Source organism: Puia dinghuensis (assembly GCF_014642875.1).
Lineage (GTDB): Bacteria > Bacteroidota > Bacteroidia > Chitinophagales > Chitinophagaceae > Puia > Puia dinghuensis.
Genome location: NZ_BMJC01000001.1, coordinates 1 through 115,343 on the forward strand (window position 1 = coordinate 1; position 115,343 = coordinate 115,343).

At 51.3% G+C, this 115,343-nt stretch carries 71 protein-coding genes and 1 tRNA gene; 22 read left to right on the forward strand and 50 right to left on the reverse strand.

Features of this window, described 5'->3' with window-relative positions:
- The 14 genes from IEY39_RS00005 to IEY39_RS00070 all read right to left on the reverse strand — a co-directional run.
- On the reverse strand, positions 1-1,238 hold a 1,238-nt coding region (locus IEY39_RS00005), incomplete at its 3' end, for an AMP-binding protein (RefSeq protein ID WP_188927345.1).
- Between the two features lie 19 nt (positions 1,239-1,257).
- Entirely contained in the window at positions 1,258-6,480 is a 5,223-nt protein-coding gene (locus IEY39_RS00010; protein WP_188927346.1) for an aminotransferase class III-fold pyridoxal phosphate-dependent enzyme, read from the reverse strand.
- The gene (locus IEY39_RS00015) at positions 6,461-7,705 is read right to left on the reverse strand and encodes an ACP S-malonyltransferase (RefSeq protein ID WP_188927347.1); all 1,245 of its coding nucleotides are present in this window, start codon (positions 7,703-7,705) and stop codon (positions 6,461-6,463) included. The genes IEY39_RS00010 and IEY39_RS00015 overlap by 20 nt, the downstream gene beginning before the upstream one ends.
- 11 nt (positions 7,706-7,716) lie before the next feature.
- Complete coding sequence (locus IEY39_RS00020) at positions 7,717-13,797, reverse strand: non-ribosomal peptide synthetase (RefSeq protein WP_188927348.1); 6,081 nt, start codon at positions 13,795-13,797, stop codon at positions 7,717-7,719.
- A 27-nt stretch (positions 13,798-13,824) separates the two neighbouring features.
- Positions 13,825-15,348 carry a condensation domain-containing protein gene (locus tag IEY39_RS00025; protein WP_188927349.1) on the reverse strand — a complete coding sequence of 508 codons (1,524 nt, stop codon included), beginning with the start codon at positions 15,346-15,348 and terminating at the stop codon, positions 13,825-13,827.
- A 29-nt stretch (positions 15,349-15,377) separates the two neighbouring features.
- A complete protein-coding gene (locus IEY39_RS00030) occupies positions 15,378-21,704 on the reverse strand; it encodes a non-ribosomal peptide synthetase (RefSeq protein ID WP_188927350.1) in 6,327 nt (2,108 codons plus the stop codon).
- A gap of 48 nt (positions 21,705-21,752) precedes the next feature.
- The gene (locus IEY39_RS00035) at positions 21,753-30,032 is read right to left on the reverse strand and encodes a non-ribosomal peptide synthetase (RefSeq protein WP_188927351.1); all 8,280 of its coding nucleotides are present in this window, start codon (positions 30,030-30,032) and stop codon (positions 21,753-21,755) included.
- 18 nt (positions 30,033-30,050) lie between these two features.
- Positions 30,051-30,932, reverse strand: coding sequence for an amidohydrolase family protein (locus IEY39_RS00040; protein WP_188927352.1), 882 nt, complete (start codon positions 30,930-30,932; stop codon positions 30,051-30,053).
- A complete protein-coding gene (locus IEY39_RS00045) occupies positions 30,932-32,587 on the reverse strand; it encodes an AMP-binding protein (protein ID WP_188927353.1) in 1,656 nt (551 codons plus the stop codon). The genes IEY39_RS00040 and IEY39_RS00045 overlap by 1 nt, the downstream gene beginning before the upstream one ends.
- 5 nt (positions 32,588-32,592) lie before the next feature.
- On the reverse strand, positions 32,593-32,892 hold the full coding sequence (locus tag IEY39_RS00050) for an acyl carrier protein (protein ID WP_188927354.1): 300 nt from the start codon (positions 32,890-32,892) through the stop codon (positions 32,593-32,595).
- Positions 32,893-32,903: 11 nt separating this feature from the next.
- Entirely contained in the window at positions 32,904-33,593 is a 690-nt protein-coding gene (locus IEY39_RS00055) for a formyltransferase family protein (RefSeq protein WP_188927355.1), read from the reverse strand.
- Positions 33,590-35,317: a lanthionine synthetase LanC family protein gene (locus IEY39_RS00060; RefSeq protein ID WP_188927356.1), complete on the reverse strand. Its 1,728-nt coding sequence runs from the start codon at positions 35,315-35,317 to the stop codon at positions 33,590-33,592. The genes IEY39_RS00055 and IEY39_RS00060 overlap by 4 nt, the downstream gene beginning before the upstream one ends.
- On the reverse strand, positions 35,271-36,110 hold the full coding sequence (locus IEY39_RS00065; RefSeq protein ID WP_188927357.1) for a DUF6734 family protein: 840 nt from the start codon (positions 36,108-36,110) through the stop codon (positions 35,271-35,273). The genes IEY39_RS00060 and IEY39_RS00065 overlap by 47 nt, the downstream gene beginning before the upstream one ends.
- A gap of 29 nt (positions 36,111-36,139) precedes the next feature.
- Complete coding sequence (locus IEY39_RS00070) at positions 36,140-37,045, reverse strand: chlorinating enzyme (RefSeq protein ID WP_188927358.1); 906 nt, start codon at positions 37,043-37,045, stop codon at positions 36,140-36,142.
- 47 nt (positions 37,046-37,092) lie between these two features.
- Between IEY39_RS00070 and IEY39_RS00075 the strand changes: the two genes are divergently transcribed.
- From IEY39_RS00075 to IEY39_RS00085, 3 genes are all read left to right on the forward strand, one after another.
- Positions 37,093-37,746, forward strand: coding sequence for an alpha/beta hydrolase (locus IEY39_RS00075; RefSeq protein ID WP_188927359.1), 654 nt, complete (start codon positions 37,093-37,095; stop codon positions 37,744-37,746).
- Between the two features lie 29 nt (positions 37,747-37,775).
- Complete coding sequence (locus IEY39_RS00080) at positions 37,776-38,576, forward strand: serine aminopeptidase domain-containing protein (RefSeq protein ID WP_188927360.1); 801 nt, start codon at positions 37,776-37,778, stop codon at positions 38,574-38,576.
- A 168-nt stretch (positions 38,577-38,744) separates the two neighbouring features.
- Entirely contained in the window at positions 38,745-39,794 is a 1,050-nt protein-coding gene (locus IEY39_RS00085; RefSeq protein ID WP_188927361.1) for an LLM class flavin-dependent oxidoreductase, read from the forward strand.
- Here the strand turns inward: IEY39_RS00085 and IEY39_RS00090 are convergent.
- Complete coding sequence (locus tag IEY39_RS00090; RefSeq protein WP_188927362.1) at positions 39,759-41,009, reverse strand: cation:proton antiporter domain-containing protein; 1,251 nt, start codon at positions 41,007-41,009, stop codon at positions 39,759-39,761. The two genes, IEY39_RS00085 and IEY39_RS00090, sit on opposite strands and share 36 nt — an antisense overlap.
- Before the next feature lie 204 nt (positions 41,010-41,213).
- Between IEY39_RS00090 and IEY39_RS00095 the strand changes: the two genes are divergently transcribed.
- The 6 genes from IEY39_RS00095 to IEY39_RS00120 all read left to right on the forward strand — a co-directional run bounded on the left by IEY39_RS00095 (position 41,214) and on the right by IEY39_RS00120 (position 49,699).
- Positions 41,214-42,062, forward strand: a complete 849-nt coding sequence (locus IEY39_RS00095) for a cellulase family glycosylhydrolase (RefSeq protein ID WP_188927363.1) — start codon at positions 41,214-41,216, stop codon at positions 42,060-42,062.
- 225 nt (positions 42,063-42,287) lie between these two features.
- Positions 42,288-44,723: a MupA/Atu3671 family FMN-dependent luciferase-like monooxygenase gene (locus IEY39_RS00100; protein WP_188927364.1), complete on the forward strand. Its 2,436-nt coding sequence runs from the start codon at positions 42,288-42,290 to the stop codon at positions 44,721-44,723.
- A 1-nt stretch (position 44,724) separates the two neighbouring features.
- Entirely contained in the window at positions 44,725-45,549 is an 825-nt protein-coding gene (locus IEY39_RS00105; protein WP_229688700.1) for a glycosyltransferase family 2 protein, read from the forward strand.
- 119 nt (positions 45,550-45,668) lie between these two features.
- Positions 45,669-46,931 carry an aldehyde dehydrogenase family protein gene (locus IEY39_RS00110; protein ID WP_188927366.1) on the forward strand — a complete coding sequence of 421 codons (1,263 nt, stop codon included), beginning with the start codon at positions 45,669-45,671 and terminating at the stop codon, positions 46,929-46,931.
- Between the two features lie 205 nt (positions 46,932-47,136).
- Positions 47,137-47,934, forward strand: a complete 798-nt coding sequence (locus IEY39_RS00115; protein WP_188927367.1) for a phenylalanine-4-hydroxylase — start codon at positions 47,137-47,139, stop codon at positions 47,932-47,934.
- 118 nt (positions 47,935-48,052) lie between these two features.
- Positions 48,053-49,699: an MBL fold metallo-hydrolase gene (locus IEY39_RS00120; protein ID WP_188927368.1), complete on the forward strand. Its 1,647-nt coding sequence runs from the start codon at positions 48,053-48,055 to the stop codon at positions 49,697-49,699.
- 85 nt (positions 49,700-49,784) lie between these two features.
- On the opposite strand, the gene IEY39_RS00125 is transcribed toward IEY39_RS00120, so the two are convergent.
- Positions 49,785-49,859 (reverse strand) — tRNA-Val (locus IEY39_RS00125).
- Positions 49,860-50,042: 183 nt separating this feature from the next.
- A complete protein-coding gene (locus IEY39_RS00130; protein WP_188927369.1) occupies positions 50,043-52,091 on the reverse strand; it encodes a M1 family metallopeptidase in 2,049 nt (682 codons plus the stop codon).
- Positions 52,092-52,133: 42 nt separating this feature from the next.
- On the opposite strand from IEY39_RS00130, the gene IEY39_RS00135 reads away from it, so the two are divergent.
- Positions 52,134-52,697, forward strand: coding sequence for a DNA-3-methyladenine glycosylase I (locus IEY39_RS00135; protein WP_188927370.1), 564 nt, complete (start codon positions 52,134-52,136; stop codon positions 52,695-52,697).
- A 4-nt stretch (positions 52,698-52,701) separates the two neighbouring features.
- On the forward strand, positions 52,702-53,289 hold the full coding sequence (locus tag IEY39_RS00140) for a YdcF family protein (RefSeq protein ID WP_188927371.1): 588 nt from the start codon (positions 52,702-52,704) through the stop codon (positions 53,287-53,289).
- Here IEY39_RS00140 and IEY39_RS00145 read toward each other — a convergent pair.
- Together IEY39_RS00145 and mtaB are read right to left on the reverse strand one after the other, a co-directional pair.
- Positions 53,286-53,576, reverse strand: a complete 291-nt coding sequence (locus IEY39_RS00145) for a hypothetical protein (protein ID WP_188927372.1) — start codon at positions 53,574-53,576, stop codon at positions 53,286-53,288. The two genes, IEY39_RS00140 and IEY39_RS00145, sit on opposite strands and share 4 nt — an antisense overlap.
- 128 nt (positions 53,577-53,704) lie before the next feature.
- A complete protein-coding gene (mtaB, locus tag IEY39_RS00150; protein WP_188927373.1) occupies positions 53,705-55,003 on the reverse strand; it encodes a tRNA (N(6)-L-threonylcarbamoyladenosine(37)-C(2))-methylthiotransferase MtaB in 1,299 nt (432 codons plus the stop codon).
- A 50-nt stretch (positions 55,004-55,053) separates the two neighbouring features.
- Between mtaB and priA the strand changes: the two genes are divergently transcribed.
- Positions 55,054-57,627, forward strand: coding sequence for a replication restart helicase PriA (priA, locus tag IEY39_RS00155; RefSeq protein ID WP_188927374.1), 2,574 nt, complete (start codon positions 55,054-55,056; stop codon positions 57,625-57,627).
- Between the two features lies 1 nt (position 57,628).
- Here priA and IEY39_RS00160 read toward each other — a convergent pair whose 3' ends face one another.
- Genes IEY39_RS00160 through IEY39_RS00170 form a run of 3 tightly spaced genes read right to left on the reverse strand, consistent with a single transcriptional unit; the run spans position 57,629 to position 64,817 of the window.
- On the reverse strand, positions 57,629-59,593 hold the full coding sequence (locus IEY39_RS00160; protein WP_188927375.1) for a DUF3857 domain-containing protein: 1,965 nt from the start codon (positions 59,591-59,593) through the stop codon (positions 57,629-57,631).
- The gene (locus IEY39_RS00165; RefSeq protein WP_188927376.1) at positions 59,590-61,515 is read right to left on the reverse strand and encodes a DUF3858 domain-containing protein; all 1,926 of its coding nucleotides are present in this window, start codon (positions 61,513-61,515) and stop codon (positions 59,590-59,592) included. Before IEY39_RS00165 ends, IEY39_RS00160 begins: the two co-directional genes overlap by 4 nt.
- The gene (locus IEY39_RS00170; protein WP_188927377.1) at positions 61,512-64,817 is read right to left on the reverse strand and encodes a tetratricopeptide repeat protein; all 3,306 of its coding nucleotides are present in this window, start codon (positions 64,815-64,817) and stop codon (positions 61,512-61,514) included. Before IEY39_RS00170 ends, IEY39_RS00165 begins: the two co-directional genes overlap by 4 nt.
- 82 nt (positions 64,818-64,899) lie before the next feature.
- Between IEY39_RS00170 and murB the strand changes: the two genes are divergently transcribed.
- The gene (murB, locus tag IEY39_RS00175; protein WP_188927378.1) at positions 64,900-65,907 is read left to right on the forward strand and encodes a UDP-N-acetylmuramate dehydrogenase; all 1,008 of its coding nucleotides are present in this window, start codon (positions 64,900-64,902) and stop codon (positions 65,905-65,907) included.
- Here murB and IEY39_RS00180 read toward each other — a convergent pair.
- The 9 genes from IEY39_RS00180 to IEY39_RS00220 form a co-directional block, all read right to left on the reverse strand.
- A complete protein-coding gene (locus tag IEY39_RS00180) occupies positions 65,900-67,432 on the reverse strand; it encodes a sigma 54-interacting transcriptional regulator (protein WP_188927379.1) in 1,533 nt (510 codons plus the stop codon). The two genes, murB and IEY39_RS00180, sit on opposite strands and share 8 nt — an antisense overlap.
- Positions 67,433-67,451: 19 nt before the next feature.
- Entirely contained in the window at positions 67,452-68,549 is a 1,098-nt protein-coding gene (locus IEY39_RS00185; protein WP_188927380.1) for a vWA domain-containing protein, read from the reverse strand.
- Positions 68,550-68,657: 108 nt separating this feature from the next.
- Positions 68,658-71,915: a glycosyltransferase family 117 protein gene (locus IEY39_RS00190; protein ID WP_188927381.1), complete on the reverse strand. Its 3,258-nt coding sequence runs from the start codon at positions 71,913-71,915 to the stop codon at positions 68,658-68,660.
- 14 nt (positions 71,916-71,929) lie between these two features.
- Positions 71,930-75,160 (reverse strand): glycosyltransferase family 117 protein, encoded by a 3,231-nt coding sequence (locus tag IEY39_RS00195; protein WP_188927382.1) that lies wholly within the window; start codon positions 75,158-75,160, stop codon positions 71,930-71,932.
- A gap of 98 nt (positions 75,161-75,258) precedes the next feature.
- The gene (locus tag IEY39_RS00200; RefSeq protein ID WP_188927383.1) at positions 75,259-76,080 is read right to left on the reverse strand and encodes an SAM hydrolase/SAM-dependent halogenase family protein; all 822 of its coding nucleotides are present in this window, start codon (positions 76,078-76,080) and stop codon (positions 75,259-75,261) included.
- 5 nt (positions 76,081-76,085) lie between these two features.
- Complete coding sequence (locus IEY39_RS00205) at positions 76,086-76,895, reverse strand: SDR family oxidoreductase (RefSeq protein ID WP_188927384.1); 810 nt, start codon at positions 76,893-76,895, stop codon at positions 76,086-76,088.
- Positions 76,896-76,998: 103 nt separating this feature from the next.
- Positions 76,999-77,493 (reverse strand): DinB family protein, encoded by a 495-nt coding sequence (locus tag IEY39_RS00210; protein ID WP_188927385.1) that lies wholly within the window; start codon positions 77,491-77,493, stop codon positions 76,999-77,001.
- A gap of 47 nt (positions 77,494-77,540) precedes the next feature.
- Positions 77,541-78,425: a hypothetical protein gene (locus tag IEY39_RS00215; protein ID WP_188927386.1), complete on the reverse strand. Its 885-nt coding sequence runs from the start codon at positions 78,423-78,425 to the stop codon at positions 77,541-77,543.
- Between the two features lie 54 nt (positions 78,426-78,479).
- The gene (locus IEY39_RS00220) at positions 78,480-79,436 is read right to left on the reverse strand and encodes a phytanoyl-CoA dioxygenase family protein (RefSeq protein WP_188927387.1); all 957 of its coding nucleotides are present in this window, start codon (positions 79,434-79,436) and stop codon (positions 78,480-78,482) included.
- A 116-nt stretch (positions 79,437-79,552) separates the two neighbouring features.
- Here IEY39_RS00220 and IEY39_RS00225 point away from each other — a divergent pair, with 116 nt between their 5' ends.
- Positions 79,553-80,407, forward strand: coding sequence for a helix-turn-helix domain-containing protein (locus tag IEY39_RS00225; protein WP_188927388.1), 855 nt, complete (start codon positions 79,553-79,555; stop codon positions 80,405-80,407).
- Here the strand turns inward: IEY39_RS00225 and IEY39_RS00230 are convergent.
- Positions 80,392-83,037, reverse strand: a complete 2,646-nt coding sequence (locus IEY39_RS00230) for a glycoside hydrolase family 2 protein (RefSeq protein ID WP_188927389.1) — start codon at positions 83,035-83,037, stop codon at positions 80,392-80,394. The genes IEY39_RS00225 and IEY39_RS00230 overlap by 16 nt on opposite strands.
- 77 nt (positions 83,038-83,114) lie before the next feature.
- Between IEY39_RS00230 and IEY39_RS00235 the strand changes: the two genes are divergently transcribed.
- On the forward strand, positions 83,115-84,629 hold the full coding sequence (locus IEY39_RS00235) for a glycosyltransferase family protein (RefSeq protein ID WP_188927390.1): 1,515 nt from the start codon (positions 83,115-83,117) through the stop codon (positions 84,627-84,629).
- A gap of 6 nt (positions 84,630-84,635) precedes the next feature.
- Here IEY39_RS00235 and IEY39_RS00240 read toward each other — a convergent pair whose 3' ends face one another.
- A complete protein-coding gene (locus tag IEY39_RS00240) occupies positions 84,636-85,487 on the reverse strand; it encodes a glycosyl hydrolase (RefSeq protein WP_229688701.1) in 852 nt (283 codons plus the stop codon).
- A 271-nt stretch (positions 85,488-85,758) separates the two neighbouring features.
- Between IEY39_RS00240 and IEY39_RS00245 the strand changes: the two genes are divergently transcribed.
- Positions 85,759-87,150 (forward strand): O-antigen ligase family protein, encoded by a 1,392-nt coding sequence (locus tag IEY39_RS00245; protein ID WP_188927392.1) that lies wholly within the window; start codon positions 85,759-85,761, stop codon positions 87,148-87,150.
- Here the strand turns inward: IEY39_RS00245 and IEY39_RS30125 are convergent.
- Positions 87,089-89,488 (reverse strand): ABC transporter permease, encoded by a 2,400-nt coding sequence (locus tag IEY39_RS30125; protein ID WP_188927393.1) that lies wholly within the window; start codon positions 89,486-89,488, stop codon positions 87,089-87,091. The genes IEY39_RS00245 and IEY39_RS30125 overlap by 62 nt on opposite strands.
- Before the next feature lie 184 nt (positions 89,489-89,672).
- Between IEY39_RS30125 and pnuC the strand changes: the two genes are divergently transcribed.
- Both pnuC and IEY39_RS00260 read left to right on the forward strand, forming a co-directional pair.
- The gene (pnuC, locus tag IEY39_RS00255; RefSeq protein WP_188927394.1) at positions 89,673-90,284 is read left to right on the forward strand and encodes a nicotinamide riboside transporter PnuC; all 612 of its coding nucleotides are present in this window, start codon (positions 89,673-89,675) and stop codon (positions 90,282-90,284) included.
- The gene (locus IEY39_RS00260) at positions 90,281-91,429 is read left to right on the forward strand and encodes an acyl-CoA dehydrogenase family protein (RefSeq protein WP_188927395.1); all 1,149 of its coding nucleotides are present in this window, start codon (positions 90,281-90,283) and stop codon (positions 91,427-91,429) included. The genes pnuC and IEY39_RS00260 overlap by 4 nt, the downstream gene beginning before the upstream one ends.
- Here the strand turns inward: IEY39_RS00260 and IEY39_RS00265 are convergent.
- A complete protein-coding gene (locus IEY39_RS00265; RefSeq protein ID WP_188927396.1) occupies positions 91,426-91,815 on the reverse strand; it encodes a VOC family protein in 390 nt (129 codons plus the stop codon). The genes IEY39_RS00260 and IEY39_RS00265 overlap by 4 nt on opposite strands.
- A gap of 131 nt (positions 91,816-91,946) precedes the next feature.
- Between IEY39_RS00265 and IEY39_RS00270 the strand changes: the two genes are divergently transcribed.
- Complete coding sequence (locus IEY39_RS00270) at positions 91,947-92,753, forward strand: DUF1223 domain-containing protein (protein WP_188927397.1); 807 nt, start codon at positions 91,947-91,949, stop codon at positions 92,751-92,753.
- A gap of 61 nt (positions 92,754-92,814) precedes the next feature.
- Here the strand turns inward: IEY39_RS00270 and IEY39_RS00275 are convergent, their stop codons facing one another.
- The 6 genes from IEY39_RS00275 to IEY39_RS00300 form a co-directional block, all read right to left on the reverse strand.
- Complete coding sequence (locus tag IEY39_RS00275) at positions 92,815-94,287, reverse strand: RagB/SusD family nutrient uptake outer membrane protein (RefSeq protein WP_188927398.1); 1,473 nt, start codon at positions 94,285-94,287, stop codon at positions 92,815-92,817.
- Between the two features lie 36 nt (positions 94,288-94,323).
- Positions 94,324-97,512 (reverse strand): SusC/RagA family TonB-linked outer membrane protein, encoded by a 3,189-nt coding sequence (locus IEY39_RS00280; protein WP_188927399.1) that lies wholly within the window; start codon positions 97,510-97,512, stop codon positions 94,324-94,326.
- Positions 97,513-97,750: 238 nt separating this feature from the next.
- Positions 97,751-98,227, reverse strand: coding sequence for a VOC family protein (locus IEY39_RS00285; RefSeq protein ID WP_188927400.1), 477 nt, complete (start codon positions 98,225-98,227; stop codon positions 97,751-97,753).
- An 88-nt stretch (positions 98,228-98,315) separates the two neighbouring features.
- A complete protein-coding gene (locus tag IEY39_RS00290; protein WP_188927401.1) occupies positions 98,316-99,161 on the reverse strand; it encodes an SDR family NAD(P)-dependent oxidoreductase in 846 nt (281 codons plus the stop codon).
- A gap of 135 nt (positions 99,162-99,296) precedes the next feature.
- Positions 99,297-100,196: a helix-turn-helix domain-containing protein gene (locus IEY39_RS00295; protein ID WP_188927402.1), complete on the reverse strand. Its 900-nt coding sequence runs from the start codon at positions 100,194-100,196 to the stop codon at positions 99,297-99,299.
- 34 nt (positions 100,197-100,230) lie between these two features.
- Positions 100,231-101,127: a M23 family metallopeptidase gene (locus IEY39_RS00300; protein ID WP_188927403.1), complete on the reverse strand. Its 897-nt coding sequence runs from the start codon at positions 101,125-101,127 to the stop codon at positions 100,231-100,233.
- 75 nt (positions 101,128-101,202) lie between these two features.
- On the opposite strand from IEY39_RS00300, the gene IEY39_RS00305 reads away from it, so the two are divergent.
- Positions 101,203-103,122 carry a glycoside hydrolase family 3 protein gene (locus IEY39_RS00305; RefSeq protein ID WP_188927404.1) on the forward strand — a complete coding sequence of 640 codons (1,920 nt, stop codon included), beginning with the start codon at positions 101,203-101,205 and terminating at the stop codon, positions 103,120-103,122.
- A 28-nt stretch (positions 103,123-103,150) separates the two neighbouring features.
- On the opposite strand, the gene IEY39_RS00310 is transcribed toward IEY39_RS00305, so the two are convergent.
- From IEY39_RS00310 to IEY39_RS00325, 4 genes are all read right to left on the reverse strand, one after another.
- Positions 103,151-103,702: a hypothetical protein gene (locus IEY39_RS00310; protein ID WP_188927405.1), complete on the reverse strand. Its 552-nt coding sequence runs from the start codon at positions 103,700-103,702 to the stop codon at positions 103,151-103,153.
- Positions 103,703-103,712: 10 nt separating this feature from the next.
- Positions 103,713-104,426 (reverse strand): porin family protein, encoded by a 714-nt coding sequence (locus IEY39_RS00315; RefSeq protein WP_188927406.1) that lies wholly within the window; start codon positions 104,424-104,426, stop codon positions 103,713-103,715.
- 57 nt (positions 104,427-104,483) lie between these two features.
- Positions 104,484-105,128 carry a response regulator gene (locus IEY39_RS00320; protein ID WP_188927407.1) on the reverse strand — a complete coding sequence of 215 codons (645 nt, stop codon included), beginning with the start codon at positions 105,126-105,128 and terminating at the stop codon, positions 104,484-104,486.
- 77 nt (positions 105,129-105,205) lie between these two features.
- Positions 105,206-108,154, reverse strand: coding sequence for a sensor histidine kinase (locus tag IEY39_RS00325; protein WP_188927408.1), 2,949 nt, complete (start codon positions 108,152-108,154; stop codon positions 105,206-105,208).
- 82 nt (positions 108,155-108,236) lie between these two features.
- On the opposite strand from IEY39_RS00325, the gene IEY39_RS00330 reads away from it, so the two are divergent.
- A complete protein-coding gene (locus IEY39_RS00330) occupies positions 108,237-109,352 on the forward strand; it encodes an SGNH/GDSL hydrolase family protein (RefSeq protein WP_188927409.1) in 1,116 nt (371 codons plus the stop codon).
- Between the two features lie 60 nt (positions 109,353-109,412).
- Here the strand turns inward: IEY39_RS00330 and IEY39_RS00335 are convergent, their stop codons facing one another.
- Positions 109,413-109,994, reverse strand: a complete 582-nt coding sequence (locus IEY39_RS00335; protein ID WP_188927410.1) for a hypothetical protein — start codon at positions 109,992-109,994, stop codon at positions 109,413-109,415.
- A gap of 24 nt (positions 109,995-110,018) precedes the next feature.
- On the opposite strand from IEY39_RS00335, the gene IEY39_RS00340 reads away from it, so the two are divergent.
- Positions 110,019-110,471 carry a hypothetical protein gene (locus tag IEY39_RS00340; RefSeq protein ID WP_188927411.1) on the forward strand — a complete coding sequence of 151 codons (453 nt, stop codon included), beginning with the start codon at positions 110,019-110,021 and terminating at the stop codon, positions 110,469-110,471.
- Between the two features lie 31 nt (positions 110,472-110,502).
- Here the strand turns inward: IEY39_RS00340 and IEY39_RS00345 are convergent, their stop codons facing one another.
- The 4 genes from IEY39_RS00345 to IEY39_RS00360 all read right to left on the reverse strand — a co-directional run bounded on the left by IEY39_RS00345 (position 110,503) and on the right by IEY39_RS00360 (position 115,297).
- Positions 110,503-112,998 (reverse strand): TonB-dependent receptor domain-containing protein, encoded by a 2,496-nt coding sequence (locus IEY39_RS00345; protein WP_188927412.1) that lies wholly within the window; start codon positions 112,996-112,998, stop codon positions 110,503-110,505.
- A gap of 219 nt (positions 112,999-113,217) precedes the next feature.
- The gene (locus IEY39_RS00350; protein ID WP_188927413.1) at positions 113,218-113,610 is read right to left on the reverse strand and encodes a YybH family protein; all 393 of its coding nucleotides are present in this window, start codon (positions 113,608-113,610) and stop codon (positions 113,218-113,220) included.
- Between the two features lie 31 nt (positions 113,611-113,641).
- A complete protein-coding gene (locus tag IEY39_RS00355) occupies positions 113,642-114,412 on the reverse strand; it encodes an isocitrate lyase/PEP mutase family protein (protein WP_188927414.1) in 771 nt (256 codons plus the stop codon).
- 84 nt (positions 114,413-114,496) lie between these two features.
- Complete coding sequence (locus IEY39_RS00360; RefSeq protein WP_188927415.1) at positions 114,497-115,297, reverse strand: helix-turn-helix transcriptional regulator; 801 nt, start codon at positions 115,295-115,297, stop codon at positions 114,497-114,499.
- Positions 115,298-115,343: the final 46 nt, after the last annotated feature.

The window sequence follows — 115,343 nt, forward strand, 5'->3', positions numbered from 1 at the left end:
CCTGTAGATCCAGAGGTATACAGCAGGTAGCAGGGGTCGTCTTTTTCAAGGTGTATTTCGTGGTCGTCGTCCGGCAGGGAGAGGAAGTCGGCCTGCTGCAGATCCATGGCCATGAGCGCACCGGAGAAGGCGTCGGGCAGGTTATGCATGTAGAAAGAATCCGTTATCAGCACCTGGAGGCCACTATCCATCAGGATATCGGCGATTCGTTGCAAGGGGTAGGCGGTGTCGATGGGAACGAGGACTGCTCCGGCCTGCAGGATGCCCAGCATGGCTGCGATCATGTCTACTCCGCGATCCATATAGATGCCAACCCGATGTCCTTTTTTGACCGAGAGCTGTTTTCGGAGGTATCCGGAGACGCCCTGCGATAAAAGATCCAGGTTCCGATAGGAGACTTCCTGTTGACCGTCATAGACAGCGATCGAGTCGGAATCCAGACTGCATTGTTTGCTGAAACCGGCGGTCAGCAGTTCGTGGGCCGGGTATACCGCAGAAGTCCGGTTGAACACATCCGTCAATAGCATCAACTCTTCCGACCGGAGATAGTCGTATTTTTTCACGGGCAGGTACGGGTCTTTCAGTATCTCTTCCAGCATGGTCTTAAAATTGCCGGAGAAATTCAAGATTACCGACTCGTCGAATTGCAAAGGGTCGAACACTATATTGCAGTCCCGGATGTCCGGCCATCCGATAAACCCGATCACGAAAGGATAGATTGCCCGGGAAGATGGTGATCCGCTGTCCGGGTGAATCAATAAGGCGGCATGCAAATTCGCGCCTGCATAGAAGGAAAGGCCATTTTCGGATAGGGCAAAAGAGGAGGAAGCCTGGCTGTTCATCTCCCGTTTCAGGTTGTTGAATATGGATTTAAAACTATCGTCGCCCGATATCCGTGAGGTCAATAAAGCTCTTGTTTTTTTCGAATGATCGGGGCTTGTCTCACTTAGGATATCCGTGATGGTATAAATATACTCCTGGCTCGAATATCGATAGAAGAGGACATTTATTGCCGCTGCATAAAACGTAAATATTAAATAGGGATCGTTATCGCATAGTGTTGTCACCCGGTGCCTGGTCGTTCTATCCAGGTCAAAAGGTATCTCTTTTCTATTCCGACCTGCATCGGTCGATCTTCTGATAAAATCCAGGTTGTCGTATTTCAGGCTTTTACGAACCTGTTCCATCCAGTATTCGTTCTGAACTACTTTTTCTTCGGATAAGCTTTTGGCGGACATCTATCTAGATTTAAATGCTTTAGAACAGTTCCGTTTTTTCATAAATATCCCGGGCTTCTTTGAGGATGTCTTTATCGAAGTCCAGCTTTTCGATAGGAATATTTAGCGCGCCGCCGGCAACCGCGGTGATGATATTTTCGAGTCGAACTTTCATCAATGCGATAGTAGTGGCGTGATACAGGCTGGTCTTATATTCCAATACGATGGTGACAACGTCTCCTTTATAAATGGAAAACGTCAAATCGAACCGGGTAGCGGGGGATTTTATATTCAATGTCTCCAGGTTGGCGATGCCCTTGTCCAGTTGACTGAAGTTGCCCATATCCTGATCGTTCATATTCACGTCAATGTCAAATAGCTGGTTCCTGGTAAGGTGGCGCGCGTGAGAAAGGTCGCGCACCAGGTTGTCATATGGGTATAGCTGGTGCCCGGAGGCTTCCAGTACGGTATTTCTGACTTTTAGCAGGACTTCCTGGAAAGTGTCCCGGCCTTTTATATTGTCTGCCAGTATCACCGTATTGACATAAAAGCCTACCTGGTTCGTCAATTCATCATTAAATCTTCCGGAATAGGGACAGCCCACCGAGATATTACCTTCACCGCCCTGTTTATAGATCAATATTTTGATCAAAGAGAGGATGGTCATGAACAATGTGGCATCGAATTGCCTGGACAACTCATGGATCTGTTCGACCTGGTGGCGAGGGATCTCCAATATGACGAGATCACCCTGAAAGTCGAGTACATCTCCTCTTTCAATATCGGACGGTATGACGACCCTTTCCGAGAGGTTGCCGAGCTTTCTGATCCAATAGTCGCGGTGGACTTTGATCCGGTCCGAATTCAGCAGATCGTTTATCCATTTTGAATAGTCTTTGTATTGGATCGACAGTGGTTTGAGGTCTGTTTTTTTTCCGCAGACCAGTGCGTGGTAGGACAGGAGAAGCTCTTTGAGAATTATTTCGACGGAGAAGCCATCGGCAACAAGATGGTGAAAATTGAAATTCATATAAAAGATACCGTCCGCCGACCGATAAAGGGTCGCGTTGAACAAGGGATCTTTTTCCAGGTCAAAGACTCTTTCCATTTCAACAGACATGGCCCGGATTATGGCAGCTTCCGTTAGGTTTTGGGAGTATCCATCTTCAAAGGTGATCCCATGCAGATCTTCATTATAGGGTCGGATAACCTGTTTGGGTTTGTAATCGTCGTTGATGAATGTCGTTCGTAAGCTTTCATGTCTGGAGACAACGGTTTCGAAACTTTTTTTGAAAGCAGGGACATCGAGTTCCGTGGACAATTTAAAGGCTGCGCCCAGATTATAGGCGTTCAACCCGCCATATAATCGATGCATGAACCATAGGCGCCGTTGGGATGGTGAGAGATCATAGCTGTCTTTTTGCGGTGCCTTGCCGATGATGGCGTTTTCCTTTTTTGTACCCACGAATCCTTGTTCTATGAGTTCTTCACAGCTCGTTTTTACTGCTTCTATAAAAATATTCAGGTCCTCATAAGTATGAGCGTCGGAAATAGCGCATGTAGCCCCCTGCCATAAATAAATACCCTTGTCCAGCAGCAAATAGTAGAGCACCTGCAAGATCTTTATATCCATCAGGGGTTTAAAGCAGAATATAGATCCGCAATTGACGATATTAATAGGGATATTGCCGGAGCTGAAATAATGATTCAGTGCATTTTTAAGGTATTCGGTCTTTTCGCCAAGGGATCGGTAGAGCTGTTCACCTTTGTTCTTTATGATCGTCAATGTCGCTTTGGCAGAGGCCATGGCCAGCGGGTGATGACAGAAGGTGCCTCCTGTACCTATTCTATTGTCGGAAGGTTTAGAGTCGTCGCCATATTGCCAGTATCCACCGTCCATGTAATCGAGATATTCCCGTTTCCCTCCGACTGCACCCAGTGGCATTCCTCCGCCCAGCACTTTTCCATAAGTGACGATATCAGGTTGTATGCCATAATATCCCATAGCGCCTTTGGGGGTGATCCGGAAGCCGGTAATGATCTCATCGAATATCATTGGCACTCCTGCATCGCTGGTAATCTCCCTGAGTTTTAACAGGAATTCCCTGGGTTGGAATTCGGGGCGTCTGCTTTGGACAGGCTCGACCAGGATGCAAGCTATTTTGTGAATATTGCTTCTGATCAGGTCTAATGAATGTTCTTCTCCATAATCCAGCACCATTACATCCTGCATCATCGAGTCCGGGATGCCAATGGAATTGGGAATCGCTTTTGTTTCGTCATAGGGGTCCTGGTCTGCCTGCGTGGCCTCATGAAAGCCGTGATACGAGTTGCTAAATTTTATTATAAGGTCCCTTTGTGTCTTGGCGCGGGAAATTTTTATGGCATGCATGACCGCCTCTGTTCCTGAGTTGGCGTAGGCAATACTTTCCAATCCGGTGATCTCGCAGATCAGATCGGCTATTTCACCTGCGAGTGGCGACATGGGTCCGACAAATACGCCTTTCGCAGCTTGTTCCTGTATCGCTTTTATCACTTCGGGATGGTTATAGCCCAATAAATGAACACCCCAGCCCATCAGGAAATCTATATACTCATTTCCGTCGATATCGGTCATCCTGCTGCCTTTTGAACTTGCCGCGAAAATGGGATAGGTCAACTCCTTGAAATAGGTGTCGAAATACATGGCCTTCCGGTAGCTGGCAAACCGATATCGGTGTTTCTGCGTGAGCAGTTTGGAGCCCTGTGTCTTCCGGGACAAGTTTTGGATCAAATTATCGAGGAATTGCTTCTGGGCGGCATTGAATAGCGCCCCTGAATCAGAATATGCATGAGAGGCGGGTCTTTTTAGCAGGGTGTCATTTTTTGCCGGAGGGGCGGCTTTTCTGACGGATGGGGTTTCCGCAAATGTCACCGGAGTTCCTTTGTCGAGAGACCGCATGATGTCGACCTGGCTTTCCAGGATCGCCAGCTGTCTGGAGAATAAGTCCTGGATACTATTTTGGGAAAAGGGGGGCATATGCTCCCGATCTGTTTTTCGGATCGTTGCGGTGTGTTCATTGCCTGGGGTGATAGCCACACTGGCTTTTTGTTCCAGTTGAACCGGTTCTTTCGATTCTTTCAGGATATAGTCGGCCAGCTTGTCAATAGAATTCAGGTTGCCGTACAAATCCTCGATGGGGAAGTCAATATTGAACTGTTTGGTGAATTTTCTTTTTATATTGACGATGTTGATGGAGTCGAATCCCATTTCAAAAAATGTACTATTGGCTTTAACTGAATCTATGGGGGTATGAAGGGCGTCAGAGACCATGCCTTTGAGGGTGTGGGTAATTTCTTTTATCGTATTCATTATATCGTTTTTATGATTTTCGCTATTGTCGGGAGAGGGGTCTGGTCCCAGGGCCGGCCAGCATCTCGTCTTTTCAAAAGGATAGCCCGGTAGTCTGACCCGGTAATGGCTGTTACCGTTCGGAGTCTCCCAATCCAGGTGTTCTGTTGATATATAGTGAGTTGCCATTTTCCGGGCGTCGGCAAGATCATTCACCGAAAGTGAAATGCGTGGTCGTGTTTTGGGCCCGGGGGGGCCAGAATGGTCCAATTTGCCATAGTAGGAATAGGCCGCGTCGGGGACTCTATTCTCTGCGAGACTATTTTTGATCATTTTGAGTTTGGTGATCAGGTCGGTGGTGTTTTCTGAGAAGATGGCCAGCCGATGGCTGAAATGTTCCCGGTATCCGGCGGCAGCTGCACAAAGTACAGGCAGGGATATGCCTGGGTTTTCTACGAGAAATGAAATATAACTGTCGACAAGCCCCCCGAGCGCTGCTTTTGTCTTTCCGGACAAGGGTAACAGGGAATAAGAACAAAAATGGCTATCCGATGGGTCTGCGCCCGATGAGATGTATTCTTCGATCACAGCATGACAGTTGGTTCCGCTAATGCCAAAGGAGCTGATGCCTGCCACTCTTTTCCCCACAGCCGGTGGATCCCAGTTTTTTGAATGGATATTCACATAAACGGGTGATTCAAAGAAATTGATCTTTCTATTAGGTTTTTCGAAATGGATCTGCGGTGGGATCTGTTTATGCGATAGGCATAGGACTGCTTTTACAAATCCTGCCAAACCTGCGGCGGTGTCCAGGTGACCGATATTGGCTTTTACCGATCCTATGGGACAAAATTGGCGTTTTTCCGTAAATTCTTTAAAGGCTCTTCTCAAAGCTTCCATCTCGATGGGGTCTCCCAGTTTTGTTCCTGTCCCGTGGGCTTCGATATAGCCGATGTCTTCCGGAGAGATACCGGCATTCTTCCAGGCTGCTGTCAGCACTTCTTGTTGTGCGACGATGCTAGGAGCGGTCATTCCAACAGACCTGGCGCCATCATTGTTTGCCGCGGTGCTCTTTATGACTGCGTAAATATTGTCCTGATCTCTGAGTGCCAGGTCGAGCGATTTAATAAGAACCACTATTCCACCCTCGCCCTTGCCTATGCCGTCAGCAGTCTCATCGAAGGCCTTTGAGCGGCCTGAGCTGGATTCTATACCGATTTTGTCCGATGATCTTTGATTTATGCCGAGGGTCAGGTTGATACCGCCGACAAACGCCGCGTCGATCCGACCGGAAAGGATATTTTCGCAGGCATGGTGAAGGGCAACAAGGGAAGAGGAGCACGCGGTGTCGATGATCATGCTGGGGCCATGCAGGTCGAAAAAATAGGACAATCTACCGGGTAGGGTAGCGGCGATATTTTGAATAATGGCATACTGAGGAAGGTCTTTTTTTGTGAAGTTCAATAGGCTATGATAAAGGTTTAGATTCCAGGAATATCCCAGAAAGACGCCCATGTTGGAGCCCGAGATCATTGATCTTGTATAGCCGGCGTCCTCCATGCAATGCCATGTGGTCTGCAGTAGTTTTCGATGGGCGGGATTCGTGATCACGGCATCTTCGTAGGTGAAGTTGAAAAAAGCATGATCAAAGCAGTCTATGTCGCCGACGTACGCAGCCTGTTCATACTCGTATTGCAATCCCGTATGTTTGGAAGATCGGGATAGGAATTGGGAGGCATCTTTTTTTCGGTTTTCCGGCAGATTGCGGACGCAGTCTTTGCCGTTTTGAATCACCTGCCAGAATTCCATGAGGTTACGGCTCTCCGGAAGATCGACGGCCATACCGATGACGGCTATTTCATTTTTTTGATGTTGCCGGATGTCGGTCTTGTCTATGTTCGAGGTGTCGATGTTAAAGAGACTTTTTTTCATCTTCGATGTTTGACATGGTGTACAGGCTTTCCAGACCCGTTTCCAATTTAATTCCATCCACTATTCTGGTGATCTCCCGGTCTTCCAACCCTTTGTTATGAAGGATCGTGGTGAGGGCGTATAGGCAGGAGTCGAGTTCACCCGACGTGCAAACGGTACGCCGATGCTCCACCCGCAACTGAATGTCCCATATACTGTTGTAGCTTTCGAAGCTGCTTGCCGGGTTGTCTTTGTCTGCTTTGGGGCCTGAAGATACCGCGTTGACCAGGCAACGTGTCACGGGTGAAATGAAGCTGTCCATTTCGTCCTTTATATAGGCTGCACATGATGCTCTGCTTTCCTTGTCTACAAGACTACGGCAGGTGACTTGGGGCCAGTGGTTGGTCATGAGGTTCTCGAGCATTTTATCGGGACCTACGTTTATAAACAGGTGCACTCCTTTTTCTATAAGTGCATCGATAAGTTGTTGCCAGAGGACCGGCCGATTAAGTTGTTGCGACAGCATGCCGGGGATCTCTTCCGCTACGGCCAATTGGGTTCCCGATATGCTGGAATAGATAATACTTTTAGGTGTTTTTGGGTGGAGCTGTTCGGTGTATTGGGAGAAGATGTTTTTTGCTACCGTCATAAGGTCGCTATGCAGGGGGCCGTTGATGTCGAGCGGCGTATATCGCCCCTGGGTTCTGGTTATTTCGGCGGCGGCGATCTCGACGTCGCTTTTTTCGCCGGAAATAACTGTCTGACCTGGGGCATTGAATGCGCTAATATTTACCCTGCGCCCGGTTTTGCGCAAAAGGTCGACATGCTGGCAGATCGATTTGTCAGATACTCCGTGTATGGCAATCATTTTCCCTTTTACAGAAGCAGCGCACCTGTTCATTTCTCTTTGTCTGTGCTCTAATAAAGGGAGCACTTCGGACATCGGCAATACGTCGCCACAGATCAATGCGCTATATTCTCCGAGGCTGTGACCGGCCATATAATGTATGGCCGGAACAAATTCCTGATCTTTAATATAACATTCGAAATAAGCCACGTTCGCCGTTACGATAAGGGCTTGGTCGATCTCAGTTGATTTTTGATCTACTTTCTTTAGCAGGTCTTTTCTTATCAGATCACCTGCTTCCTCGAAGATGGCTCGGGCCCGGGGTTTTTCGCGGACGAGGTCTCCAACTCTATTCAGGTTGATGCCCTGACCTGGAAATAATAAGGCTATTTTCTTCATGTATAATAATATCAGACGGGTGAATTTTTCATGGACCGGAAGACATTGGCGATATGTCCAGACAGTGGCTCGATGATGCTTTTCCCTGGATCGCCGAGAGCCATCAGCGTGCATTTATAGACCTCGTTGTCAAGAGGTCGCAATTGCATGACAAGATCGAATTTGGTTTGGACGGTCGTTTCAAGAGCCCCTTCCTCCCGATGCATGATCAGACAGGCATTCATCCGGTCGTCTTCTGTCCTGACGAATTCGACATGATTGATATCGATAAGCGACGTCTCCGCCGAACTTACTTTCAAACTTTGGTCATGGACTATCCTAAAGAGCGATTCTTCATTGGCGATATCTCCGAAATCGACCTTGTATATGCTTATCGAATTAGTTCGTCCTTCCAGGACGAACAGGGAAATGACGTTTTCGGGGGAGCAAAGGTTCAACGCGTACAGGAGACCCGAAATGAGAAGATTGTCGATGTCTATCGCGTATTTGACGGATATCCGGTGTAACGTCGGCAGGTCTTCTATAAATACTTCGTAGTGATTGCGGTACAGCGTACTTTTCGAACGGATATTCTTTTCGAATCTGATGGCATTTTCGGCGGTGATTCGGATCTGTTTGGTTTCTCCCGTGGGGTCGTTACCGATGAAATCAGCCAAACTGTCGATATTATAATGGGTGAAAAGGTCCGTTATTCGGACGCCCGGGTACCGGGATCTGATCTTTTCGTGCATATTGATCAACGAAATGGAATTGGCCCCCAGGTCAAAAAAGCTGATGTCGAAGCCGACACTTTCCAGTTTCAGGGTTTCTCCGACGATCGCCTTCAGGTACGATCTTACGGGGGAATTGGGGTCTTTGCATTCGGAGGTATTGCCGCTTCTTTCGAAACTGATGTCGGGCAGTAACTTATAGTCTGTTTTCCCGCTTGCCGCCAGAGGTATCGAATCGAGACGGTAAAAATACGCCGGGACTATTTGTTTCGGAAGATAGGATGCGGCATGTTTTTTAAGATCCGCCGGATCGATCGGATCGTGACTTGTATAATAAGCAACCAGAATATTACTTTCGGCCCATTGTCTCATGTCTGCCACGGCCTGATCGATACCAGTAAACTGTAACAGCACGCGCTCAATTTCTTCCAGTTCCACTCTTCTGCCGTTTAGCTGTACTTGTTTGTCTCTTCGGCCGGCAAATACGATCTCTCCCTCTGAAGTCCAATAGCCGTAGTCGCCGGTCCTGAATAACTTCCCCTTGCCATAAGGAGAGTCAATAAATTTTTGCATCTCCAGTTGCGGATCGTTGGTGTATCCCGACGCAAGGGAATTCCCGCTGATGCATATTTCGCCGGTAACACCTATTGGCTGCATTTTCAGCTCATTATCCAGGATATAAATTTTTGACCAGGCAAAGGGTTTGCCGATGGTTAGGGGACGGTTTGAGCAGCGTATCTTTACGCCACAAGTACTGGTGGCGATAACTGTAGTCTCCGTGAGTCCATAGTTATTGACAATCGTATATTCTTCTATTTTTTCATTTTCTTTTATTCGTTCACCTCCTGTATGCAGGATGACCTGTTTGAGATGGTCGTTTTCATTCCTGGTCAAAAGCAGATCGAGGATAGCCGGCGGTAGGAAGCAATGGGTGATCCGATGATGGCAGATGAAATTCGAGATCGCCGGGATGTCCAGTTTGCTTTCTGCCGGGAGAGGATAGAGACATGATCCAGCCACGAGATAGGGAAAAAGTTCCCATATGGATGCGTCGAAAGTGATCGAAGAATACAGCATAGAAGAATGCTGAGACCCTATATTGTAAACTTTATTATGGAAGGCGCAGAAATTCCACAATGAAAAATGTTCGATGGCGACGCCTTTGGGCTGTCCGGTGGTTCCCGAAGTATATATGATATAGGCAAGATCATTGGGCAGTATGTCGATATCCGGAACATCTGTTTCCGTATAGTTGTCTATATCTTCAAAACAGATGATATCTATTGGTACGGAGATATTCTTGTCGAAAGCTTTCGAATCGGTTATCATAACGTTGATATCGGCGTCCCTGAGGATGAGGTCTATTCTTTCAGCAGGGTCGTTTCGGTCGATGGGGACATAAACTGCATTGGCTTTAAGTATACCTATAATAGTCGTTACATAAGAAAAAGACGTGTTCATCATGACGCCTACCCTGGCCTGCTTTTTTAATTTCTTTTCTTCCCGTAAATAAGCGGCGCACCGGCAAGTCGACCGCTGAAGGTCGGAGAATGAATAGGAGGTGCCGTTGGAATACAGGGCGATGTTGCCAGGATACTTCTGAACAAGGGTTTTGAATTGCTGTACGACATTGCCGGCTTCGGGTTCTTCCAGTCCGGTGTCATTGAAGTCGAGTATTTTTTTCTTTTCTACATCCGGGAGAATGTCGATCTGGCCTATAGAATGGGTGTCGAAAAGATCTATTTTTTTTACAAGCTCGCGCAAATGCTCCAACATTCTCTCTATACGGCTTTGAAGGAAAAGATCAGTATTGTAATTGATCTCGGCTTCGAAGGAGCCATCCTGGGAGCGGGTAAATCCAAATGTCAGGTCGTACTTACTAGTGGTATTCCGGATGGGGTAGGGGCACACCTTTATTTCATTCAGTTGTACAAGCTCCGGTTCGGTGTATCGATCGAGCCAGGTTATGACTATGTTAAAAAGTGGGGATTGTGCCGTTTGAAGCTTCAATTCGTCAATGAGCACATCGGACGGATATGCCCGATGGTCATGGATACGGTTTATCAGATGTCTGACTTTGAACAGGTAGTCCAACACCTTATCTTTCCCTTCGATGGGGATGCATACCGGCAGCATATTAATGAAAAAGCCGATATGGTTCTCAAGGCCTGGGGTTTCCCGGTTTGAGAAGGGGGTGCCCGTTACAATTACCGGGGCATTCGTGTAGCGATACAACAGAATATTCGTCAATGCCGTAAAAACGGTATAGGGGGTAAGGTTGTACTTTCCCATCAGCTCTTCCAGCAGAAGACTGTGCTCAGGGGAAAAGCGTAATTTAAGCGTGTCTCCCTTGAAGGATCTCGTCTTGTTTCTTTTGTAATCCGTTGGAATGGCTAATTCCAACGGGCTCTTTTCGAGTATCGAGAGCCAGAATTCGCGATGGCTGTCAAACTCTTTTTCCTGGAGTAGCCTGTTTTGCCAACCGGCGTAGTCTTTATATTGAAATTCCAGTTGCGGCAGAAGCGGAGTTTCATTTTTCAGCAGGGAGGTGTACAGGGTCAATAGTTCATTGTAGAATATTTTACATGACCACGCATCCATTATGATGTGGTGGGCCACCAGCAAAACTATGTGCTTTCGGTCTTGGGTCCTGTAAACCCTCAATCGGAGCAGCGGTCCATTTTCGAGGTCGAAGAGTGACGATATTTCGTCGGCGAAGCGCTCGTCTACTTTTTTTGCGTCTTCATAATACATAAAATCATAAAGACTGGAGTTGAGGTCTCTGATGACCTGTACAACATTGTTGCCAACGGTTTTAAAGGTAGTCCGAAGAATCTCGTGTCGCTGTAGCAGTGCTTCGAATGCCTTACCCAGGTTGGAGATGGAAAGACCCCCTTCGATAAGCCAGGCACTGGGTACATTACAGGTATATTTTTCCGTTTCGATAAGATGGGAGAGTGCCCACATTCTTCTTTGAGCGTGCGAAACGGGATGGTAGGCCGATCTTTCAATCCGGCGGATACGTTGATCCTTATCCGGGCCGCTCTTTTTTAATGACCCTACAATCTCTTTTAGCAAGGGTGTTTCAAGGATTTGGCCAACCTGGCATTTGTACCCTTTGTTGGACAAGTAGGCGCTGAGAGCGATGGCTTTCAGGGAATCCCCACCCAAATCAAAAAAATTGTCATCCAAGGTGATATTGTTGTTCTCGAAAAGTTTTTTTAGCGCATCGGTCAGGACGATGGCTTCTTCCGAGTGCGGATCGATCTCGTCAAGCCAGGTTTTCTTTTTTATCAAATCCTGGAGTTTTGCGTTATCCGGTTTGCCCCGGCGGGTCACGGGAATTTTTTCGAGACATATCCATTTAGAGGGCGGGATGCGGGGACGGATGTCTTTTTCGAGGCGGGTGGATATTGCGGATCTATCGGGGTGTCTTGCGACGGATTCGAAAAAGCAATAGATCTTTTGGGCGTTGTCCGACAGATATATGGCGTCTTTTACTGCGGGATGACGGAGTGTTTTATTTTGTAATTCATCGAGACCGGCGGCGGTAATCAGGAATTGCTCTTCTCTGCGATTCAAAAAGGAGAGGGTGCCGTCTTCATTCCATTTGCCTATGTCGCCACTTTTGTAGATAGGTTGCGATGATAAGCGTCGATCGATGAAGGAGCTACTTTCCATGAGCCCATCCTCCAGGTAAGCGGGAGCGAGTCCCGGGCCGGAGATGCCGATTTCGCCAAAGACACCGACGGGCAACAGGTTGTTGCTGTTATCCAGGATGAATAACCTGGTATTAGGCATTGGCTTTCCTAAGGGTATTCCGTCCGGATAGTCTTTATCCGCGGTTAATGCGAAGGCCGCGGTAACCCCTGAGTTTTCCGTAATGCTATAGAGATTAAAAGCTTTAAGACGTTTCGAATAGAACGTGAGGTCTTTGGTAGGCGCCCTGGATCCGGTAGACAGCAATGCCCTGACGGGTGAAATATCTTCTCTGTTCAATGCCTTGATGGAAGAGGGGGTAAGAGTGAGGACCGTAACTTTATTTTCCCGGATGATCTTTACCAGGGGTACGTCATCATTCGATGCTTCTGATGGCATCATCAGCAAAGTCGCTCCGGAAAGCAGGGCTACCAGGTTTTCCCTGACGGCGTCCACTGATGAAGAGCCCAGGCATTGCAGATATACATCACTCTGATCTATTTCCAATTCGCGTATGACATCCAGTATAGAATTCAGAAGCCCTGCCTGTTTAATAAAAACACCCCGTGAGGGTCCTGTCCAGCCCGACGTGTAGAGAATACAGGCGATCTGATCAGGGTTGTACGATGGGAATTCAGAGAAGACGTCTTCTTCGGATGAGGGTGAAAGTATTTCGTCGATAAGGCTGTCGTCGATGATGATTGCGGGGTTCACCTGCTTTACAATGTCGAAGAGGTCTATCGACAGTTCTCCGGGCATCGGAAGGTAGATGCCTGTGACCATCCAGGTTCCAAGGAGGGTTATGATCGACTCTATGGATGGTGACAGTCGATGGGCGACGACGTCACCTTGTTTTATTCCCGTTTTCAGGTGTAGCCAGGTGGCTAGTTTAGCGGAGCGTTGGTAAAGTTCTTTATAAGTTATGGTTCGACTTCCGCAGATGATCGCTGTTCGATCACCGCAAATGCGTACCCGTTGCTGAAAAAGCCGGATAGCAGAAATATCGGGTACTTTAAAATTTGTTCCATTGAATACCGTGAGCTGGATCGATATTTCCTGATCCGAAAGGTACCCGATGTCTCGATATTTTTTGTCCAGATGATCGAATTCGTGAAAAATAGTGATAAAATATCCTGCGAGTGTTTTAATTTGTTTTTCGCTGTAACGGGAGCTCTGGTACAGCATCTCTATCGAGATATTGTCGGCATCGTTGTGGACAATGTAGCTTAGCGAACTGTTGCCGATGGAAGTTTGAGGATGGTGTAAACCGGGGAATGATATGCAGGAGTTTTCGGGCTGTAAACTTTCGGCGGCATCGGCATCGCCAGTTCTGCTCGTAATTCTGGTGACGCGTTGATAAACGGATTGCAGGATCTTAGCCGTTCGGAGGATGATCTCCTTGATGGTATCCTCCGGGTTAAAGGTTATTTTAATGGGAATCAGAGAATTCTCGATCTTCGCAGGTCGTTTTTGCTCGAGAAGCAATGGTATGCCGAGGATGCTATGATTGGCATTGGTGGTTTTTGCGGTTAGAACAGCCAATACGGATAGCATTTGAATAAATATTTCCAGGTCTCTGGCGTCAGCATATCTCCTGACAATATTTAAGCTGCTATTATCCAGGCTGAATTGATAACTGCAGATCGCGGAGTCATGAAGTTCGACCGTTTCCAAAGTTGTCATTTCGATGTTGATTTACTCGCTGGCCCATTAAAAAAAGTTGAAGCTAAATTCCATTTCCGCTGTTCCTGATACGGACCTTGCCAACTCCCGGATGGTGGTATCGCTACTCTTTCCAATGGAGTCCAATATTTTCAAGAATTTATCGGCGAACTCATCGATGAACTGCTTGTCGAACAATTCGTCACTATAATCCACATTCAAGGTCAATGAATCCTTGACGTCGAAGCAATGGAAACTGATCCCTTTTATGACCTTTGCGATCTTGTAATCCGATTTTACGATCAGTAGTCCGTCTACCCGAACCTCTTCTTCGCTCAATAATCCGTCGTTGTGAAAGGTAAAACTGATATTGGTCAGCCCGTTGAACTCCTGGTGGAGCAATTTTATATCCTTTTTGATGAGATGGATCGGATATTCCTTATGAGCCAGGGAACAAATGAACTCCGTCCTGACCAGTTTGATAAAGTCCTTTAATGTCATCGTTTCGTCTATCTGAACCAGTATGGGAATATTTGAAAGAAAGGGGCCTATTTGACCGGCAAGGCCGCCCTGCGGTCTGTCCATGACGCCTGTTTCTACGACGATCCGATCTTTACCCGTAAAACAATAGAGGGTAATTTTCAGCATCGCAAGCAGGGCGATGAACGGAGTGGAATTCAAGTCGAAACAAAGACGGTATATCTCTTTTTTTCTGGCGGGACAGATCTCGAATGTTTGGGTTGTGCCTGAAAAGGAGATCTGCTTGCCGGAAGAGGAGGAAGGGTTCAGGAAAAACCCTTTTCCATCTTTGAATTTTTCGAGCCAAAAATATTTTTTGGCTTTGATGTCAGTTTCTGATAATTGCCTGATCTGCCATCCGACAAAATCTTTGTACTGCAATGGGTATGTGGTGGCTCCGGCGCGGCTTTCAATACCGGATCGATAATTTTGTATTACCTGTTCAAAGAATACTTTAAGGGACCAGCCATCCGAGATAATGTGATGGATAACGAATATAAGGTGATGCTTATGTTCTGTTTCCCTGATGAGGAATATTTTGAACAAAGGCGGGGATTCCAGATCGAAAACCACATTCTTTGCTTCTGTCATGATACCTTCGAGTCCGGCTTCCGTATGCCCGGTGAGCTCCCGGTAATCCCAGATCCACGGCAGATTCCCGGCAATCAGCTGTTTCGGCTCCCAATCCACTATTCTGAACCCCGTTCGAAGGATCTCATGCTGTTTCACGACATTGTCGATAGATGACTGCAACCGTTGCAGATCCAATTCTCCGTGAACCGACCAGCTAGAACCTACATTGTAGTATTGTATATCCGGATGTAATTTCTGATCGACCCAAATGTTTCTTTGCATAAAGGAGAGCTCATAGTATTCCCGCCGGGGCTGGAGTTCTGGCTGGGCGATCTGCGTTTTTGCCGGTGATCTACGGAAGAACTCCATTAATTCCACTTTGTGCCGGCGTATTTCCGTAAGAAGGGTTTCGGATAATCTATCCCGGCCATTTCCCAGCACGATATTGTCGTCTTCAACGTAAAGCGAGACGTTTTTCATTTTAAGGTCCCGGAGAATTTCAAGGATATTCATATCAGAATGTCATTGGTTCGATCTGCCCTATCGTTCACGCCCTGTTTCGCCAGCCATCTCGAAGAATCGATGTATCCGCCCATTTCCCGGATCGTGGGATACAGGTAAATATCCTTCAGCGGGATGGTCACACCCATTTGGTCGAAAATAACCGAGGAGACCTTCATGGCGGTGAGGCTATGGCCGCCTATTTCGAAAAAGTTGGAGTCGGCTGTTATTTTTTCACTACCCAGGTGCTGATGCCAGATGTTCATGAGCTCTATTTCGGTTTGTGTGGCAGGAGCTTGTGCTATCAGGTCTATTTCTTCATTGGATAGCTGCCGGAGCATCCGGACATCGATCTTTCCATTGCTATTGAGGGGAAACGACTCTATTTTCCGGAGTGAGGAGGGCACCATATACCTGGGTAGCGATTCGATGAGGTGTTTGTTGAGATCGACATTTTGATAGGATGGTTGTCCTGTCCAGTAGGCCGTCAAAGCAAGTGTATTGGCTGTCGTCATCGATGCCAGAACTTTGGTTTCATAGATTTCGGGGCATTTTAAAATGGTCGTTTCGATCTCCCCTAATTCGATTCGCTGTCCTCTTATTTTAACCTGGTCATCATTTCTCCCCAGGAATTCGATCTCGCCTGTCTGATTCCATCTGCCTATATCTCCGCTCTTATACAGGATATCTCCTTCAACAAAGGGGTTTTCGATGAATTTTTCCTTGTTCAGTTCTGGGTTGCCTACATAACCCTGGGCGACTCCGAGCCCGCCGATGAAGATCTCGCCTTGGACTCCACGGGGGGCCGGTTTAAGATCTTTATCGAGGATAAAGACGGATGTTCCTGATATAGGCAATCCAATGGGCAGATTAATGGCGTCGTTGGGAATTGTCGTTACCGGATAGTAGGTGGTGAAAACGGTCGCTTCGGTTGGTCCGTAAAGCTGGCCGATGGAATCCTCGTTCTTCCTGTATTTGAGCGCTGTTCTAACCATGTTGATAGAGGGGGGCTCGCCGCCGAAATAGAGTCTTTCGAAGCAGGCGATCGTCAGGGGGGCATTCTCTACAAGATTGTTGAATCGGGATGCCGTCATAACTGCCGTATCGATATTCTGGCTCTCGATAAAGAATGCCAGATCGGGAACGGTGAGCTGATTGCTCATATCGATGGTAGTCAATCTGGCTCCGTTTAATAGTGCTCCGAAGATCTCGAAAACGGATACGTCAAAGAAGATCGGTGAAAATTGCAGGATATTGTTTCCCGGGCCCAGGTTGTTATAATTGGAATGTTTTAACAAGTTCACGACGCTCCGATGCCGGATCTTTGCTCCTTTTGGCAGGCCGGTAGACCCCGATGTATATAGAATGTATGCCGGATCTTCAGGCGATGAGTTGTCAATTATAGGCAATTCGGGCGCGGGATCAGGGAGGTCTGTACATGGGATGAACGTGGCGGAAAGGTGCCCGAATGTTTCCGGATCTTGATGATCCGTAAGGACATGGCTGACTCCTGAATCTCTGATCATGTGATCGATCCTATCTACGGGATCGTCGGCATTGAGCGGTAGATAGACAGCTCCCAGTTTCAAAAGACCGAGCATCCCGACGATCGCGAGGTGTGCCTCCTTAAAGAGGAGGGCCACTGTCTCTCCTTTACGAATGTTATACTGATGTGCCAATATATGGCTCCATTTATTGGCGATAAGCAATAAGTCACCATAACTGATGGTATTGTTCCCATAAACAATAGCCGGCTCCCGGGCATATATGGCGGCCTGTGCGCTGAAGACTTCGATGATCGACTGATTGACGGGTCTTGTTTCGGCATGCACATGTTTGCGTTGATTGTTCACCAGGGCTGTTGCCGAAGGGAATTCCAGGTCGGTGAGGCCGATAGAAGGGTTAGCCGAGATCTGTTGCAACAAATGGATATATTCGTCGAGAAGCTGGCGACCGATCCAGGTATCGAAGAGGTCGGTATTGTAGTACAATTCAATGTTTAGCTTTTTGTCGTCTTTCCTTGCATTGAAGACAAGATCAAATGGACTTTTCTTTACAACGGTCGGATAGGGGTCGAACCGGAGGTCGCCAGACCTGCTCAATGAATCAGCCGTCTGGTCGTTCATGTCCAGCAATCCAAGGAATAGTTCGAAAATGGGCGCCCGGCTCAGGTCGTTTCTCAGGCCGAGGTCTTCCACCAGGTTATCGAACGGGTAGTCGGAGTATTTAAGGGTTTCTATGGTATTCCTTTTTACATCGGCCAGAAATTCCTTATAATGGAGCCGATGGTTTATTCCTTGTCTGAATACGACCGTATTGGCATAAAAGCCCAGCTGGTCTTTTAGCTCGAAATGATCTCTACCGGATACGGGTGCTCCTATCAGGATATCGTCTTCACCGGAGTATTTACTTGCAAGGAGTTGCAAGGCCGAGAGCAGGACTATGAATAAGGTGACATTTTCCTCTTTCGTCAGCCGCGTGAGGTTATCATATAACTCTTCCGGGAGATCGATATCGATGGTATGTGCATTGAATGTTTTGGTTGCCGGTCTTATACCCTTTTTATAGGGGAATTCGTTTTTAGGCAGGGTTCCAGCCAGTCTTTCCAGCCAGAATTGCCGGCTGTGGGTATGCTTTTCTGCCAGTCGTTCTTTATACCAAACAGTGTAATCTTTATATTGAATTCGTAAAGGGTCAAGTGTAATGGGGGTCCCCTTTACAAAACTGTCGTAGAGGAGTGAAAATTCTCTGATAAATACTTTGTTCGACCATTCGTCGGTTATGATATGATGCAGGACGGCGCTAAGCATAAATTGCCGGTCTGAAAGCCTGAGAACGTGAATCTTGAGGAGTGGTCCTTTTGCCAGATCGAATGGTTGCTCCGCGATATTGTCAAGGTACTGTTCGATGGTCCCAAATGTTTCATTTGCCGACTCCCACCTTGAGAAATATAGTAGCTGTTCCGGGTCGATCTTATCAGCTATCCTTTGATAGATCGTATCATTAAAGTATTCGAAACGGGTTCTTAATATTTCATGTCGTTCTACCAATCGCATAATTGCGTATTGCAGGGCATCTGATCTGAAATCCCCGGTTATCTTCATCGACCAGGTAATCGTGTATACGCCTTTGCCTTCTTTGATCTGGTCCAGGACCCAAAATCTTTTCTGCCCGTTGGAAATTTCATAAAATTTTTGATTGGGAACCTGCGGGATAGCCTCGTTTACGGGCGAAGGCTCCTTTTCCGTGATCAATTTGGCGAGGAACCGGATGGTGTCATTTTCAAAAAAATCTCCGAGGTCCAATTCCAGCTTGAATTCCTTTTCGATATCCGCAATAAGCTGGGTTGCCAAAAGCGAATGTCCGCCTATTTCAAAGAAACTATCGTCGACTCCTATGGCTTCTTCTTCCGTACCCAATGTCTTAGCCCACATTGATATGAGCGTGTTTTCCAGGACATCCGGGTTTTTGCCGGTATTGTCCTTTCGGGGAGTGGCGGCTTTCGGTAATGCGTTGACATCGATCTTACCATTGGGTGTCAATGGCAGGGAATCCAGCTCGATAATTTTATCGGGGACCATAACGGGAAGCAGATGCCTGGACAGGTATGTCCTGATATCTCCTGCAGCAAGTGTTTTGTCCTCCTTAACGATATAGGCATCGATGCTTTGGAGACCGACTTTTACAAACGAAGCACGGATACCCGGATAGGTGTTGAGCACATTTTCGACCTCTCCCGGCTCGACACGAAAGCCGTTGATCTTGACCTGTCGATCTTTTCTTCCGAGAAATTCGACATTCCCATCCGGCAACCATTTGGCGAGATCGCCGGTATTGTAGATATTTTGACTTGGGTCGAACGGGTTTTTTATGAATTTTTGATCTGTGAGCACCGAGTCGTTCAAATAGCCCGATGATAACCCATCTCCTCCGACGAAAAGCGTTCCGATAGAACCTATAGGTACCAGGCATTGATAGTCGTCCAGTATGTAAACGGTCGAGTTGCTAATTGGTTTACCGATAGGGATGGCGCCGGAATGTTCCTGTTGTATCTTATACGCTGTCGAGAATGTCGTATTCTCTGTGGGACCATACCCATTAATGATCGTCAGCCGGGGACATGTCCGCTGCACTGCATTTGTTTTGTCAATGGCCATGACATCTCCCCCCACTACCAGATAGCGCAGGTTATTGAACATGGATGGATCGATGGCCGCCATCTCGCTGAAAAGCGGGGCGGTTAGCCAAAGTATCGTTATCTCCATGAGCTGTAATTCTTTTCGAAGGGATGATGCATTCAGGATCTGTTCTTTTTTCGACAGGTACAGGCCGGCTCCATTGAGTAAAGCTCCCCAGATCTCCAGTGTCGAGGCATCGAAAGTCATGGCGGCAGTCTGTAAAATGCGATCGTCCGCTTGTATGGAAAGATAATTGGTGTTTAGTACCAGCCGAGACACGGCGCGGTGTTTGATCTTTACTCCTTTGGGTTTTCCGGTGGATCCTGAAGTATACATGACGTAGCAGAGGTCGTTGCCTGATGTCAGTCTTTTCTTTTCCCGAGGTGTTTCGGGTTTGAGCCGGATGTCGTTTTTTATAGGAATGGTTCTTGGTGACAGTTTGTCCGGTAGTGTTATTCCTGTTTCCTGTAAAACAATGCCGGAGCCGCTGTCATCGATCATTAAGGAGAGCCGCTCCGGTGGGAAATTCGGGTCTACCGGCATGTAGGCTCTGCCTGTCTTCAAGACCGCCAATATGCCAACGATCATACTGAAGGGATTTGCGGCAATCACGGGAATGATGTCGCCTGCTTCTTTCTCATGACCTTGTAGCAGGGCGGCATGGGCTTCGGCTATGCTGTTCAGCGCTTCATAGGTAACGGGGGAGGCATTTTGCCAGACTGCAGGCCGGCTGGGGTTGCGTAGTACCTGTTTTTCGAAGAGATCGATGATGCTCATATCCGATGGATAGGCGGATATGGTATTGTTAAAGTCATACAGCTGCCGGCTTATTTCCTGTGCATCCAGGAAGGAGACGTTCCTGATCTTTTGTTGTGGTACTTTTAGCGCTTCCGTAAGCAGTCCGGAGTAGTTTTTGATGAACGTTTTTACCGTTTCCGGGAATAGCAGATCGGTGAAATATTCCACCTCGCCGAATAAGGTGTGTTTGTTTTCATGAATGTAGAAAGTAAAGTCCCGCCGGGAGGTATTTCTTTCGAAATGTATGTATTCGATCTTTACCTGGTCCAATGTCAGATCACCAAAATCCACATTAATATACGAGAATGCGAAATTGAATAACGAGGCGTTGGCTACATCCTGTTTGAAACCCAGGTTTTCCTGCAATGTGGCGATGTCGATCTGTTGATGATCCAGTATTTCCGACATCTTATGGTTAATGCGGGACATCAGTGACAGGAATGTTTCGTTCTCATCTATATCGATCCTGACGGGGAGCATATTGACAAAAGCTCCTATGAGCTGTTCCAGCTCCTGCCGGTCTTCTCTACCGGCAAGCGGTACAGTCAATACGAGGTCTTTTTGATGGCTGTATTTGGATAGTAGTATGGCATATATGGCGTAAAAAAGGGAGAATCGAGTGAAGGAATATTGATCACAGAAATGTCTGGCTTCATCTAGTAGTTGTTGGCTGAAATTAAATCGCAGTGAATTACCTCGGTAGGTGTTCTTTTTTTCTCTTGGTTTGTCGAATGGGAAGTCAACATATAGGTTTGCGTCTTCGAGTTTTTCTTTCCAGTATTTCAGCTCCTCCTCCTGGTGTTCTTTTTGGTAGCGTTCTTTCCACATAGAATAGTCCGGGTATTGGATAGCCAGGCTATCCAATGCAGCTACTTGATAGTCCGGGTAGGCCTTATAGAAGCGGGAGAGCTCCTTTACGAATATGCCTACGGACCATCCGTCGAAAATGATGTGATGGATCGTTACGACCAGGATATACCGGTGAGCGTCTATCTTCAGGAGGTCGAATCTTGCAAGTGGTCCATTTACGAGATCGAAGGGTTGTTGTACCCTTGCGTGGACAAATTCTTCCACTTTTTCTTCTTTCCATGGTTTTTCTTCGAATTGAAAATTCGGCTGAGCATGGATCACCTGCAGATAGCTGTCGTTTTCTTTTTTAAAAGTCGTCCTCAACGCTTCATGTCTTTTGAATATCGCCGTGATGCTATCTTTTAAAATAGAGGAGTTCAAGCGGCCGGTGAAGCTCAGGGAAAAAACCGAATTATAGGGCGATCCCGGGATGTCCGGGTTGGCGGATTCGAACAGCCATAGGCTTTTTTGAGCCAATGACATGGGGAAAACGTACTTCTCGTTTGACATTTTCTTGGTCGGTTTACTTGTTTTAGAAACTGTAACGATCTGTTTTTTTTAGACCCGAAAGCCAGATCGATCGAGGACAGGGATAGCATCATTCAACTTCGAGACATTCTTATTCTCCAGGAGGGCCGAGATGCCCGAAATACTTTTATTTGAGAGTAAGTCGGTATAGGTCAACTGGACGGAAAAATCTTTTTTAATTCTGGAGATAACTCTTCCCATGATGAGGGAATTGCCTCCCAGGTCGTAAAAGTCCGCGTCGACGGCTATTCCCGACGCTTCGATGTTCAGCACTTCTGCCCAAATGGAGATCAATTTGAGCTGTGTCTTATTCGTAGGTGCCAATACCTGGTTTAGCTTTTTTTCGGGTTTCGGCAATGCCCGGGTGTTGATCTTCCCATTGTTGGTAAGGGGCAGGGACGGAAGCTGAATCAGGTATTCGGGGATCATAACGGGGAGGAGATGGCGTTTCAAGAATTCCTTTATATCGTTTTCGACACAATTTTTCTCTTCCGGAACGATGTAGGCGTTTATACTTTGCCCATCGATAAGGATGTAGGATGTCCTTATGCCGGGATAGCTATTCAGGAGGTTTTCGATCTCTCCCGGTTCGATCCGGATACCGCTTATTTTGATCTGGCGATCTTTTCTTCCCAGGAATTCGATATTTCCATCCGCCAACCATCTGCCCAAGTCTCCGGTATCGTATATCCTTTTTCCTTTTTTAAAGGGATCGGCGATAAATCGTTCTTTAGTAAGTTGTTCATCCAGATAACCTTTGGGTAGACCATCACCGCCGACGTATAGTGTTCCCCGGACGCCGGGCGGGACCGGCTGCAGATAGTCGTCCAGGATATAGACGATGGAGTTGCTGATCGGTTTGCCTATAGGGATATTGGCGAGGACCTGATCGCCGACCTTGTAGCAGGTTGAAAATACGCCATTCTCCGTAGGGCCGTAAGCGTTTGTTATCCGGACGGACGGGCAGGCTTTACGTACGGCCCACACTTTATCGGCGAGCAATATATCGCCGCCTACCACCAGATCCTGGAGATTGCCGAATAGGGCAGGGTCCAGGGATGCCATTTCGCTGAATATCGGAGTTGTCAACCACAGTTTCGTGATCTGGTTGGATTCCAACTGGTGTCGGAGGGCAGCTGGGTCGAGGATCGAACTTTTTTCGGTTAGATATAGCGTACCTCCATTTAGCAGGGCGCCCCAGATCTCCATTACGCAGGGATCGAAGGTCATAGGGGAGGTTTGTAAGAGACGATCTCCGGGTGATATTGGAAAGAGGTTACTGTTTTTTACGAGTCTGACGACATTCCGGTCTATCCCCCGGATCCCTTTGGGGCGTCCCGTAGAGCCTGACGTATACATGATGTAGCACAGACTTTCGGGATTGCGCTGTTTTGTCCCACTCCCTTTCGTCTCGCCCGTCGAGGGATCGGTAATTATTTCCATTGCTTCAGGTATGGGCACCGGCAGCGTCAGGTCTTTTTCTACCAGGACCAGGTGGGAACCGCTGTCTTCTATCATCATAGAGATGCGTTCTGGAGGGAAATCGGCATCTACTGGCATGTATGCCCTGCCGCTTTTCAATACCGACAGGATGCCTATTATCGTGCTTAGAGGATCCTTTGCGATCACGGGCACAATTGGTCCCAGTGCTTCTCCCTTTTTTTCCAGCGCTACGGCGATCTGCCGGGTTATAGTATCCAGTTGCCTGTAGCTGTACGTGGTCCTTCCCCGGTTGATGGCCAACCTCCAGGGGGCATTCTCTACCTGCTCGCAAAACAGGTCGATGACGCTTTTGTCTTTGGGATATGGTACCGATGTATCATTAAAATGATCTATCAGCTCATCGGTTTCCGAATGTTCCAGAAAGGGCACTTCTCTCAGGGTGGCCGCGGGATCTTCCAAAACCTTTTGCGTCATTTTGACCAGGTGTCCGAGGAGCCTTTGCATAGTATCATTTCTGAAAAGGCTATTGTTGTACTCGATGCTGATATTAGCTGTTTCCGACCCATTCCTGATAATAAAGCTTAGGTCTGAGACGACATAGTCTTTGGAAAATTTTTTGCGCTTGATGGTAAGGCCTTGGGCGAGACTGATGCCTATGTCTATTTCGGCCAGGTCTTCCATGATGATCGAGACATCAAAGGAGGCGTCGCCGAAGGAACTTTTTCCGATGCCTATTTCCTGGACAAGGTCCTGAAATTCGAATTTTTGGTGTTCGAAGGCGTTGATCATTTCGTTTCGCACAATATCCAGCAGGTGATGGAAGGATCTATTGTCGTCAAATTCCACGGAGATGACCAATGGATTTACGAAGAATCCCGACTGTTCCTCCGATCCGGGATAGTCCCTGCCAGATACAGGTATCTGTAAAGGAATTTTAGTTTGGCCGGTATACCTATATAAGAGCAGGCTTACCACACTGGTAAAGAACGTGAACGGCGTATGGGCCGTCTCCGAGGAAAATTCCCTGATCCGTTTGATCAGGTTTGTGTTCAACGTGACGTCGATGCATGCACCTTTGTATGTTTTTGTTTTGGTTTTCGGGTAGTCCACCGGGAAATCGAGTACCGGGATGCCGTTGCTGTATTTCCCGACCCAATAGTCCCGATGCTTAAGGTATTCCGGGCTTTCCCTGTACTGCTGTCTGATAAGCACCTGATCATTATACTGATATTCCTGCCCGGTCTCAATGACATAAGGCATTTCCGTACGACGGTCGTACATGGTCAAAAGGTCTCGGGTGAGAAGCCCGATAGACCATGCATCGGTTATGAGGTGATGCATGTTTAACAATAAGTAGAAGGTATGTTCACCGATATGGAAAAGGATGGGATTGAAGGGGGGGGCTTTTTCGAGATCGAATGGGGTATTTACTTTTTCTTTAATAGTCATTTCTATCGCATGTGTGGGCTCTCCGCGGAGATCCAAGACTTGCAAGCGAATGTCAAGCTGTTCGGGTGGTATTATCCGCTGTCTTGGCTGTTCATCGATTATTTCAAATACTGTTCTAAGCACTGCATGCCGGGTCGTAAGGTCTCTCAATGTGGCATCGAGCCGGTCGATATCGAGGTCTCCGCGGATCTCCACGAGGGCCGGAACATTGAATGCCATGGATGCATTCTCTCTCTGGCTAAGTATCCACAATCTCTTTTGTCCGATGCTCAGATCGTAATGTCCGGAACTTCCGGCGGTATTCTTTTTCCCCGAAATAAGCGGTCTATGCAGGATGGCGCGGGCAAGACCGGCCACGGTGGGGTTTTCAAAGATATCTCTCAACGGGACATCTACCTGGAGTATTTCACGGAGCTTATGCACCAGTCTTGTCGCATCTAAGCTATTACCTCCCATGGCGAAGAAATTCGAGTTTACGTCGATCGATGCCGGCGTTCTGTGCAGGATGGCTCCATACATTGCGGCCACTTTTCTTTCCGTGTCATTTTTGGGGATATCCAGGTTTTCATCTGTTTCGGGCGGGTGGGGTAGAGGTAATTTTTCTTTGTCGACCTTGCCATTCGCATTGATCGGCACCTCCTTTATTTTTAGGATATAGGAAGGGATCATGTATGTCGGCAATTTTTGTCTAAGATCCAGCTTGACTTTTTCTTCCTGTATTTCGGCCCCTGCCACTATATACGCGCAAATCTCGGTTTTTTCCGTCTTCCTGAGCGTTGTTATAATGGCCCGGTGTATCCCCGGAATAGTGATCAGGGTACTCTCGATCTCTCCCAATTCGATCCGAACGCCGTTGATCTTTATCTGATCATCCAACCTGCCGACGAACTGGATATTGCCATCAGGCAGGTAATAGCCCAGGTCGCCTGTTTTGTAGAGTTTATCGCATTCGATATCCGGGAATGGGTTGTCGATAAATACCTCTTTTGTTTTTTCGGGCAGACCATGATAACCGGCTCCCAGACAGATACCGCCCAGGCAAATCTCCCCAACGCTCCCCAGAGGGGTAAGGGAATTATTCCCGGATACCAGGACTGTTTTCACATTGTCGATGGGTTTCCCAATGGGTATCGGTTCAGGTGTTTGATCATCAATTCTATAAAATATGGTTCCCATCGATGCTTCGGTAGGGCCATAAGTATTGGCTACCTCTATGTGGCTGAATTTTTTTCTGAACCGATGTACATATCCGGCATTTATCACTTCGCCTCCTATAAGGACATGACGCAGGGTCTTTAACTTTTCCGGGGAGAAGGATTGTTCGCAGAGATATTCCACGAAAATATTGAAGACGGATGGAACGAGATCTATGAGCGTTACCTGGTACTGGTGGATCATTTCGGCGAATTCCACCGGGTCGAACCCCTTTTGCGTTTTTGGAATAACGACTTTGGCTCCATTGGTCAGTGGCCAGAACATTTGCCAGAAGGATACATCGAAGCTTTGCCTGCTGGTAAAAAGAATACAGTCCTTCTCGCTGCCGTTATACCGTCTATCCATATCGAGAAATCTGTTAAGGATGCCGATGTGTCTGTTGAGCGCGCATTTGGGCATTCCGGTGGTGCCGGAAGTGTAGAACCCGTACACGAGGGCTTCCGGGTCGGAGCTGTATTCTGTTGCGAAAGGAGTTGCTGCAAGGTTTTGCACGTCCATTACGATGATGTCTTCAGGTCTTTTGTTCAAAAAGGCGGTGTCAAAAGAATTGTCGACCAGGAGGACAGTCGAGCCCAGATCGTCGATCAACCGGGAAAGTCTTTCTTCAGGCCATTCGACATCGAGTGGAATGTAGGCGGCGCCAGCTTTCAGGCAACCCAAAGCCGCGATGGGCAGTTCGATGGATCTTCTGATGAGAACAGGGACCAGGTCATTGCGTTTTATGTTCCTTTGAACCAGCATTTGCGCCACGCTGTCCGATGCCTGCCAGAGAGTCTCGTAAGTAATGGAGCCGTTATGGGTACAGTAAGCCAGGTTTTGCGGCACTCTGGATACCTGTTCGCCGATCCTGGTCAATAAGCTTTTAGCCGGGATGGGTACTTTTACACCATTTGAAAAAGCTATTATTTGCCTGTATTCTTCCTGGGGCAGCGGTAATTCCGGCATACATTCCTCAAGGGGGGTATCCGGCTGTTGCAGCATATTATTCATTATCATCCGATACTGGAACACCAGGCGATTTGCCTCATTTAGATCCACTTTACGGGGATTGCAGTCGATCCTGAGCCGGATCTCGTCCTCATTTTGAAAGGCATAACAATTAATGTCCTGGTTTGGGTCGACCCCCAGGTTTGTCTGAAATGCTTCGTAGAATTCCCAGGATGCCGGTTCGGTGAAAAAGTTAAGTCCGTTAAAAAATACTTTCGTGAGGCTTCTATCTGCCGAATCTGTCGCTGCTTTCAAGTCAGTGAGGACATTGTTGAGGGGATACAGCTGGTGTTTCAACCCCTGGTTTAAGGTCTCCTGGATATTTTTTACTAATTCGCCGGCCGAACAGGTGTCATCTATCTCCGACTTGAGCATGATCACATTGATAAATACGCCGAGCATATTCTGAAAGGAGGGCATGATTCGTCCATTAACCGGAACGCCGATGATGATCTGTTTTCTGCCTGAGATCCTGGATAATAAATAGACCATGGCCGCCAGCAGGACACCATAAACAGTGGATCGCGTCTTTTTTGCCAGGGCATTGATATTCCAATATTCTTCCTTCGAAAATGTAAGGGACACGGTATAGCCTTCTTTTGCGACGACCTCCCTTTTGTCCCTCAAAGGCAGCTCGAAGTCTCTGGCATCGGCCAGCTGGCTCATCCAATAATTTCTCGCATCTGTAAAAGACGGAGTTTTCATGTATCCATGGAACCAGCTTACGTATTCCTGGTAAGAATGGTGTGGGATAACGGTGGGATGGGGGGAATCCTGCGGGGGGAGTTCTTCCCGGCCCAGCATTTCTTTTATAAAGGTAAGAATGGACTGCCCGTCGGCGATCAGATGATGGAATATCGTCAGGAGCTTGAGTTTATTCCCTGGTAACGTTATCAACGCGATTTTAAATAGGGGCCATCGATCTACCTGAAAGGCGAAGTTTACTTCTGAACGCAGGCGTGATGCTATCTCCTGTTCCAACAGGCCTGTGAGATCGAATTTCCCTATTTCATATCTGCATTCCGGCAGTACTTTTTGCACCGGCCCATCTTCTGTGGCCGGAAATATGGTTCGCAGGATATCGTGTTTTGAAATAAGCCGATTAAGGTGGCTGTCCAGGTGTTGATAGTCATCTTCTTCTTTTAACGAGGTGAGGCTCGGGATATTATAGCTACTGTTTTGTTTGAGGAAATGATCGTACCATATCCCTGTTTGGACGGGTGATAGAGGGAAATATTCGTTGTTTTTGCCGGGCTTATTTCCATCTCCACCCCGATATTGCGGGAGCTCTGCAATTGCCTTGGCCAAAGAGGTTATATCGGGATAGCTGAAAATAAGGTCGAGGGGGATCTCCTTGTTGAATTCCTCGCAAAGGCATAGGGTCAACCGGCTTCCTGTGATCGAATCCAGACCGAGAGAGAAGAGGCTGGTATGTTTGTTTTCAATGGTGTTTCGGGTGAGTCCTTCCGCGGCATTCTTAATTATCATCTCTTCCGGGGTATAGTTCGAATTTCTAAGTTTACAGGCGTCGGGATCAACTACACTATGGCTAATTCGTTTGAGGAGATGATTGATATATTGATCTCTGCATTTTGCACGTTGGATCTTACCGCTGGTAGTTCTCGGCAGAGAGTTTTTTCGGATCAGCACAATTTCCCGGGCTGATATTTCATATTGAGAGGACAGTTCATGCCTGATCCTGTTCAGAATATCGGCTATTACGTTTTTTTCTTCTTTGTATTCTATTTCGGCAACAATGATAAGGTCTTCTGCATCGCCCGTGTTCACCGAAAAGGCTGCGCACCGGTGATTGACCAGATCTTCGTGGGCAGAGGTAACTACTCTTTCGATGTCGGTGGGGTAGTAGTTCGTTCCCCGAAGGATGATCATCTCTTTTTTTCTGCCCGTGATAAAGAGATCTTCCTCTTCTTTAAATCCGAGGTCTCCTGTACTGAAATAGGGACCTTCTCCGTCGATAAACTTCATGAAGTCTTCCTGGCTTGAAACGGCATGGTTCCAATAGCCGGAAGAAACGCTGTTTCCTCTGATGCAGATCTCGCCGACTTCTCCATCACTACACTCACAACCCCGGACGTTTATCAGTTTGACCTCGAATCCATAGGGTTTCCCACAGTTGACGATGTCTATTTTTGTTTCGACCGGGTCTGCGCCGTAGTCAGTGCCGTATTGGAGAGAAGACAAAGTCCTGTTCCTGGTTTGGTGGACTTGCCCATGTCGGCCGGCGCTGATCAGTAAGGTAGCTTCGGCCATGCCATAGCAGGGTTGTATCGCTGCTGCATTAAAACCGGCCTTTGAAAATTTAGCAATGAATTTGTCGAGGGTTACGGAGTTGACTATTTCTGCTCCGCAATAGGCAGAGTTCCAGGTGGAAAGGTCGAGGGTTGCGAGGTCTTTTTCTGCAATGCGGTCTACGCATAACTGGAAGGCGAAATTCGGGGCGCCGCTGATTGTTCCTTTGTATTTGGAGATCGCCTCCAGCCACAAGCGTGGTTTCATAAGAAAGTCGACAGGAGAGAAAAGAACGGCTGTTGCGCCGAGGTACAGGGTATGTATGATATTTCCTATTAACCCCATGTCATGATAGAACGGCAGCCAGCCGACGATCACGCTTTCGCTATCCTGTGCAAATGCATTTTTTATGAGCGATTGATTATGCAGGATATTGCTATGTGTGATCGTTACGCCTTTGGAAGCATTGGTCGACCCAGAGGTGAATTGGATAAGAACGGGGTCTTGGGGAGAGCCTCCGGGAAGAATCGGAGCGGAGGTATGGTGTTTATCCAGATTATCGACGGCGAGGATCTTAATGCGGGCAGTTGTAAGGGTGCTCAGTTTTCCGACCCGGGACGAAAGTGTCAGGACGATGCTCACCTGACAATGTTCGATATTCAGCCGGATGCGATCTGAGGAACCCTGGTTCTGTGGGAAATGAGCTGGTATGGCGATCATTCCGGCCATTACGACGGCGTAAAAAGAACTTATGAAATCCAGGCCTGGAGGAAAGGCGAGCAGGACGCGGTCTCCTTTTTGGCCGATCTCGAGTAAACTGGCCGCGAGGTCCCCGGCGACGGTAATTAGCTGGGAATAGGTCAGTGCAGTCTCCTGGGTACCTTCGCGGTTCAGGAAGATATACGCGGATTTATCACCATATTGCCGGGCGCGATAGAGAACCTGGGTCAAGGTGTCGAGCTCCATATTCGCTATATTAAACTGTTATTTATAGATCAGGTGGTCGGAATGGAACACATTTTTGACCTGCTCTTCCGAGAGCCCATTTTTTTTTAGCAGGCATTCAATGTGGATTATATGTTCGGAGATGGGAGTCATCAGGTTGAACAGGGGCCAGTCGGTTCCGAATACCATCTTTCGGGAAAATTGGATGAGTGTTTCCTTATCGAGATGATCGAAGGCGACCGGGTCTTTCTGGCCCAGGAGTACCTGGATGCCGGCAATATCGAAATATACATTTGGGTAGCCGAGCAGCTCGGACATGCCGGGCTCTTTCAGTTGGTAACCAGCATGGGCAAGGATGAACGGGATACCGGGATAACGCTCAGCGACACGGATCGCATTTTTCACCTTGCTGAAATTTTTGTCGAGGATATCCAAGGAGTCACCTGTATGGATGAGTACCGGCAGTCGATGGCGCTGACAGTATTCGTAAATATTTTCCAGGGAAGGATGGTCCATGGCGAATCCCATGGGCGGGTAGAGCTTGAGGCCCCGAAAACCATAAAATTCGATACCCTTTACGAACAGCTCGTAGCAATTTTTACGTCTGGGATCGACACCGGCAAAAACGATGAAACGATCCGGGTGTTTTTTCTGCACTGCGCTATGGAGGCGGTAAATATCTTCGATGTCCAGCTCGGGTGGTTCCATGCCGATGCTACTGTCTATGATCAGCAGTACAGATCTGTCGATCCCTGCAGTATCCATCTGCATAAGGTGGCGGTGGCCGTCCTTATCGCCGAGAAAAGCATTGAGAAACCCTTGCAATCTCGGAGTGGTTGTTTCCGGGTTTTGGATCATGCCTCGCAGATACGAAGCGGAGTATATCTTGTAATAGGCAAGGTGACTGTGGATATCGATCATCAGACAACTTTTAAGGGAAGGTCGGGAACGGCATAAAAAGTATAGTTCTTTTTGATCTCCATTATCTTATTTCTTTTTACCTTGAAATTACCGGTAATAAAACCGTTCTCCGGTTGCCAGGAATTTTTATCAACGGCGAATTCGCTTATTTTTTCATGGTTTTTTAATTTCCTGTTCTCCATCTTAATGATCTTAATAACATCTTCGATGGCGTAGTCGGGGTCGACGGCCAGGATCGTTTTCAGGGAATTTCCGGAATCCGAAAAAACAACGGCGTGATTGATCCCTTCGTATTGGACCAGGCGCTCCTCGATGGTTCCGGCGAATATCTTCAATCCGTTCTCCAATACGATAACCTCGTCCTTTCTTCCTTTGAGAAACAGGTATCCATCCTGGTCCAGATAACCCATATCTCCGGTGTGTATGTAGTTATTTTCGTCAACGGCCAGGATATCCTTGTTGTAATCATGGTAATAGCATTCGTTAAAGCGAAGAAGGACCTCGCCATCGTCGGCAATTACAACATCGGGGCCGGGTTTGCCTACGCTTCCTATCCTGAACTGCCAATGGGAACTCATGGAAATGATGCCTGTTTCACTTTGTCCATAGGATTCGAGTATTTTGACGCCGACGCTATAGAATGTTCTGATGGTCTCGGGATTGACCTTTGCGCTTCCCACGATAAAATAGCTGGCTTTGCCGCCGTACAGTTTTTTGATCCCGGAAAATAAATAACGGTTCAATATGGCTTTCGCAGGATTCCAGTTAAAGCTTCTGTTGATCCTGGATTTATTATAAAAGCGATAGATCTTTTTTTTGAAAGGGGGGAATTGTTCTGTTTTTTCTTTTATCCTTCTTGCTATGACATCATAGATGGCAGGTACGGATACCATTATATTCGGCTTCTCGGTTATGATATGGCGGATACAATTGGCTTCATCAGAAAGGATAATGTTGACGTTGTTGAGAAAGGCCATTTTTACAAAGGTGCGTTGCTGTATGTGGGAAAAAGGCATAAAAATGATCAGCCTATTGTCTTTTGCGGACCAAAAGCTAAATCTGTAAAGAACAGCCTTGAGTACCTTTTCAATAAAAGAAGGCCGTGGCACTGGCGTGGGTGTACAAAGTAACCTTACCTTTTTGGCATGTCTGGAGGTTCCCGAAGTATATCCTGAGCCATATTCATCCAATATATTCATGGTAATGGGTTTGGAATCGTCCACCTGTATCTTTTGGGTGTCATTATTCTCAAAACCGATACAATTGAAATAGTATATGGCCACCCGTCCGGCCTTTTTCAGTTTGTCTTTTAAGGAATAGTCGGCTAGCAAAAGGTCCAGCTCTTCGACCTTTATCACTTCGTCGATCTCGTCTGCGTCCAGGTGTTCCTGCAGACCCGTAGCGGTGAAACCTCCTTTCAGGCAAGCAAGATCGAAAACCATCCAGGAATAGCTGGTCGGTCCAATGATCCCGATGCTGGGAGCGTCTATCCGGTGGGTTCCACGTATGGAGTCGATGATCCGGACGGAGTGGTCAATATCGTCCGAAAGTTCTTTCCAGCTCTTTTTGAGACGGCGGTTCTTGTCGAAATAGACGACATATTTCTTAGTCGATCTAAGACGTTCGTTGAATATTTTTTCGATATCTGCTTTCATAGAATTTACATTAGATCCATTACCATATCGACCACATCCCGAATCGTATTGATGCTGGAAAGGTCGTCGATCTCCGAAATGATGTCCTCGATATCTTTACCTACTACATCTTCCAGGCTTAGTACGAGGTTCATGAACTTTATCGAATCAAACCCCAGATCTTTCAGATTCGTATCCAAGGTTAGCGGGATGTCGTTGTAGTCCTCGCCGCCAATTTTTTTGATGAGTCCCGCGATCTGACCAAGAATCTCTTCTCTGGTAGTCTCATTCTTTTTTTTGGCCAAACCGATGAGTTTTTTCAACATATATTTCGATTTTACAGAATTTCCCTAATGGTCCTGTCCAGTTCTCTGAACCACAACCGGAATATGCCTAATTTTGTTGCTTTTTTGAAGTTTACATTGTTTTTCAGGCTTCCGATATTTTCCAGATCCCGGTAAGAGTATAGTCTGGATCGGGCTTTGCCGAGATCGATTTGCTCCAGTTGCCCTGTTATGATCCGATGGATATTGTCCCGGTAAATTCGCGCACAAACTCCGATGGCATTTAGCATGACCTGCTGAAATGTATCATCCGGTGCGATGGCGAATTTCTTTATGGCATAGCAAGGGCCGGTGTCGATACCCTTGTCAATGCGGTGCAGGGATACGCCGTATTCATGTTCTTCGTGCAGGATCGCGTACAGGATACAAATTTCTGGACGCCCTCTGTAGCCGGGCAATATTCCATTATGGATATTGTAAATATGGATCTGGTCAATGCTCAGGATCGGGGCTTTGAAGATCTGTGCGTTATTGACAGAGATGATGATATTGTCCTTTAACTGTTGCCTGATCGTCTCTCTTTCGCCGTTGATATCATCGGTTATCTTATATGCGAGATCGTTGATTTTCAGGAAATCCGCGATCTCATCATTGCTGCAGAACACATATTCGATAGGATGCCCCTGGCCGAGCGAATATTGTAAAGCATCTTTTAGCAGTGCGCCGTCTCCGACAAAGATCATTTCGGGATATTAATTGGTCCATGAGGCGTCAGGAATCCTCCATACAATAGCCCTCTTATGAATTCCCGTAGTTTTCCGCCGAAAAATGTTTTGAAGTCGTCCTGCTCCTTATATAAAAAGCCTCTTTCGATCATTTTCCGGCTTTTTTTATTCAACCGGAAAAAATAGTCCGTTGTCCGCGAGATTACGTGTGACACCGAGCTGGGAACGAGGAATTGATCTGCGACTATGCGGAAGAACGTTAAGTTCTCTACATGGACCTGGCCAAAGCCTCCCCGTCTAAATAACCAGCTTCTTGTTCCATAGCTGATGAACATTTTCGCTATTGTCGCGCGGTCTTCGGGATCTACATCGAATAGGTTGATATATTCCTCCAAACTTAGAAAAAAAGTATCCTTATGAAAGACCAGTGGGACGTTGTCCCTATCTTCGTGCAGCAGGTACTCGCCTGTGGCCAATACGAACGCTTCTTCTTCCTTAGTGCTTTTTGAGCAGGCCTTAGCCGCCCATTCGCTTTTGGCCTTTTCGAAATGGAATATATTTTTAAGACTTTCCGGGTATTTTAAAAAGGTCAGATCGACAGCTTCGACGAAGTCCTTATATGGGTTTGGTGAGTTCGTCTGTAGGAATTCATCGACTTTGGGCGGATCTTTTTCTTTAAAAGCTTTCAACGTCCTCTCGAAACGTTTTGCGGCGACGATCTCATTATACGTCTTTAGATCGATGTTCAAGGCCGACTTCGTGTCCGGTGTTGCCGGCGCATGTCGTATGTCTGATGTTGTAGCCGGGGATATATTATTTCTTTCGATTTCGCTAACCAGGGGAAATGATGTCTCGACAGGTCGGAGGATAGGATCGAGTGCTTTGATTTCTTCCCATGTATCTTCCGATGCGAGTTCACGTCCGGTTAACATTCGGATATTAGCTACGGTTTCTTGGGCAACTTTCAGTTGAGCGGTATCGTTCGAGCGGTGATAGAACAGATAACATACGATAGCAAATTCCAGGTATTCTGCGAGTCTTTCTTCCAATTCAGCTGTCGTAAGACCGTCATTGGCCAGGCAGGCGGCTATTTTTTCCTGCCACTGACACTCTTCATATAGTAAAAGATGGCGGGCGACAACAAAGAATATCGGGTTTCCCGAGAAGCGAGTCAGTTCTATAAAAGCGAAGGCGATGCCGCAATTTCCATGCCTCAATCCAGTGCGGCTCGCGTCTGCATTCCTCGATGATAGAAAAAAGGTGCCCTTTGTATTTACCTGTAGCTGCTCCAGGAGACGTTGCACGATCGAATTCAGGGCTCTCAATAGTATGTCGTCCCGGAGATATCCTTGTAATTTTATCAGCAGATATAACAGCCCCGACAGACCCTCCCAGAATGAATATTCATTATTATAGGCAATCAATTTGTCGCCCTGGTATTTGCGGAGCAGGCATTGGGCGTGACGGAGGAATTGAGGATCATTTGTGATCTCGTATAGCCTCAGGTTAAGAAAAACGGGCTCCGACCTTCCGCTCCCCAAACTGATATTCCATGACTGGGATGATTCGGCTTGTGTAACAAGAGCCTGATTCGAGCGGATGACAAATGCAATAATCTCCTCATAGTTCGGGTCGTCGGATAATTCGAGCAGCGCATACGGCTTAGGAAAGGGGTGGGTGAGAGAAAGCAGCATGTCAGATCTCCATTGCGGCGTATAGACGAAGGATCTTTTGATAGACATCGGGGAATTCATTTGCCAATCTTATCTCTAATGTTTTATAATAAAAAAGGTATTCTTTAAGCGAGCCGGCCAGATGTATATAGTTCTCGGCAATTGGCCCGGGATTGAAAAAAAAAGTGTTTTCCGGTAAGTTTGGGTGAGGATCGAAAATACAACTGACCGGTATCTTTTTTTCCGCCAGATAATGAAAAAGCAAAACCTGTTCAAAGATGCAGTTGATCTTTCCCGTGGGCGATGCCAGTATTCCGATATAGTTCTTTTCGACAAAGGAGAAAGCTTCCTTGGTATATTGGTGAATAAGATCTATGTCGTTGCCGCCAAAGGTTCCCATATTATATTGCTGGGTAGTTTTTCCCGGCGTGAGCCGTCCTTCGAGGTAATCCGGGATAGAACTGAATTCTACAGAGACTTCGATTTCGTATTCGGTTTCGATGTTTTGCGCGACAATCCCGGCATTTTCCAGATCAGGCCGGAATTTATCATAGATGAAAATATCGCCGTCGACGTGAATAAAGGGTTCTTTTTGCAGACTATAGCAATAGACTTTACCCAAAGCCCACAACAGCGAGTCGTATTTATTGAGTTCGTCCAGCCTGACGACGACATTCGAGTAAGGCAGCTGTAATTTGTCAATTAGGATCGATTTTCCGAATTCGTCGGTGACGATCTCCACGTCATCATATTGTTTTTTAAGCAGAAGGCAGCTATAGCTCCAGCTAAAATAATTGTATATTCTCGATGGCCAGCCTCCGTTGAGCCGCATATCCGCTTTTGGCAATCGGGTATCAAGCATTGGGCGGGTCCAAAATGTCTGCACTATCTTCACGCCGGATGATTTATTACGACTTCACTGACGTCGAATTTCCTGCCATTTAAATTTTCCGTGGTCAATCTGTTGAAGCCGTAATTATCCTGGCCTGAGACCAGGACCGATCTATATTTTTCCAAGTCATATTTTTCCCCATGATCACAAACTTCTGTAAGGCCCGGAAATATTTTTGTAGAACAGCTGACGTACCTGATGTTGGTGCTATAGCGGGTAGAGTCTTTGGTGATGTTGGGTGTCGATCCATGAACACATTTCGTGGTAAATATAACGGCTTCGCCGGGCTCCATTTCCATGAGGACTGCGGCTTCTTCATCCGGACGCCAGCTTGGATCGTATTTCAAATCCGCGAATTCGTAGCCATAAAAGCCCGTAGTCTCCATGTCGATCTTCTTCTCGAATTTTTTCGATTCATCGAAGTACATTTTCTCATGAGAGCCCGGTAGGAATTTCATACAGCCATTTTCTTTGGTCGTTTTTGAAAATGCGATCCAGACGGTCAATACGATACCCCAGCGGGTTTTAACGGTCGGTATCAACTGCGGCGAGTTGTTATTTGCATAGGAAAAATCCTCTACCTGGTGCCATTCTGTTCCTTTTGCACCCGGAGCTTTTGAAAACACCTCCGTTCGCCAGCATAGGATATCCGGGCCCATGATGCTTTGCAATTTATGAATGATCTTCGGGTTGGTGATATTTTCGGAGATCAGGTCGATGTCCAGATGACGGTCGTAATGAAACTTGTTTATCTCATAGACCTTACTTTTTTCCAACATAAGTGATTTCCGGATCTTCTTCCATTTTTCGAGAGCTTCATCTTTTTCGAAGACCTTGAATGGACCAAAAAAACCGTTTTTATAAAAGGAAGCCAGTTCGTCTTCCGTGAGTTTAAAATTTTCCATATAGATGTTGTTTCAATAAGATGAATATTGCTTTACCTTCAATAAATATGTCGAGCATAAGCGAAACTCCCATTCGGATATTTGGCGCAGGCGCCTCGGTTTTCGGTATTCTTAGGTCGGCGAGTTCCAGCCGGAAGCTGGTACTTCTTATTCCTGCAACCAGCGGGACGAGGATAGGTCCTCAGAGAATTTATGTAGAAATAGCCAGGACACTATTAAGCTCCGGTATTTCATCATTTGCCGTCGATCTTCCGCCGAATGGCGACAGTACAGGTGGCAATTTTGACGACTATGCAGGGGATGCCGCGGAAATAGTCGGCCGATATTACGATACCTATTTAGAGTTGATCACCGCCTATTTCGAAAAGTATTACTGTTATGATCAGATAGTTTTATGCAGTATTTCGGCGGGTTGCCTTCCGGTTCTACGTTTTGCTGCGAGAAAAGATTACAATGGTGTCATGCTGCTTTCTCCAACACAAACGGCCGAAAATGCTTTATCTTATCCTGTGCACGTTCTGGCTATTTTTGGCGAGAATGACAGGGCGAGGAGTACTGCGATGGCGTTTTGGAGTGCTTGCCATTTTCATTCTTATACGGGAAAGGTCATCGATGGCTCCGACCATAGTTTTTTTGGATGGCGTTTTAAAAAAGACGTTTGTAAAACTATAGCGAACTGGTTTAACGAGATACCGGTTTAATAATAATTATATAATCATTTCATATAACTATGAGAGAAGAGGCCATTTTTTTAACGATTCCTGGTGTGACGGGCAGATACCTTTTTACTTACGCGCACTATCCGGAAGTGCTTACGGGACAGGCATTTGTTTTTTTGAACCCCATACTGGACGAAAAAAAGAAAGTCCATAATTTTCAAGCCGAGGTCGCCCGCGCGCTGTGCGGGTGCGGGTATATGGTCTTTCGCTTCGATTATTACGGCACGGGCGATAGCGGTGGCGAATTGTTCGAATTAGATCTCAATGAAACCATGAATGACATGCTGTTTCTGCTGGAATATATAAAGAGCCTGCACACAATCACTGATCTCAGACTGTTGGGAATTCGATTTGGTGCCGATCTTGCGGTTTTGCTTGCCGAGAAGCAGCGGCAGATCAACGGTTTGTTCCTCATTGAGCCATTGACGGATGGATCGCGGTATTTGATGGAGCAAAGGCTAAGGAGGAGATTGTTCTATAAATTGAAGCAGATAACCGATCCCGAAGAATATTTTATGATTGATGACGTCCCCTACGAGGATTTCCAGGGGTTTCCACTTTCCAGTTCCAATATTGCCTTCATTGAAAGTATACAGGCCGGTCGCGCCATGCCTGAAGGCCGTACTATTTATATATTTACCGTCAACACGGTGAATGCGAACGAAAGGGTCCGGGATCTCGTTGGCATTTTGGCTAAGTCGAATGCGACAAAATCGGTATCGGTCGATTGCCAGGAATTTTGGGTGACTTTCGAACTTAGCGATACACAGGTGTTGACGGGTGAGATAGTGAAGCAGGTCGGAAGAGTATAGAGCTAACGCTAAGGCGACCCACATATTGCCTTTTGTCAAAAAAACGGTAATTAAAAGAATAAGTACAGGATCGATGAGCGTCTTTCAGAAGGATTGAATTATAGATTCAAGCTAGGTAAAATTTAACTTTTGAACAAATAATTTTGTAAGTTTCATCAAAAAAGGAGTATGAACATTTGCTTACCGGATAGAAAAGTGAAATTGTTCACGGTGTTGTATCGCAGTGATGATATTCAATCCTATGGTTACACCGATATGAAGGAAATGATACGGTTGAGTGAGGAATTCAAGTTCACCGGATTATTGCTTTTCGAGAGTAACAGAGGCAATCTGGATCCTTGGGTCTTTGCCCAAATCGTTCTTGGTAGCACAAAGGAGCTTTGCCCTTTTGTCGCTGTCAATCCTATTTATATGCATCCATTTTCTGTAGCCAAGAAAATTTTGTGTTTAAGCAAACTCTACGAAAGGAAGATCTATGTCAACTTCATTTCCGGAACGTCCAAGGGCGATCTGTTCGCGCTTGGCGATACGCTCGATCGGGAGCAACGGTACGATAGATTAGAGGAGTATATTTATATAGTCGATTCACTATTGCGTTTGCGGAAGCCTGTGACTTTTACCGGCACTTTTTATACGGTTAATAGTTTAATGCTTTCCGATAGTCTTCCGGCAGATCTCTTGCCGGAATATTTTATCGCCGGTTCTTCGGTGGAGGCCAGTGAACTAAACCAAAAGTTTTCTTCGACATCTTTTTTCATGGCAAAGGAACCAGATCTGCAGGACAATCCGGCGACGATTCAATCTCTTCAAAAAAGGGGTGTTCACTTCGGGCTTATAACCAGGCCTGTTGAAATTGATGCCATGAATATGCTAAACGAGATCTTCAAAGATGACGGTTCAGGGGAAGATATGCTCAATTATTCCATGTCTAATACCGATTCCGTTTGGAAAAAGGAGATGTTTGAAAATTCAAAAAACGTCTCAGGTAAAACCTATTCTTTGGCTCCTTTCAAGAATTTCAAGGCGGATTGTCCTTATTTCGTAGGAGATTACGATCAGATAGGTAATGTGATCGTAAAATATGTTGTATCCGGGGTAAGTGCGTTGGTCGTAGAGATTCCCGGCGGACAAGAAGAATTCATGCATGTGCATAATTCCCTGAAAACCGCGGAAGATCGAATACTAGCCATGTACTATAGCCGGGGGGCTCAATTTTGATAGGGAATAGATGGGCATGGCCAGCAGCGTGGTCAGGGCGGCCATCAGGACCAGCATGGAGTATAGTTCCTGTGAGATGATCCCATAGGTGAGCCCGGTGGCTGCGATGACCAGCTCCATCAATCCCCTTGCATTGTTCAATCCGCCAACTGCGGAAGATTCCCGGAATGAATAGCCGAGCGCTTTCATGGTGAAAAGGGTAGGGATGTATTTACCTGTAAAGGCAAACAATAGCAGGATGACCGCGGGGATGAGAAAATTCAATTTATCGAAGACCAGCATATTGGCGTTCAGCCCTGCCAGCGCAAAAAAGAGAGGCAGCAGCAAAACTTGCAGAAAATCCTTGATCCTGATAATAATAAATTCGACCAGGTGCTTATTTCTAGGAAGAACAAGACCCGACAAAAAGCCTCCCAGGGTAGCCTGAAGCCCGAGCCTGTCTGCGATAAATTCGTTTAAAAACAGGAAGATAAGCGTCAAAGAGAGATATTTTTGCAGTTGTCCCGGATTGTTGCTATCCCCATTTCTTATCAATACCCTGAGCACGGGGCGGACGATGAATATATTCCCACCTGTAAAGAGCACTATCCGGATTATTTTTTGAAAGTTTTCCCCTGTATCTATGCCTGACGCCATGGCGGTCGCATAAGATAGAAAGACCCAGGATAGGACGTCTTGCATGCTTGCGGAGAGTAAAGCAAGGGTTCCCAGTTTCGTGCCGAGAAGGTCGTTTTCCTCTAAGATCCTTGCCAGTACCGGAAATGCAGTGACAGAAAGCGTGGCCCCTACGAAGATGCAAAATTCAAATCGATGGGTGTGTTCACCTTTCAGGAAACTGAAAGAAAAAATGGCGAACAGGACGCCTAACATAAAAGGGATCGCGGTGGTGATCAAAGACAATATGCCCGCGTGCTTAATGGTCTTCTTATCTGCTATGCTAAAATCTATTTCCAGCCCTATGATGAACATGTAAAGCGCCAGTGCCATATTGCTGAGGACAAAAAAATGAGATCTTACCGTATCCTGAAAGATCGATGCCGATAGGGTGGGGAAGAAATAACCAACGATCGTTGGGCCCAGGAATATCCCTGCAAATATCTCTCCGATGACCCTGGGTTGTTTCAGCATGACAGACAAATAGCCAAAAAGCTGTGTGAATATAAGAATGATCGTTATGGACAGCAGGAAGGAGCTATACACATAAAGGTCGTGCATGTTGTATGGATTATTTATTCTCGCCGATGGATGCTACAGCTAACGCTAGGGCAAGTCACGATACCTGCCACCAAGGAAGAAATTCGTGGGATGTTGATAAAGCTGGAATGGAAAGATACTACTAAATCGAGCTTTGTCAAAAATCATTCAAAAAAAAATCTAATTTTATATTGAAAGGAATGCACTCAAATCAAAAATTTCAACATGCAAGATGCTAGCAATGAAGCCGGGCTGCTGTCAAATGGAGTTAATCTTCAACCCTCTTATTTTCACGGTGGTGATGTCGATCTGGGCTGGTCTTTGATGAAAGCATATCCGAAGATCAGGACGGTCCGGATCGAGATAGAGCCGGGACAGGAGAAGAACGGGCGGCGATGGATTGCCGAGGCAAAGGCTCATGGCTATACTGTGATCGCTACTTATCACAAGCATAAAGCGATTATGTCGGACGATCCTACGGAATTAATTGCTGCCGGTGAATGGTGGAAAAGTCACTATCTAACACTGGGAGGCGGAGGTTTTTTTGTGAATCTGATGAATGAATGGGGAAGCCATTCGATAGGCGTTAGTGCATTTGCGGCGGCTTATAACCAGGCGATCGCTTTGGTTAGAGAAATATATAGCGGGCCTATTATTATCGACTGCCCCGGTGGGGGGCAGGGAACCACACTGCTGGCGGCAGCCGTCGAAGGCCGGGATGGGATGGGTATCACAGATAGTAATATTATTTTATCCGCCCATTTTTATCCCCATGGCTATAACGGGGTCAAAAAAAAGAGATCGCAGATCGATGATCTCGATGATCTGGAAAATACGGGCAAGCCCTGCATCATTGGTGAGTTCGGCGATGATCCCGCAATCCAGGGCGAGACGAACTGGTCGGCCATTATCGATTATGCAAGAAGTAAAGGCTGGCCCGTACTTGGCTGGGCCTGGAACGGCGACGGTGGTAAAATGAATATGATTTCCCCCCAATTTCAGCCTTTTGACGCTGTAGCTACGAAGCAATACCATATTTCCAATCATTTTGTTACTATCTATAACAGGCTGTAATAAGTTTTCAATTTAAAAAGGCAATGTTTTGGGTCATGTATTGAAAAATCCTTAGCTTTATTATGATTTTTTTCACGCTCCTTTGCCTTATGGCATAGTCTTAGCAAGATCCCAGGTCATAATTTGTCGCTCCATGAAGCGGCCTGTGACGATGTAGCTCATCACAGCGATAGCTTTACATTTTCTACTTCTCGTTGATTCCTTTACCAATAAAAGCAAGTCGATATGTTTATCGAAGAGGCCGATCAGGCTCCTGCTATTGTGCGGCTGCAACAATCCGGCAGATTCCCCTTGTCTTTTCAACAGGAGCAGTTGTGGTACGCCAGCCAATCGGAAGGCGGGACGTCTTATCAGATCCCACTGGCTTTACGGTTGATCGGTGAAATAGATATCGATAGTATCGATCGTGCTATCCACGGCCTTATGAGCCGTCATGAATCTCTAACGACGGTATACGAGGAGTGTGACGGAAGGGTATGGCAAAAAATCACAGATAAAGGAGGCTGGAGGCTTCGGATAATCGACGAGGAACTGTATGGTAATGATAGGGCTTCGCTGGAAGTGCTCATGGACGGTCTTGCGACACAACCATTCGATCTTTCCAAAGATCATGCTTTAAGGGCTTATCTGATCAAATTGGGGGAAAGCGAATACGTGCTCCTGATGATCCTACATTCTATCGCGGTAGATAGAACGTCTATAGGGATATTGATAAAAGAATTCACCGGGTTATACCGATCGTATACGAGGGGGGAGCCGGCAAATGCGGCATCGCTGCCCGTGCGTTACGTAGATTATTCTATTTGGCAACGACAAATGTCTGAGGATGAGCATATGGAGGAGAAAATTGCCTTTTGGCGGGGAAGACTACAGGCACTGAGGCCATTGTGCTTATCGACGGATCAGCCAACTTCCAGCGTCAAAAGTACAAGAGGGAATGTCCTGAAATTTCATATGGGTAGCGAACTAATGGGGAGGATCAATGAATTAGCAAAACGCCAGTCGACTTCGTCAGCCATTGTCTTATTGGCGGCATTCAAGGCACTGTTATACGAGTATAGCGGGGAGGAGGATATATGTGTCATAGGAGTGATCAACGACCGTCAACATCGGGAGATAGAGGGTGTCGTTGGCTTATTCAGTCATAAACTTTTGCTTCGTACGCATATATCGGGCGCCACGCTGTTTGCGCAATTGATCGGACAGGTGAAAAAGACTTATGAAGAAGCCTATGCCTTCCGTGAGATCCCCTGGGGCAAAATATTGCGTCAGCAAAAAAGTGATGGATACCCGGACTGCGGCGTGATGTTCGAATTCGCCGGATCGGAGACTCATATAGCAGACCATCGGGTACCGGGAATAGATTTGGAGGAGTTGCCGATGGTGTTGAACGGAACAAGATACAACCTGATGCTTTTGATCTCGGAACAGGAAGGCGGACTTACGGGTACGATCGAATATCGTTCAGATCTGTTCAAGGAAGAAACCATTGCAGGTATGGCGGAGGGTTTTATGCGGATACTGCAATCGGTTATCGAATTTCCTGAAAAGACTATCGCAGAATTGAAATTGCGATCTTCCAGGGAAATCGTTACGAGGACCAACAAAAGGTCTACGATGGATTTCAGTTTATTCTATTTTTCCAGCCAAGGTGACAAAGATGAAAAAAACAAGTACGATTTTTTGTTGCATTCGGCAAAATGGGGAGATGAACATGGTTTTACAGGCATATGGACGCCGGAAAGACATTTTCACGAATTCGGCGGTATCTTTCCCAATCCTGCCGTGCTTGGCGCGGCCTTGGCCGTTTCCACCAGCAGGATAGAGATCCGGAGTGGCTCGGTAGTGTTGCCGTTAAACGATGTTATTCGGGTCGCCGAAGAATGGTCCGTTGTAGACAATTTGTCGGGCGGACGTGTTTCCTTGTCCATTGCTTCGGGATGGCATGCTGATGACTTTGTATTGATGCCCGGTAGTTATTCACGGCGACAGGAAATAATGTTCAAACAGATAGAGGACTTGCGGAACTTGTGGAAAGGGAAAGGTCTTCTGAGAAGAAACGGTTTCAACAAGGATATAGAAGTCAAGATATATCCCAGGCCATTGACTGCTATGGTTCCGATATGGATCACTACGGCAGGGAATATCGAAACGTTCGAGAGCGCGGGAAAGATCGGCGCCAATGTATTAACGCACATGCTGGGGCAGGAGATCGGTATACTGGAAAAAAAGATCTCGGTATATCGCAAAGCACTTATCAACAGCGGCCACAATTCTGAAGAGAGAAAGATCGCCGTGATGCTTCACACTTTTCTGGGAGAGGATCTGGAGAAGGTAAAGGAAGAGGTGAGAGATCCGTTTATCGCTTATCTCAAATCGAGCGTCAACCTGATAAAGAAATTGGTTCAGGGGGAAGATCTGGGTGAACAGGATATAGACGAGAAGACAATAGACAGCATGGTTTCAATGGTTTTCGAACGACATTGGCAAACATCTGCGTTGCTTGGTACGAGACAGAGCTGTTTACCGCTAATCGAAAAACTGCACGCCATAGGAGTGACGGAGATAGCGTGTTTGATCGACTTCGGGGTAAACCAGGAGAAGGTATTGCGGAATCTTGTTAATCTGGGGGCCTTAAAAGACGATTTTAAAGCGATATAAAATGAAAAAAAAACTTCCGTTGATCTCGTGCATCTGCATAACGCGGAACAGACCTGGTATGCTGAGTAGAATTATTGAATGCTTCGAAGAACAAACTTATCCCAATAAGGAACTGCTCGTGCTTTATGAAGATACCGATGAGATGACAAAGAGCTGGGTGTCGTCGATAAGATCCAGACCGGGGATCAGGTTTTTGGAGGTGTTCGGTTCGCCCAAACAAACACTGGGAACGTTAAGAAATTATGCCATCGAAAAATCGGCGGGCGAGTATGTTTGCCAATGGGACGATGATGACTGGTATCATTTCAGGCGACTGGAGCAGCAGTACGACCATATCAGAGTATCCGGTAAATCCGGAGTCATATTAAAGCGGTGGGTAATATTCGATGGGGTCAATTGCAGGGGGTACATTTCAAATTCAAGGCTATGGGAGGGAAGTTTGCTTTACCGAAAAGGAAATGTGTTGAAAACCGGCTATTCCGATCTTGAGCGTGGAGAAGATGCTGAGCCTATTGTCCGACTCAGGGATATGGGCCAGCTCGCACATATAGAGGATCATCCCAGCTTATATATTTATAACTATCACGGATGCAACTCCTGGAACTACGATAATTGGCGAACTATTTTTGACTATGGTTTACCACTGTCGAAGCAAGATTCCATTATGCTAAAATATATTCTGGATGGCAAATATACCTTGGTGAACGCCTCAATATTACTCGATGAAATGGTCGGCTACTATTTCGATAAAAACCGGGCTAATAAGAGAATACCTTTCCCGTTGCGCTACCGGGGCACCTCGCCAGATCTATACCGTCCGCTCTAATGCCAAGTACGCGCAGTTTTGGGATAACGCAGGGGCGAGACTGCCCGATAAAAGATCGATACCAAACGGTATTTTGAATCCCAATGTTTCCATAAGTATTTATCAATAAGGGAAATCAGATGCAAAAACGAGACAGGCTGGATGCATTACGAAAATTGGTTTGCCAATTGGAGGATGAATCATTTTCGAAGGCACTTGTCGATAGTTATGTCGAAGACACGGATTTTTTACGCAAAGATGTCATAACTCGGGAAATAAGGTCGCCTATCGATATCGTCGGGCAGGTCGGCGTTCAATCGGAATATACGGCAGGATACAATATAGACCTCGAAAGAATGCGACCGCTAGGTAAGGTGGCTATTCTCTTGCCTTATAACGGCATAAATATTCCGGTAGCAAAAGCCGTATGTTCATCTTTTTTTGCAGGGAACCAAACTATTATCCGACTGCCCGGCAAATTAAAGAAATCCGATCGGTATTATCGACAGCTCATTTCAAGCTGTCTTCCGGGAGTTGAATTTGCTCCTTTGGGGCAACCGGCGGAAGATTTTCTCAATCGCTGTATCGAATCCACCGATATCGGTGCTATTGTCGTGTATGGTGATGACAAATGGATCTGGGGGTATAAGAATAAATTTAGACAACATTATAAGAAGATGATATTCGAGGGACCGGGTAAGGATCCGCAAGTCGTAATGAAGGACGCCGATCTGGAAAAAGCGGTAGCAGATGCGGTAACATGCGGAATGCTCAATGGAGGGCAGTCCTGTTCTGCAATTGAACGATATTTCGTTCACCGGGATATAGAAAAGGAATTTATCGGGAGACTGGTCGATAGACTTAACCGTCTCAAGGCAGGTTATGCCGAAGATGAAGAGACGGAAGTGGGGCCGATAAGTTCTCCAACTGTTCTTGGCCGAATGATCGAACAGGTGCAAGATGCAAGGCAAAAAGGTGCGACGGTTGTTTGTGGCGGTATGCCGATAGAGATCGGCATGGGAAAAATGGGTTTCAGACCAACGGTTATCCAGGGATGCACAACAGCAATGCAGGTTATACAGCAGGAAACATTCGGACCATTTTTCCCCATTCTCTCATTTTCATCCGAAGCTGAGCTTATCTCTAAAGTCGATGACTGCGCATACGGCTTGAATGCCAGTATATACGGTGAGACGTCCAACTGGTTTAATAAGTATATGGATAACAATCATAGAAATTTGTATTTCAATTCGACCGTAACAAGCCCAGTTAACAGGTACTCCCGGATAATAGACGGCGGATTTAGAAATTCAGGTTTTGTTTGGGAATGGGAAGACAGTAGCTTTATTCAACGCGAAGGAAAGCGGCTTCTACTGAAAGAGTTATCAGTTACAGTTATATGAGGGGTAAATACTTTTCGCTTAGCAGGAATCGAAGGTTTTCCTCAAGCGCTAGTCTGTCCAGTTTTCTATTTTTAATTTCTCCGCAGAAGGAAGACAGCCACGAAACCTCTCCAAAAATCAAGTGTTGTTACCTGTTATAGCGACAGCTGTAAAATGGATCCCCAGGGGATCCTGAATCTATGCAAGCTGTTTAAAAAATAATCATATGGAGAAGATATCTACTGGTCAGGCATACGACATGTATGCGGAAGAAGATCATAATACCTGGGCGATCCTGCTTCAGAGGCAGTCTGAGCTGCACAGTAAAGGAAAGGTTTCCCGGGAATATTTGAATGGTCTCGATAAGCTCCGGATCAACAAGCACAGGATCGTAAAGATCACGGAGGTCGGTGATGCGCTTAAAGAAGTGTCCGGATGGTCGTTGATACCTGTGAATGGACTCATCCCAAACAGGGATTTCTTTTATATGCTGATCAATAAGAAATATCCAGTTACCGTATACATGCGAAAGCCGTCCGAACTAGAGTTTAGCGAGCAGCCAGACATATTTCACGACGTGTGCGGTCATTTGCCCCTGCTCGTAAACGAAAAATTCACGCGGTTTTTAACGGCCTACAGTGCTATTGCGCTGAAATATATCAATAACGAAAGGGCTATCGATCTGCTTGGGCGGCTCTATTGGTTCACCTACGAAATGGGTCTTATCATTGAAGATGGCCAGTTTAGGGCCTATGGGGGAGCGATCATTACCTCTTCCGGAGAATTCGAAAATATCGAACGAGAGGAGATACCTAAATACGACTTCGATCTCCATCGCATCTTCAAGACACCGTATAATAGCTTTAAACTCCAGCGGGAATATTTTTTTATTCATTCTTTTGATGATCTTTTTAATTGTTTAGAAGATATTGAAGAGAAGCTGATCGAACATTTGCTGTTGCCAGACGAGGATCACACCTTGCGGAACTTTTTTATAAACAGCAATATTAACGGGGTGGGTTAAAGTTGAAAAGCACGTGTCGGAATTGAGGATCAACGAGGTCGATTACAGGACAAGTTATCTGGTGGGAGCGAAACGTATTCTCGAAAAAATTCTTTCGATACAATAAAACCTTGCATATATGAGTAAACAGAAAGTATTTCTCAGGCCAAATGTTGTCATTGAACCATTGATAGACCGGTGGTATGCGTGGGCCCACTTGGTTTCGCCCGCTACGGCTGCAATGAATATAGTCGAAAGGCATTTGAAAATCATGGAATCATATATCAGCGCTCCGAGTTTGCATGCTGAAGCAATACAGAATCCGAAGATGAAAGGCGGCCCTTTTATGGATCTGGGAGGACAAAGAACCGATGAGGTGGAGCGTCTGATGCGGGATACGATCGAGCGGCGCCGGCACATGATCGAGTTCGCCTGGGCCGTAAAGGAATTGGACAAGCTATTGCTGTCGGAAGCCCGGGGGGGCGGGCTCGAGAAGGTTTATTCAAAAGTTCCTGAGCTGTTAAAAGGATATGTCGAGCTGTTTTATGACCGGAATAACAATGCAGATTTCAGATTTTTCGAGAGCTTGCTCTATAAAAGCGATTTCTATAACAAAAGTTCCCAGAGCGTTGCATTATGGATTACCATGAATGATCAACGGCCATTTTGCTTGAGTACTCCCCGGCTGAATGAGAGGGATGTTCTTCATATTGATATTCCTTTTGATCATCCGGGCATCGACGAACTGGCGAAAATGAAGCGGGTGCCCCAGACGCTGGGATATATTAAATCCATCCTGCCCATTTCCAAAGAACAGGCGACACTTTTTGAGACATTTTTTACGACTGATAAGCCGGCGGCTTATAAACGATACACGGGCGACAAGATCCGGATGCGATATTTTGGTCATGCATGCATCCTGATCGAGACCAGGGAATTAAGCATACTGGTGGATCCGGTAATCAGTTATTACGGATATCACTCGGACGTGGAGCATTATTCCGATGTGGATCTTCCGGATGAGATTGATTACATCCTGATAACGCATAATCATCAGGATCATGTGTTGTTCGAGACCTTGTTGCCGTTGAGATATAAAAGCAAGAATATCGTTGTTCCGAGAACCAGCGGCGGCAAGTTGGAAGACCCGAGCCTGAAGCTGATGTTCAATAATATCGGATTCCGGAATGTCATAGAGATAGGGGAGATGGAGACCATACGATTTGCGGATGCCTTTATTACGGGCATTCCATTTACAGGCGAGCACAGCGATCTACATATACAGACAAAGACTTGTCATCTTGTTAAAATCGGGGTGTTCCAACTACTTTTTCTTGCGGATTCTCGGATTCTCGAACCTAAGTTATATCGGCATATCCAGAAAGAGGTGGGTGACCTGGATGTTCTTTTTTTGGGGATGGAGTGTGATGGTGCCCCGCTTACCTGGATCTATGGACCGCTGATGACAAAAAAGCTTTCAAGGGAGCAAGATGGTAGCAGAAGATTGTCCGGTTCGGATTGCGAAAAAGGGATGTCCCTTGTTGAGATATTTCACCCCAAAGAAGTCTATGTATATGCGATGGGGCAAGAGCCCTGGCTGGAATTTATCAGCAGTATTAAATACACGGATCAGTCGAATCCAATAATCCAATCCAACGAGCTTGTAAAGATCTGCAGGGAAAGAGGTTTGGTGGCCGAAAGGTTATATGGCGAAAAGGAGCTTTTGTACGACAACCACTCCTCTCCTGTATTAGCTGACGATATCAACATAGAATTATTATGGTAAATAGTGCAATCAGGGATATAGTGGGCCGCGCTCTTGCAGGCGGGGCTCAGAAACAAAAAAAGCACCTGAAAGGTGCTTGATTTTGTGGGAGTTGACGGGTTCGAACCGCCGACCCTCTGCTTGTAAGGCAGATGCTCTGAACCAGCTGAGCTAAACTCCCATTCTTTTAACGGGTTGATTTTCCGCTGAAAGGAGTGCAAAGATAAGGGCAAAATTGATCCCGGGGAAATTTTTTCCGGGATTTTTTTTGGGCGCCGCAGAGGCCGGGGCGCGCGGCGCGGAGCGTACCGGGCGCCTGATGGGGCGGGCCGGAGGCCGGGCGCTGTGGGGGCCGGGCGCTGGGTTATGGCGCTGTCCAGGTGTTGTTGGCGCGGTTGGCGTCGGGCAGCACGTGGGCGGGGTCGACGGTGACGGCGGTGAGGGGCTGGGTGGCCGGGAAATGGAGGGTGCACGTGCCGGACTGCAGCCAGGTTTCCACGGGCAGGGTTATCTGTTGTTTTGTACCGTCCTTCCAGGTGAGTTCGAGGGTAGCGGGGAGGGCAAGGCGGTCGAGATTGGCGAGGGTAATGGCGACCTGTGAGCTGTTGTTGGTGGTGCTGCTGCTGGAGCTGTTGTTGGTGGTGCTGCCGGCGCCGGTGACGGTGGTGCTGCCGGGGCCGATGTTTTGGACGGATTGAACGGCGATGTCGAAGCTCCAGTTGTGGAAGAACCAGCCGCGCCAGAACCAGGACAGGTCTTCGCCGCCTTCGTTGTCCATCGTTTTAAAGAAATCGTATGGACCGGGATGACGGAAGGCCCAGTTTTGAATATAACGGCGGAAGGCGTAGTCGAAGCGGTCGTGGCCGAGAATTTGTTCGCGCAGCAGGACGAGGCCCAGGGCCGGCTTGAAATAGACCATGGGATGGCGGTATTTCTCGGGGATGCCGTCGGCGCGGGTCATCATCACCGGCGCCTGCGGGTCTTTAATGGTGGGAATGATCTCGTCGACAGGGTTGCCGCCGCCGGGAGCGTATTCGGCGTCGCGTTTGGGGGCGAATTCACCGTTGTTAACAGCATCCGACGCATAGACGTCGATGAACGTGTTGAAGCCTTCGTCCATCCAGGCATAGGTGCGCTCGTCGGTGCCGACGATCATAGGGAACCAGTTGTGCCCGATCTCATGAGCGGTGATCCAGAACAAGTCCTTGCCCTTGTCGGTGATGCCGTCGAAGACGATGCCGGGATATTCCATCCCGCCGGCGATGCCCGCCTCGTTGATGGCTACCGGATAAGGGTATACGAACCATTGCTGGGAAAAATATTCCATCGACTTTTTCAGGTATTCCGTGGCCCGGTCCCAGGCGTCGGGGCCCGCGCTTTCGACGGGATAGACCGACATGGCCAGCGATCTTTTGCCGCCGGGGAGGTTGACGCGTGCAGCGTCCCATATATAAGCACGGGACGCACCGAAGGCCACGTCGCGGGTGCCCGCCATCTTAAAATGCCAGGTGAGGGTACCGGTGTGCACGGGGCGGCTGGCGGGGTCGCCTACTTCGACGGCACTGCGGATCATGACGGTCTGGTCGCTCGTGCGGGCTTTTGCCAGGCGCGACTGCTGGGTGGCGGTGAGGACTTCGGCGGGATTGACGAGCTCACCCGAGCCGGCAACGATCATGTCCCAGGGTACGGTGACGGAATAGTCGAAGTCGCCATATTCATCGTAAAATTCTCCGACCTGCAGGAAGGGAAGGGTATTCCAGCCCTGGCGATCGTCGTATACGCACATGCGGGGATACCACTGGGCGATCTCGAAGATCTTGCCGTTGCGGGTAGCTACATAATCCGTGCGGTTGCCAAAGTCGCCGGGGACGGTGTAGCGATAGCGGATGAGCAGGGTGATCTTCCCGCCTTTTGGCGCCAGGGGTTGCTTTAGCCTGATCTGCATCCGGGTGTCGGTGATGGTATAGTCGGCATCGAACCGGATGGCGCCCTGCTGCACCTTCACCGAAGACAGTGTATAACCGTCGGTGTGGCCGCCGGCGGTGAAATTGGTGAGGAAGTTGGAGCGGGCGTCGGGGCGGTAGCTTTGCTGGTCGAGATAGAGCCAGAGCGTATGGAGCGTGTCGGGGCTATTGTTGGTATAGTGGATGGCGGCTGTGCCTTCGAGCTCGTTGCGGGTCGTATCCAAACGGACGGAGAGGGTGTAGTCGGCGCGGTTCTGCCAGTACGTGGCCGATGGGGCCCCGTTGGTACTGCGGGTGGCGAGATGGAAGTCGCCGTAGAAGCCGGGAGCGAAGAGGGCCTGTGGGTCATAGCCGCTGGTGGAGAGCTGTTCGGGGAGATTGGCGGCGGTTTGTGCGGTAGCGGTGATGGCTAGGAAGAGCGGCAGTACGAGTATGGTCAGTTTGCGCATGAAAACAATTTTTCGAAGGCAAATCTATAGTATATTGTGCACATGGAAAATCTAAGCGGCTATTGCAAGGTTGTCGCTGGCATGGACAAAGAAAATGTGCATGTTCATTACCACGACAATGAATATGGGTTCCCGATCGATGATGACAATCACCTTTTTGCCCGGCTCGTCCTCGAGATCAACCAGGCGGGACTCAGCTGGACGACTATCCTGAACAAGAAGGATAATTTTTTCAAAGCCTTCGACAATTTCGATATCGACAAGGTGGCGCGGTATGGTTCAAAGCAGCGGGAACGGCTGCTGGCGGATGCGGGGATCATCCGCAACCGGCTGAAGGTGGAAGCGACGATAGAGAATGCGAAGAAGATAAAATCCATACAAAAAGAATTCGGCTCCTTCAAGAACTGGCTGGACGGTCATCACCCGCTGAGCAAGGAAGAATGGGTGAAACTGTTCAAAAAGACCTTCCGCTTTACGGGCGGGGAGATCGTAGGGGAATTCCTGATGAGCACGGGCTACCTGCCCGGGGCACACGGTGAGGGTTGTCCCATTTATAAGAAGGTGTTGCAACAGAAACCGGCATGGGCTGCAAAAAAGAAGAAGTAAGGCTATGATCAAAAGAAGAAATCGTTGGTGGCGACCCCTGCTGGTAGTAGTATTGCTATGGATGTTGATCCATTGCACCTATGCCTGTATTGACGGATTGCATCAATACAAGGGCAAGGCGGATATCGCCATAGTGCTTGGGAACCGCGTTTACAAGGATAGTACGCTTTCTCCTGTGCTGCAGGGGCGTGTCGAAAGAGCGTTGGAGCTTTACCGGGAGGGACAGGTGACGTGGCTCATGGTCAGCGGCGGATTGGGAAAGAAGGATAAAATGGGCGGGGTGCCCGAAGGGATGGCGATGAAGCTTTACCTGGTGGCCCGTGGGGTGCCGGCAGACCGGATCGTGGCAGACGATAAGGGGGAGAATACCTACCTGACGGCCAAGGATTTTCTACCGGTGGCGGATAGCCTGCATATACACAGTGCGATAGTGGTCTCCAGCTTTTATCATATCACCCGAACAAAGTATATCTTCCGGCATCTGGGTTTCCGGGATATTCACAGCGCAGCGTCGGAAACGTTTTACTGGCATGATCTTCTGGACTTGCCACGGGATGTCGTGGCTTTTTACAAATACCTGCTGGTGTATTAGTTCAATTGTACGACGGGCAGTCGGTAGTGCAGGCCGTCGACCATGAAGAGTTCGTCGATCTCGTACGACCAGTATTTGGAAAGCGGAGATCTTCTGAGATATTTTTCAACAGATTTTTTGTCTTCGGCGGAGAACGTGATCCAGACGCGCTGGGTCTCCATGGTCACGACATAATGGTCGATAACGCCCTGTTCTATCAGCTTGTTGATGTAGGTGCGGTGTGGGGGAACCAGCGCCGCAAATTCATCGTTCATCTCGAATTGTATGGTCACCTGGAATTTTCGCATGATTGTGGTCATTTAAAGATAACAAACCTTCTCTTCCTTTGTTCACGCTGTCGCAGGTGCAATCCCTGTGCGGTAGTTTTGCCTGTTCCATTTATAGCATACGTGGGAAATGACGCAGCGGTTGCCCGCTATAGTGTCCAATCCAGGATGCGGTTGGCCCATTCTTCGCGGTAGGGGGTGGTAATCTTGATGTAGTTGTCGGTGTAGCCTTCCATCATCGGGGTCTTTACGTGGCCTTCGAAGAGCACTTTGCGGGTCTGGCCTTCATGGCGGCGGATGAAATCCTGCATTTTCCGATAGGATAGATTCCGCAGAAACTTATTCCTTTCGTTGCGGTCGTGGACGGGGATGACGGGTGAGAGTTCGAGCGCTTTTGTCTTATCGCGTTCGGAATAGGTGAAGACGTGGAGGTAGGAGACGTCGAGTTCGGTTAGAAAATCGACCGTTTCCCTGAAATGGTCGGCTGTTTCGCCGGGGAAGCCGACGATGACGTCGACGCCGATGGCACAATGGGGCATCACGCTTTTTATCCGCCGGACCCTTTCGGCGTAGAGCTCTCTTTTATAGCGGCGGCGCATCAGCCCGAGGATGTGGTTGCTGCCGCTTTGCAGTGGGATGTGGAAATGGGGCATGAAGCGGCGGCTGGCGGCTACCCAGTCGATCATTTCCGGGGTGAGCAGGTTGGGTTCTATCGACGAGATGCGATAGCGGTCGATGCCTTCGATGTCGTCGAGCGCCTGCATCAGATGAAAGAACGACTCGCTGCTGCCGGCGGCGTCGGGGCCTTTTCCGAAATCTCCCAGGTTGACACCGGTGAGGACGATCTCGCGGACGTCGCCGCGGGCTGCCAGCTCTTGTACGGTATTCACCGTTTCGGCGACGGTGTTGCTGCGGCTTGCGCCGCGGGCCATGGGAATGGTGCAAAAAGAGCAGCTGTAGTCGCAGCCGTCCTGTACTTTCAAAAATGTCCTGGTGCGGTCGCCCAGGGAAAAGGAGGGGTGGAACCCGGTGACGGCTTCGATATCACAACTACAGATCTTTGCCCGGCTGTTCTTATCGGCGTCGCCGGGCACCAGGTGGCGCAGATGCTGCGCCAAATTGAATTTTTCCGCGGCGCCCAGTACCAGGTCGACACCGGGGATGGCGGCAATTTCGGTGGGTTTGAGCTGGGCATAACAGCCCATGATGACTACGGCGCTGCCGGGAGCCTGCCGTTGGATGCGGCGAACGAGGTAACGGCATTCCTTGTCGGCGTTGTCGGTGACGCTGCAGGTGTTGATCACGTATACGTCGGCGACCTCGTCGAACTCTTTTTTTGCAAAGCCTTCCTTCTCCAGCAGCCGGGAGATGCTGGAGGTCTCGGAGAAGTTGAGCTTGCAGCCGAGGGTGTGGAAGGCCACGGTTTTATGTGCGGAGACGGCGTCCATACGTGATTAGCCGGCAAAGATACGGCATTTAGGCGTAAATTTGCCCCTTCATGTACGCCGAAGTCATCATACCGCTGGCTTTGCCCAAGAATTATACCTGGTCCGTACCGGAACAATGGCATAGCGCTATCCGGACGGGATGCCGGGTGGAGGTTGAGCTGCGCAATAAGAAGTATGCCGGTATCGTCAAGCGGCTGCACGAGGAGAAACCCGCGGCCTTTGAACCCAAGGCGATAGGCAACCTGCTTGACAACGAGCCTGTCATTCATCCGGCGCAGCTGCAGCTGTGGGAATGGATCGCCCAATATTACCTGTGCAGCGAAGGGGAGGTGATGGCTGCGGCATTGCCGGCCCATCTTAAACTTTCGAGCGAGACCATCCTTGTCTTTAACGAAGAGGCCGGGGATGACTTTACGCATCTCGATAACGACGAATTCATTGTGGCCGAGGCGCTGCATATCAAAAAAGAGCTGAAGCTCACCGATGTACAACAGCTGCTCGACTCTTCGCATGTCTACCCGGTGATCAAACGATTGATCGAAAAAAAGATCTGCTTTGTCTGGGAGTCGTTGAAGGAGACGTATTCCGCGAAGAAAGAGAATTATGTGGTGTTGAACCCGGAATACGGGAATGAAGACCGCATGGCCGATCTGCTCAACAACTGGAGCCGCGGGCCGAAGCAACTGGAACTGCTGCTGGCGTATCTCCATCTTATCCGGACGGAAGGCGATGTGACGCGGGCGGCGCTGCTGAAGAAATCCGGTGCATCGGATGCCCAGCTGCGGGGCCTTGTGGACAAGGAAATATTACGGATAGAACAGCGGACGGTTGACCGCATCCATTACCTGCCGCGTGACATCACCATCGATTTTGAGCTGACGCCCGCCCAGCAACAGGCGTTTGACCAGGTGAATAACGCCTTTCAGCAGAAAGCCGTTTGCCTCCTGCATGGCGTGACGTCGAGCGGGAAGACGCTGGTGTATATCCGGCAGATGGAGCAGGTGATCCGCCGGGGGCAGCAGGTGCTTTACCTGCTGCCGGAGATTGCGCTCACGGCGCAGATCATCCGCCGGCTAAAGCAGCATTTTGGCGGGTATATCGGGGTTTATCATTCCAAGTTCAGCCAGAACGAGCGGCTGGAGATATGGAATAAGATCCGCACGGGGGAGCTGAAGATCATCCTTGGCGCGCGTAGCGCGCTTTTTTTACCGTTTAGCGACCTGGGGCTGGTGGTGGCCGATGAGGAGCATGACCCCTCCTATAAGCAGCAGGAGCCGGCGCCGCGGTATCATGCGAGGGATGCGGCCATCTATTATGCTTCGCTGTTTGGAGCGAAGGTGTTGTTGGGCAGCGCCACGCCTTCGGTAGAGACCTATTATAATGCGACGACGGGGAAGTATGGACTGGTGGAGTTGACGGAGCGATATGGGGCGGGGAAGCTGCCGGAGATCAATATAGTCGACACGAAGGCTTTGCGGTTTGCCCGGATGGCGCCGGTGAAGAAGGAAGAGCCTTTTGCGGGGGCGTCGTGGTTGACGGATACGATGGGGGCGCGGGAGGATAGCGGGGATGCGGAGAGGGGGAAGAAGGAGGTGTCGGAGTCACCAACAGGCGCGCGGGATAACGGCAAGCCTATTCTGAGTCCGGCCCTGCATGCGGCGATGGACAAGGCGCTGGCCGCGGGCAAACAGGTGATCCTCTTTCAGAACCGGCGCGGGTATTCGCCCTACCAGGTGTGCGAGGTCTGTGGCTGGATACCGCAGTGCCGGTATTGCGATGTGTCGCTCAACTTTCACAAGCTGACCAATAAGCTGCATTGTCATTATTGCGGAACGGTGTACCCGCCTGTGCATACCTGTGCGGCCTGTGGCAACCACCGGTTTGTCCAGCGCAATTTTGGGACGGAGCGGATCGAGGAATACCTGGGTGACGTGTTCCCGAAGGCGCGGGTGGCCCGGATGGATATCGACAGCGTCAGGGGCAAGACGGCGCACGACACGCTTATTCAGCAATTCGAGCAAGGGAGGATCGACATCCTGGTGGGGACGCAGATGGTGGTGAAGGGGTTGGATTTCGAGAATGTGAGCGTGGTGGGCATTCTCGATGCCGACAGCATCCTCAATTTTGCCGACTTCCGGGTGAGTGAGCGCGCTTTCCAGCTGATGGAGCAGGTGAGCGGCCGGGCGGGGCGGAAGGATGCGGAAGGGGTTGTCCTGATCCAGGTGGCGAATACGGCGCACCCGGTGTTGGGGTATGTGAAGGAGCATGACTACAAGCTTTTCTACCAACATGAGATAGCTGCGCGGCAGCAGTTTGGCTATCCACCGTTTTCCCGCGTGATCCGGGTGACCTTCCGGCACCGGGATAAAGAAGTGGTGCAATCCGCCGCGCAATTTTTTGCCAATAACCTGAAGAAGGATTTTGAACCCTGGCTGGTGGGACCCGCCGAGCCGGTGGTTGCGCGCATCCGCAATCAATACCTGATGGAGCTGTTGCTCAAGCTGCCCAAGGACGGACATACTATTTCCTTTGCCAAAGTGGTGATCCAGCAGCAGACGGCGATGGTGCAAAATGCCCGCGGGTGGCGGAGCGTGGTGATCATCCCGGATGTGGATATGTTATAACCTACTTTGCTTTCTCCAGAATAAACGTGATCTTGTTGAAATCTGCTGACGCGTTGATCACCTTTTTAAAATCTTCGTATGCGCTGAGGGGATAGGTGGGCAGCCGGTACTGTTCGAGCACGTGGATCTTCAGATGGCTGCCTTCCAGCGTATAGGTGGAGGTAAAGCCGGCCGCGATGTTGCCATCGGCGCTGAATTCATGGTGGATGGCCGCGTCGCCCGGGTTCTTTACGGTGTAGCCTTCGGGAATGATGAAATCGATGTCCCGTTCGAGCGTATGCGGGAAGGCGATATCCATGGGAAACTGCCTGGCCTTTTCCTGGTACATCTCCACCTGTGGGCCGATGATCATCCCAACCTTTACGAGCAGCTTGTTGCCGGCGCTTTCCAGCAGGCCTTCCGCCTTTATTGAGACCCGGATGACGACGGGTTTGTTGTCGCTATAACTTGCGAAGTCATTGCCCTCTATTTTCGAAGACGTGATCGTTTCCGAATTGGTACATTGCCTGGCGATATCCTTGATGACGGCCTGGCGCTCCTCCTGGTTGGATAGGATAAAATCGGTGCGGGGCCCCAGGGCGTTGTAGCCGCCAAAGCTTTCGGCCATGTCGGTGAGGACAGTATCCAGGCTGGCATTGAGCCGGAGAGTGGCATCGAGCCGTCCATAGCTTTGAGTATAGTCTTCGAGCGGGATGCGTTTTATGGTTGCGAGCGCGGTGGAGTAAGATCCGATGGTAGTGGTTTTGCAGAAAAGCCCGTCGGCGGCGCCCCACCAGGGGTCGATCCATGGATAGCGGAGCTGCGGCAGGGTGGGGGCAAGGAATTTCTTTGTAGCGGGGAAATACAAGAGGATGGAGCCGGCATTATTCCAGTTCTCGAAATTTTTATCGATGACCGATTCTTCCCGGCTGGCGGCGAGGACGATCTCGTGATCGATGCCCAATCCCTGGTACAGGGCGCAGAAGAGGCGCATGAGGCCCTGGTGGCTGGCGATCTTGTTCTTTATGATCCATTCCAGCTTGTCGGCTTTGTCCATGTCGATGTCCTTCCGGGTGGAGATGTGTTCTTTCAGCCAGTTCTCTACGGCGATGATCTTTGCCTGCGGGGTTGGCAACTTGCTCCAGCCGTTGGCTTCGATGAGCTCACCCGCTGTTTTTTGCTCTTTTTCGGTGAAGGTCTCGTAGCGATCGTGGGTATGTTGCGCCAGGAGGCTCCAGGTGTTGAGCCGGACATGCTCCTTGTCGTTGGAGGTGTTGTAGGAGAGTCGAAATTCGATTCGTTGGAGATTGGCGTCGTAGGTGGAATATTTCTCCTTTTCGGCGCCCGGGATATCCAGCAGCCGGGTGGAGAAGGTCCTTTTGCCGTTGAGGGTGGTATCGCTGACGCTGACGTTGCAGTTGTAGCCTTTCATCTGGAAGATGAGGCGTGGCGGCGCCAGGAGGTCGAATTGCGCGTCGAGCGTTGGAAATATCGTTTGCATCGTCTCCCGGCCAAAAAAGCTGATATCTTCCAGGAAGGTATAGGTGTATTCGACTTCGCAGCCTTTTTCCAGGCCTTCCATGGCAAAAATGTTATAGCGGTTGCCATCCTCTTCCTGGATGGATTTGATGTTCTTTTTGTCGATGGCGATGATCTTGCCATTGGGAAAAATGGATCTTGCCCGCACATCGACGATGCTGCTGCTATCCGTGACGCCGAGATAGATCTTATTGAAATATTCGATGCCGTGGTCGTCGTTGATATGGACGATCCTGTGGAGGGTGCGGTAGGCGCTGACGGTGTTATCCGGATTGTCCACATATTCCACTCTTCTCCTGTCCAGCAGGATGACGGCCGGCTCCTTGCTATACCGGGCATCTACTGTGTGGAGGGCGGGATGTTCGGCCCATTCTTCGGATCTTAAAGCGGCGGGCTGCGCTGATGCAGTCAGGGACAGTAGCAGGAGGGGTAAAAGGAGCTTGCTCATTTGCTGGTCTTTTGAAGGCTTATGGTTTCGCGGTATAGGGGGAAAAGCTGTTCGAGCACCTTGTTCCAGTCCGCAAATTGATCGGGCTGGAGCATCAGTTGGCCGGTATCGAACTCCTGGGTGAGGATCACCTGTCTGTCTTTTTTCTCATAAGACAGGTTGAAACCCCAAACCGCATTATGATAGTTCTTGCTTTGTGGCAGGTAGCTGACCTCGTATCCTGCGGGAATGTTCAACACAACGACGTAACGACGCCGGGAAAGAAAGGGGAATTCGATGGGCGACCGGCGTTTGGGATAATCTATTTCCATGTGCAGGTAGTGCTTGAGAAGATTCATGTTGAGGTAGCATTCGTTGCCTATATTCCTGACATAGTCCTCGAGAGTAAAACCGGCGGTGAGCCGGAGATGGGCTTTGTCGCTGCGGTTGCCGACACTGAAGGTGTCCAGCCTAAACTTATTGGACCCTCTGCTGAAGTAGCTTCTCATTTCTTCCTGCCATCCTTTCTGATCGGTGTAGGATAGTGTGGCCTGTTGGTCCTCGGAATAGTATCCGGTGAGGTTGACGGCGATCGTTCCTTTCAGGGTTTTGTCCTGCAGGTTGAGGATGGTGGAGTCGGTGAGCTGGCTCTCTTCGGCGGCGGGAACCGGGACCGTCATGATCTTAAAGGTGCTGTCATCGATGGCTACCAGGGCCTGCTTGTCCTGGATCCCCTGTGAAGGCCAGCCGAAGATGCAGAAGGGATCGGTGCCATCCAGGAATAGATACCGGTCGTCGAGGCGGACGCAGCAGATCATGTGGTTGTCGACGATGGGGGTGGGTGTTTCCGTATACTTATAGGGGAGGGTGCGGGTACCGATCCAGGTGTAATAAGCCGGGATGCCCGCGGTGCGCAACATGAGGGTGAGGATGCTGCTCATGTCCTTACAGTCCCCAAAGCGCCGGCTGCATACCAGGTTGGCGTCGCGGGGGACAAACCCTTCCATACCCTGCTCGAAGGCAATGTATTTTATATTCTCCTGTACCCAGCGATAGATCTTTTCTGTTTTTTCGGTTGCCGTCGCGGTGTTTTGGCAGAGGGAGTCTACAATAGATCTGAGCGCGGGCCCTGCTTCCTTGTTTATGTCTTTCAGGTAGCTGCGATAGAGGTGGTAGAGATCATCGGGCCGGGAGAGGTAGTCGATGACGCGGCCTGTCTCATCCGTATAGCTGTAGATGTAAAAGAGGATGTGCGTATCATACCAGCGCAACCCCGGCGCGTCCTCGTAATGCTTATCGGCGGCCATATCGGTGGCTTTGAAGGACAAGATCGTCTCGCCGTGTCTTTCTTCTTTTGTGACCCCGATGCGGGCCGTGTCCAGGCCCTTCAGCAAATACCGGATGGTCATTCCTTTCGGGAAGGTGATCTTTAATTCCGTGTTGATGACGGGGATGGGGCCTGAAATGAAGAAGGGGGAAAGGAGGCTTGGGTCTTTGTCCAGGGTAGATGTTTCCAGGGTGCCGATGGCGCCCGGTGCAACGGCGGGGAAGTCGAAACTGGTCTCCTTCACGTCATCGTAGAAGATGCTGTTGGATTTGCTGTCTGTCGTTTTGAAGTCTGTGACCTTTATCTTTTTTGAGTCTGCGGTGAGGGTAAAGGCGGAGAATTGCTGCAGCTGGTGGAAACCGCTGTGGGAGAAGGAGTATTTACTGAGAAAAGCTCCTGCCTGGGCGGAAATATAAAGCAGGCGTTGTACCTCATCGCTTTTCACCTGCGGCTTGCCATCTTTTACCGTGATGGTGTAATGCAGGGAGTGTTCCAGCATCACCGCCTGTTCGTCGGGATATTTCTGCCTGATCTCCGCCACCGATTGGGCTTTTGCCGCCGGGCAAAGCAATGTCCCGATGAGCAGGAGGTCTATTATTCTGGTAAATCGGCTCATTTTTTTATTGCTATCAGCTGTCCATAATGATAGAGATCGGTTTCCAGCAGGTGGCCATCATCGCCGTAGATCTTTGAAGGACCGTGCGGGTTGCCGCAATAATAATTCATATCGAGGTAAAGAACTCCCTTCTCGTTATATTCCTTGTAATTGCCGTGCAGGTTGTCATGAAGATAGGTGCCGGTGGCCGATAGCTTGCCATCTGGCCAGTAGACGGCATACTCGCCTTCAAGGATGCCGTCCTGGCGGCGGGTGATGGACCTTACCTGTCCGTTGGGATAATACAATCTTTGTTCGCCGGTGAACACCCCATCCCTGTATTCGAGTTCCGCGGAGACCTTGCCGTTGGAAAAGTACGTTTTGATCTTCCCGGTTTTCCGGACGATGGGCATCTCCGGCAGGAGGCTGTCGCCCGTGCCCTTGTAGGTATAGGCGATAGGGTCGCCATCGTGATACTTCACCTGGTAGAGCAAGGCGCCTCCGGGTTCGAAGTATTTCGCCCAACCTTCTCTATTGCCTTCTTTGAAGGGGATGCTGCTTTGCAATTTTCCGCCTTCATAGTAGTAATTGAGCTGCTCGCCGTCCAGATCGCCGCGGATGTAGGTTTCCTGTTGGCGCAGGTTGCCGTTGTTGAAGTGGTATTTCCAAAGGCCGGTCTTATCGCCAAAGGCATACAGACCCTCCGTATTGATGACGCCGTTGTGGAACCAGGAGGTATACTTGCCATCCAGGCGCCCTTTCTTATAGAAGGCCGAATCATTTGGCTTTCCATCGAAATACCAGGTCTGGTAGGGGCCGACTAATTGCGATTGCCTGTATTCCCCGGAGACATAGCGATTCCCGCCCGGATAGATCAATTCCAGGCGGCCATTGCCTGCCGGAAACTCCAGCCGGCGAAGCTCTTTGCCCGCGGTGTCATACTGAACCCATTCCTGGATCCAGCCGCCATAGTATTTTAGCTCGGAATAACGCTTTCCGTTTGGCTCAAAGGTTGTCTTGTACCCCTCTAAGTTGCCTTCACTGTAGGCGATGCTGTCCGTCACCGCGCCCAGCTCGTTGTAGAAGACCCAGTTGCCATCGAGCTCGTCATCGGCATACTGACCTTCCTCTTGCAACTGACCATGCTGGTACCATAGGCGGTGATAGCCGTTGAGCTTTCCATCGGAAAGGTGGTTCTCGGCCTTTTTATTCCCATTGGCGAAATACGTCATGCGGGCGCCCTGTTGTATCCCGTCGCGGTATTCCTCGGTTTCTATTACCTCTCCCGTGAGATAGTACGAGGTCTTGGTGCCCGTGAGATCGCCATTATCGCTGTACGTAGCCTGTGACGATTTAGAACCGTCCGGACGGTACATGATGAGATTTATTGCCTTTTGCTCCCGGGTAGAAGTGGCGATCTCCTTGCCGGATTTGTCAAAATTCCGGGTCTTTTGCAGGACGCCGTTGTTGTAGGTGTAGACGACATAGAGCTTTCCGTCTTCGTCGTAGTAGCTGGCGTCTCCGTTGATCTTCCCCTTTTTGGCGGTGTAGGTTGTAAATAGTACCCCATTTTCAAAGTATTCCTTGTATCCTCCTTCCGCATTATCGTTGACAAAGATGGTGACTGTCTTCAACTGCCCGTTTTGGAACCAGGTTTTCCATTCGCCTTCCTGTTTGCCGGCTTTATAGACGCCCGCCATCTCCAGTTGTCCGTTGGGATAGTATTTTTTATAATCCCCGTCCAATTTATCGTCCTTATAGGTGCAAACGACCTTTGGTGTGCCATATTTATACCGGCTTTGAAACGGTCCGTCAAGCAGGCCCTTGTGGTAGTTCTCGACCATGGTGGTGTCCCCGTTGCCGTTGAATGATATCTTTACCCCTTCTGCTGTGCCTTCGTGATAATGGGTAATGGATTGGGGAGAGCCTACCCAATAGTAGGAAGTGGATTCTCCTTCGAGTTGCCCGTCTTTGTACCAGGAGTGGGTGGATAGTTGGCCATTGGAGAAATATAAGTAGTCTTCTCCGTTCTCTTTTCCGTTCTTATAGAACTCCGTCCCCTTTAGCTTCCCATTGAAAAAGTAGTAGGAGAAGAGGCCTTCCTTGTGGCCTTCCATATCGTAGATGCCCTTGGCTTTGAGATTGCCGGGGCTGTAATAGAATTCCCAGGGGCCGCGGAGCTGGTCTTTTTTCTTATCATAGACACCCCGGCCGATAAGTTTGCCGTGGGAGTAGGTCCAGATGGAGCTGTCGGTGAATCTGCGGGTGAAGCCGACTTCCCTTGTTGTCAGGATATAATCGAAATAGTTTGGGATCTGATCTTTGAACTCCTCCAGCTCTTTTTTGTTCTTCTTCACATAATCCTGGATAACAGGGAGGTCGATACCCGAGAACAGGCGATTGACAAACAATTCAAAATTATTGTTCGTGAACACGGATTTATAATATGGCAGGTAGTATTGCATCCAGAAATCGTGGTCAGCTGAATCGTATTCCATTTTCTCAAACACTACCTGCATCTGCCTGGAGAGGGGGTCGTCCAGTTTACAGAGCGGCTTATAATTCTTGTCCAGCGCGATCTTGGATTGGATGATCTGTTCGAGCAGCTGGTAGTTGGCGTCAGGGTCCTCCTTGCGGTGGCTCAACAGGGTTTGGATGGTATCTTCATTGTTGGCGATGGAGCTGAGGTAGCGGATGCAGTTGCCTCTGAACCGTCCTTCGGGGATCATCAGGAGGTAGCCCATAAAACTAAACATGGCCGGGACCAGCTTTCCCTGCTGGAGGGCACAGTAACCCAGCTTGAAATGGCAGGCGTAGGAGTAGGGGTCGATGAGCAGCGCTTGTTTAAAAACGGCTTCGGCATCGGAGAGGCGATCGAGATCGATGAGGGTAGTACCTTTGTTGGAGTAGAAAAGGGCGTAGGACGGATATTTGCGGATAGCAGAATCGAAGAGCTGCAGCGCTTCGTCGTATTTGCCCATGGCGTCCAGCACGTTGCCATAATGGTTGAGTACCTCCGGTTCGCGTTCGGCGTCCGTGGAAATACTTGCCAATGCTTGTTTTATGGCTTCGAGGGAGGCGTCGTACTGGCTGTCGTAATAATAGGATTCGCTGATGGCGTAGCGGGCCTTGACATAGTTGGTGTCGCTGCGATCAACCCGGCGGTAGATGGCAATCGCCTTTTTATATTGACCGGAATCATATAAATTACTGGCTTGTTCCATCAATTGACCTGAAGTGACGGGTTGATCGTCTTTTTGGGCAGTCGTTGTCAGGGAAAAGGCGAAAACGCATAGGATAGCGGCAAAAAGCGGCTTATTCATAGCGGTGTTGGTTAGGAGTTTGAGATTTAGCGGAAAAATACTATCTATTTTAGATATAAACGAAGAAATACGGATAATTCATATGCAACTATTGGCAGAAGAGCAATCTTTAAAGCGGTATAATACTTTTGGCATCGATGTGAAGGCGCGATGGCTGGCGTCATTTGGGTCTTCCGATGAGCTGGGGGAACTAGTGGATTGGGCCGCCGGGAGGCGGCTGCTGGTGCTGGGGGGTGGGAGCAACGTGTTGTTTACGGAGGATATCGATGGGCTTGTGCTGCGCAATGCGGTGAAGGGGATCGAGCTGCTGCATGAGGATGAGGAGTATGTGTATGTGCGGGCCGGGGCGGGAGAGAGCTGGGATGGGTTTGTGCAGTATTGTATTGCCAGGGACTGGGCCGGTGTGGAGAATCTTTCGCTTATTCCGGGGAATGTGGGGGCTGCCCCCATGCAGAATATCGGGGCGTATGGGGTGGAGATCAGGGATGTTTTCTGGGAGCTGGAGGCGTGGAGCCTGGCCGAGCGGAAGGTCTATACGTTTACGCCGGGCGACTGTGAATTTGGATATCGGGAGAGTGTGTTCAAGGGGCGGCTGAAGGGGCAGTTTGTGATCCTGAATGTGGTGTTACGGCTTAGCAAGGATCCGGTGTTTCATACTTCCTACGGAGCCATCCGGGAAGAGCTTGGCGACCGGGAGCCGAGTATCCGGGCTATTTCCGAGGCGGTGATCCGGATACGGCGGTCGAAGCTGCCCGATCCGGCGGAGATAGGGAATGCGGGGAGTTTTTTTAAGAACCCGACGGTGCCGGGGGAGGTGTTTGCACGGCTAAAGGAGCGGTTTCCCGAGATGGTGGGGTATCCGGGGCTGAATGGGGAGGTGAAAGTTGCGGCGGGCTGGCTTATCGAGAAGTGCGGATGGAAGGGTTTTAGACGCGGAGACGCTGGCGTTCATGCGCGGCAGGCGCTGGTGCTGGTGAATTATGGGCAGGCGAAAGGGAAGGATATCTATGCCTTAAGCGAAGAGATCCTGCACAGTGTGCAGGACCTCTTCGGGATCGTGTTGGAGCGTGAAGTGAATATAATTAATTGAATTCGTCGCCATCGAGGTCTTCGTCTTCGTTGCCGAAGCTGCTTCCGGAGGAGCCCAGGTTGACCATCGAGCCGATGAGGTCTTTGAACTCGATCTTTCCTTCCACCACTTTTTTACTGATGAGGGAGTAGGCGGCGAGGCCGTGCAGGACGAATTCCATGAGCAGGGCTGCTTCGCTTTCGTTGGCGTGTTTGAAGTATTTTTTTACCAGGGCCTGTAATCCATCCACTTTATAGAGCTGCTGGATCTTTTCCGCGTCGGGCGTATTGAAGAACAGGTTGAGATGATTCCCCTTGTCGAACCAATGCGTGATGGGGCGGAAGGGGTTGTCATCGCGGGCATCCGTCTTGCGTTTCTTTAATTGATCCGGATTGGGAAAATAATTGATGAATTGTGAGCGAAAGGCCTTTTCGAGGAGGTTAAAGGCTACCTGGTAGGGGCCTTCCTGTTCGCCTTCGTATACGAGTTCGATCTTTCCCGTGATGGATGGAACGATGCCGATGAGGTCGCTCATCCAGACGGGGGTGTCCTTTTCGTTGTTGATGATGGCGCGGCGTTCGGCGGCGCTGACGGCATTTTCGAAGGCGGCGATGGTGAGGCGGGCAGAGACACCGCTTTTTTTGTCGACGTATTCGCTGCTGCGGGCTTCGAAGGATACCTGTTCGATGAGGCGTTTTACGAGGTCGCTGATGATGACACGGCCTTTTTGCTCTTCGTGGATATCCGCTTCCTGTTCGGTGATGGCCAGTGCCGTTTCAATATTCTTCGGATAATGGGTGAGGATCTGGCTTTCGATGCGGTCTTTGAGCGGTGTCACGATGGAGCCGCGGTTCGTATAGTCTTCGGGGTTGGCCGTGAAGACGAAGAGCATATCGAGAGGCATACGAAGCTTGAAGCCGCGAATTTGGATATCACCTTCTTCTAATATATTGAACAACGACACCTGGATGCGGGCTTGCAGGTCAGGTATCTCGTTGATGACGAAGATGCCGCGATTACTTTTGGGGATGATGCCGAAGTGGATCACTTCTTCATCCGCGAAGTTGAGACGGAGATTAGCGGCCTTGATGGGGTCGATGTCCCCGATGAGATCGGCTACGCTAACGTCGGGGGTTGCGAGTTTTTCTCCATAGCGGTCGCTGCGGTGCAGCCAGGAAATGGGAGTATCGTCGCCTTTTGTTGCGATGAGATTGCGGGCGAATTTGGAAATAGGCCGGAAGGGGTCGTCATTGATCTCGCTGCCCGTGACGTAAGGAATGTATTCGTCGAGCAGGGTGGTCATCTGGCGCGCCATACGCGTTTTAGCTTGACCACGAAGTCCGAGGAATAAGATATTGTGACGGGATAAAAGGGCGCGTTCGGTATCCGGAATAACCGAATCATCATAGCCGACGATGCCCGGAAAGGTGGTTTCTTTATTCTTGAGTTTGCGGATAAGATTCTCCCTGATCTCTTCTTTTACGGATCGGTTCTTATAGCCAGTTCTTTTCAGGTCGCCTAAGGTTTTGATCTTTGAGATGTCCATTTAGTAGTTTTAGTGTTCGCTAGTAGACCGTTTTTCTTTTCCCGGATTCGAAGTCGCGGAAGATGAAGCTGCCGAGACGGTCGAGGGAGGCGAAAAAGGCCTTGCCATTATTGGTTTCTGTGAATTCGTTTACAAATCGTTGCAGATAGGGATCGCTGGCGATCATGAATGTGGTGATGGGGATCTTTAGTTTTTTGCATTGCGCGGCCAGGTTGAGGCAGCGGCTTGTGATCTTACGGTCGAGGCCAAAGCTGTTCTTGTAATACCGTTTCCCTACTTTGAGGCAGGTGGGCTTGCCATCGGTGATCATAAAGATCTGCTTGTTGGAATTTCGGCGACGCCTGAGTATGTCCATGGCCAGCTCGAGTCCCGCTACCGTATTTGTGTGGTAGGGGCCGACTTGAAGGTAGGGGAGGTCTTTGATCTCTACGGGCCATGCATCATTGCCGAAGACGACTATGTCAAGTGTGTCTTTCGGGTATTTGGTCGTGATCAATTCTGAGAGCGCCATCGCTACTTTTTTCGCCGGGGTGATACGGTCTTCGCCGTAGAGGATCATGGAGTGGGAGATATCGATCATCAATACGGTGGAAGTTTGGGCCTTGTAGTCCGTCTCGCGGATCTTCAGGTCGTCTTCCTGCATATTGAAGGATTCGATGCCGTGGTTGATCTGGGCGTTGCGGATGGACTCGGTGAAGTCGATCTGTTCGAGCTGATCGCCAAAGAGAAAGGGGCGGGTCTCGGGATTTATCTCATCGCCGTTGCCCGGTTTGAAGGTGTCGTGATTGCCCTGCTTTGTCTTTTTCAGTTTGCCAAAGATCTCTTCGAGTGAGCGGCGCCGGATGCCCTGTTCGGTTTTTGGTGTGATGGTGATCTCGCCTGTCTGGCGGTTATCGTCGATATAACCTTTATCCCTGAGGTCTTCTATAAAATCACCCATTCCATACTCGTCATCGGTGAGCTGATACTCTTTGTCCAGCTGGTTCATCCACTGCAATGCTTCGCCTACATCCCCATTCGTATAGCTGAGCAGCTGCATGAAGATGTCGAGCAGCTGGTCGAATTTGGGTTTGCCTTCCTCATTGGGATCATAGCGTTTAAAATGGAAACCTATCATGTGGTACAATTTACAGATTAAAAACAACTTATTCAATGAAATGGTTGGGTGGAAAAAGGAAAGGGCCGGCCCACGCGGGCCGGCCCTTTATGCGGGCAAATGGATGTCTTATTTAGCAGGTTGTTGAACCTGTGAGGGCTTACCGCTGAATTGTTTTTCCCAGTCATCCAACTGCAGTAACATCTGATAACTGCTTAGGATATCCTGAGCGAACCCTCCCTGGCGATCGGTGAGATTCCCGCCTTTGCCCTGCAGGGCCATTTGGGCGTTGACGGCAAGGTTTTCGTTATTCATGGATTCGCCCAGGGAAGCATAGTAACGCATCTGCTGGGTGAGGTCTTTCTTCACGGAGGCAGATACCTTTCTGGCCAGGGTGAGATCACCGGACTGGTAGCAGGCCAGCAGGAAGCTCATGGAGATGCGATCGTGCTGGTTGCCGCGGTTGGAGGTCATGCCATAGGGGAAATTGGATTCGTACACGCTTTTGTCGAAGTGTTCGAGGAGGTTGCGGGCGGAATCCTTTTTCCCTTCGTCGATGAGGCTGAGGGCCAGCTGGGCGTGCGCAGCGCGGATGGTATTAAGATGACGGCGGTTCTCTTCGTCATAGTAGACCCCCGGGGTGATGGCGTTGCCGTAGCCGAATTTTGTCATCATGTTCTTGTACGCAAGCTCATTGTTGTAGAACCCGTAGCTGCTGTTCTTGCCTTCCACCGGTACCAGTTGCCCGGCGAGGCCATTCTGCCGGATGTATTTGTCGAGCCCGAGGTCCTGGAGTTCGTAGGTGGAGTTGAAGCAAATGGGGCGCTGCCATTTGTTGGCGGCGATGATCGCCAGGACGGCCAGCTCGTTCTTGAACAGGTAGTTCTTGCTTTTGTTGATATCGAGGTGCAGTTCGCTTACGACGCTGTCGCCGGGCATTACCGTACCGTTGCGGCGAACGAGGTTGTTGTCCACGGGGACGGATAATTTCCGGACGGGGAGGAAGTTATAGACATCGCCCTCTTCGGACTGGGTCTGGTACCTTGGGTCATCGCTGCCGACGACATTTTTGAGGATGTCGTACATGTCGTAGTATTTGTTCTGGTCGAATCCGTTGACGGGGTTGATGACGACGGCGTCGCGGGTGTTGCCCTGTATCTGTTCGGGGGTGAACATGACGTCGGTGGGCCCGCTTTCGTTTACTTTGTAACGTAACTGGTTGATATACCAATCGGTACCAAGCAGGCTGTAGTTCATCACCCTGACGTCAGGGCGGATGCCCTCCACTTCCTGCGCATACCAAAGAGGGTAAGTATCGTTATCGCCAAAGGAGAAAAGGATGGCGTTGGGGGGACAGGACTCAAGATAATCTTTGCCGATGTCGCGGGCCAGGGTCTTTTTGCTGCGGTCGTGATCGTCCCATTCCTGGCTGCCCATCAGGACGGGTACGGCCAGGAAGCAGAGGCCGGCGGCGGCATAGTTGGCCATATCCGTTCGGCCTTTAAAGGCTTGTTTTTCGAGGATGTCCTTTACCCAGAGGACGCCAAGGCCGATCCAGATGGCGAAGGCGTAGCAGGCGCCGGCGTAGGCATAATCCCGTTCGCGCGGTTGGTAGCCGGCCTGGTTGAGGTAGATGACGATGGCGAAGCCGGTGAAGAAGAACAGTAGTCCTGTGACCCAGAAGTCGCCCTTATTGCGCTTGGCCTGGTAGAACAGGCCGATGAGCCCAAGGATAATGGGCAGCAGGAACATCCGGTTGTAGGATTTGTTGTTCTTGCGGATGGTGTCGGGCAAGGCGCTTTGGTCGCCCAGGAACCAATTGTCGATAAAGGAAATGCCGGTGATGGCATTGCCGTCCCGGATATTACCGAAGCCCTGAAGGTCGTTCTGTTTTCCGCTGAAGTTCCACATGAAGTAGCGGCCGAACATCACCCAGTTTTGATAGCTGATGAAGTATTTGATGTTGTTGAACATGGTGGGGTTCTCGCCTTCGGCGACGCCGCCAAAGGCCTTGTAGGCGTCGACCTGACCGCGGTCGTTGCTGCCGTCCCACATGCGTGGGAAGATATGCGACGAAGGGGTATTGCCCCAGTCGGTGTTGTAGACCTTTCCGCCCACTTCATATTTGTCTTTTCCTTTTACATAGAGGGGGCCGGCTTCGACGCGGGGGGCACGATCTTGAAAGTCGGGACCATAAAGGATAGGCCAGTCGCCGTATTGGTCGCGGCTGAGGTAGCCCACGAGGCTCACGGGGTTGTCCACGTTGTACATGTCCACGCCGGGGTCGGCATTACTGCGGATCATGGTAGTGAAGTAGGTGGAATAGCCCAGGAGCATAAAGGCGAAGCACCAGAGCGTCAGTTTGAATTTTGGCAGGGCGTCCTTTTTTATGAAATAACCGGCGACCCAGGCGGCGCCCAGGCCGACGATGATCTTCACGAAGCTGCCGCCTCCGGAGGAACTGCTGAGCAGGGGCAGCAGGATGACCAGGATAAAGGCGGCTACCCAGATGCGGATGCGGGTCGCCGTGAGGGTTTCGCTTTTTAAAGTAAGCCCCCAGATGAGCAGGGCTGTCAATAAAAAGAAATAGAAGCCAAAACCCATAAAGAAGGGCAAGTTGAAGGAGTTGACAAAGAGGATATCCAGGGCGCCGGCGCCTTTGATCGTATACTGGATGACGACTACCTGTACGATACCGGTGATAACGCAGCCCATGATAAAGGCAAGCAGAGTACCCCAGGTGGTGGGTTTAAAGCGTTTGAAATAATAGACCATCACGATGGCGGGGATGGTCAGCAGGTTGAGCAGGTGGACGCCGATGGAGAGTCCCATCATAAAGAAGATGAAGACGATCCATTTGTCGGAGCCGCGCTCGTCGGCATGGTGTTCCCATTTCAGGATAGCCCAGAAGACGAGGGCGGTGAAGAAGGCGGAAGAGGCATAAACCTCACCTTCGACGGCGCTATACCAGAAGGAGTCGGTGAAGGCATAGGCCAGGGCGCCGACGACGCCGGCGGCCATTATGCTGAATGTTTGTTTGCTATCCGGTTCGGTCGAAGTACTTCCCCCCATCACGAGTTTCCGGGCGAAGTGGGTGATGGTCCAGAAAAGGAAGAGAATGGACAGGCCGCTGGCGATGGCGCTCATGAAGTTGACGCCACGGGCGGCGGTCAGGGGGGTGTCGCCGAAGAGAATGATAAAGAAGCGACCCATGAGTACAAACAGGGGTGCGCCGGGGGGGTGGGGGATCTGGATCTTATAGCAACTGGATACGAATTCGCCACAATCCCAAAAACTGCCGGTGGGCTCCATGGTCATGACAAAGACGGTGCACGCGATGAGTCCCACTATCCAGCCGACGATGTTGTTTATTCTCTTAAAAGGCATTGGTGATGAAAATTTTAGGGGCGAAGATAAGTGTTTTGTTTTTCCCAGTCGTTGATCTGCATGAGCATACGATAGGTAGAAAGGATGTCATTGGCAAAATATTTGGCCTGCAGGTCGGAAAGGTTGCCACCTTTACCCTGCAGGAGCATCTGGGCGCTGACGGCCAGCTGTTCGTCGCTCATCAGCGACTCGCTAAAGGAGTTGTAATAGCGCATCTGCTGGGTAAGGTCCTTTTTCAGGGAAGCGGACACTTTCCGGGCTAAAGCGCTGTCACCCGACATATAGCAGGCCTGGAGGAAGTCAAACGAGAAATAATCGTGCAGATTGCCCTGGTTGGAGGTCATCCCGTAGGGCATATTCGATTCCAGTACATTCTGGTCGTAGTGGTCCAGGATCTTGCGGGCGGAGTCCTTTTTACCTGCCATAGCGAGACCCATGGCCACCTGGGCGTGGGCGAACTTTATGCTGTTGAGATGGCGGCGGTTTTCCTCGTCATAGTAGACCCCGGGGGTGCCGGCGTTGCCATAGGCAAACTTCTCCATGATCGTCTTGTAGGCCGCGTCGTTATCCACGGTGCTGCCTACTACCGGCACCAACTGGTAGGTCATGCCGCGAAGCCGGACATATTTGTCGAGGCCGAGCGCTTGCAGGTCTTGTGGAGAGGTGAAGCAGATGGGTCGTTTCCATTTGCTGCCCGCGATGACGGCGAGCATGGCCAGGTCGTTCTTGAACAGATAGCGGCGGTCGGCGGGGATATCGATTTGTAATTCCGACCGGACGCTGTCGCCGGGGTGTACGGTACCCAGCTGCCGTACGGCGTTGGTATCCACCGGGATAGAGAACTTATGGGTTGGAAACAGGTTGAGCATCTGCCCGTTGTCGGCGAGTGTTGTATAGCGTTGGTCGTCGCTGCCGACGACATTTTTCAGCACATCGTAGAGATCGTAGTATTTGTTTTTGTCGTATCCCGGGATCTTATCGGTGAAGTAGGTGACGTTGCGTTTGTCGCCCATGATCTCTTCGGGGGTGAAGATGACGTCGAAGGAATCGCTCTGGTTGACCTTATAGCGCAGCTCGTTCATATACCAGTCCGTCCCGAGCAGGGTGTTGACAATAACGCGGACGTCGGGGCGAATGCCTTCCACTTCCTGGGCGTACCAGAGGGGGTAGGTGTCGTTATCGCCAAAGGAGAAAAGCATGGCGTTTGGCGGGCAGGACTCGAGGTAGTCTTTTGCCAGATCGCGGGGGAGGGTCTTTTTGCTGCGATCGTGGTCATCCCATTCCTGGTTGCCCATCAGCACCGGTACGGCCAGGAAGCAGAGGCCTGCGGCGGCGTAGTTGGCGAGGGCGGGCTTTTTGAGGAAGCGGGTGAAGTATTGGGCGACGGCGAGGACACCGAGACCGATCCAGACGGCGAAGGCGTATTCGGAGCCGGCGAAGGCATAGTCCCGTTCGCGTGGCTGGAGGCCGGCCTGGTTGAGATAGATGACGATGGCGAAGCCGGTGAAGAAGAAGAGCAGCCCGGTGATGATGAAGTCGGGGCGCGCGCGCCAGGCGTGGAAGACGAGTCCGATGAGGCCCAGCAGCAGAGGGAGCATGTACATCCGGTTGTAGGACTTGTTCAGCGTGTGGATGGAGTCAGGCAGCTTGTTCTGGTCGCCGAGGCGGGCGTTGTCGATGAAGGGGATACCGGTGATCCAGTTGCCATCGCGGGGGTTGCCAAAGCCTTCGAGGTCGTTTTGTTTACCCGAGAAGTTCCACATAAAATAGCGGAGGTACATCCAGCCCACCTGGTAATTCATGAAGTATTTTATATTAAACCACATGGTGGGGTTGTCGTCGGCGGTCATCCCTGAGAACTCGCGATAGGTGTCGATCTCATGGCGATCGTTAGAGGTGCTCCACATGCGGGGGAAGAGGTGAGCCGAAGGGGTGTTGCCCCAGTCCATGATCATGGTCTTTCCGGCGACCTCGTATTTGTCTTTCCCTTTTGCATAGGAGCTGGGGCCTTCGATGGTGGGCGGCTGGTCGGTGAAATCGGGACCATAGAGGATGGGCCAGTCGCCATACTGGTCGCGGCTGAGGTAGCCGACGAGGCTCACGGGGTTGTCCACGTTATACATGTCCACCGGGACATCCGCGTTGCTGCGGATCATGGTGGTGAAGTAGGTGGAATAGCCCAGGAGCATAAAGGAAAAGCACCAGAGGCCGAGTTTGAAGAAAGGGAGGGCGTCTTTCTTTATGAAATAGCCGGCTATCCAGGCGCAGCCAAGGCCGATGCCCAGCTTGAAGATAGTGCTTACGATGCTGCCGCCGCCGCTGATGAGGACGGGGGCGGCGACGATGAGGATAAAAAGCATCAGCCAGAGGCGGATGCGGAACATCGTGACGGTCTCTCTTTTGAACAGGAGGCCCCAGGTGAGGAGGGCTGCTATCAGGACGAAATAAAATCCGAAGCCGGAGAAGAAAGGCAGGTTGAGGGAATCGACAAAGAAGATGTCGAAGTTGCCGGCGCCTTTTATCGTGTATTGGATGACGACCACCTGTACGATGCCGGTGATGGCGCAGCCGATGACAAAGGCGAGCAGGGTGCCCCAGAGGGTGGGGCGATAGCGTTTGAAATAATAGACCATCACGATGGCGGGGATGGTCAGCAGGTTGAGCAGGTGGACGCCGATGGAAAGCCCCATCATAAAGAAGATGAAGATGATCCATTTGTCGGATCCGGCTTTGTCCGCCTGTTGCTCCCATTTGAGGATGGCCCAGAAGACGAGGGCGGTGAAGAAGGCGGAAGAGGCGTAGACTTCGCCTTCGACGGCGCTGTACCAGAAGGAGTCGCAGAAGGTATAGGCGATGGCGCCGACGACGCCGGCGGCCATGATGAGAAAGGTTTGTTGTTTGTCCGGTTCGGTGGTTGGCGTTGCCTTCATCACGAGTTTCCGGGCGAAGTGGGTGATGGTCCAGAACAGGAAGAGGATGGACATGCCGCTGGCCAGGGCGCTCATGAAGTTGACGCCACGGGCGGCAGTATGCGGGTTATCGCCAAAGAGGATGATGAAGAAGCGGCCCATCAGGGCGAACAGGGGTGCGCCGGGGGGGTGGGGTATTTCGAGCTTATAGCAGCTGGAGATGAATTCACCGCAGTCCCAGAAGCTGCCGGTGGCTTCCATGGTCATGACAAAGACGGTTGTTGCGAAGAGGCCTGCTATCCATCCAACGATGTTGTTGACTTTGGTGAAGCGCATGGGGGGCTGTTTCTACTTTTTGGCCACGAATTAAGGCCAATTAGGGGAATTTTCCGAATATGGGGGTGTATTTTTTGCTAACATACTGTTATTCACCCTTATTCGAAGAAGACTTTGACGGTTTGGTAGAAGAGGCGGCTTTGGAGGTATTGGTTCTGGGATTGTTCGGTGAAATCCTGTAAGCCGAAGAGGCCGGCGGCATTGCCTTTCTGGATGGCGATCTCGAGGTAGCCGGCGGAGTTGAAGAGCGCCAGTTTCTCGCCTTCCTGGACGTCGGCGTAGGTCTCGCTTATTTTATCGATAGTTTCGTCGCGTTTGAAGACGATGCGGAAGCTGCGGCCTTTGCGGCGCTGTTCGAATTCCTCGCGGGTTATGTTGACGATGACGTTTTCGAAGTGATCGATGAAGATGATCTGTCCTTCTATCCAGTTATCGCCGAATACGGGTCGCAGGTGGTTCTTCTCCGTAAAGGTGGCGTCGGGGGTCCCGATGGTCAACAGTCCGGCGCCTTTTGCCAGTTTCGAGATGGCCTGGCCCATGATGCGGACGCAGTGGAGGGTGTTCTTGACGGCTGTTTTGTCGAGGGGCAGACCGATGACCATTTCGGGCCGGCCTTCGAGGATCATATTGAGCAGGCCGTTGTCGGCGCAGAGCAGGTATTGTTCTTTATGAAAGGCGAGCAGCAACTGTTCGGGCTTTTTCTCGAAGAGGTTGACCAATATAATATGATAGGTGAAGGGCGGGAAGTGGCGGATGGCGTTGCGGCAGACATAGGCGGCCTGGGGATAGTTGAAGGGGGACAGCTCGTGGGAGATGTCCATCATTTGGAAGGCGGGGTCCAGTTGCAGGAGTTGGCCTTTTATAGCCCCAATGAGATAGTCTTTATGACCGATATCTGATGTCAGGGTGATTAAGGCCATGCCGGTTATTTAACAAACTCCCCTTTCTTGTTATAATAATGTTTATAGGTGAGCCTGTCGGCGAGGGAGGGAGCCATTTTGTTGATGAGCACGGTGACCTTCCCGAGAAAGGTGAGCACCAGGGTGCGTTTGCGGCGTTGGATGGCGCGCAGGATGTGGCGGGCGCAGTCTTCGGCGCTCATCAGGCTGCTTTCGTTGAGGACGGTTTCGCCACGGGCGTCGCCGTGTGAGTCGAGGGCGGCGAAGCGTATATTGGAGGCTGTGAAACCCGGGCAGACCCACATGACGTGGACGCCGCTGTGTAGCATTTCGGTTCGGAGGGATTCCAGCCAGCCCTGGAGGGCGAATTTCGAGGCCGAATAGGCGCTCCTGCCCGGCAGGCCGCGATAACCCGCGGTGGATGAGACGCCGACGATGACTCCCTTGTTCTGCAGGATGGAAGGCAGGGCGTATTTCGTACAGTATACGGCGCCGAGGAAATTGATCTCCATCACCTTCCGGGTGACTTTTGTATCGCAATCCGTAAACAGGGCGCGCATGGAGATGCCGGCATTATTGATAAGAATGTCGATGCCGCCAAAGGTGTCGACGGTGGATTCGATGAAGCGGCGGCATTCTTCTTCGTCGCTGACGTCACAGGCTACGGCGTGGAGGCCGACCCGGGAGTATTCCATCTGCAGGGTATAGATCTTGTCATGGCTGCGGCCGCAGGTGGCGACTTTTGCCCCGAGGGGGATAAGGGATTCTATCAGCGCTTTGCCAATGCCGTCGCTGCCTCCTGTGATCACGACTACTTTATCCTGGAAGAAAGACATGAATGGTTGAATGGTTGATGGTTATTGTGGCAAAAGTAAGCTACAAAAACCTAAAAACCATGTCGTCGTAAGAAGAACGGCAGCGACGGGGCAAAGAAGGGAATTATTTTTTGAACAAGACCAGCTGTCCAAGATGGTACTGGACGTGTCCTGCCCGGTTGATGACGACGGAGAACCGGTTGCGGTGGGGTTCTTTTGCGTAGTCTTCGTCTGAAACGGCGGTGTGTTTTTGCAGCCATTCTTCCGGTGTCCAGCTCTTGAGGGCGTCGGTCAAATGCTGGTTGATGGTCATCCAACTATTGCGCAGGTCGCGGTAAGACGGAAGCGTCGCTGCGGGGTTGTCCGGGGTGGTGACGAACAGGGCGTCCAGGTGTGGGTAGAGCCGGTCGCCGAGGCCCAGCAGGGGCAACATACGGTCGTGTACGGCGGTGAGGTGGCCGAGCAGATAGACGACCCGGTTCTTGCCGGGAGAAATAGTTTTTTCGAGCTCTTCATCCGTACAGGCGTCGAAAAAGGCGGTGGCCCTTGTTATCGCCTGATTCCAGGTGTGGAGGCCGGTGGAGACAAAGAGATCCTGTTGGGTGGTGGTGGTTGTCATGTTATGGTATTGTAATGGTAGCCATAACAAGGGGGTGGCGGAATTGTTTAGAATGCCTTTAGTGCCGGGGTGGATGCCTGGCCGCGGGCGAGCTGGACGACCTGCCAGGTTTGGGTTTGTCTGAAGAGTTGTTTTCTGCCGCCGCCACCGCCGATGAGGGAGCCGGTGCCTATGGAGATGCCGAGGCCGCCGCCGCTGCCAAAGGAGCCGAAGCCTACGCCACCGCCGACGCCGATGTCGGGTCCGCCGCCGTTACCTCTTGGGACGCGGGCATCCGGGGGCAACCCTTCGATGAAGATGCCGACGGCTACGCTGTTGGCGGCGTAGGACGAGGATGGGTTATGATTGGGGAAGAGGATAGTGAGAGGAAGCGAGGCCTCATAGATAAGTTCGCCCTGGTTGTTGTAGTCGAGGCGCATGTTGATACCCTGCGGGTTGTCGTCGCCGTAGGTGTAGTTGGGGATGCTGTCCCTGCTGAAGCCGTACAGGGCGTAGACTTTTTTGTCTTCGAGGGTGACGGGTTTGTTGTTCTTATTGCGATCGGGCTGGGCCTCTTCCATGATCCTTCTGTCGCGATCGTTGCGGGTGTCGAGGGGGTAGCCGATGCCGACGGCCTCGGATTCGCTCTTATCGCCTTTTGTGTTGACCCAGACGGTCATGCCGCCCTGGATGATCTTTTGCTGGGTCTGTGGATTCCTTGTCGAGAGCAGGATATAGAGGTTGTCCGCGTCGTTGGTGACGGAGTAGCTGATCTTTTCCGAGGAGATGGTATAGGGGAGTGGTCTTTTCCAGTCGTTGTCGCGGCCGTCGATGGTGAGGGGTTGGGTTTGCCAGGTGGTGGGGCCGGGGTCGGATGTTTCGGCCTTGTGCGAGGAGCTGCAGGATGCCAGCAGGGTGACGGCTGCAATGGATATGAGCGAGGGTAGCTTCATGCTTGTGTTTGAATAATTACAAAGATACCCTCGCATTTGTTAAGGAACCGTTACTTACCAGCGATCGAGGCCCAGGAGTTTGCGGCCCAGGGGGGAGAGTTCGGCGGTGGTGTAGCGGGTCTGCTCCCAGTAGCGCGGGTCGCCGGGGAAAGCGTAGCTTTCGGGGGCAATGCGGTCGCGCCAACTCCGGATGCGCCATTGGCGAAGGGGTTCGTTGTCTTCTTCGGCGGGCATCATGGAGATGTACTGGGCGATGCGGACCTTGTCTTTGCTGCGATTGGGACGAATACCATGTGGCTGGGAGCTGTTGAAGATGAGCAGATCGCCGGCCTCGAGCTTTACTTTGACGAGATCGAAGCCCGTGGTGTCCGGTTTGAAGTGATCGCGGTCTTCCGGCTGTGTAAGCTTCCAGGAGTCATAGGTGCGGAAGAGGTCGGGGATGCATTGGAATCCGCCCATATTTTCGTCGGTTTGGTCGGCGAGGGCAAGGACACCCTGTACATTCTGCGGTTTTGTTTCGGGATCGTAGTCCCAGTGGATAAAGCCTTTGTATTCGAAGCCTGGGCGGAGGGGGAAGTTGAGGTTGGCGCGGTCGATGGTGACCCAGAGTTTTTCGGTGCCCCAGATGTCGGTGAATGCGGCATGGACGCGGGGCATCTGGCGGTTGTTCCAGAGTTGTTGATGGTTATATACTTCGACCATCCCGGTGTTGGTGAGCTCTTTCATCTGCATCTCGGCGCGGGGTGGGGTGTACCAGGATTCGGGGTTGGCCGGGTCTTTTTCTTCGAATTCCCAGAGGAAGCAGGCGGTTTCGGCTACCTGCTCCCGGGGGACGGCGTTTTTGACGATGACGTAGCCGTTGTGCAGCCAGAATTCCCAGTCGGCGGCGGTGAGGACTCTTAACGGGGGGCCGTCGAGGGTTCGGCGGAGGTTGATGCTGCTGCTGGTCGCGGTGGAGGGGTTGCCGGGGATGTCTTTGTGGGCGTTATCGGGAATCGTAGAGGGGGCCATATGACAAATTTTATGAGGCAAAGTTGAGGGATCGGGCTGGGGGCGGCAACAGCCCGGTTGACCAGTTTTTGCTCTGTATTGACCGATTTTGAGTGTTTTTTCGGTAATTTCAGTATATGAAGATACAGCGGGAAATAGTGACGCCGGGGGAGGGCCAGAGCTTCCGGCTTTTTTCGCCAAGTCTGCGGGACCATTTTTACTGGCATTATCACCCCGAATATGAATTAGTGTATGTGGAGGCGACGGCCGGTATCCGGCATGTTGGACTGCATGTGTCGAGCTATGTGGAGAGTGATCTTGTATTGATAGGGCCGAATATTCCACATCTTAATTTCGATTATGGGTTGAAGACGGAGTACCACCAGGTAGTGGTACAGCTGGCGGCCGATTTTTTGGGAAATGCGTTGGTGCATACGCCGGAATTGGCGGGGGTGGAGCGGTTGTTTGCGCGGGCGGCGTATGGGCTATCTTTTGGCGACGCCGTGAAGCAGCGGATTGGCGCAGAGCTGAAAGCGATGTTCTCGATGGGCCATTTCGAGCAGCTGGTGGCATTGTTGCGGATATTCTATGCGTTGGCAGAGGAGAAGGATGTGGTGCAGCTGAACGAGGAGCATACAGGGGTGAAGAGCATGTTGAACGATAAGATCCGCATGTCATCGGTGTATGAGTATATCCACCGGCGTTATGATAAGGCGCCGGATGTGAATGAGATTGCGGCGCAGGTGCATTTGAGCACGGCGGCCTTTTGCCGGTATTTCAAGCGGCAGACGCGGATGACCTTTACCGATTTTGTGAACCAGTACCGGGTGGGGCAGGCGAAGACGCTGCTGCTGCAGGGCAGGGGCGTCTCCGAGGTGGCGTACGATGTGGGGTTGGAGAGTATTTCGTACTTCAATAAATTATTCCGGCGGCATGCGGGGGAGAATCCGTCGGAGTTTAAGAAACGATACCGCGATCATTTTATCGGGTAGGTCTTCTCTGCGAGGTTCCAGCCGCGGACCGATACCTGCGGGGTGACCCCGGGTTTTGGCGTGTAGTCGAGCGTGATGGTCTTGCTCTCACCGGGCAGGACAGAGACATAGTTGTCGCTGTAGAAGACCGGGAGGAGGCGTTGTTTGGTGCCGGGGTCGATCAATGATACCCGGTTGAAGAAGGCGACGGGGCCGCCTGCGGGGTTCTTTAGGGTGACGGTGATGCGGGTGGCGGCTGCGCCGGGGGTGTTTTGGGCGGCGGGTTGTTGCGGTGCGCGACTTGCTTCGATGGTGAGGGCCGATGGCGGCATGTGCCGGAGGCCGCTATAGTTGCCGGTGGAGTCGGGCAGCCAGTAGAAGTTGTCGCTGACGATCTGCTGGTGGATGTCGAGCAGGCGGAGGGAGAGGAAGACGCCTTCGGTACTGCGCAGCTGGTCGAGCAGGTGACCTATGGGAAGATAATTTTTAGCCACAGTGGGGCCTACCTCGAAGAATTGCTGGGAATGCATCAGGCTTTTCCCCGACATGTCGAGGACCTGCACCTGCATCATAATGTCACGGTGGGTGCGGAAGGTGTTGTTGACGATCATGGTCATGCCCGCGACGGGGTCGTACATGATATGCAGGGGTTCGCTGCCGCTGTGGAGGCCGTAGAGGCAGGCGTTGGGGTCCAGATAGTAATCATACATCTGTCCGCGGAGGGCGGTCCAGGGATTTTGCGTTTTCCAGATTATGACACCGGTGTACCAGTCCCACATATGCGAACTGAATCCTTCCATGAGGGCGCGATACTGGTCGTAGTTGACAAGTTGCGCCTTTTCGGCGAAGTCGCGAAGGTCTTTGATGGGACCGTAAGCGTATACTGACGAGTCGTAGCCGATGTATTTATGATAGTTGAAAACCTCGTCCTCTTTTTGATGGTAGACTGGGGCGACGAGATGTTCTTTGGGGATGAAGCGTTGCAGCGATTCGTAGTCGCCCATGCCGACGGAGCCCACTTCGGAGTTGAAGGGGAAGGTGCGTTTTGCCCAGAAGGTCTTTATGTCCTGGACGCCATAGGGGCCGTCGCCGTTGCCGCCGAGATTATTAAACGACATGCTGTCCGAGTTGGAATAGTCGAAGAAGGTGCGGGTGTCGTCGAGGGTGGGGATGATGGAATCCTTTAAGGCGTGGAAGATATCTTCAGGCGGCGTGATCTCGTTACCGCCGCACCAGAAGGCGAGGGAGGGATGATTGCGTAATAGCTTTACCTGATCGGCAGCAGACGCGATGAACAAGTTGTGATCGTCGGGATACCTTTTTCTTGTCCACTGGTCTTCCTTTTTCATCGGGTCTTCCCAGCGGCCGTTGCAGTCGCCGGAGTTCCAGAAGTCCTGGAAGACGAGAAGGCCATAGCGGTCGCAGGCCGCGTAGAATTCAGGCCGTTCGGTGAGGGCGCCGCCCCAGACGCGGATGAGGTTGAGGTTCATGTCGCGGTGGAAGCGGATCTCGGCGTCATAGCGTTCGGGGCTGAGGCGGAGCAGTTCGTCGGAGACGATGTAGTTGCCGCCTTTTATGAAGATCTTTTGACCGTTGATTTGCAGCTCGCGGCTATGGGTGGTCGGGTTCCAGGTGGTAGTGAGCTCGCGGACGCCGAAGTCGAGGGGGATGGTGTCGGAATCAGCGAAGGAAAGCGTGGTGTGATAGAGCTCGGGAGTGCCATAGCCGTTGGGCCACCAGAGACGGGGATGCATGATGATGTGGTAAGGCAACCGGATCTCTTTGGTTGCGCCGGGAGCCAATTTGACGAGGGCGAAAGTGGGTTCGCCGTCGACCATATATTGGAGGGTGCCGGTGACGGTGTCGGTGCTGGTGTTCTCCAGTTCGGCGGAGACGCGGAGGACGGCGGGGGCCTGGTCCTTGGCGAGGACATCGGGCAAGCGGGCGCCGGAGACTTCGGTGACGATGTGGGGATTGCGGATGCGGACAACGCCGGTGTGATGGATGGTGACCTTATCCCAGATGCCGGTGTTACGGTCGCGGATAGGCTGGATCCAGTCCCAGCCGGCCACGTATTGATGGGTGACGTTACGGGCTATTTCGCCATCGCCGCCCTGGCCGCCATTGGGATTGCCGACAGGGTCGGGGGGGTAGACAAGGATGGCGAGACGGTTGTCGCCGCTTTTAGGGGCCAGATATTTTGTGATATTGTAGGATTGTCTGAGATACATCCCATAGTGGGTCTGCTCGTTCAGCTTGTGGCCGTTGAGCCAGATATCACAGCCGTAGTTGACCCCACGAAGATCGAGCCAGGTCTGGCCGCCCGACGTTTCTTTGAAGTTTTTTATGAACCAGTATGTATAATGATCGCGGCCGGTGGTGTAGATGTCGGGTGTTTTATCGTTGTTGAGTCCGTAGAAGGGATCGGGCTCGAGGTGGTTGTTGATGAGCGTTGTCATGACGGTGCCGGGGACTGTGGCGTCGAGCCAGTCGCGGGTGGAGTAGCCTGCTTGGGACAATCGCTCGCCGGTGGCGTGGACCTTGCCGATGGCCTGGCATTTCCAGCCGGTGTTCAATTCATAGTCGGATTGGGCGAACAGGAGGGAGGGGAGGGCCAGCAGGAAGAGGACCAGTGAGCGATGGTTTGTCATGGCGTAAAGCTAGGGGTTGAATTGTTTAGCACAAAAGATAACAACGGAAATAAAATAAAGCGGCTTATTTTCGGCCCATGCATTTTTCTACGTTGAAAGCTATCATCCGGGATGATCGCCGGTTGAGGCTCTTGTTGCTGGCCTCGCTTCTTGTACAGGTGATCGTTTGCCTGACAGCGGTGGGCATCTATCATCCCGATCAGTATTTCCAGATCATTGAATTTTCGACCTATCAGCTGCACCAGCCATCGGCGGCGGGGCGGGTATGGGAATTTGCGGCGCATCTTCGGCCGACGATGCAGGTATACCTGTTCTCGGGGTATTATTGCCTGTGTACGGCGGTGGGTATCCATGATCCGTACCTGCAGCTGACCTTGTTGCGGTTGATCTTCGGGCTGGCGCTTTTTGTGCTCTTCAATGGCATCTGTCTGTATTATTTCCGGCACGACCGGCGCGTTTTGTTCTATGTGCTGCTGATCTTGAACTTCTCGTGGATAATGGCCTATACGCGGACGCTTTTCAGCAGCGAGATGCTTTCTTCCTTTTTGTTCTTCGGGGCCTTGTTCTGGTATGCCGTTACCGACCGGCGGGACAGCAGGGGATGGTGGGTCGCGTTGGTGACGGGGTTTGTTTTCAGCTTTGCTTTTTATGCGCGGTTTCAGACGGCGTTTGCGATGGTGGGTGTTTTTGTCTGGATGCTGCTTGTGCCGGCTGAGCGGCGGCTGATCGTGCCGCTGGCGGTAGGATTTGTCGCGGGAGTGGGGTTGAATACCGCGCTCGACGCCGCTTTTTATCATCAATTAGTATTTACGCCATACAATTACTATAAAGAGAATATAATCGAAGGCAAGGCGGCGGCGATGGGGACGGCCTCTTTTCTGGTATATGTCGGGGTTTTGGCGGCAGTGGTGGTGGCGCCGCTGTTGAGTCTTGTGCTGTTGTGGTCGGGGTTCAAGGCGGCGCTGATGAAGCAGCTTCGGCAGCCGTTTTCGCTGGCGGTGGTACTTTTTATCCTGGGACATTGTCTTGTCGCGCATAAAGAAGAGCGATTCCTCTTCCCCGTTTTCAATGTACTACCGGTGGTGGTTGGCTGGGGACTACCCGGACTGATCGACTGGTGGTACCGGCAGCGGAAGGGGATGCGGCGGTTGTTCAACGGGGTGACAGTGTTCAGCATCGCGCTAAACCTGTTCTTGCTGGGCGTGCTGCTCTTTACACCCTATTCGCAGGCGCTTTATTTTACATCGCGGCTGCGGGGGCATTTTTCAGAAAAGCCGGTGACGATCTATTCCCTTAGGCGGACGCCGTTTGAGACCGAGCACCATCTGCCGTTTCTATTTTATCAGCGAGGGGCGCCGAATCTGCATTTCCGGACGTTGGCGTCGAACGATTCGGTGCGGCTGATCTCGCCGCAGGCGGAGTATATAACGGCGACGTTCGACCAGGTGAAGGACCAGCGGCGGATGCTGGATAGTCTTGGGTATGAACCGGTGTTGTATTCTTCGCGGTTGTTGTGGGGGATCAATGAATTTCTCGATGCGCGGGGAGTGAATACGATAAATGATATCTGGGTGTTGTACAGGAGGCGGTGAGGGTGGTCAGGGTTTGATGGCGCCGTTGGGCTGATAGTTTGCGTACCAGGCGCCGAGGGTGGTGAGCTGACCGTTGGTGTTGATAAGGGCCGAGGGCCAGAGGGCGGCGCTGCCGGGGTCGCCGGAGAACCAGGAGTAGCGCTGGACATAGGACAGGGAGTCGAGTTTGGGCAGCAGGCGTTGCATAAAACCGAGGGCATCGGCGGGGGTATATTGATTGGCGGCCGGCGTCGAGGCTTTCCAGTCCGCGGTGGCAAATTCCGTGATCCAGATGGGGAGATGATATTTGTTATAGACCGTTTGGAGGGTCTGGACAAAGCTGTTGTCGTCGGTGCCCACATACATGTGGACGCAGATGAAGTCTACGCGCAGCTTCTCCGCACTGACAGAGTCCATAAAATCACTGAACCATTGGTTGGTAGGCCAGGAGGTGGCGGGGCTGCCAAGGGGGAGGCCGATGCTTTCCAACTGGGGCCAGTACGCCAGGGCCTGCGAAACGGTCATATTGGATTGATCGGGGCGATCGGGTTCATTGAAACCCAGGATATATTTCACCTGTCCCTGTGCTTTTGCCTGCTGAACGGCGGCGATATTGGAAGCCGTCATATTACCCTGCCCCCAGAACATGGAAACAAAGTCACAATTTTGGGGGGTAGGCACGGGCACGAGGGTTCCCCACGTGTAATACCAAAAGGCTTTCAGGTTAACGACATTACCTTCGTATGAACCATAGAGGGTGCCGACGTTGAAATCGGCTCCTTTCTTGCTGTTGGTTGCCGTTTTAGTAGAATCGCCGTTGCCGGAGTTGGATGATGAGGAATTTTTTTTACAACTACCCAACACAAGTGTGAAAACCATAATGCATAAAAGGTGCAGACGGATCATTTTAAGCGGTTGGGATTTTGATTTACAGATTGATACGGATAGTTATTACCTTAAATATACAAGATTGGTGCCACCGATGCAAGGCTAAATATAAACCCTTAATATTGAGCTCTTTGAGGGTGAGGAAGGCCGCGACGAGGGAAGAGAGAGGGAGGGAGGTGGTCGGGCACGGGAGGCAACTGGCGGCGTTTGGGGGTGCGTATATCATTGGAGAGTGGGTAAGTATGGATATAAACGGTTATATATGATCGAAAACAGGGATACGCCCTTTTTGCGGAATAAGGTCTACCTTTTTTTGGTGCTGGCGGTGATCGGTACCACCTTATTCTCGTGGTTCAATCTCAACAGCTTGCTGATCATGCTGCTGATCGTCTGCCGTTTGGTGGATGGGCGCAGGCCGCTTCACCGGGTGCGGATGGCTTTTACCAATAAATATTTCCTGGCTTATCTCGCCATCTTCCTCATCGAAGCGATGGGGCTGTTGTATACCCATGATCTTTATACGGCGTACAAGCATGTGGAGAGCAAGGCCACGTTAGTGGCCATACCTTTTCTTTTCTGTTCGGGAGCGTTTACTGACAGGAAGGGGTACCGGCAATTTTTGTGGGGGTATTGCCTGTTACTGGCGGGGACGGGGCTGTTCTGCCTGGCGGTGGCGGGTTACCGGTATGGGCAGACGGGGAATACGGATGTCTTTTTTTATCACCCGCTGACGGAAGTAATCGGGGTGAATGCCGTGTTTTTCTCCGAGTATGTAGTGATCGCGTTGTTGTTGCTGCTGAGTCCGGCGGCGGCCCCGATGGGTGGAAGTGCGAAAGGAGGGGCTGGGGTGGATGATGGAAGGACGCGGCGGGTGCGGGCAGGGGGCGGCGGTGGAAGAAGAGAGAAGAGGCAGGCCAGGACGGCTCGCCTTCGCGCAGGGCTGATCGTTTTTTTCAGCGGGCTGATGATCCTGCTTGCTTCGAAGCTGTTGCTGGTGATGTTGGTCATTATCTTCCTTTTTAACCTTGGGATGCGGGCGCGGGTGCGGCTGACAGCCTGGGCCATATTGGGGCTGACGGTGCTGGTGGTGCTGGTGACGGGGGTGCTGGCCCTCACGCGAAACCCGGTGGAAGAGCGTTACCAGGATATGTTCAGGAATGACTGGCAATATGGCGGCAGCATCCATTTTTCGTCCGATGCCGTTTTCAGTGGCGTGCAGCTGCGACTGCTGATGTGGCGATTTGCCGATGAGATACTTGATGAGCAACATGCCTGGCTCATCGGGGTCAGCGCCGGGGACAGCCAGCGTCTGCTTGACGAGAAATATCGAGCCGCCAATATGCCTTTTGTTTCGCTCGGCTATAATTTTCATAACCAATTCATAGAGATACTGGTGCGGAGCGGGATCCTGGGCCTCTGTGTTTTTCTTGCGGCGCTGGGGATGCTCGTGGAGCTGACCCGGAGGACGGGGACGATGGAAGCGTGGTTTGTGTTGTTATCGATGGTGTTGCTTGCCATGACGGAGTCGACGCTGGAGATGCAGCATACGCTGTTTGCATTTTGCTTTTTTCCGCTGATGGTAGCGCGGCGGCTCACTCGGTCTTCAGGCTCCTTGCGGGGTTCATGGCGGCGGCGCGAAGCGCATGGAAGCTGACGGTGAGGAAGGCCAGCAGCACCACTCCGACGCCCGCCATGGGGAATATCCATGCGTGGACGGGGATGCGATAGGCAAAGCCTTCCAGCCATTTGCGGGCGGCGATCCAGGCGAGTGGACTGGCGATGAGGATAGCGAGGAAGACCATTCGTAGGAATGAGTTACCGATGAGCAGACAGATGTTGAGCAGCGAGGCGCCCAGTACCTTGCGGATGCCGATCTCCTTTGTACGTTGTACGGTGCTGATGGCGGCGAGGCCGAAGAGACCCAGGCAGGCGAGCACGATAGCCAGGGAGGCGAAGAGGGTGAAGATGGTGGCGGTGCGCTGTTCGGTGATATATAGCTTATTAAAGTCCTCGTCCAGGAAATGGTATTCCAAGGGGCGGACGGGGATATATCTTTTCCAGGTGGTTTGCAGGGCGTCGATGAGGGCAGGCAATTGACCGCCGCCGATGCGCAGCAGGAAGCATTGGAGTTGGGTGGTGTCGGCATAGATGAGCAATGGACCGATGGGCTGATGCATGGAGGCGAAATGGAAGTCTTTGACCACGCCCCTTACCACCCCGGATTGGCCATAGCGAACGATCGTTTTGCCGATGGCCTGGCCGGGTGTCCAGCCGATCTTTTTTGCGGTGGTCTCATTGATGATGAAGGAGAGGGTTTGCTGGTTTTGTGCATCGAGGGGCCTGTTGGCGGGCAGGTCGGATGGCGTCAGATCGGCGCCGGCGAGCAGCTGCATGTTCATGGTCTTTACAAAGCCCAGGTCGGAGGGGATGCAATTGACGGGAAACCGCAGGGGGCCGTTGCCGTCATCGGCGGAGAGCATATCCATCCAGCCTACGGAGGTGGGGACGCTGCTGGAGCCCGTTATCTGCCGGACGCCGGGCAGGGCAGCCATGCTCGTTTTTAACGCATTGTATTGGGACAGATCGTGGTAGTTGATGGGAATGACGAGAACATGGTCCCGATCGTAGCCCAGGTCTTTATTACGGATATAGTGCATCTGTTGCAGGATGACCACGGTGCTGATGATGAGGAAGAGGGAGATGACGAATTGAGCGACGATGAGGGTTTGGCGGAGCGTGGTGTTGCCGCCGGCGAGGCGGAAGCCTGAACGAAGTATGGTGATCAGCCGGGTACCCGACAGCAGGATGGCGGGATAGGCGCCGGCGAGGAAGCCGATGACCAGGGCTGCGCCCAGGATGCTGAGCAGGGGACGGGCCTGCAGGATATCGTTCGATTGCAGGTGTTTGCCGGTGAGCTGGTTGAACAACGGCAGCAACTGGAGACTGAGGACGATCGCAAGGACCAGCGCCACCAGTGTCAGCAGGAGGGATTCGCCGGCGAACTGGGTGAACAGTTGTCCCCGGGCGGCGCCCAGGACCTTGCGGATGCCGATCTCGCCGGTGCGGTTGGCCGACTGGGCGATGGTGAGGTTGGTATAGTTGAAACAGGCGATGACGAGGATGAGGACGCCGATGGCGAGTAAGATATAGATGCTGGTGATGCTGCCGTTGGGTTCGAGTCCTTCCAGGCTGGAATACAGGTGGACGCGGGTGAGCGGTTCGAGATGATAGTAGAGATAGTCGTTGCCTTTCAACTCCGCTTCTGCCCTTACGGCCGGGGTCCGCATATAAGTGTTGATCTGCTGTTCGAGGCCGGCCTCGCTTTTTTGGTTGTTGAGCAGCAGGTAGGTGTAATAGTTAGCGGAGAACCAATCCTCCCTTGCCGCGGCCGGTAAGTCGGTGAAGGGCGCGACGAAATCGAATTGGATCTGGGAGTTGCCGGGAGGGTCCTTGAGGACGCCGGCAACGGTATAGTCAGTGGTATAGTCCAGCCGCAGGACTTTTCCTATGGCGCCGGCGGTGCCGAAATATTTCAATGCGGCGCTTTCGGTGATCATCAGTGTATGCGGATAACTCAGCGCATGCGGATCACCCATCAGCAGGGGGAAGGTGAAAACGGATAAGAAGGAGCTGTCGGCGTATAGAAATTCGTTTTCCTTTATGTGTTTGTCTCCATAGCTTACTGTGCGGGTAAACCCGACGGTGCGCACGTATTCCCGGATATCGGGGAAGGTGCGTTTTAGTTGGGGGCCAACCTTTGTCCCGGTGACGGCCGCTGCCGATGTGTGGCCTGAGGACCCATAGTCCATGGTGACACGGACGATGCGGGCGGCCCGGGTATGGAAGGTGTCGTAGCTGAGTTCGTCGGTGATGAAGAGGCCGATGAGGATGCAGGATGCGAGGCCAACGGTGAGTCCGAGGATATTGATAGCGGTGAACCCTTTTTGGCGGATAAGCTGGCGGACGGTGTATTTTAGAAAGCTGCGGAACATAGGCCAGTGTTTGTACCCAGGGGGTATCAAGGCATGTGCCAAACCCGTAGGGCTTAGGCGATAAGGCATTGAGCCAGCCGCGGGCGGGGTGAGTGTACGAAAACGGACATTCCCTGTCCGAGGATGGGCAGGGCAGCAGCCTCTTCTGCCGGCCTGTGGCCGACAATATGTATCTTCGCCCGCTATGGATATTCATGGGATGTTGCATTTATTGCAGGAGCAGGTGGCGGAGACGGACTGGCTGCAGTGGACGGCCATCCTTTTTGGGGTGGCGGAAGTATTGCTGGCGAGGGTGAACAATATTCTCCTGTATCCTGCGGGTATCATCAGCACGGTGCTGACGATCTATATTCTTGCTGTGGCGGGGCTGTATGCGGAGTCGGCGCTGAACGGGTATTATTTTGTGATGAGTATCTATGGCTGGTGGCATTGGCATAAGCGGAAGCATGAGCCGCCGCTGCCCATTGCGTGGACGAGTGCGCGGGAGTGGATGATCACCGCGGGGATAGTGGTATTTGGATTTGCGGTGTTGTATGGATCGCTCAAGCAATTTACCCCATCGACGGTGCCCGGATGGGATGCGTGGGTAAGCGCCACGGCCTGGGCGGGAACGTGGTTGCTGGCCAAGCGGAAGATCGAGAACTGGGTGTTGTTGAATGTCTCCAATATTTTTGCCATTCCTTTATTATTCTATAAGCAGCTGCCGCTTTTTGCGGGCCTGACGGTTATTTTGTTTGTCGTGGCTTGTTTTGGGTATTTCGATTGGATCAAACGCTATAAAACCCAGGGTGTATGACGCTGCCATCTCCTGCTTCGTTCTTGTCTGGTGCCGTCGCCGGGTTGATCCGGATGCATGCCGCCGCGGGAGAAGGGGGGCGCGATCTGCATCCCGAAGTGTTGGCGTTGATCTACGGGGAGGAATGGTTCCGGTTGTTAGTGCCAGGGCGGTGGGGCGGTCGTTCGCTGCCATTGCCGCAGTTGGTGCGGCTGGAAGAAGGGCTTGCATTTGCGGATGGTTCCGTTGGCTGGACTGTCACCCTTTGCAGCGGTGCGGGCTGGTTTGCGGGGTTTTTTCCACCTGAGGTGTTTGGGCAGCTTTTTTCTGATCAACGGTTATGTATTGCCGGTAGCGGATCGGCCACGGGTGTGGCGCGGGTGATCGACGGAGGGTATCGCGTGAGTGGCCATTGGGCTTATGCGTCCGGGGCGCTGCATGCTACTGCTTTTACGGCCAATTGTGTGGTATGGGAGGGGGAGGCGCCGGTGGTGGGGGATGATGGCAATCCGGTGATCAGGCCTTTTTTGTTCCTGCGCGATGAAGTGCGGGTGCATGCTGACTGGAATGCCATGGGGCTTGTCGCGACGGGGAGTCATGGATTTTCTGTCGAAGGGCTATTGGTTGGTGCGGAGCGATGTTTTGTCATCGATGCGGCGGCCGCGACCGATGGGCATGCATTATACCGGTATCCTTTTCTGCCGTTGGCAGAGGCGACGCTGGCAGCCAATCTTTCGGGGATGGCGCAGCATTTTCTCGATTGTTGTGCGGCGGTTTTTGCCCAGCGGGTGCGTGATGGCCGGGTGCCGTCGGGTGTGGCGGCGGAGATGGAGCGGGTGCTTGGTTTGGGCCGGCTGGATCTTTATGCGGCGAGGGAGGCTTTTTATCTTGCGGTAGACCGCAGCTGGGAGATGGTGGAGGCGAGTGTGGCGGGCCTGGTGAGCGCTGCCGGTGCGCCTTTGCCGGAAGGGGCTGGGGGGACGCCTTTGCCGGCCGTGTTTGCGGAGGTTGGCCTGGTTTCTCATGCGCTGGCGGCCGCTGTCCGGGAGTGGGTAGACAGACTATATCCCTATGCGGGTCTTGGTGCTGCCCGGATGGATTCGGAGATCAACCGGGTGTGGCGCGACCTGCATACGGCGGGACAGCATCCGCTGTTGGTGGCTTAGACGGGTGGGTTTTCCACTACTGACAGAATATTCCCTGCCGGGTCGGTGAACCAGGCGATGGTGGGGCCTTTTCCGGGTCCGCCGTGCGCAATGCCTTTGGCGTCTGTTGCGATCTCCCCGTCATAATGTTCGAATTTTACGCCGGATGCGGTGAGGGCGTCCACTGCTGCTTCGACACTCATCACTTGCAGGTTTAGTACCGTGAAAGTTGCCGGTTCGTGGTTAGGCTTCGGGTAGAGAAAAATAGTATAGTCTTTTGCTGTCTGTATCCGGAGCCCTTCCGGGGTTAGCGTCACCGGGAAGCCGAGGGTCTTCTCATAGAATTCTTTTGCCTTGTCAAGGTCGTTGACGGAATAGCTGCTGAATGCCTTGGTATATACTAACATAAAACAGGATTTTATTTGTTAGGTATAGCGAATGTCGTGCCCGGGCGGAGAAAAAAGATAGAAAATTGTGAGAAATGCGGGAGGTGGGACGCCGGATTTATGACGAAATTAGCGATATAAAATTACAGATCATGAAAACGGGTAGAAAACTCCTGCTGGCGGCCGGCCTGGCGGGTGTGGCGTTGACAGCCGGTGCGTTTTTAGCATTTAAGGGGCGGGCAATGCAGCCGGGGAATGCGTTGTTTGGGATGCAACCGGTGTCGCCGGCGGCCGGTGGGTTTGCCGTTGTGGAATTATTCACTTCCGAAGGGTGCAGCAGCTGTCCGCCCGCGGATGCGCTGGTAGCGGCGGTGCAGAAGGAGGACAAGGACCTGCCGGTATACGTCCTTGCTTTTCATGTGGACTATTGGGACCGCCTGGGGTGGAAGGACGCATTTAGCGATGCGGCCTATTCGGACAGGCAGAAGGATTATGCACGCTGGCTAAGGCTTTCGTCGATTTATACCCCGCAGGTGATCGTCAACGGGCGAAAGGAATTTGTCGGTTCGGATGCGGTTACGCTTCGGCGTGCGATCGGCAGCAGCCTGCAGGAGGCGGGGAAGGCCGGGGTATCGCTTAGCCAGGTCCGGCTCAGCGGGAACCGCCTGGACTGGCAGGCGCATGTCGTGGGTGCGGGCCGTTCGACCGGTCTTGTGGTGGCTGTGGTGGAGCATTCCGCCGTGACGAAGGTGAGGGCGGGAGAGAATGGCGGGAAGACGCTTTCGCATATCCAGATCGTGCGCGGGCTGGAGACGGTGAAACTGGATGGGAAGGGAAATGCCGGCGGGCATCTTGACTGGCCGGGTGGTGTGGATCCGGCGGATGGGGAGGTGATCGCTTTTTTACAGGATGAGGATAATGGGCAGATTGTTGCCGCGACGCGATCGGCGGTTAAATAGATGATAACAAAGAGGCCACCTTCGGGTGGCCTCTTCCTTTGTCGTCTCATGTGTAGCATTACTAGTTATCGGTGCACAAGGTGTTAAGGTTAAGTTCTGTTGCGGAGATGGGCCAGATATAGCCGCCATCGCCGGGATTCTTTTGCGGGATGTTGCCATGGGTGGGGAGTGGCAGCAGCAGGCGCATCATATCGTTGTTGCGGAGCCCTTCACCCAGGAATTCGATGTTGCGTTCTTCCAGGATGGCATTGATCAGGCTGGTGGCGCTGGCGAAGCTTGCCACAGTATATGTCGTAGCAGCGTCCGAGCGGTGACGGACGGCGTTGAGCAGGGCTACGGCCTGGGGATCGACAGTGCTGGTCGAGCGGACACGGGCTTCGGCGAGGCTCAGCAGCACTTCGGAATAGCGGATGACGATGGGGTAATCCGTATAGGGGCTTGGCGCAGGGTATTTATTGAGCCATTTTTTTCCACCGGCGGAGGAAGCGATGAAAGCCCATCTTCTATCTGTTGCCAGCCAATTCGGATCGGCAATGACGCCACTGGCGTTGAGGGAGTATTCCCCGTTGCCCGTGCCGCCGGCGGCTTTCGAAGGGGAGAAATAAAAGCCCAATTGATTCTGCGTGCCGGGGTTGTCACCCGTAGTGGCGGACATGGGCAGGGAAAAGATGGATTCGGAAGTCGTATAAGGTGGTGCGAAGACCTTTGTTATCTCGGACTGCAGGGCAAAGGTCACACCGGATGGGGAGGTGAAAGGGGCCGAGGCGCTGACGATCTTGTTCGCTTCGGTGATGACGGAGTTATAGTTCTGCATGGTGAGGTAGACCCTTGTCTTCAGCGCGATGGCGGTGTTGCGGTGCGCCCTGGTGACGTTGTTGTAAGCGGATCCGTTGCTGATGGGTAGACCGGCTTCGGCGTCGTTGAGATCACTGATTATCTGCAGGTAAACGCTGTCCACCGGGCTGCGTGCGAGAAGCGAGTACCCGCCGCTCTTGATCCCGTGGAGGCGGAGCGGTAAACCTTTGTTGACGCCGTTGCCGTTGGCGTAGGGTAGGGCATAGTATTGCAGCAGGGAGTAATAAGACAGGGCCCGGATGAGCTTCGCTTCGGCGATGTAATTGCCCGCGAGCGTCGAACCCACGACCGTGCTGCCACTGGCATTCATCCCGTCGATGAAGAGGTTGCAGTCGTTGATGGTCAGGTAGGCGGCTGACCAGAAATTGAGCACCATTGTCGAGCTGTTGGTGGGCAGTTCCTGCCAGACGTCGTATCCGGTGACGTTGTTGGATTGTTCGTTGATAAAATTATCCGCTTTGATGTCGCCGCTGATGAGGTAGCGCCCCCCGTAGAATCCACCGGCTTTCAGGGCGCCATAGAGGGACAACACCTGGGATTGGATGCGGCCGGCGGTGCTGAATGCGGATACATCCGCCACCGAGGTTTGCGGAACTGGATAGAGGTCCGATCTTTGGCAGGAGCCAAGGGCCGCGACTGCGAGAAGAAGAGCAACAATATGATTATTATATTTTTTCATCGTTTTTGTTCTTTTGCTGTGGGTAATAGGTTAGGGTCAGAATCCGACATTCAGGCCAACAAGGAAGGTACGGGCATTGGCCACCGTGTTTCTGTCCACGCCCTGGCCACCGTTGCTGTTGCCATTGGAGGAGACCTCCGGATCGGGACCGGGATATTTGGTGCTGATGCCTAAATTCTGGCCGCTGATATAAACCCGGGCGCTGGTGAGCCCGATGCGCTGCATTACTACCGGCGGAACAGTATAGCTTAACGTTACATTCCGAAGCTTGATAAAGTCGCCCTTGAAGACATTGATGTCCAGTGGCAGGGTCGATCCGTTGGAGACATTATCACCGAAGATGGGTTTTGCATATTTGGCATTGTTGGTGCTTTTGGCGGACCAGGCGTCGGTGAGGACATCGGCGGCGTTGTTCCAGAACCGTTGGTCATGCAAACCGGCATTCGTACCGTAGTACACATAGAAGCCAGCCTGGTAGGTGAGGAGTACATCGAGGCTAAAGCCTTTGTAGGCAAAATTATTCGACCAACCGCCCACATACCTGGGAAGCGCGTTTTTGTACATCACTGCGTCGGCAGCCTGGCTGATGCTGGTAGCGCCCGTAGGGCTGACATACTTGACAGTGCCGGCTGCATCGGTGGTATATTGCGGAGATCCGAGCAGATTGAAATACACTTTCGTGTTGGCCGAGTTGACGAAGATGCGTTTGCCGGTGCCCGGGTCTACGCCGGCGGTGCGAACGACCCACAGATAGCCTTCCGAATAGCCCACCTTTGTCTGATTGACGGTCTCTAAGCCGGATGTGCCAGTTTGGACGGCCGTCAGGCCGGGCGCGAGCCCGGTTACTTTATTTTCGTTGTACGTCACATTAAAGCTGGTGGTCCAGGTGAAATCCTTTTTCTGCACGGGTACTGCATTGATCGTCGCTTCAATGCCGCGGTTATACATGGAGCCGATGTTGAGGTTGGGGGCAGTGGGCAGACCAGTAGAGGGCGCCTGACTTACCGCGAGAATGAGGTGGTTGATGTTATTGTTGTAATAGGCGAACTGGCCGGTGATGCGGTCGTGCAGGATACCAACGTTGAAGCCAACATCTGTTTGGGTGCTGGTTTCCCATTGGATGATGGGGTTGCCGACGCTGCCCAGGGGGAAGGACAGGGTAGCTAAGCCGCCATACACCCCTGATCCGTACAGGGAGTAGGGAGCGAAGTCGCTGATGCCGCCGTTGTTGCCGACCTTCCCATAGCTGCCCCTGATCTTGAAGCTATTGAAGATATGGCCGATACCGCTGTTCTTCCAGAAATCCTCCTGGGCGACTTCCCAACCAACGGAGCCACCGCCGAAGATGCCTTTCTTTTTTCCAAAGGCGGAATATTCGTCCTGGCGCAGGGTACCTACTAAATAGTATTTGTGCGCATAATTGTAATTGAGGCGGCCGAAGGTGGAGAGCAGGTAGTTCTGACCCAACTGCAGACCAGTGTAGTTATTGATCGTAAAGCCGGCCTGGATCTCCGTATAGGCAGGGTCGGAAAGGGTGGTGCGATTGAGGCCATAGCCTTCCGATGTCCTGCGGGTCTGTTCGTTGCCCACGAGAAGGGTGAAGTTATGATCATCACCAAAGGTGTGATCGAACTGGGCGGTGTTGGTCCAGACCCATTCCTTGTATTTGCCGAGGATGGATGACGCGCTGCCAGTGGCGGCATAGCCATCACCGGTGATGGGAGTGGAGAAGTTGTCCACGTCGACCCACAAATTGTCGACGGCATAGATGCTTTTGAGCGTGATCCAGGACAGGGGTTTTATCTGCGCATAAACATTCGACTGGAGGTGGCTGACCTCGTTGTTGCTGCGGCTGAGATCGAGGATGGGAACGGGGTTGTAATAGGAGATGGCGGTTCCGGTGATGTTGGCGTAGCCGATGCTGGCGCCGTTGATGTTATAGGAGCCATCGTTGTTATAAGCCGGGAGGATGGAAGGTAATACTTCGCCGATGCGCCCAAGGCCGACGGTGTTAAACGCTTCGCCTGGCAGAGAGCCTGAGGAGGCAGCCGACAGGTTCTGCTCATCGGAGTAAGACACCTTTCCGCCGATGGTGAGCCACTTGTTGACCCTGCTGTCGATATTGGTCAGGATGTTGGCGCGACTGAAGTCATTTCGCCGGATGATGCCTTCCTGTTTGGTAAAGCCGCCGGAGAGATAGTATGTCGTCGCGTCGCTGCCGCCCGAGATGCTCAGGTTATGGCTGTGGGAGGTGCCGGTGCGATAGATATAGTCGAACCACTTCGTATTGACGTTGTTGCCATTCTTGTCCTTTGCATAGTTGAAAGTGACGTTGTTCAGCGTCGGGTTATTCGCTACTGCCTGGGATTTGAAGGCGATGTACTGGTCTGCGTTGAGCATTTGGGGAAGACCATAGGCTTTTACCTGGCCTACCCAGCCGTCATAGGTTACTTTAACTCTTCCGGCTTTTCCCTTCTTTGTCGTGATAAACACGACGCCATTGGCGGCGCGGCTACCATAGATTGCAGTGGCTGCGGGATCTTTTGCGATATCGATGCTTTCGATGTCGCTGGGATTGATGCTGGCCAGGGGATTTGCGGAGGCGCTGGTCAGTTCGGTGCCGGCGGGATTATTGAAGTCGCCCGTATAGCTCGGGACACCGTCCACGACTATCAGGGGATAAGAGGACAGGGAGATGGAGTTGGTGCCTCTGACCCGGAAGACCGGGGGCTCGTTGGCTACGCCGCTGGCCTGGGTGATCTGTACGCCGGCGCTGCGGCCTGCGAGGCCGGATTCGAAACTCTGGATCGGGGTTTCCGAGAGCGCCGATCCTTTTACGGTGGTTATGCTACCGGTGACCTCGGTCTTTCGCTGGGTGCCATACCCGACCACAACCACCTCCGAGAGATTTTTGTTGGAGGCGTGGAGGGTTACGGAAAAAGAGGTCTTGTTGCCAACAGGAACGAGCTGTTCTTCCAGGCCGATATAGCTGAACTGGAGGGCCCGTACCTTGTTGGAAATGTTGAGATGGAAGACGCCCGCAACATCGGTGACGGTGGTGGCGACGACTTTCCTGTCCGGGGTGAGGGCCGTAATGGTGACGGCTGCAAGCGGAGCGCCTTTTTCGTCGGTGACAGAACCGTTGATAGGAACAGATGGTGTTTGACCTTCAAGCTGGATAACTGCCATGCATAAGCACAGCAGCTGAGATAGGAGTTTTCTCATGTTGAGCGAGCAGTTTTGGTTAGATAAAGCGATTCAAGTTGCCAGGATAAATGTTTTCATTTATTCTGAAGGGCCAGTTCGTTGATAAATTTACTGCATAACGGATAAACAAATAGGATTTTTTTTGGGCTGGCCGTGGGAATGCTTATCCTCCCTGGGGTGATCAATGCCGTGTGAATGCGGCCGGTTAGCGGGGCCGGGGGGTGCGGCCGGTTAGCGGTGCGGACAGCGGGGGGTGTTATTTCCCGTCGAATGCGTCCTGCAATGCCTGGATATTTATCTTCTGCATTTTTAGCATGGCTTTCATGGCTCTGCCGGCTTTTACGGGGTCTTTGTCCGACAGCAGGCGTTGCAGGGTCGTCGGGATGATCTGCCAGGAGAGGCCGTATTTATCTTTTAGCCAGCCGCATTGGCTTTCATTCCCGCCGCCGGCGATGAGTTTGTTCCAGAGAGTGTCCACTTCTTCCTGGGTTTCGCAGTTGACATAGAGGGAAATGGCTTCGGTGAAATGGAATAGGGGGCCGCCGTTGAGCGCGGTGAAGTCCTGGCCTTCCAGGGTGAAGGTGACTACCATTGCGGTGCCTTTTGGGCCGGGGCCTGCGTCACCATAGCGGCTGACGTGGTTGATCTTCGAATTCTTAAAAATAGAGACGTAGTAGTTTGCTGCTTCTTCCGCCTGGTTATCGAACCAAAGGAAAGGGATGATCTTTTGCATGATTGCGTTTTTTGTTGACAATACAAACATAGTGTCAATCCGACGATCCGATGAAGTGCAAAAGCGACAATCCCAAGGGTTGAATGCGTCAGACGAACTCTTCCAACTGGGTCGACAGGGTGAGGCACTTCCATTTTTCGATGAGCTGACTCAGTTCGGCCATTTTTGCCGTTGCCCGATTGTAGGCGTCGCTGCCGAGGAAGAGCAGCGTTGGCGGCTCGGGGGTAGACGCTAACGTTATGAGGGCTTCCGCAGCTTTTACGGGGTCGCCGATCTGTTTGCCATCGATGGACTGGTATCTTGCGTGTGAGGCCCTCACTTCCCTGTAGTCGTCGATCGGAGTGCCGGTGAATACCACGGATTCCTTGCTGAGGAATTGGGTGCGGAAGGCGCCGGGGGCTACCGCGGTGACGTGGATCCCCAGTGAGCGGACGTCCTGGGCCAGCACATCTGAAAGACCGATGACCGCCTGTTTGGCCGCTGCATAGACGGACCAGCCGATGACGCCGGCAAAACCTGCGATGGAGGCAATGTTGATGATATGGCCGGAGCGTTGCGCCCGGAGATAGGGCATTACTTTTTGGATAACGATGATGGGAGCGAAGACATTTACGTCGAAGTTGTGACGAATCTCTTCGAGGGTCAGCTCTTCGATGGCGCCGCCGATGCCATAACCGGCATTGTTGACGACGACGTCGATGCGGCCGAAGACCTCATGGGCGGTGAGAAGGGAGCCTGCGACGGAGGCTTCATCGGAAAGGTCGACTTCGAGTGGCAGGAACTGGTCTGCGGGAGCGGGTCCCACGGCTTCTTCCAGGGCTTCCAGCGACCGGGAGGTCGCGGCAACCTGGTGGCCTTCTGCTACTAACTTCCTGACAAGGGCTAATCCTAATCCTTTCGAAGCGCCGGTGACGTACCATACTTTCTTTTCCATACCTTACAATTTTAAGCTCCTGCAAAGGTAGGGTGGCCGGGGGCGGGGGTGGATGTAAGAATCAAACCAATAAGTGCAAAAATCAAACAATCTGTATTTTCCTGAGGGGTCGTTTGCGACCGCCGGCGGGGGTCATTATTGATTTTCCCTATACGTTCCGGGGGAGAGACGGGTGTTCTTTTTGAAGAAATTGATGAAGTGGGAGCGTTCTTCAAAGCCCAGGCACCAGGCGACCTCGCCGATGTTCCAGGTGGTATGGCGGAGAAGGGATTTGGCTTCCTGGATGATCCTTTCGGCGATGAGTTTTGTCGTCGTTTTTCCGGATACTTCGCGGAGGGCGCGATTGAGGTGGTTGACGTGGATGGCCATCTGGGAAGCATATTCGGAGGGGGAGCGGAGGGCTATCTGGTGCGAGGGCGACTCGATGGGGAACTGGCGTTCGAGAAGCTCCATGAAGAGGGATGAAATACGTACGCTGGCGTTGGAGTTGGCATAGATGGAGGTGTTGGCCGGTTGCATCTTTAGCGCCAGGTGGATCAGTTCGAAGACGAGGGTGCGGATGACGTCGTATTTAAAGGCGTAGTCGGAGCGGATCTCTGCCAACATCCGTTCGTAAAGGGCGGTAACAGTGGCAGACTGTTCGTCAGAGAGCGTAAAGACGGGGATGTTGCCGGGCTGGTACAGCGGGTAGTCGCGCAGATGGCCGAATTGCCGGAAGAAGGCTTCGGTGAAGATGCAGAAATAGCCGGTGGGGTTTTCCGAGAGCCGCTCCCATTTATAGGGGATTAGCGGGTTGGAGAAGACGAGAGAAGGGCTGTTGATCTCAAGGACCTTGTCGGCGTACTCGAGCCGGTTGTTACCCAACATCAGGGATATCTTATAGTAGTCGATGCGCCGGTAGGGCATCGGGCCATGTGGCTTGCCCAGGACTTCGCTGAGGCGGCAAACGTTGAAATGGCCCAATTCCTTCTTAAGGTTGGCGGGCATCCAGTCCTGCTTCTCGTTGCGGGTCTCCGTGCTTTGTGTGGGTAGCATGGGGTAAAGATACGAAAATCAAATATAGGGGGACCTAATGTGCGGGTTTGGGTTTTTTGACCGGGCCCGGGTGTTTTTGAACGGTCTCTGCAGTGATCAGGTTTTTGGGGAATTCGCTGGTGTAGAAGCCACCGTGTTTTAGCTGCCCCTTACCGTTGCCCTTTGTCCAGAACTGCAGCGGGATATCGGTGTTGGGTACGCCGGGGTAATAGCTGACGCTGAAGCGAATCTCGGCGCCTCTGCCATACTGGTCACCGCCGACGAGGCCGATGGGTGCGCCGGCTTCAACCACCTGACCGGGTTTTACGAAGGCGCCATCCTTTTTCACGAAGCCGTATTGGCCGAAGGAACCGTCAGCGTGGAAGATCTCGATATAATTCCAGTTTGTCGTTGTGGAGGCGCCTGCGTCGTTCTCGCTGTTGCTTACATCCATCGCGGACACGACGCCGCGACGGGCGGAATAGATGGTATCACCCGGCCTGGCACGAAGGCGAACGGAATAACCGCTGTCCTGGCCACCGGGTGTTGAGCTGCCGTGTGCATTGAGGATGCGATAGGCCTGGGTTTCCAGTCCCGGGGAGGTGGGCAGCAAATAGGTGAAATTGAGATTGACGACGGGGTGCAGACAGCCTTTGCGGAAGCTGTTTCTGTAATTGAGTTTTACGTCCTTTGTTTTGTCCACCGGGGTGAGGGTGAGCAGTTTGTTCAGGCCTGGTTTGACCTCGGCCTCATAGGGAAGAGAGTGGTCGCAACGGAGATTGTCGAGGGTGGTGAAGTCCAGGTGCAAGACGTATATACAGAAGGCCTTGCTGTTTGCCGAAAAGATGTACCGTCCCTGGTTGTCGAGGGTATAGCTGACATCGACGACCTTTTGAGCGTTGAGGCCGGATTGAGCCAGCAGGAGGGTGAGGATGAGGAATACGTTTTTCATATCGCTTAAAGGTAGGAAAATGTTTTGGCGTATTGCATTTTATCCCTACTTTGTGTCATACTAACATAATGGTATATGCTTGCCGTAAAACTCATTCCAGTCACAGCCCTGGTTGCTGCAACGCTTGGTCTTGCCTCCTGTAACCAGGGGGCGTCGAATGCTACACCCGGCTCTGTCGGGCAGAAGACAGCCGATGGGTATTCCTACCGCGATCTGAATAAAAATGGAAAACTCGATGTGTATGAAGATACCCGTCAGCCTGTAGAAGCGCGGGTGGACGATCTGTTGAAGCAGATGACCCTTGACGAGAAAGCGGGTCTGCTGTTCATCAACGGGGCAAAGGTGAACGATGACGGATCGATCGAGGACAAACCTGCCACGGGAATGTTTGCCTTTGTGCCCAATGCATTGAAGCTGGTAAAACAGCAGCACATGAACCATTTCAATCTCTGGATCGTGCCTTCTCCGGCGTCGCTGGCGAAGTGGTATAACACTATGCAGCGGTATCTACAGGATTCTACGCGGCTGGGTATTCCCATGACCATTGCTTCCGACCCGCGGAATCATTTTAGCAGTAACATCTTTGCCATGTCGGCCAATACCTTTTCACAGTGGTGCGAGCCGCTGGGATTGGGGGCGATCGGCGACTCGACGCTGACGATGCAGTTTGCCGATATATCGCGGCGGGAATATATGGCTGTGGGTATCCGGGAGGCGCTGCATCCGCAGGTGGACCTGGCTACGGAGCCCCGCTGGCCCCGCATCAGCGGAACCTTTGGCGAAGACGCCCAGCTGACGGCGCGGATGGCCAGGGCCTATATCCTGGGTTACCAGGGAGCAAAACTGGATTCCAACAGCGTGGCATGTATGACCAAACATTTCTCTGGTGGCGGACCGCAAAAAGAAGGGCTTGATCCGCATTTTCCTTTTCAGAAGGGGCAGGTCTATCCAGGGAAGAACTTTAAATACCACCTGATCCCATTTGAAGCGGCGTTTGATGTGCATACGGCCGCGATCATGCCTTATTATGGGGTACCGATGGGGCAGACGAGCGAAGATGTCGGTTTTTCCTTTAATAAAGATATTATCACCGGGCTGCTGCGGAACACCTATCATTATGACGGGGTGGTCTGTACGGACTGGGGGCTTCTCACCGACGCCAATATGGGCGGGGTCGTATGGCCTGCCCGGGCCTGGGGAGTGGAGAAGCTGTCGACAGAAGACCGGGTGAAGAAGATCATCGACGCGGGTGTGGATCAGTTTGGCGGAGAGAATTGCCCCGAGATCGTCGTGCAGCTGGTGAAGGGCGGACGGCTTACCGAAGCGCGGATCGATTCCAGCGCCAGGAGGTTGTTGCGGCAGAAATTCGAGCTGGGGCTTTTTGACAATCCTTTTGTCGATGAGTCGAAGGTGGGGCAGATAGTCGGCAACCCTGAGTCGCTGAAAGCCGGTGAGGCTTCGCAGCGCCGGGCCATGACGCTTTTGAAGAACGACGGCAAGGCATTGCCTTTGGCGCCGGGGAAATTAAAGATCTACGTGCGTAATGTCGATCCGAAAATAGCCGCACAGTATGGAACAGTAGTAGACCAGCCGGAGAAAGCCGATATCGCTATCCTGCGATTGAAGACCCCCTTCTATCCGGTGGAGTCACCGATCATGATGGCGCGGATGTTCCATCACGGTGACCTGGATTTTAAAGGCAAGCAAAAGGACAGCATCCTGCAATTGCTGAAGACCGTGCCGACCATCGTCGATATCTATCTCGACAGGCCGGCCGTCATCCCGGAGATAAGCGCAAAGGCAAAGGGGCTGCTGGCGGATTTTGGGGCCAGCGATGCGGCTGTGCTGGATGTCATTTTTGGCAAGGACAAGCCCGGCGGGCATCTGCCGATCGAACTGCCCTCTTCTATGAATGCGGTGCGGGCGCAGAAGGAGGATGTGCCGTATGACAGCAGGAATCCTTTGTATAAGTTCGGGTATGGATTGAGTTATTGATGAGCGTGGCGGGCGGTTGCGGCCCGGCTCATTGATCGACGCCGAAGGCAAAGAAGGTATAGCTCATTTTCCCCATGCCGAAGGTGTTAACCATCATCATGTCCTGGAAGGCGTATTCGCCGGGCGCCAGCCGGGTGGCGGGGATCAATATGTATACGTCATCACCGGACTTCTGGATGTTGAAATCGATCGTATGCTTGCTATCCCCACCCATCGGTGTTTCGCGGCTTCTCTTCTCTGCATCGAAGCGGTAGAGCTTGATTATAGAGGAAGGGTCCGTCATCGAGCTGAGCTTTATGGCAAACCGGATGTCGCCGCCGGCTTTTAACCGGGCAGGTGAGTGTGGGCCGTTTATTACGAGACTGGCACTGCCGCCGCCGCCGCGAGCACCGATGAAGCCCATTCCCTTCGTTTTCATCTCGCCGGTGGTCTTCTCCAGTAACCGGAGGGTGTCGCCTGGCCAGAAATAAATAATATTTATGAATTCGGGATCGGGGCCTTTTGCCGTGGTAGGGGTCTGCGCCTTTGTTATGGCCGGGAGGGCGGAGACCAGGAGGGTGAGAAGGAGGAAGGGTTTCATATTTTTTAATTTAAAAGCGCCAGCCGGTGTAGAGCTGGATGACATTATTCTTCGGGTTGATGCTCATGCTGCCGGAACCTGAGCCGCTGCCCGTACCGCCGAAAGAGCTGAAGGCATTCTTGTAGAGGCTGCTGAGGCTGAGGTTGTACCTGGCGCCAATCACCAGTCCGAGGACGGGATGGATCTCCACGCCGCCGACCACTCCATAGTCTATGCGGTTGAAAAAGCTTAGCAAGGAGCCGCCATAGGCGTTGTAGGCGCTGTCGGTGCCCGTGGTATGAGTGGTGCTGTCTGTTTTTGCATTGAGCAGGTAGGCCGTTCGGGCGCCGAGCTGTATCTGGACGTATTTGGTGATGTTGATAGCCATCAACTGCTCGAGGGAGAGATAATTCAGTTTCAGGCTGGAGTTGTTCTGGCCGGTGCTGTAGTCGAAGCCCTGTTGGGAGAAGGCGAGTTCGGTATAGGAGCCCATTAGCTTGCCGGGGGGCGAGAAGAAGATGCCGGCATTGAACCCGGTGTGGCTGCTGGCGTTGATGTCCGAGGCGCTGGTGACGTTGGCAAAGTTGAGGCCGGCTTTGACCCCAATGCCGATGATGTGATGCTCTTTTTTGGGAGCCTTTTGTTTGGCAGCGGCGGCGGTGCTATCGTAGTGGTACTGGGCGAGGCTGGTGAGCGGGAGGATGAGGATCGCGATAAGGGCGATATTGCTGGCTTGCTGGCGCATGGGGTTTTGTTTTTCCTAAGCTACGGTGGTGCAGTGGGCGGGTCAATAGAACGAAAGTTAGGGCCGGCGGAAGGCTTTGTTGATGGCTTCGGTGCGATTCTGGACATGGAGTTTTTCGTAGATCCGGTGGATGTGCTGGCGGACGGTGCTGGTGGAAATGGAGAGCTGATCGGCGATCTCTTTGTACAGGAGCCCATGGGAGAGAAGCTGCAGGATCTCGTTCTCCCGCGAAGAGAGGATGGCGGTGTCGGGAATAGCGTTCTCTGCCGTTTCTATCGCCTGCTGGCGGAAGGCGCGGACCAATTTCCGGGCGATGTTGGAGCTCATCGGGGAGCCGCCTTCGTAGAGTTCTTTCAGGGCTTCGATGATGTTGACCAGGCCGGTGTTCTTTAATAAATAACCGGAAGCTCCCGCTTTCAGGGCTTCGAATACCTTTTCATCGTTTTCGTATACGGTGAACATCATGAATTGGGTGTGGCCGCTTTTGTCTCCGATCTGGCGGATGCATTCGATACCGCTCATGCCCGGGAGGCTGATATCCATTATAACGATGTCTGCCTGCAGCCGGGGAATAGCGTCCAAGGCCTCTTCGGCCGTTTTGAAGGTGTCCAGGACGATAAATTCGGGGTTTAGTGCGAGGAAGTTCTTCAGGCCTTCCCGTACTTCATCGAGGTCTTCCACTATGAGGAGAGTAATGGGCATGGTTGAAATTGAAGCTACTGGTAAATGATTGCCGGAACAATAGTACTAAAGTTATACTATGCGGACCTCCGGCCCGGTTACAATGGCACGGAGAGTTCGATGGTTGTACCTTGTTCGCGGAGGATGCGGAGGCTGCCACCCAGGTCGCCGATGCGTCGCTGCATATTGCTCAGGCCGTTGCAGAAGGGGCGGATGGTATTGGGGTCGAACCCGATGCCATCGTCCGTTATGGTGATGATCAGCGTCCTGTCCGGATGGGTTATGGTCATCCGGATGCTGACCTGTTCGGCCTGCGCATGTTTGACAATGTTGTGGAGGGCCTCTTTTATGGTGAGGTATACGTTGCGCCGGAATTCCCCGCTGACAAAACAGGATGGGGAATCAGCCGGGATATCCACCTGGCAGCGGATGCCGGCCTGCAGCAGGTATTCCGCCGCGTAGCTGCGGGTGTAGGACAAAAGATCGCTGAGCGAGTCATTCCTTTCATTGAGTGCCCAGACGATCTCGCCCATTTTGTCGATCATTTCGTGTGAGTAGCGCCGGATGCCGGAGATCTCCTCTTCGAAGGGCAGGTGTTGCTGTTTTTTTATCCCGATGGTTTCGCTCAGGAATTTGATGCGGGAGAGGCCGGCGCCCAGGTCGTCGTGCATGTCTGTCGCAATCCTGGTGCGTTCTTTTTCTATCGCTTGTTTATTTTCCAGGGCGATGCGTTGGACGAGCAATTTTCTACGAATATAAAACCTGATGAGCAGCAAGAGGATCGCCGCGAGTGCGGTAGCAGCCGCTGTGCGGAACCACCAGGTCTGCCACCAGGGGGGCAGGATGACGAAAGGGTACGCGGCTGTGAGGTCGGGGTAGTCGCCGGTGAGGAACTGGGCTTTTACTCTAAGCGTATACCGGCCTGGGGCAAGGTTTACCAAGTTGATGGCCGAGCGGTCGGAGGGAGTGCTCCAATTGAGATTGTTGCTTCCTTCGAGCAGATAGGAATAGCGGGTCTCCGTTTCGTTGATAAAACTGGTGACGCCTATAGAGAATGCGATCGCATTGTGATCGTAAGGCAGGCGTAAAGTCTTGTCTGTGGTTTCCACCAGATCGTTGCCGCTGAGCACCTGCGAGAAAAGAAGATGGGGCTGATAGCTGTTCTTTTCCACCGGCGGGGAACCTATTTTCATATAGCCTCCTTTTACCAGGGCCCAGTGTACCCCTTTGGCGGCAGGCAGGATACGGTAAATGCTCTGATAATCATCATTGGTATGGGTGATGTCGTCGATGGCGAAGCCGCCATTGCGGGGCCGGATGCGATCCAGCCCTCCGGGGGTGCAGGCCCATACCGTATTGTCGGGATCACATTGAAGGTAGTTGACGAAATTCTCGGACAGGCCGTTGCTGGCGGTGAGGTGTTTATAGGACAGCAGTCGAAGGCCATCGAAGAACAGGCAGTACAGACCGTGGTCCCTTGTCCCTACCCATACCCTTCCTTCGTTGTCTATGGCGATGCAGCGGGGACTCATCACAGGCAACACTTTCAGGTAATCGGCCAGGACCCTCAGCGTCGCGCCGGTGTCGGTAGGGAAAAGCCCGAAGACGGTGAGTGCGTTGCTTCGGGTGATGGTCCAGATGCGGTTTTGCTTATCTATGCCGGCCTGGTCGCTCATAGCGCGAAGGGGATATTGCAGCATCCGGCCTCCCGACCACAAGAGCATTCTATTAGTAACTATCACCAGGTTGCCGCGGTGATCGAAACAGCCATAGCCCTCAAGGGAAGCGGTGTCGGTGTGGAGCAGCGACAGGCTGAACAGCCCACCCGGAAGGAAATGCAGGGCAAACAGGTGGTTGTCGCTGACGAGGTAGGACCTTTTCCCGATGAAGATGTGGCCTTTGCCGGGAAGTGGGCCCAGTCCATGGAACAGCTGCTGGCGCTCACCTTTTACCAGGAGTATTTCATGCCGGGCGCCATCGTACAACCAGAGGGAATCGCTGCCGGCATCGGTGTAGAGATCGTTTGCGGTGAAGTCCGGTTTTGGCTGCGTGTAATGGAGAACCTGCCGGCTGGCTATTTTTATGATGCCGTTGCGGTCGTTGGCAAACCATACATTGTTCTCTTTATCCTGGAAGATACCACTGGTGTACCCCGGCGGCAGGCCGGTAGACACGTTGAAGACCTCCTTTTCTCCGGAGGTGTCGAGCTTGATGATGCCATCTTCGGTAGAGAGCCAGAGCGCTGCCGACCGGTCAAAATAGAAATAACCGGCGTGAAGATCGTTTGCCGCCTGGTAGGGAGGGGGCAGTCTGGCGGTGACGATGCTGCCTTCTTTCAATGCCTCCTTGTCGATGACGCGTACCCCTTCGGAGGTGGTGACAAGGATATCGTTGGCGGGTGACTTGACTAAGTAGTAGAAGCGCTGGTCATTTGCGGAGATGATCAGCTTATGCGTATCAAGGTCGTAGACCAGGAGCGCCGCGTTATGGGGGAAAGCGCCAAGGTAGGGGTCGTTGAGCAGGATCAGTTTCCTGTCCACCTGGACAGCCTGTAGGAAATTGTGATCTGCTTTTATGGCGGTGCTGTCGCCGGTGAGCACTCTTGCAAACCGGTTGTTCTCATAGCGGAACAGGCCGTCATCGGATATCGCATAGAGATAGCCATCGCTACAGCGGAGTATCTGGTTGATCACCGGGTAGAAATTGTCCGCAGTGGTTATATTCCGGATGGTGCCATGTACGAGACAATGCAGGGCGTTGGCGTTGGGGACGATCCAGAAGGAGTCTTCACCCATTTCCACGATATCGTTGACCAGGCTGGCGGCCAGGCCGTTTTCCGTTGTGTAGTTGATGAAGCGGCTGCCATCATAGACGCTGAGACCGCCGAAGGTAGAGATGTAGAGGCGTCCCCGGCTGTCCTGGAAAAAGAAGCGGGTGCGGTTGTTGACCAGGCCATCTTTGGGGGTGTAGCGTTCAAAGAGGTATTGTTGTGCATAGCAACTATGAACAATAAAAAATAAGCAGACGAAAGTTAGCTTTTGCCACATGCCGGTTGCTTCGGCCTGAAATTACAAAACGGAGGAATGATTTGCAAGGACGGTTTTTAGCAGCGGAAAAAATGGTAATATTATGGCAAATGGATCAATGATGAAATCGATGTTCTTTCGACTGGCTGTTGTGAGCAGCCTTGTTTGCCTATCTTTTGTCCGGCAGACTTTTGCAGAGGTGTTGCCGGCACCAGCGCTTCATCCTTTCGGCCGGTGGCTGCTGACCGATAGCCAGCAGGTGGAGCTGATCGGGAGCGCCGTACATTTTGGATTTCGCTTTTCGGGGAGCGAATGCCGGCTGTATGCCTATTGCAAGGAACCGGGCGGTCACAATTACCTGCAATACGAGATCGATGGCGTTTACCAGGGTCGGGTCAGGATCGAAGGCGGCAACAGGAAGCCGGTGGTGATAAAGGCCGCTTCGCCGGGGACACATACGGTATGGGTGTACAAGGCCACGGAAGCGACGACGGGGCCTGTCTTTATCGGGAAGGTCGAGGGACATGGGTTGCAGGCGTTGCAGGAGCCGGACGCACCGCTGATCGAATTTATCGGCAACAGCATCACCTGCGGGGCATTGGCCGACCCTTCGGAGACACCTTGCGGTACGGGGGTATATATTGATCAGCATAATGCCTATTATGCCTACGGTCCACGAGTCGCCCGGGCGTTGAAGGCGAATTATTTTCTGAGCAGTGTAAGCGGCATCGGCATTTACCGCACCTGGAACAGCGATAGTCCCTCGATGCCGCAGGTGTATGAGAAGGCCGATCTGATCGAAGGTAGCAGGCGGATGTGGGATTTCAGCCAGTATAAACCCGACATTGTCAGTATAGCGCTTGGGACCAACGATCTCAGCAAGGGTGATGGGAAGACGCCGAGGGCGCCTTTTGACAGTGCGACCTTTGTGAATGCGTATGTGCGTTTTGTCCAGCTGGTGAAGTCGAAATACCCGGCGGCGCAGCTCGTTTTGCTCAGCAGTCCCATGGTGGGCGGGGCGGAGCGGCAGCTGCTGCAGCATTGTCTTTCCGTAGTGAAAGCAGCGATCGACGCGCAGTATCCTTCCGGCAGGCCGGTGGCGCTTTTCTTTTTCGACCCCATGCAGCCGAGGGGATGCAGCTATCATCCGAGTGTGGAAGACCATGCGCTGATGGCTGCGCAGCTCGAGCCTTTTTTCAGGAAGCTGCTTAAGGAGTAAGGGGGTGCGGAATGGGGGCTGGCGAGCTATCTGATGGCCGAGGTTGGAGAGCTGGTTTGCTTATTTTGTATCGTAAAACCGGATGCGGGTGAACTTAAACCCGCCGCCTTCGCCTCTGCTCAATTGGTATAGCAGGGTACGGGTGCCACCGGTGGGTTTATCTTTGTCGTCACCGGGATTATAGATGGGGAATTGCTGGAGCAGTGTGCCTTCCAGAAGGCTGAATTTGTCATGGCCCTTATAGCCTTTGTTAATCTTTCCATCGAGCGAAACGTCGGGGAGGAAGCAGGCGACAAGGGATTTATTTGCCTGGGAGATGACGGCGTATACCGTTCCAAAGACGGCGTTGGAGTCGGTGTAGATATAGAGCAGCAGATCGGGATAACCGTCGGCGTTGAGGTCGTCGATCTGCGTAGCATATAAACGGCCTTTCAACATAGAGTTGATCTCTCTTGCATCGCTTTCCATGCCGATGGGTCTTACGAGGAGAGGATTTTCGGTGATGCTTCGGTTGCGGCAAGTAACCCGATAGCCGGCTTTACCGATCTTCATGGTGGTGTCGATCTTATTGAAGGTGATCTGGGCATGGGTCGTTAGAAAGAAGAAGCTTCCAAGTAATAAAAGAAGGTACTGGCGTTTCATGCGATAAAGATATATATTTAGCCTATGAAATATACCTATTTATCCCTGTTGTTTGTCATTTGTCTTTTTGCTTCCTTTAGCCCTCAGCCCGATCGGGGGCTTCGCCTGAATGGCACCTGGAGGCTGGTGTCGGGGACGACGATCACCCACGGGGTGTCTTCGGTGACCGATTACACCAAGGAGACAAACATGATCAAAATCATTAATGACACGCATTTTGCCTTTTTGAAACATGATCTGAACCCGCCGAAGGATTCCTCCAATCATTTTGACGCGGGAGGGGGCAGCTATACGCTAACCGGAAACCAGTATACCGAGCACCTGGATTACTACAGCGACCGTAATTGGGAAGCGAAGACTTTTACCTTCACCGTCAGCATCAGCAATGACACCCTGATCCAGCAGGGGATGGAGAAAAATGAAAAAGAAAACATCGACCGGGAGATCATCGAGCGGTATGTGCGGGTAGGGAAATGATGCGTCCGGAGGGATGATTATGTTGTCCGGATCATTGCTGCCCGTTGCCGCCGCCTACGCGGCTTTGCTCGTCGCTGGCACCGCTGGCCCTTCTCTGGGACTGGTTGCCGGTGCTTTTCCCGAAGCGATAGACCAGTGTCATGACAATCCTTCGATTGTCCCAGATGGAATGTGAGTAGGTAACTGCTTTGTCGAGATCGCTATGGGAGGTAAAACTCATCAGATAGAGCGGGTCGCGAAAATTTAATTTGGCGGTGCCCTTTCCTTTCAAGATCTGTTTGGAACCTCCGAGGGAGAACATTCCCCGGCCATCGGCCAGGATAACCCCACTGATGTAGTTTTTGGCATAGTAGAATCCACTGCATTCGGCTGCCCACCCTTTTTTGAAGCTGTATTGGGTATTGAAGCTGGCGTTGAAGGACGTATAACTCACGTCGATAGTTGTGCTGTCGGCCACTCCCTTGTAGCGATTGTTGTATACGTTGAAAAAGACGTTGAGCATCCAGGCCTTTGTCAGTTGTTTGCTAAAGTTGGCCGACAGGCCGATATTCCGTTGCGACGCAAGGTTTTGGTCGGTCTGATACGTGGTATAGTTGGAGTCGCCGGGTTCTTTGAAGGTGATGAGCACGTTGTCGATGATATCGGTGGTCATGGTGTAGTTGGCCGAGATATTGATCATCCCCTTGTAATTATAACTGAGCTCCACATTGTTGCTAAACTGCGGTTGCAGGTTGGGGTTGCCCTGCGAGTAGGTATACCGGTCGAGCTGGAACCGGAAGGGGTTGAGGCTTTGATAGGAAGGCCTTTCGATCCTTCTTCCGTAGGAGAGGCCGAAGGTGTTGTTGTCATCCGTTTTGTAGGTTATATACGTGGTCGGGAAGAGTTGGAGGTAATGCTGCTTGAAATCGACGCTCTTAACTGTTTGGTCGCCGTTGGTATTGGTCTGCTCCGCCCGGAGGCCCAGCTGCAGGGAGAATTTTTTGATACGCTGCTGCCAGCTGAGATAGGCGGCGTTGATATTCTCTTTATAAATAAAATGATTGCTGATGGCAGTGTCCGGCTCCCAGGCCTTCTTAGTATTATCGTACAACGAATAAATGGCGTTGTTGTCGGTGCGTACATAACTCGATTTGACGCCAGCTTCTATCGTAATGTCATCGCTTAGCACCTTTTTATAGTCGCTCTTAAAGCTGTAGATGTCGATGTGTGATGGCAGCAGTCCATTGAGCAGATAAGGCGCATCGGAAGCGGTGTTGTCGGCGTTGTAGAGATAGTTGTTGGAATTGACCGTGCCGTGCGTAGTAAAGAAGATGTAGTCGGCATCCGCGGTGAGTTCGCTTCCTTTCTGATCGAGTTTGTGAGTATAGTTGCCGTTGAACCCGAGGTGGGTCTGTGGCGTATTATTCAGGGCGTTTGCGGCATTATATTGTACGAAGTTGTGGAGACTGTCGAAAAAATCGGTGGTCGATACGGAGGTATACCATTGCCTGTCAACCGTTCCGTTGACGGAGAAGCCGAGGGTGGTCTTTTTGTCAGCGAAATAATCTACACCGGCGCGAAAGTTCTGGTTGCGATCGGAGTATCTTCCATAATTGTGCTGGACTGAATACCGGTCGAAGAGGGCCGCGGCGTTTGACCTAAGGCTATTGTTGTTATGGTCGTCGCCAAATCCTTCCCAGTAAGCATAGCTGTAATTTCCGTATATATTGAACTTGCCCTGGCGCCAATTGAAATTTATGCTATTGGGGCTTTTGAAATACCTGGCGATGATGGCGGAGGCACTGATAGAGCCGTTGAAACCGTTGTTCCTGTTCTTTTTTGTAATGAGGTTGATCACACCCGAGTTGCCTGCCGCATCGTATTTGGCGGGTGGCTGGCTCATGATCTCGATCTGGTCGACGAGGTTGGCCGGCATGTTCTTCAGGTAGGTGGCAAGATCCGTGGCGCTGAGGTAGGTAGGTTTGCCGTCGATCATGATGATCACACCCTGTTTGCCTTTCAGGCTGATGTTGCCGTCGTTGTCAACCATTACGCCGGGGGATTTTTCCAGCACTTCGAGGGCGGTGAGTCCGCCATTGGTCGGGGATGCATCCACATTGACGACTGTTTTGTCTATCTTGACTTCTACAGGTGGTTTCTTCCCGACTACGGTTACCGCCCCGAGGGAGGCCCCGGAGGGCTGTAGGCGGATGGTGCCCTGCGAGATCGATGGCTTGGCCGGGGTGATCTCCAGGGGCTGGCTGTACCAGGTGGAATAACCAATATGGGTGACCGAGAGGATATATTTCCCGTTGGGGATGTTCTGGAAGGTGAATTGGCCTGATTTGTCGGTGATGGCTATTTTGGTCGTGGAGGAATCGGTCTTTTTCAGGAGGGATACGGAGACGGCATCAAGGGGTTTGCCGCCGGAATCTACTACGCTGCCTTTTATTATGCCGATGGGAGGCATTGTAAGGATGGCTGTTCCCTGGCTGAAGGCAGTGAAAGCGAATAGCTGTAAAAGGACAAGGGTAGTCAGGAATCTCATACCTATGGTTAGATTTGCGTGCGCAATTTTTTAATGTTCTGTCGAAACAAAAAGCTAAAATGGGATAGGAGGGATATTGGGTATGTGACCGGCGCCGGATATAAGTGCGATTAGTTATTTAAAGACGTATGGGATGGGAGAATGTTGCATGAGGCGCAGCAAAAAAGCCGCCGGGAGATGTCCGGACGGCTTTGGTTCTTTGGGTGGGCTGAAGAGCGCTTAATTTGCCACCAGGTCGGATTCGGCCCCAAAGGCCTGGTCGATGACGATCTTCCAGTTTCCGTCGGCCTGCTGCTTCATTACTTCGATGCCTTTGGCGCTGATCTTTACTTCGTCGCCGTCGGTGATGCGCCATTCCGATCTGCCCAGGGCGATATCGCCTGTTTGCAGGCAATACACTGTTTTGATCTCCATCTTTCCTTTGATGGACAGAATGGCTTTTATGGATTCTTCGAACTTTTCTTTCCCGGATACCGCGGATACGGGCTTTCCTGGTTGGGGCACGATGATGCCTGAGACATCGTACATGTTCATGACGGTGGCTACGTCGCCTGTGTTGAAGGCGGCTGCAAGGGTGGTGTGGGCGTCTTCTGGTCTTTTGGGAAGGTTCATTTTTATTTGATTTTATTGATGAATAGATGGATTATGATAAGAGGGGGGAGAGGTTTTTCTCTGCGCTCACTTTCCGGGCCAGGGTGGCGGCGTCGGTATAGACCTTATTAAAAAGAAATGGGCCCATGCTTATCCGTTTCACACCCAGCAGGTCTAAGACTTCGAATTCGGGGAGACCGGGTACACACATGACATTGATGGGCAGGGCAGTAGCGTTGACCACCTGTTCGATGTCATGCCTGTCCGTGATGCAAGGGACAAATATGCCGCTGGCGCCGGCATTCTCATAGGCTTTTATCCGCGTAAGCGTTTCGGCAAGCGCTATGGGTATATCCAGCAGAAACGCATCGGTTCGGATGTTGAGGAAAAGATCCCGGTTGTGACGGCTGAGGTGGTTAGCCACGGCAGAGATGATCTTTTTAAAATCATCGGTTTTTTGGAATTCGCGGTTCTGGCCGGGGATGGTGTCCTCCAGGTTTATTCCGACGACACCCGCGTCGTGCAGCTTGTCGATATTGGTAAGGATGCCGTCTATCGTTCGGCTGTAACCGCCTTCCATGTCGACCGTAAAAGGGACCTTTATGCTTTCGGTAACCTTTTGGGTCATGCGAAGCAGGAGGTCGAAGGGAAGCTGCTCGCCGTCCTCGAAACCATGTGCAGTGGAGAGGGCGTGGCTGGAAAAGCCGATAGCTTTGTAGCCGGCGGCTTCCAGCACCTTTGCGCTGTTGACGTCCCAGCAATTCCCCAGCAGGAAGGGCGTCGAGGACCGGTGTAATTGGGAGAATGTTTCGTAGTAGCTCATTGTTTTTTTTCTCAAAGCTACTGTGGGTATGAAGGGGAAAATAGGATGAAAAGGAACTGCGGCTTTTTATTTGCAACCTGCTTTTTATTGCTGGAGCAGCTGATTGACGGGGGAGATATTTTTCAGGTAGGCCGATGGGGTAAGACCGGTGAAGGATTTGAATTCCTTTATAAAATGCGACTGGTCGAAATAGCCGCAGTCATAGGCGATGGCGGTGAATGGCTGATCGTTCTTTGCGATGAGTTTCAGGCTGAACTGGAAGCGCCTGATCTTGTTGAAGGATATCGGGGTAAGACCGGTGTGCTGATAGACCAATTTGTTGAGATAGCGGGAGGTGATGCCGTGTTGGGTAGCGATGGCGCTCAATTTTATTTCCGCCGGGGCTTTTACCATGCTTTTAAGGATGTGACCGACCTTGTCGATGCGGAAGGACCTTTTTTCGCCTTGTATCAGTCGATCTATAAGGAAGGATTCGACGAGCGCTATCCTTTTTGCCGCGTCCCCGGTTGCCAGTAATTGTGTATGCAGCTGTTTTACGGGTTTGCCCAGGATATCGCCAAGATCGGCAACCTGGTCGTTGAAGTCGCCGACGGGGCATTCCAGAAAGTAGGCCGCCGAATGGGGGAAGAATTTGATACCGAGCATGGTGTGGCTGCCGGAAGATTGGATGTCGAGAGGTTTGGTGATCTGTCCCCAGAGTTCGATGAGTGGATTGCGTTTGTCCTGGGTGGACCAGATGCCCGATGCGAGATTGAAGATCATTTCCATATCCCCGCTTGGAAAGACGACATCCTCGAAGGTGGTACCTGAGGTGGAGTGGAAGATATAATAATGCCTGATGTAAGGCTTTAGGATATCCGATGGAGGGAAATAGGTGAACTCCATAAAGTGAATGTACGTTTTTTTGCGAAGTTAATGGAGCCGGTGGGGT

What these genes read in the sequence shown, in the direction of transcription:
- IEY39_RS00010 (WP_188927346.1), bottom strand. Translation starts at nt 6,480, where the DNA reads ATGAAAAAAAGTCTCTTTAACATCGACACCTCGAACATAGACAAGACC.
- IEY39_RS00015 (WP_188927347.1), bottom strand. Translation starts at nt 7,705, where the DNA reads ATGAAGAAAATAGCCTTATTATTTCCAGGTCAGGGCATCAACCTGAAT.
- IEY39_RS00020 (WP_188927348.1), bottom strand. Translation starts at nt 13,797, where the DNA reads ATGACAACTTTGGAAACGGTCGAACTTCATGACTCCGCGATCTGCAGT.
- IEY39_RS00025 (WP_188927349.1), bottom strand. Translation starts at nt 15,348, where the DNA reads ATGAAAAACGTCTCGCTTTACGTTGAAGACGACAATATCGTGCTGGGA.
- IEY39_RS00030 (WP_188927350.1), bottom strand. Translation starts at nt 21,704, where the DNA reads ATGTCAAACGAGAAGTACGTTTTCCCCATGTCATTGGCTCAAAAAAGC.
- IEY39_RS00035 (WP_188927351.1), bottom strand. Translation starts at nt 30,032, where the DNA reads ATGGAGCTCGACACCTTGACCCAGGTTCTCTATCGCGCCCGGCAATAT.
- IEY39_RS00040 (WP_188927352.1), bottom strand. Translation starts at nt 30,932, where the DNA reads ATGATCGATATCCACAGTCACCTTGCCTATTACAAGATATACTCCGCT.
- IEY39_RS00045 (WP_188927353.1), bottom strand. Translation starts at nt 32,587, where the DNA reads ATGAAAGCAGATATCGAAAAAATATTCAACGAACGTCTTAGATCGACT.
- IEY39_RS00050 (WP_188927354.1), bottom strand. Translation starts at nt 32,892, where the DNA reads ATGTTGAAAAAACTCATCGGTTTGGCCAAAAAAAAGAATGAGACTACC.
- IEY39_RS00055 (WP_188927355.1), bottom strand. Translation starts at nt 33,593, where the DNA reads ATGATCTTTGTCGGAGACGGCGCACTGCTAAAAGATGCTTTACAATAT.
- IEY39_RS00060 (WP_188927356.1), bottom strand. Translation starts at nt 35,317, where the DNA reads ATGTCTATCAAAAGATCCTTCGTCTATACGCCGCAATGGAGATCTGAC.
- IEY39_RS00065 (WP_188927357.1), bottom strand. Translation starts at nt 36,110, where the DNA reads ATGCTTGATACCCGATTGCCAAAAGCGGATATGCGGCTCAACGGAGGC.
- IEY39_RS00070 (WP_188927358.1), bottom strand. Translation starts at nt 37,045, where the DNA reads ATGGAAAATTTTAAACTCACGGAAGACGAACTGGCTTCCTTTTATAAA.
- IEY39_RS00075 (WP_188927359.1), top strand. Translation starts at nt 37,093, where the DNA reads ATGTCGAGCATAAGCGAAACTCCCATTCGGATATTTGGCGCAGGCGCC.
- IEY39_RS00080 (WP_188927360.1), top strand. Translation starts at nt 37,776, where the DNA reads ATGAGAGAAGAGGCCATTTTTTTAACGATTCCTGGTGTGACGGGCAGA.
- IEY39_RS00085 (WP_188927361.1), top strand. Translation starts at nt 38,745, where the DNA reads ATGAACATTTGCTTACCGGATAGAAAAGTGAAATTGTTCACGGTGTTG.
- IEY39_RS00090 (WP_188927362.1), bottom strand. Translation starts at nt 41,009, where the DNA reads ATGCACGACCTTTATGTGTATAGCTCCTTCCTGCTGTCCATAACGATC.
- IEY39_RS00095 (WP_188927363.1), top strand. Translation starts at nt 41,214, where the DNA reads ATGCAAGATGCTAGCAATGAAGCCGGGCTGCTGTCAAATGGAGTTAAT.
- IEY39_RS00100 (WP_188927364.1), top strand. Translation starts at nt 42,288, where the DNA reads ATGTTTATCGAAGAGGCCGATCAGGCTCCTGCTATTGTGCGGCTGCAA.
- IEY39_RS00105 (WP_229688700.1), top strand. Translation starts at nt 44,725, where the DNA reads ATGAAAAAAAAACTTCCGTTGATCTCGTGCATCTGCATAACGCGGAAC.
- IEY39_RS00110 (WP_188927366.1), top strand. Translation starts at nt 45,669, where the DNA reads ATGCAAAAACGAGACAGGCTGGATGCATTACGAAAATTGGTTTGCCAA.
- IEY39_RS00115 (WP_188927367.1), top strand. Translation starts at nt 47,137, where the DNA reads ATGGAGAAGATATCTACTGGTCAGGCATACGACATGTATGCGGAAGAA.
- IEY39_RS00120 (WP_188927368.1), top strand. Translation starts at nt 48,053, where the DNA reads ATGAGTAAACAGAAAGTATTTCTCAGGCCAAATGTTGTCATTGAACCA.
- IEY39_RS00130 (WP_188927369.1), bottom strand. Translation starts at nt 52,091, where the DNA reads ATGCGCAAACTGACCATACTCGTACTGCCGCTCTTCCTAGCCATCACC.
- IEY39_RS00135 (WP_188927370.1), top strand. Translation starts at nt 52,134, where the DNA reads ATGGAAAATCTAAGCGGCTATTGCAAGGTTGTCGCTGGCATGGACAAA.
- IEY39_RS00140 (WP_188927371.1), top strand. Translation starts at nt 52,702, where the DNA reads ATGATCAAAAGAAGAAATCGTTGGTGGCGACCCCTGCTGGTAGTAGTA.
- IEY39_RS00145 (WP_188927372.1), bottom strand. Translation starts at nt 53,576, where the DNA reads ATGCGAAAATTCCAGGTGACCATACAATTCGAGATGAACGATGAATTT.
- mtaB (WP_188927373.1), bottom strand. Translation starts at nt 55,003, where the DNA reads ATGGACGCCGTCTCCGCACATAAAACCGTGGCCTTCCACACCCTCGGC.
- priA (WP_188927374.1), top strand. Translation starts at nt 55,054, where the DNA reads ATGTACGCCGAAGTCATCATACCGCTGGCTTTGCCCAAGAATTATACC.
- IEY39_RS00160 (WP_188927375.1), bottom strand. Translation starts at nt 59,593, where the DNA reads ATGAGCAAGCTCCTTTTACCCCTCCTGCTACTGTCCCTGACTGCATCA.
- IEY39_RS00165 (WP_188927376.1), bottom strand. Translation starts at nt 61,515, where the DNA reads ATGAGCCGATTTACCAGAATAATAGACCTCCTGCTCATCGGGACATTG.
- IEY39_RS00170 (WP_188927377.1), bottom strand. Translation starts at nt 64,817, where the DNA reads ATGAATAAGCCGCTTTTTGCCGCTATCCTATGCGTTTTCGCCTTTTCC.
- murB (WP_188927378.1), top strand. Translation starts at nt 64,900, where the DNA reads ATGCAACTATTGGCAGAAGAGCAATCTTTAAAGCGGTATAATACTTTT.
- IEY39_RS00180 (WP_188927379.1), bottom strand. Translation starts at nt 67,432, where the DNA reads ATGGACATCTCAAAGATCAAAACCTTAGGCGACCTGAAAAGAACTGGC.
- IEY39_RS00185 (WP_188927380.1), bottom strand. Translation starts at nt 68,549, where the DNA reads ATGATAGGTTTCCATTTTAAACGCTATGATCCCAATGAGGAAGGCAAA.
- IEY39_RS00190 (WP_188927381.1), bottom strand. Translation starts at nt 71,915, where the DNA reads ATGCCTTTTAAGAGAATAAACAACATCGTCGGCTGGATAGTGGGACTC.
- IEY39_RS00195 (WP_188927382.1), bottom strand. Translation starts at nt 75,160, where the DNA reads ATGCGCTTCACCAAAGTCAACAACATCGTTGGATGGATAGCAGGCCTC.
- IEY39_RS00200 (WP_188927383.1), bottom strand. Translation starts at nt 76,080, where the DNA reads ATGGCCTTAATCACCCTGACATCAGATATCGGTCATAAAGACTATCTC.
- IEY39_RS00205 (WP_188927384.1), bottom strand. Translation starts at nt 76,895, where the DNA reads ATGTCTTTCTTCCAGGATAAAGTAGTCGTGATCACAGGAGGCAGCGAC.
- IEY39_RS00210 (WP_188927385.1), bottom strand. Translation starts at nt 77,493, where the DNA reads ATGACAACCACCACCACCCAACAGGATCTCTTTGTCTCCACCGGCCTC.
- IEY39_RS00215 (WP_188927386.1), bottom strand. Translation starts at nt 78,425, where the DNA reads ATGAAGCTACCCTCGCTCATATCCATTGCAGCCGTCACCCTGCTGGCA.
- IEY39_RS00220 (WP_188927387.1), bottom strand. Translation starts at nt 79,436, where the DNA reads ATGGCCCCCTCTACGATTCCCGATAACGCCCACAAAGACATCCCCGGC.
- IEY39_RS00225 (WP_188927388.1), top strand. Translation starts at nt 79,553, where the DNA reads ATGAAGATACAGCGGGAAATAGTGACGCCGGGGGAGGGCCAGAGCTTC.
- IEY39_RS00230 (WP_188927389.1), bottom strand. Translation starts at nt 83,037, where the DNA reads ATGACAAACCATCGCTCACTGGTCCTCTTCCTGCTGGCCCTCCCCTCC.
- IEY39_RS00235 (WP_188927390.1), top strand. Translation starts at nt 83,115, where the DNA reads ATGCATTTTTCTACGTTGAAAGCTATCATCCGGGATGATCGCCGGTTG.
- IEY39_RS00240 (WP_229688701.1), bottom strand. Translation starts at nt 85,487, where the DNA reads ATGGTTTTCACACTTGTGTTGGGTAGTTGTAAAAAAAATTCCTCATCA.
- IEY39_RS00245 (WP_188927392.1), top strand. Translation starts at nt 85,759, where the DNA reads ATGATCGAAAACAGGGATACGCCCTTTTTGCGGAATAAGGTCTACCTT.
- IEY39_RS30125 (WP_188927393.1), bottom strand. Translation starts at nt 89,488, where the DNA reads ATGTTCCGCAGCTTTCTAAAATACACCGTCCGCCAGCTTATCCGCCAA.
- pnuC (WP_188927394.1), top strand. Translation starts at nt 89,673, where the DNA reads ATGGATATTCATGGGATGTTGCATTTATTGCAGGAGCAGGTGGCGGAG.
- IEY39_RS00260 (WP_188927395.1), top strand. Translation starts at nt 90,281, where the DNA reads ATGACGCTGCCATCTCCTGCTTCGTTCTTGTCTGGTGCCGTCGCCGGG.
- IEY39_RS00265 (WP_188927396.1), bottom strand. Translation starts at nt 91,815, where the DNA reads ATGTTAGTATATACCAAGGCATTCAGCAGCTATTCCGTCAACGACCTT.
- IEY39_RS00270 (WP_188927397.1), top strand. Translation starts at nt 91,947, where the DNA reads ATGAAAACGGGTAGAAAACTCCTGCTGGCGGCCGGCCTGGCGGGTGTG.
- IEY39_RS00275 (WP_188927398.1), bottom strand. Translation starts at nt 94,287, where the DNA reads ATGAAAAAATATAATAATCATATTGTTGCTCTTCTTCTCGCAGTCGCG.
- IEY39_RS00280 (WP_188927399.1), bottom strand. Translation starts at nt 97,512, where the DNA reads ATGAGAAAACTCCTATCTCAGCTGCTGTGCTTATGCATGGCAGTTATC.
- IEY39_RS00285 (WP_188927400.1), bottom strand. Translation starts at nt 98,227, where the DNA reads ATGCAAAAGATCATCCCTTTCCTTTGGTTCGATAACCAGGCGGAAGAA.
- IEY39_RS00290 (WP_188927401.1), bottom strand. Translation starts at nt 99,161, where the DNA reads ATGGAAAAGAAAGTATGGTACGTCACCGGCGCTTCGAAAGGATTAGGA.
- IEY39_RS00295 (WP_188927402.1), bottom strand. Translation starts at nt 100,196, where the DNA reads ATGCTACCCACACAAAGCACGGAGACCCGCAACGAGAAGCAGGACTGG.
- IEY39_RS00300 (WP_188927403.1), bottom strand. Translation starts at nt 101,127, where the DNA reads ATGAAAAACGTATTCCTCATCCTCACCCTCCTGCTGGCTCAATCCGGC.
- IEY39_RS00305 (WP_188927404.1), top strand. Translation starts at nt 101,203, where the DNA reads ATGCTTGCCGTAAAACTCATTCCAGTCACAGCCCTGGTTGCTGCAACG.
- IEY39_RS00310 (WP_188927405.1), bottom strand. Translation starts at nt 103,702, where the DNA reads ATGAAACCCTTCCTCCTTCTCACCCTCCTGGTCTCCGCCCTCCCGGCC.
- IEY39_RS00315 (WP_188927406.1), bottom strand. Translation starts at nt 104,426, where the DNA reads ATGCGCCAGCAAGCCAGCAATATCGCCCTTATCGCGATCCTCATCCTC.
- IEY39_RS00320 (WP_188927407.1), bottom strand. Translation starts at nt 105,128, where the DNA reads ATGCCCATTACTCTCCTCATAGTGGAAGACCTCGATGAAGTACGGGAA.
- IEY39_RS00325 (WP_188927408.1), bottom strand. Translation starts at nt 108,154, where the DNA reads ATGTGGCAAAAGCTAACTTTCGTCTGCTTATTTTTTATTGTTCATAGT.
- IEY39_RS00330 (WP_188927409.1), top strand. Translation starts at nt 108,237, where the DNA reads ATGGCAAATGGATCAATGATGAAATCGATGTTCTTTCGACTGGCTGTT.
- IEY39_RS00335 (WP_188927410.1), bottom strand. Translation starts at nt 109,994, where the DNA reads ATGAAACGCCAGTACCTTCTTTTATTACTTGGAAGCTTCTTCTTTCTA.
- IEY39_RS00340 (WP_188927411.1), top strand. Translation starts at nt 110,019, where the DNA reads ATGAAATATACCTATTTATCCCTGTTGTTTGTCATTTGTCTTTTTGCT.
- IEY39_RS00345 (WP_188927412.1), bottom strand. Translation starts at nt 112,998, where the DNA reads ATGAGATTCCTGACTACCCTTGTCCTTTTACAGCTATTCGCTTTCACT.
- IEY39_RS00350 (WP_188927413.1), bottom strand. Translation starts at nt 113,610, where the DNA reads ATGAACCTTCCCAAAAGACCAGAAGACGCCCACACCACCCTTGCAGCC.
- IEY39_RS00355 (WP_188927414.1), bottom strand. Translation starts at nt 114,412, where the DNA reads ATGAGCTACTACGAAACATTCTCCCAATTACACCGGTCCTCGACGCCC.
- IEY39_RS00360 (WP_188927415.1), bottom strand. Translation starts at nt 115,297, where the DNA reads ATGGAGTTCACCTATTTCCCTCCATCGGATATCCTAAAGCCTTACATC.